At 61.0% G+C, this 112266-nt stretch carries 115 protein-coding genes, 1 tRNA gene and 2 pseudogenes (2 of these 118 running past the window's edge); 83 read left to right on the top strand and 35 right to left on the bottom strand.

The features are described from left to right. Positions 1–170: the final stretch of an MBL fold metallo-hydrolase gene (locus tag DM813_RS07270; protein WP_128322729.1), read on the top strand. The gene continues 475 nt to the left of window position 1, outside the view; the window shows 170 of its 645 coding nt (coding positions 476–645); its start codon lies off the left edge, out of view; the stop codon is at positions 168–170. Positions 171–262: 92 nt separating this feature from the next. Further along, a complete protein-coding gene (locus tag DM813_RS07265; RefSeq protein ID WP_128322728.1) occupies positions 263–958 on the top strand; it encodes an OmpA family protein in 696 nt (231 codons plus the stop codon). Positions 959–1026: 68 nt separating this feature from the next. Here the strand turns inward: DM813_RS07265 and DM813_RS07260 are convergent, their stop codons facing one another. The 4 genes from DM813_RS07260 to DM813_RS07245 form a co-directional block, all read right to left on the bottom strand. Then, positions 1027–1611, bottom strand: a complete 585-nt coding sequence (locus DM813_RS07260; RefSeq protein WP_128322727.1) for a hypothetical protein — start codon at positions 1609–1611, stop codon at positions 1027–1029. Between the two features lie 80 nt (positions 1612–1691). After that, positions 1692–2594, bottom strand: a complete 903-nt coding sequence (locus tag DM813_RS07255) for an acyltransferase (protein ID WP_128322726.1) — start codon at positions 2592–2594, stop codon at positions 1692–1694. A gap of 2 nt (positions 2595–2596) precedes the next feature. Beyond that, on the bottom strand, positions 2597–4693 hold the full coding sequence (gene pta / locus DM813_RS07250; protein WP_128322725.1) for a phosphate acetyltransferase: 2097 nt from the start codon (positions 4691–4693) through the stop codon (positions 2597–2599). 33 nt (positions 4694–4726) lie between these two features. After that, positions 4727–5065, bottom strand: coding sequence for a DUF3565 domain-containing protein (locus DM813_RS07245; protein WP_128322724.1), 339 nt, complete (start codon positions 5063–5065; stop codon positions 4727–4729). On the opposite strand from DM813_RS07245, the gene DM813_RS07240 reads away from it, so the two are divergent. The 3 genes from DM813_RS07240 to DM813_RS07230 all read left to right on the top strand — a co-directional run bounded on the left by DM813_RS07240 (position 5034) and on the right by DM813_RS07230 (position 7422). Further along, entirely contained in the window at positions 5034–5519 is a 486-nt protein-coding gene (locus tag DM813_RS07240; protein ID WP_128322723.1) for an FKBP-type peptidyl-prolyl cis-trans isomerase, read from the top strand. The two genes, DM813_RS07245 and DM813_RS07240, sit on opposite strands and share 32 nt — an antisense overlap. 155 nt (positions 5520–5674) lie before the next feature. Continuing rightward, positions 5675–6157: a glutathione peroxidase gene (locus DM813_RS07235; RefSeq protein WP_128322722.1), complete on the top strand. Its 483-nt coding sequence runs from the start codon at positions 5675–5677 to the stop codon at positions 6155–6157. A 161-nt stretch (positions 6158–6318) separates the two neighbouring features. After that, a complete protein-coding gene (locus tag DM813_RS07230) occupies positions 6319–7422 on the top strand; it encodes an NADH:flavin oxidoreductase (protein ID WP_128322721.1) in 1104 nt (367 codons plus the stop codon). On the opposite strand, the gene DM813_RS07225 is transcribed toward DM813_RS07230, so the two are convergent. Further along, a complete protein-coding gene (locus DM813_RS07225; protein WP_128322720.1) occupies positions 7391–8608 on the bottom strand; it encodes a glycosyltransferase family 4 protein in 1218 nt (405 codons plus the stop codon). The genes DM813_RS07230 and DM813_RS07225 overlap by 32 nt on opposite strands. A 173-nt stretch (positions 8609–8781) precedes the next feature. On the opposite strand from DM813_RS07225, the pseudogene DM813_RS28955 reads away from it, so the two are divergent. Further along, a pseudogene (locus tag DM813_RS28955) lies at positions 8782–9555 on the top strand (PAS domain-containing protein); the annotation flags it as partial. A 114-nt stretch (positions 9556–9669) separates the two neighbouring features. Then, on the top strand, positions 9670–10101 hold the full coding sequence (locus DM813_RS28950) for a methyl-accepting chemotaxis protein (RefSeq protein ID WP_431311933.1): 432 nt from the start codon (positions 9670–9672) through the stop codon (positions 10099–10101). A 101-nt stretch (positions 10102–10202) separates the two neighbouring features. Here the strand turns inward: DM813_RS28950 and DM813_RS07215 are convergent, their stop codons facing one another. Continuing rightward, positions 10203–11543, bottom strand: coding sequence for an amidohydrolase (locus tag DM813_RS07215; RefSeq protein WP_128322718.1), 1341 nt, complete (start codon positions 11541–11543; stop codon positions 10203–10205). Between the two features lie 110 nt (positions 11544–11653). Here DM813_RS07215 and DM813_RS07210 point away from each other — a divergent pair, with 110 nt between their 5' ends. Beyond that, a complete protein-coding gene (locus DM813_RS07210) occupies positions 11654–12583 on the top strand; it encodes a LysR family transcriptional regulator (RefSeq protein WP_128322717.1) in 930 nt (309 codons plus the stop codon). 1 nt (position 12584) lies between these two features. Here the strand turns inward: DM813_RS07210 and cysZ are convergent, their stop codons facing one another. Continuing rightward, on the bottom strand, positions 12585–13310 hold the full coding sequence (gene cysZ / locus DM813_RS07205) for a sulfate transporter CysZ (RefSeq protein ID WP_128322716.1): 726 nt from the start codon (positions 13308–13310) through the stop codon (positions 12585–12587). Positions 13311–13576: 266 nt separating this feature from the next. On the opposite strand from cysZ, the gene DM813_RS07200 reads away from it, so the two are divergent. Then, the gene (locus DM813_RS07200; protein WP_128322715.1) at positions 13577–14176 is read left to right on the top strand and encodes a peroxiredoxin; all 600 of its coding nucleotides are present in this window, start codon (positions 13577–13579) and stop codon (positions 14174–14176) included. 115 nt (positions 14177–14291) lie between these two features. Then, on the top strand, positions 14292–15254 hold the full coding sequence (trxB, locus tag DM813_RS07195) for a thioredoxin-disulfide reductase (RefSeq protein ID WP_128322714.1): 963 nt from the start codon (positions 14292–14294) through the stop codon (positions 15252–15254). A 69-nt stretch (positions 15255–15323) separates the two neighbouring features. On the opposite strand, the gene nadC is transcribed toward trxB, so the two are convergent. Next, positions 15324–16172: a carboxylating nicotinate-nucleotide diphosphorylase gene (gene nadC / locus DM813_RS07190; RefSeq protein ID WP_128322713.1), complete on the bottom strand. Its 849-nt coding sequence runs from the start codon at positions 16170–16172 to the stop codon at positions 15324–15326. A gap of 148 nt (positions 16173–16320) precedes the next feature. On the opposite strand from nadC, the gene DM813_RS07185 reads away from it, so the two are divergent. From DM813_RS07185 to DM813_RS07160, 7 genes and pseudogenes are all read left to right on the top strand, one after another. Next, positions 16321–18492 carry a DUF1631 domain-containing protein gene (locus DM813_RS07185; protein WP_128322712.1) on the top strand — a complete coding sequence of 724 codons (2172 nt, stop codon included), beginning with the start codon at positions 16321–16323 and terminating at the stop codon, positions 18490–18492. A gap of 79 nt (positions 18493–18571) precedes the next feature. Next, positions 18572–19138, top strand: a complete 567-nt coding sequence (gene ampD / locus DM813_RS07180) for a 1,6-anhydro-N-acetylmuramyl-L-alanine amidase AmpD (RefSeq protein WP_128322711.1) — start codon at positions 18572–18574, stop codon at positions 19136–19138. Next, the gene (gene ampE / locus DM813_RS07175) at positions 19135–19968 is read left to right on the top strand and encodes a regulatory signaling modulator protein AmpE (protein WP_128322710.1); all 834 of its coding nucleotides are present in this window, start codon (positions 19135–19137) and stop codon (positions 19966–19968) included. The genes ampD and ampE overlap by 4 nt, the downstream gene beginning before the upstream one ends. A 189-nt stretch (positions 19969–20157) precedes the next feature. Then, positions 20158–21252 (top strand): annotated as a pseudogene (locus DM813_RS28945) (methyl-accepting chemotaxis protein); the annotation flags it as partial. Further along, the gene (locus tag DM813_RS28940; protein WP_431311932.1) at positions 21226–22155 is read left to right on the top strand and encodes a methyl-accepting chemotaxis protein; all 930 of its coding nucleotides are present in this window, start codon (positions 21226–21228) and stop codon (positions 22153–22155) included. The pseudogene DM813_RS28945 and the gene DM813_RS28940, both read left to right, overlap by 27 nt. Before the next feature lie 170 nt (positions 22156–22325). Next, positions 22326–23522: an enoyl-ACP reductase FabV gene (fabV, locus tag DM813_RS07165; protein WP_128322708.1), complete on the top strand. Its 1197-nt coding sequence runs from the start codon at positions 22326–22328 to the stop codon at positions 23520–23522. A gap of 60 nt (positions 23523–23582) precedes the next feature. Then, positions 23583–24530 carry an alpha/beta hydrolase family protein gene (locus DM813_RS07160; protein ID WP_128322707.1) on the top strand — a complete coding sequence of 316 codons (948 nt, stop codon included), beginning with the start codon at positions 23583–23585 and terminating at the stop codon, positions 24528–24530. On the opposite strand, the gene DM813_RS07155 is transcribed toward DM813_RS07160, so the two are convergent. Genes DM813_RS07155 through DM813_RS07140 form a run of 4 tightly spaced genes read right to left on the bottom strand, consistent with a single transcriptional unit; the run spans position 24517 to position 26492 of the window. Next, on the bottom strand, positions 24517–24855 hold the full coding sequence (locus DM813_RS07155; protein ID WP_164897211.1) for a HopJ type III effector protein: 339 nt from the start codon (positions 24853–24855) through the stop codon (positions 24517–24519). The genes DM813_RS07160 and DM813_RS07155 overlap by 14 nt on opposite strands. Continuing rightward, positions 24848–25144, bottom strand: a complete 297-nt coding sequence (locus tag DM813_RS07150) for a DUF1244 domain-containing protein (RefSeq protein ID WP_128322705.1) — start codon at positions 25142–25144, stop codon at positions 24848–24850. Before DM813_RS07150 ends, DM813_RS07155 begins: the two co-directional genes overlap by 8 nt. Before the next feature lie 24 nt (positions 25145–25168). Next, the gene (gene folM / locus DM813_RS07145) at positions 25169–25915 is read right to left on the bottom strand and encodes a dihydromonapterin reductase (protein WP_420066436.1); all 747 of its coding nucleotides are present in this window, start codon (positions 25913–25915) and stop codon (positions 25169–25171) included. 7 nt (positions 25916–25922) lie between these two features. Next, a complete protein-coding gene (locus DM813_RS07140; RefSeq protein WP_128322703.1) occupies positions 25923–26492 on the bottom strand; it encodes an antibiotic biosynthesis monooxygenase in 570 nt (189 codons plus the stop codon). A gap of 222 nt (positions 26493–26714) precedes the next feature. Here DM813_RS07140 and DM813_RS07135 point away from each other — a divergent pair, with 222 nt between their 5' ends. Next, positions 26715–27665, top strand: coding sequence for a MerR family transcriptional regulator (locus DM813_RS07135; RefSeq protein WP_128322702.1), 951 nt, complete (start codon positions 26715–26717; stop codon positions 27663–27665). Here the strand turns inward: DM813_RS07135 and DM813_RS07130 are convergent. Continuing rightward, positions 27662–28267 (bottom strand): hypothetical protein, encoded by a 606-nt coding sequence (locus DM813_RS07130; RefSeq protein ID WP_128322701.1) that lies wholly within the window; start codon positions 28265–28267, stop codon positions 27662–27664. The two genes, DM813_RS07135 and DM813_RS07130, sit on opposite strands and share 4 nt — an antisense overlap. A 72-nt stretch (positions 28268–28339) precedes the next feature. After that, complete coding sequence (locus tag DM813_RS07125; RefSeq protein ID WP_128322700.1) at positions 28340–28798, bottom strand: PAS domain S-box protein; 459 nt, start codon at positions 28796–28798, stop codon at positions 28340–28342. A 139-nt stretch (positions 28799–28937) separates the two neighbouring features. Between DM813_RS07125 and DM813_RS07120 the strand changes: the two genes are divergently transcribed. Further along, positions 28938–29393, top strand: coding sequence for a flavodoxin (locus DM813_RS07120; RefSeq protein WP_128322699.1), 456 nt, complete (start codon positions 28938–28940; stop codon positions 29391–29393). Here the strand turns inward: DM813_RS07120 and DM813_RS07115 are convergent, their stop codons facing one another. Further along, the gene (locus DM813_RS07115; protein WP_128322698.1) at positions 29394–30281 is read right to left on the bottom strand and encodes a LysR family transcriptional regulator; all 888 of its coding nucleotides are present in this window, start codon (positions 30279–30281) and stop codon (positions 29394–29396) included. A gap of 97 nt (positions 30282–30378) precedes the next feature. On the opposite strand from DM813_RS07115, the gene DM813_RS07110 reads away from it, so the two are divergent. The 5 genes from DM813_RS07110 to DM813_RS07090 all read left to right on the top strand — a co-directional run bounded on the left by DM813_RS07110 (position 30379) and on the right by DM813_RS07090 (position 34000). Then, a complete protein-coding gene (locus DM813_RS07110; RefSeq protein ID WP_128322697.1) occupies positions 30379–30765 on the top strand; it encodes a CidA/LrgA family protein in 387 nt (128 codons plus the stop codon). Continuing rightward, positions 30755–31441 carry an LrgB family protein gene (locus tag DM813_RS07105; RefSeq protein ID WP_128322696.1) on the top strand — a complete coding sequence of 229 codons (687 nt, stop codon included), beginning with the start codon at positions 30755–30757 and terminating at the stop codon, positions 31439–31441. Before DM813_RS07110 ends, DM813_RS07105 begins: the two co-directional genes overlap by 11 nt. Before the next feature lie 186 nt (positions 31442–31627). After that, positions 31628–32533 (top strand): alpha/beta fold hydrolase, encoded by a 906-nt coding sequence (locus DM813_RS07100; protein ID WP_128322695.1) that lies wholly within the window; start codon positions 31628–31630, stop codon positions 32531–32533. A gap of 123 nt (positions 32534–32656) precedes the next feature. Continuing rightward, entirely contained in the window at positions 32657–33568 is a 912-nt protein-coding gene (locus DM813_RS07095; protein WP_128322694.1) for an SDR family oxidoreductase, read from the top strand. 78 nt (positions 33569–33646) lie between these two features. After that, positions 33647–34000, top strand: a complete 354-nt coding sequence (locus DM813_RS07090) for a superinfection exclusion B family protein (protein ID WP_128322693.1) — start codon at positions 33647–33649, stop codon at positions 33998–34000. Between the two features lie 301 nt (positions 34001–34301). Here the strand turns inward: DM813_RS07090 and DM813_RS07085 are convergent, their stop codons facing one another. Further along, on the bottom strand, positions 34302–35087 hold the full coding sequence (locus DM813_RS07085) for an IclR family transcriptional regulator (RefSeq protein WP_128322692.1): 786 nt from the start codon (positions 35085–35087) through the stop codon (positions 34302–34304). A gap of 173 nt (positions 35088–35260) precedes the next feature. On the opposite strand from DM813_RS07085, the gene hmgA reads away from it, so the two are divergent. From hmgA to maiA, 3 genes are read left to right on the top strand one after another with little or no spacing between them, the layout of a single operon-like run. Further along, complete coding sequence (gene hmgA, locus DM813_RS07080) at positions 35261–36562, top strand: homogentisate 1,2-dioxygenase (RefSeq protein ID WP_128322691.1); 1302 nt, start codon at positions 35261–35263, stop codon at positions 36560–36562. A 3-nt stretch (positions 36563–36565) separates the two neighbouring features. Next, a complete protein-coding gene (gene fahA, locus DM813_RS07075) occupies positions 36566–37858 on the top strand; it encodes a fumarylacetoacetase (RefSeq protein ID WP_128322690.1) in 1293 nt (430 codons plus the stop codon). A 12-nt stretch (positions 37859–37870) separates the two neighbouring features. Continuing rightward, positions 37871–38503: a maleylacetoacetate isomerase gene (gene maiA / locus DM813_RS07070; protein ID WP_128322689.1), complete on the top strand. Its 633-nt coding sequence runs from the start codon at positions 37871–37873 to the stop codon at positions 38501–38503. An 8-nt stretch (positions 38504–38511) separates the two neighbouring features. Here maiA and DM813_RS07065 read toward each other — a convergent pair whose 3' ends face one another. Beyond that, on the bottom strand, positions 38512–39318 hold the full coding sequence (locus tag DM813_RS07065) for a SirB1 family protein (RefSeq protein WP_128322688.1): 807 nt from the start codon (positions 39316–39318) through the stop codon (positions 38512–38514). A 125-nt stretch (positions 39319–39443) separates the two neighbouring features. Here DM813_RS07065 and DM813_RS07060 point away from each other — a divergent pair, with 125 nt between their 5' ends. Further along, on the top strand, positions 39444–40463 hold the full coding sequence (locus DM813_RS07060; protein ID WP_128322687.1) for a Leu/Phe/Val dehydrogenase: 1020 nt from the start codon (positions 39444–39446) through the stop codon (positions 40461–40463). Between the two features lie 6 nt (positions 40464–40469). On the opposite strand, the gene DM813_RS07055 is transcribed toward DM813_RS07060, so the two are convergent. Next, positions 40470–40733 (bottom strand): YebG family protein, encoded by a 264-nt coding sequence (locus tag DM813_RS07055; protein WP_128322686.1) that lies wholly within the window; start codon positions 40731–40733, stop codon positions 40470–40472. A 235-nt stretch (positions 40734–40968) separates the two neighbouring features. Here DM813_RS07055 and DM813_RS07050 point away from each other — a divergent pair, with 235 nt between their 5' ends. The 11 genes from DM813_RS07050 (at position 40969) to DM813_RS07000 (ending at position 51305) form a co-directional block, all read left to right on the top strand. Next, on the top strand, positions 40969–41475 hold the full coding sequence (locus tag DM813_RS07050; protein WP_128322685.1) for a disulfide bond formation protein B: 507 nt from the start codon (positions 40969–40971) through the stop codon (positions 41473–41475). A 563-nt stretch (positions 41476–42038) separates the two neighbouring features. Next, positions 42039–42983: a ubiquinol oxidase subunit II gene (gene cyoA, locus DM813_RS07045; protein ID WP_128322684.1), complete on the top strand. Its 945-nt coding sequence runs from the start codon at positions 42039–42041 to the stop codon at positions 42981–42983. Positions 42984–42986: 3 nt separating this feature from the next. After that, complete coding sequence (cyoB, locus tag DM813_RS07040) at positions 42987–45005, top strand: cytochrome o ubiquinol oxidase subunit I (protein WP_128322683.1); 2019 nt, start codon at positions 42987–42989, stop codon at positions 45003–45005. 3 nt (positions 45006–45008) lie between these two features. Beyond that, complete coding sequence (locus DM813_RS07035) at positions 45009–45638, top strand: cytochrome o ubiquinol oxidase subunit III (RefSeq protein WP_128322682.1); 630 nt, start codon at positions 45009–45011, stop codon at positions 45636–45638. Beyond that, positions 45639–45971 (top strand): cytochrome o ubiquinol oxidase subunit IV, encoded by a 333-nt coding sequence (cyoD, locus tag DM813_RS07030; protein ID WP_128322681.1) that lies wholly within the window; start codon positions 45639–45641, stop codon positions 45969–45971. It begins immediately after the preceding gene. Positions 45972–45982: 11 nt separating this feature from the next. After that, the gene (cyoE, locus tag DM813_RS07025; RefSeq protein WP_128322680.1) at positions 45983–46870 is read left to right on the top strand and encodes a heme o synthase; all 888 of its coding nucleotides are present in this window, start codon (positions 45983–45985) and stop codon (positions 46868–46870) included. Positions 46871–47022: 152 nt separating this feature from the next. Continuing rightward, positions 47023–48156, top strand: coding sequence for a hypothetical protein (locus DM813_RS07020; protein ID WP_128322679.1), 1134 nt, complete (start codon positions 47023–47025; stop codon positions 48154–48156). Positions 48157–48298: 142 nt separating this feature from the next. Continuing rightward, positions 48299–49513 carry an alanine transaminase gene (alaC, locus tag DM813_RS07015; RefSeq protein WP_128322915.1) on the top strand — a complete coding sequence of 405 codons (1215 nt, stop codon included), beginning with the start codon at positions 48299–48301 and terminating at the stop codon, positions 49511–49513. Positions 49514–49723: 210 nt separating this feature from the next. Continuing rightward, positions 49724–50098, top strand: coding sequence for a YkgJ family cysteine cluster protein (locus DM813_RS07010; RefSeq protein ID WP_128322678.1), 375 nt, complete (start codon positions 49724–49726; stop codon positions 50096–50098). Positions 50099–50187: 89 nt separating this feature from the next. Further along, positions 50188–50748, top strand: coding sequence for a GNAT family N-acetyltransferase (locus tag DM813_RS07005; protein WP_128322677.1), 561 nt, complete (start codon positions 50188–50190; stop codon positions 50746–50748). A gap of 2 nt (positions 50749–50750) precedes the next feature. Then, positions 50751–51305, top strand: a complete 555-nt coding sequence (locus DM813_RS07000) for a hypothetical protein (protein WP_128322914.1) — start codon at positions 50751–50753, stop codon at positions 51303–51305. Here DM813_RS07000 and DM813_RS06995 read toward each other — a convergent pair. Then, positions 51298–51780: a DMT family transporter gene (locus DM813_RS06995; protein WP_128322676.1), complete on the bottom strand. Its 483-nt coding sequence runs from the start codon at positions 51778–51780 to the stop codon at positions 51298–51300. The genes DM813_RS07000 and DM813_RS06995 overlap by 8 nt on opposite strands. A gap of 89 nt (positions 51781–51869) precedes the next feature. Between DM813_RS06995 and DM813_RS06990 the strand changes: the two genes are divergently transcribed. Then, positions 51870–52775: a LysR family transcriptional regulator gene (locus tag DM813_RS06990; protein ID WP_128322675.1), complete on the top strand. Its 906-nt coding sequence runs from the start codon at positions 51870–51872 to the stop codon at positions 52773–52775. A 66-nt stretch (positions 52776–52841) separates the two neighbouring features. Further along, positions 52842–53222 (top strand): lysozyme inhibitor LprI family protein, encoded by a 381-nt coding sequence (locus DM813_RS06985; RefSeq protein ID WP_128322674.1) that lies wholly within the window; start codon positions 52842–52844, stop codon positions 53220–53222. A gap of 9 nt (positions 53223–53231) precedes the next feature. On the opposite strand, the gene mnmH is transcribed toward DM813_RS06985, so the two are convergent. Together mnmH and selD are read right to left on the bottom strand one after the other, a co-directional pair. Next, positions 53232–54335 carry a tRNA 2-selenouridine(34) synthase MnmH gene (gene mnmH / locus DM813_RS06980; protein ID WP_128322673.1) on the bottom strand — a complete coding sequence of 368 codons (1104 nt, stop codon included), beginning with the start codon at positions 54333–54335 and terminating at the stop codon, positions 53232–53234. Continuing rightward, positions 54335–55369, bottom strand: coding sequence for a selenide, water dikinase SelD (gene selD, locus DM813_RS06975; protein WP_128322672.1), 1035 nt, complete (start codon positions 55367–55369; stop codon positions 54335–54337). Before selD ends, mnmH begins: the two co-directional genes overlap by 1 nt. A gap of 123 nt (positions 55370–55492) precedes the next feature. Here selD and DM813_RS06970 point away from each other — a divergent pair, with 123 nt between their 5' ends. From DM813_RS06970 to phnE, 4 genes are read left to right on the top strand one after another with little or no spacing between them, the layout of a single operon-like run. Beyond that, on the top strand, positions 55493–56347 hold the full coding sequence (locus DM813_RS06970) for a putative selenate ABC transporter substrate-binding protein (protein ID WP_128322671.1): 855 nt from the start codon (positions 55493–55495) through the stop codon (positions 56345–56347). Further along, the gene (locus DM813_RS06965) at positions 56344–57138 is read left to right on the top strand and encodes a phosphonate ABC transporter ATP-binding protein (RefSeq protein ID WP_128322670.1); all 795 of its coding nucleotides are present in this window, start codon (positions 56344–56346) and stop codon (positions 57136–57138) included. The genes DM813_RS06970 and DM813_RS06965 overlap by 4 nt, the downstream gene beginning before the upstream one ends. Then, on the top strand, positions 57132–57959 hold the full coding sequence (locus DM813_RS06960; protein ID WP_128322669.1) for a PhnE/PtxC family ABC transporter permease: 828 nt from the start codon (positions 57132–57134) through the stop codon (positions 57957–57959). The genes DM813_RS06965 and DM813_RS06960 overlap by 7 nt, the downstream gene beginning before the upstream one ends. Further along, on the top strand, positions 57956–58723 hold the full coding sequence (gene phnE, locus DM813_RS06955) for a phosphonate ABC transporter, permease protein PhnE (protein ID WP_128322668.1): 768 nt from the start codon (positions 57956–57958) through the stop codon (positions 58721–58723). Before DM813_RS06960 ends, phnE begins: the two co-directional genes overlap by 4 nt. Before the next feature lie 11 nt (positions 58724–58734). Here phnE and DM813_RS06950 read toward each other — a convergent pair whose 3' ends face one another. Further along, positions 58735–59385: a hypothetical protein gene (locus tag DM813_RS06950; RefSeq protein ID WP_128322667.1), complete on the bottom strand. Its 651-nt coding sequence runs from the start codon at positions 59383–59385 to the stop codon at positions 58735–58737. A gap of 70 nt (positions 59386–59455) precedes the next feature. Beyond that, positions 59456–59932, bottom strand: coding sequence for a GNAT family N-acetyltransferase (locus DM813_RS06945; RefSeq protein WP_128322666.1), 477 nt, complete (start codon positions 59930–59932; stop codon positions 59456–59458). 100 nt (positions 59933–60032) lie between these two features. Here DM813_RS06945 and DM813_RS06940 point away from each other — a divergent pair, with 100 nt between their 5' ends. Next, positions 60033–61244 carry a YeeE/YedE family protein gene (locus tag DM813_RS06940; protein WP_128322665.1) on the top strand — a complete coding sequence of 404 codons (1212 nt, stop codon included), beginning with the start codon at positions 60033–60035 and terminating at the stop codon, positions 61242–61244. 82 nt (positions 61245–61326) lie between these two features. On the opposite strand, the gene DM813_RS06935 is transcribed toward DM813_RS06940, so the two are convergent. Continuing rightward, on the bottom strand, positions 61327–62199 hold the full coding sequence (locus DM813_RS06935) for a LysR substrate-binding domain-containing protein (protein WP_128322664.1): 873 nt from the start codon (positions 62197–62199) through the stop codon (positions 61327–61329). Between the two features lie 132 nt (positions 62200–62331). Between DM813_RS06935 and DM813_RS06930 the strand changes: the two genes are divergently transcribed. From DM813_RS06930 to DM813_RS06915, 4 genes are read left to right on the top strand one after another with little or no spacing between them, the layout of a single operon-like run. Beyond that, on the top strand, positions 62332–63384 hold the full coding sequence (locus DM813_RS06930; RefSeq protein ID WP_128322663.1) for an agmatine deiminase family protein: 1053 nt from the start codon (positions 62332–62334) through the stop codon (positions 63382–63384). 4 nt (positions 63385–63388) lie between these two features. Further along, positions 63389–64297 (top strand): N-carbamoylputrescine amidase, encoded by a 909-nt coding sequence (aguB, locus tag DM813_RS06925; RefSeq protein WP_128322662.1) that lies wholly within the window; start codon positions 63389–63391, stop codon positions 64295–64297. A 1-nt stretch (position 64298) separates the two neighbouring features. Beyond that, complete coding sequence (locus tag DM813_RS06920; protein WP_128322661.1) at positions 64299–65402, top strand: extracellular solute-binding protein; 1104 nt, start codon at positions 64299–64301, stop codon at positions 65400–65402. 42 nt (positions 65403–65444) lie between these two features. Continuing rightward, positions 65445–66569: an agmatine deiminase family protein gene (locus DM813_RS06915; protein ID WP_128322660.1), complete on the top strand. Its 1125-nt coding sequence runs from the start codon at positions 65445–65447 to the stop codon at positions 66567–66569. Positions 66570–66645: 76 nt separating this feature from the next. On the opposite strand, the gene DM813_RS06910 is transcribed toward DM813_RS06915, so the two are convergent. Beyond that, positions 66646–66730: transfer RNA gene (locus DM813_RS06910), tRNA-Leu, on the bottom strand. Positions 66731–66838: 108 nt separating this feature from the next. Here DM813_RS06910 and queA point away from each other — a divergent pair. The 6 genes from queA to DM813_RS06880 all read left to right on the top strand — a co-directional run bounded on the left by queA (position 66839) and on the right by DM813_RS06880 (position 72922). Continuing rightward, on the top strand, positions 66839–67888 hold the full coding sequence (queA, locus tag DM813_RS06905) for a tRNA preQ1(34) S-adenosylmethionine ribosyltransferase-isomerase QueA (protein ID WP_128322659.1): 1050 nt from the start codon (positions 66839–66841) through the stop codon (positions 67886–67888). A 14-nt stretch (positions 67889–67902) separates the two neighbouring features. Then, on the top strand, positions 67903–69018 hold the full coding sequence (tgt, locus tag DM813_RS06900) for a tRNA guanosine(34) transglycosylase Tgt (RefSeq protein ID WP_164897216.1): 1116 nt from the start codon (positions 67903–67905) through the stop codon (positions 69016–69018). Between the two features lie 46 nt (positions 69019–69064). Then, a complete protein-coding gene (yajC, locus tag DM813_RS06895; protein ID WP_116550238.1) occupies positions 69065–69403 on the top strand; it encodes a preprotein translocase subunit YajC in 339 nt (112 codons plus the stop codon). A gap of 63 nt (positions 69404–69466) precedes the next feature. Then, a complete protein-coding gene (secD, locus tag DM813_RS06890; RefSeq protein WP_128322657.1) occupies positions 69467–71332 on the top strand; it encodes a protein translocase subunit SecD in 1866 nt (621 codons plus the stop codon). 9 nt (positions 71333–71341) lie between these two features. Then, entirely contained in the window at positions 71342–72253 is a 912-nt protein-coding gene (gene secF, locus DM813_RS06885; RefSeq protein ID WP_128322656.1) for a protein translocase subunit SecF, read from the top strand. Between the two features lie 120 nt (positions 72254–72373). Continuing rightward, positions 72374–72922: a glycine zipper 2TM domain-containing protein gene (locus tag DM813_RS06880; protein ID WP_128322655.1), complete on the top strand. Its 549-nt coding sequence runs from the start codon at positions 72374–72376 to the stop codon at positions 72920–72922. A 56-nt stretch (positions 72923–72978) separates the two neighbouring features. On the opposite strand, the gene suhB is transcribed toward DM813_RS06880, so the two are convergent. After that, positions 72979–73797, bottom strand: coding sequence for a type III secretion system regulator SuhB (gene suhB, locus DM813_RS06875; protein WP_128322654.1), 819 nt, complete (start codon positions 73795–73797; stop codon positions 72979–72981). A gap of 145 nt (positions 73798–73942) precedes the next feature. Between suhB and trmJ the strand changes: the two genes are divergently transcribed. The 21 genes from trmJ to DM813_RS06770 all read left to right on the top strand — a co-directional run bounded on the left by trmJ (position 73943) and on the right by DM813_RS06770 (position 92580). After that, positions 73943–74719 (top strand): tRNA (cytosine(32)/uridine(32)-2'-O)-methyltransferase TrmJ, encoded by a 777-nt coding sequence (gene trmJ / locus DM813_RS06870; RefSeq protein WP_128322653.1) that lies wholly within the window; start codon positions 73943–73945, stop codon positions 74717–74719. After that, positions 74720–75502 carry a serine O-acetyltransferase gene (gene cysE / locus DM813_RS06865; protein WP_128322652.1) on the top strand — a complete coding sequence of 261 codons (783 nt, stop codon included), beginning with the start codon at positions 74720–74722 and terminating at the stop codon, positions 75500–75502. A gap of 154 nt (positions 75503–75656) precedes the next feature. Continuing rightward, on the top strand, positions 75657–76148 hold the full coding sequence (gene iscR, locus DM813_RS06860) for a Fe-S cluster assembly transcriptional regulator IscR (RefSeq protein ID WP_036993915.1): 492 nt from the start codon (positions 75657–75659) through the stop codon (positions 76146–76148). Positions 76149–76190: 42 nt separating this feature from the next. Then, positions 76191–77405: an IscS subfamily cysteine desulfurase gene (locus tag DM813_RS06855; protein WP_128322651.1), complete on the top strand. Its 1215-nt coding sequence runs from the start codon at positions 76191–76193 to the stop codon at positions 77403–77405. Positions 77406–77451: 46 nt separating this feature from the next. Next, entirely contained in the window at positions 77452–77838 is a 387-nt protein-coding gene (gene iscU / locus DM813_RS06850; protein ID WP_002552476.1) for a Fe-S cluster assembly scaffold IscU, read from the top strand. A gap of 28 nt (positions 77839–77866) precedes the next feature. Beyond that, on the top strand, positions 77867–78190 hold the full coding sequence (gene iscA, locus DM813_RS06845; protein ID WP_128322650.1) for an iron-sulfur cluster assembly protein IscA: 324 nt from the start codon (positions 77867–77869) through the stop codon (positions 78188–78190). Between the two features lie 8 nt (positions 78191–78198). Next, on the top strand, positions 78199–78720 hold the full coding sequence (hscB, locus tag DM813_RS06840; RefSeq protein ID WP_128322649.1) for a co-chaperone HscB: 522 nt from the start codon (positions 78199–78201) through the stop codon (positions 78718–78720). Positions 78721–78762: 42 nt separating this feature from the next. Continuing rightward, positions 78763–80625 carry a Fe-S protein assembly chaperone HscA gene (hscA, locus tag DM813_RS06835; RefSeq protein ID WP_128322648.1) on the top strand — a complete coding sequence of 621 codons (1863 nt, stop codon included), beginning with the start codon at positions 78763–78765 and terminating at the stop codon, positions 80623–80625. 3 nt (positions 80626–80628) lie between these two features. After that, positions 80629–80970 (top strand): ISC system 2Fe-2S type ferredoxin, encoded by a 342-nt coding sequence (gene fdx, locus DM813_RS06830; RefSeq protein ID WP_128322647.1) that lies wholly within the window; start codon positions 80629–80631, stop codon positions 80968–80970. A 12-nt stretch (positions 80971–80982) separates the two neighbouring features. Continuing rightward, positions 80983–81183 carry a Fe-S cluster assembly protein IscX gene (iscX, locus tag DM813_RS06825; protein WP_028942766.1) on the top strand — a complete coding sequence of 67 codons (201 nt, stop codon included), beginning with the start codon at positions 80983–80985 and terminating at the stop codon, positions 81181–81183. Between the two features lie 91 nt (positions 81184–81274). Next, the gene (gene ndk, locus DM813_RS06820; protein WP_128322646.1) at positions 81275–81700 is read left to right on the top strand and encodes a nucleoside-diphosphate kinase; all 426 of its coding nucleotides are present in this window, start codon (positions 81275–81277) and stop codon (positions 81698–81700) included. A gap of 28 nt (positions 81701–81728) precedes the next feature. Then, on the top strand, positions 81729–82874 hold the full coding sequence (gene rlmN / locus DM813_RS06815; protein WP_128322645.1) for a 23S rRNA (adenine(2503)-C(2))-methyltransferase RlmN: 1146 nt from the start codon (positions 81729–81731) through the stop codon (positions 82872–82874). Positions 82875–82887: 13 nt separating this feature from the next. Continuing rightward, positions 82888–83646, top strand: coding sequence for a type IV pilus biogenesis/stability protein PilW (gene pilW / locus DM813_RS06810; RefSeq protein ID WP_128322644.1), 759 nt, complete (start codon positions 82888–82890; stop codon positions 83644–83646). Next, on the top strand, positions 83646–84689 hold the full coding sequence (locus DM813_RS06805) for a RodZ domain-containing protein (protein ID WP_128322643.1): 1044 nt from the start codon (positions 83646–83648) through the stop codon (positions 84687–84689). The genes pilW and DM813_RS06805 overlap by 1 nt, the downstream gene beginning before the upstream one ends. Positions 84690–84692: 3 nt before the next feature. After that, positions 84693–85802, top strand: coding sequence for a flavodoxin-dependent (E)-4-hydroxy-3-methylbut-2-enyl-diphosphate synthase (gene ispG / locus DM813_RS06800; protein WP_128322642.1), 1110 nt, complete (start codon positions 84693–84695; stop codon positions 85800–85802). 24 nt (positions 85803–85826) lie between these two features. After that, positions 85827–87116, top strand: a complete 1290-nt coding sequence (hisS, locus tag DM813_RS06795; protein ID WP_128322641.1) for a histidine--tRNA ligase — start codon at positions 85827–85829, stop codon at positions 87114–87116. A 39-nt stretch (positions 87117–87155) separates the two neighbouring features. Beyond that, positions 87156–87797: a YfgM family protein gene (locus tag DM813_RS06790; RefSeq protein ID WP_128322640.1), complete on the top strand. Its 642-nt coding sequence runs from the start codon at positions 87156–87158 to the stop codon at positions 87795–87797. Position 87798: 1 nt separating this feature from the next. Continuing rightward, positions 87799–88941 carry an outer membrane protein assembly factor BamB gene (gene bamB / locus DM813_RS06785; protein ID WP_197875774.1) on the top strand — a complete coding sequence of 381 codons (1143 nt, stop codon included), beginning with the start codon at positions 87799–87801 and terminating at the stop codon, positions 88939–88941. Between the two features lie 116 nt (positions 88942–89057). Beyond that, positions 89058–90518, top strand: a complete 1461-nt coding sequence (gene der / locus DM813_RS06780) for a ribosome biogenesis GTPase Der (RefSeq protein WP_128322638.1) — start codon at positions 89058–89060, stop codon at positions 90516–90518. Between the two features lie 134 nt (positions 90519–90652). Continuing rightward, positions 90653–91801: a pyridoxal phosphate-dependent aminotransferase gene (locus DM813_RS06775; protein WP_128322637.1), complete on the top strand. Its 1149-nt coding sequence runs from the start codon at positions 90653–90655 to the stop codon at positions 91799–91801. After that, positions 91789–92580 (top strand): amidohydrolase, encoded by a 792-nt coding sequence (locus DM813_RS06770; RefSeq protein WP_128322636.1) that lies wholly within the window; start codon positions 91789–91791, stop codon positions 92578–92580. Before DM813_RS06775 ends, DM813_RS06770 begins: the two co-directional genes overlap by 13 nt. 45 nt (positions 92581–92625) lie before the next feature. Here the strand turns inward: DM813_RS06770 and DM813_RS06765 are convergent, their stop codons facing one another. After that, entirely contained in the window at positions 92626–95178 is a 2553-nt protein-coding gene (locus tag DM813_RS06765; RefSeq protein WP_128322635.1) for a PepSY domain-containing protein, read from the bottom strand. 104 nt (positions 95179–95282) lie between these two features. Beyond that, positions 95283–97568: a TonB-dependent receptor gene (locus DM813_RS06760; RefSeq protein ID WP_128322634.1), complete on the bottom strand. Its 2286-nt coding sequence runs from the start codon at positions 97566–97568 to the stop codon at positions 95283–95285. Between the two features lie 219 nt (positions 97569–97787). Between DM813_RS06760 and DM813_RS06755 the strand changes: the two genes are divergently transcribed. Together DM813_RS06755 and DM813_RS06750 are read left to right on the top strand one after the other, a co-directional pair. Then, a complete protein-coding gene (locus tag DM813_RS06755; protein WP_128322633.1) occupies positions 97788–98468 on the top strand; it encodes a Fe2+-dependent dioxygenase in 681 nt (226 codons plus the stop codon). A 3-nt stretch (positions 98469–98471) separates the two neighbouring features. After that, positions 98472–99230 carry a tetratricopeptide repeat protein gene (locus DM813_RS06750; protein WP_128322632.1) on the top strand — a complete coding sequence of 253 codons (759 nt, stop codon included), beginning with the start codon at positions 98472–98474 and terminating at the stop codon, positions 99228–99230. Between the two features lie 45 nt (positions 99231–99275). Here the strand turns inward: DM813_RS06750 and DM813_RS06745 are convergent, their stop codons facing one another. After that, a complete protein-coding gene (locus DM813_RS06745; protein WP_128322631.1) occupies positions 99276–100439 on the bottom strand; it encodes a type III PLP-dependent enzyme in 1164 nt (387 codons plus the stop codon). A 657-nt stretch (positions 100440–101096) separates the two neighbouring features. On the opposite strand from DM813_RS06745, the gene DM813_RS06740 reads away from it, so the two are divergent. The 3 genes from DM813_RS06740 (at position 101097) to DM813_RS06730 (ending at position 105134) form a co-directional block, all read left to right on the top strand. Beyond that, positions 101097–101585, top strand: a complete 489-nt coding sequence (locus DM813_RS06740) for an RNA polymerase sigma factor (RefSeq protein WP_128322630.1) — start codon at positions 101097–101099, stop codon at positions 101583–101585. Positions 101586–101602: 17 nt separating this feature from the next. Further along, the gene (locus DM813_RS06735; RefSeq protein ID WP_128322629.1) at positions 101603–102577 is read left to right on the top strand and encodes a FecR family protein; all 975 of its coding nucleotides are present in this window, start codon (positions 101603–101605) and stop codon (positions 102575–102577) included. Positions 102578–102686: 109 nt separating this feature from the next. Further along, on the top strand, positions 102687–105134 hold the full coding sequence (locus DM813_RS06730) for a TonB-dependent siderophore receptor (protein WP_431311918.1): 2448 nt from the start codon (positions 102687–102689) through the stop codon (positions 105132–105134). 110 nt (positions 105135–105244) lie between these two features. On the opposite strand, the gene DM813_RS06725 is transcribed toward DM813_RS06730, so the two are convergent. Genes DM813_RS06725 through DM813_RS06710 form a run of 4 tightly spaced genes read right to left on the bottom strand, consistent with a single transcriptional unit; the run spans position 105245 to position 108682 of the window. Then, positions 105245–106399 (bottom strand): osmoprotectant ABC transporter ATP-binding protein OsmV, encoded by a 1155-nt coding sequence (locus DM813_RS06725; RefSeq protein WP_128322628.1) that lies wholly within the window; start codon positions 106397–106399, stop codon positions 105245–105247. Next, positions 106396–107049 carry an ABC transporter permease gene (locus tag DM813_RS06720; protein ID WP_128322627.1) on the bottom strand — a complete coding sequence of 218 codons (654 nt, stop codon included), beginning with the start codon at positions 107047–107049 and terminating at the stop codon, positions 106396–106398. Before DM813_RS06720 ends, DM813_RS06725 begins: the two co-directional genes overlap by 4 nt. Next, positions 107046–107954, bottom strand: a complete 909-nt coding sequence (locus DM813_RS06715; RefSeq protein WP_128322626.1) for a glycine betaine ABC transporter substrate-binding protein — start codon at positions 107952–107954, stop codon at positions 107046–107048. The genes DM813_RS06720 and DM813_RS06715 overlap by 4 nt, the downstream gene beginning before the upstream one ends. A 14-nt stretch (positions 107955–107968) precedes the next feature. Next, on the bottom strand, positions 107969–108682 hold the full coding sequence (locus DM813_RS06710; RefSeq protein WP_128322625.1) for an ABC transporter permease: 714 nt from the start codon (positions 108680–108682) through the stop codon (positions 107969–107971). Positions 108683–109183: 501 nt separating this feature from the next. Between DM813_RS06710 and DM813_RS06705 the strand changes: the two genes are divergently transcribed. After that, entirely contained in the window at positions 109184–110767 is a 1584-nt protein-coding gene (locus DM813_RS06705) for a peptide chain release factor 3 (RefSeq protein WP_128322624.1), read from the top strand. 36 nt (positions 110768–110803) lie between these two features. Here the strand turns inward: DM813_RS06705 and DM813_RS06700 are convergent, their stop codons facing one another. Together DM813_RS06700 and DM813_RS06695 are read right to left on the bottom strand one after the other, a co-directional pair. After that, positions 110804–111883, bottom strand: a complete 1080-nt coding sequence (locus DM813_RS06700) for a polyamine ABC transporter substrate-binding protein (RefSeq protein ID WP_128322623.1) — start codon at positions 111881–111883, stop codon at positions 110804–110806. A 54-nt stretch (positions 111884–111937) separates the two neighbouring features. Continuing rightward, a protein-coding gene (locus tag DM813_RS06695; protein WP_128322622.1) for a cupin domain-containing protein crosses the window boundary here: on the bottom strand, positions 111938–112266 show its 3' portion. 13 nt of this gene lie beyond the right edge of the window; the window shows 329 of its 342 coding nt (coding positions 14–342); its start codon lies off the right edge, out of view; the stop codon is at positions 111938–111940.

Genomic DNA, 112266 nt, shown 5'->3' with positions numbered 1-112266 from the left:
GCCGCGGCATCGGCCGCACCGACCTGTGGGGCGGTGATCAAGCCACTATCGTGCGCTCGATCAAGCAACGGCTCTATAGCCTGGATGAAGATGCTACCGTCGTCACCGGCCATGGGCCCGATACCCGTCTGGGTGACGAGATGCGTCAGAACCCGTTCGTCCGTGCCTGAAATTTCAGGGAATTTTTTCGCTGCTTTGCAATCCAAGGCTGGCGTCGGTCCGTAGCGCGGACCGCAATTCGAATTTCTGTAGGAGCTTGTCCATGTTCACCATGCGTCGTTTGATTATCGTCGCTACCGTTGCGGCCCTGATGACCGGTTGTGCCGGCCAGAACCCGTATGACAACCAGGGTCAGGCGCAACAAGGCTCTACCGGGATGAGCAAAACCGCCAAGTACGGTGGCCTGGGTGCGCTGGCCGGTGCTGTTGCCGGTGCGGCCATCGACCATAACAACCGTGGCAAGGGCGCGCTGATCGGCGCCGCCGCCGTCGGTGCTGCTGCTGCGGGTTATGGCTACTACGCCGACAAGCAGGAAGCCGCCCTGCGCGCGAGCATGGCCAACACCGGTGTCGAGGTTCAGCGTGAAGGCGACCAGATCAAGCTGATCATGCCGGGCAACATCACCTTCGCTACCGATTCGGCGAACATCGCCCCAAGTTTCTACTCGCCGCTGAACAACCTCGCCAACTCCTTCAAGCAGTTCAACCAGAACACCATTGAAGTAGTGGGTTACACCGACAGCACCGGCAGCCGCCAGCACAACATGGACCTGTCCCAGCGTCGTGCCCAGTCGGTGGTCAGCTACCTGACCTCGCAAGGTGTCGATGCCAGCCGTGTGTCGTCCCGTGGCATGGGCCCGGACCAGCCGATTGCCAGCAACGCCGACGCCAATGGCCGCGCGCAAAACCGCCGTGTCGAGGTCAACCTGAAGCCGATTCCTGGTCAGCAGTACCAGTAAGTTTCAGCGGGTGTGAAAAAGGGGAGCCTGGCTCCCCTTTTTTGTGCCTGTGTTCAGGCTAAACAAGGTTACTGCGGAGTCTGGGTGGTGATCGTCAGCACGTCGGTGTAGACGAGGTCGACGGTCTGGCCAACCTTGAGGTTTTTCATCCGTGCCTGCAGCTCAGGGTCTTCGACGATCACGGTTTTGCGTGGGCCTTCAGGCGGCAGCAGGGTGACTTCGTGCTTGTTCAGGTCAATCGCGGTGATTTTCGAGGTGATCTTGATCTGGCGGAAGGCCTCGCCGCCCGGGTTGGGGTTGTCCTTGGTGGCGCGGATCACCCCGGCTTCCTTGCTGGCACCTGGCTCACCGCCCACTTCGGTGTTGAGCACCGTCGCCACTGCACGGGTGACATGGACGTTGACCTGGTCACCGACCTTCAGATTGCCCAGGGCTTTGGCTTTGTCACTGACCTGAATGTCGACCGGCTTGCCGTCCGGGCCGTCGACGGTCACCACGCGCGTGGCCATGTCGATGGCCGTTACTTTGGTGACCACATCGTCTTCAAGGGCGGTGCCGTTGATCAGGATGTCTTTTGCCTGCACGGCGAAACTGGCCGCCGACAGGAGTGAAGCAATGGCAATGGCGTGGGTCAGGCTGCGCAACGGTTTCATAGGCTTACATTCCATGTGGTGGCTAACAAGAAACAGTAGGTACGAAAAGTCGTTGGGACAGCATAGTTGCTGCTGGCAAATCAGGCGTGGTCGTTTTGCCGCAGCTGTTCCAGCAATGCATCCTTGTCATGCCACAGCTGGTTGATCCACTGCTGGAAAGCCAGGCGATAGGCTTCATCCTGGTCATAGTTTTTACCCAGGAACTCGGCCGGGATCGCCAGTTCTTCCAGCTCGACGACGATATGCTTCACGCGCCCGCACAGCAGGTCCCAGAAGCCTGGTGCACCGGCAGGGTAGTGAAGGGTGACGTTGACGATCGACTGCAGCTGCTCGCCCATGGCATCCAGCACAAAGGCGATACCGCCGGCCTTGGGCTTGAGCAGGTGGCGGAACGGCGATTGCTGCTGGCGATGCTTGGCCGGGGTAAAGCGCGTGCCTTCGGCGAAGTTGAAGATGGCCGTGGGCTTGCCGCGAAACCTGGCGCAGGTACGGCGGGTGGTTTCCAGGTCTTTGCCGGCCTTTTCCGGGTGTTTGGCCAGGTACGCCTTGGAATAGCGCTTCATGAACGGGAAGCCCAGCGCCCACCAGGCCAGGCCGATGACCGGCACCCAGATCAGTACCTGCTTGAGGAAGAACTTGAGCGGGCGGATACGCCGGTTGAGCACGTATTGCAGCACCAGGATGTCTACCCAGCTCTGGTGATTGCTGGTGATCAGGTAGCTGTGCTGGTAATCCAGCCCGGCCAGGCCGTTCACCTGCCAGCGGGCTTTGCCGAGCAGGTTGATCCAGGTGTTGTTGTTGCTGATCCAGGCTTCGTGGATGTGTCGCATCAACTCATCGGTAACCCGCTGCGCCGCCGCAAAGGGCAGGCACAGTTTGAACAGGCTGACGATGAACAACGGGGTGCAGCAGACGATGGTGTTGAGCCCCAGCAGCAACGAGGCAATCACCCCGCGCAACGGCGCAGGCAGGAATCCGAGCATGTTCAGCTATCCAGTGAGCGGTTGGCCTGAATTGCGGTCAGGGCAATGGTGTAGACGATGTCGTCGACCTGGGCGCCGCGCGGCAGGTCGTTGACCGGCTTGCGCAGGCCTTGCAGCATCGGCCCGAGGCTGACGCAGTCGGCGCTGCGTTGCACCGCCTTGTGAGTGGTGTTGCCGGTGTTCAGGTCGGGGAACACGAACACTGTGGCACGGCCGGCCACCGGGCTGTTGGGCGCCAGTTCGCGGGCGATTTCAAGGTTGGCGGCAGTGTCGTACTGCAGCGGGCCATCTATCTGCAGGGTGCGCTGCGTCTCCTGGGCCAGCAGGGTGGCTTCGCGGACCTTCTCGACTTCTTCGCCGCTGGCCGATTCACCACTTGAGTAGCTGATCATCGCGACCCGCGGGGCAATGCCGAAGGCATCGGCGGAGTCGGCACTTTGCAGGGCGATCTCGGCCAGCTCGGCGGCCGTCGGGTGCGGGTTCATCACGCAGTCGCCGTACACCAGCACCTGCTCGGGAAACAGCATGAAGTACACCGAAGACACCAGGCTGCAGCCGGGCGCGGTCTTGATCAGTTGCAGGGCCGGGCGGATGGTGTTGGCGGTGGAGTGAACCAGGCCGGAGACCAGGCCATCGACTTCGTCAAGGGCCAGCATCATGGTGCCGATCACCACCGGGTCTTCCAGTTGCTGTTCGGCCATGGGGGCGTTCAGGCTCTTGCTCTTGCGCAGGCTGACCATGGGCTCGACATAGCGTTCGCGGATCTGGTCCGGGTCGATGATCTCCAGGCCCTCGGGCAAGGTGATGCCCTGGGCGCGGGCCACTGCCTGAACATCATCTGGCTTGGCCAGCAGCACGCAGCGGGCGATACCACGCGCCTGGCAGATGGCAGCGGCCTGCACGGTCATCGGCTCGGCGCCTTCGGGCAACACGATGCGCTTGTTGGCTTGCTGGGCGCGCTGAATCAGCTGGTAGCGGAACACCGCCGGCGACAGGCGCAACTCACGCGGCGTACCGCAGCGTTGGTGCAGCCAGTCGGCGTCCAGGTAGCTGGCGACGAAGTCGGTGATGATTTCCGCGCGTTCGCGGTCATCCACCGGGATTTCCTTGTTCAACTGGTTGAGCTGGTTGGCAGTGTCGTAGGAACCGGTGCTCACCGACAGGATCGGCAAGCCGGCCAGCAACGCGCCCTGGCACAGTTCGAGGATGCGTGGGTCCGGCTTGCTGTCGCTGGTCAGCAACAGGCCGGCCAGGGGCACGCCGTTGATCGCGGCCAGGCTCACGGCGAGGATGATGTCGTCGCGATCGCCCGGGGTCACCACCAGCGTGCCGGGCTTGAGCAGCGGCACGGTATTGGCCACGGTTCGGGCGCAGATGATGATCTTGTTCATGCGCCGCTGTTCGTAGTCACCGGCGTTGAGTACCTGGGCGCCGAGCAGCTCGGCCACATCGCGGGTACGCGGGGCGTTGAGGTCGGCCTGGTAGGGAATGCAGCCAAGCAGGCGGAAGTCATCGCCACGCAGCAGCGGCGAATGTTCCTTCAGGCGCCGGGCGAAATCGCTCATGCTTTCGTCGGTGCGCACCTTGTTGAGGATCACCCCGAGGACTTTCGGGTCGCGCGGCCCGCCAAACAGTTGCGCCTGCAACTCGACCCGCCCGGACAGCTCGGTGAGTACTTCGTTTTCTGGCGCCGAGACCAGGATCACCTCGGCATCCAGGCTCTTGGCCAGGTGCAGGTTGACCCGCGCCGCATAGCTGGCGTGACGGGTCGGGACCATGCCCTCGACCACCACCACGTCTTTGCCGACGCAGGCTTGCTGGTACAGGGTGATGATTTCCTCGAGCAGCTCATCGAGCTGGCCATCGCCGAGCATGCGTTCGACATGGGCCAGGCTCAGCGGCTTGGGCGGGTTCAGGCCATGGGTGCGGGCGACCAGTTCGGTGGAGCGCTCGGGCCCGGTATCGCCCGGGTGCGGCTGGGCAATCGGCTTGAAGAAGCCGACTTTAAGCCCGGCGCGCTCAAGAGTGCGAACCAGGCCGAGGCTGATGGACGTCAGGCCGACACCAAAGTCGGTCGGCGCGATGAAAAATGTCTGCATGCAAACGTCTCGAAATGCGCTAGGCAAAAAGAATCAATGTTCAAGGGTATCGCTATCGGCACCCTGAGCGCACCAGCCACACGCAAATGGCTGGCCAATGCGTTGCTGGCGCTGCTCGGCGTCGAGCACCCAGGCCCGCGACTGCCAGGGCGGCAGGTGGCGCAGGTGCTGGGTATGCCCGCACGACAGCGCGACCACCCAGTGGCCGTCCTCGTCCTGATGAAAACCCAGCACCCGGCTGCAGGGCGGGGTAACCCGTTTGTCCGGGTTACGGTCGCTTTCGGACGATGCGTTGGTTACACTTGTTCGTTCTACATTCTTATGCAAAAGGTCTCGCCCCATGCTGATCGCCGCCAACAAGGCTGTCTCCATCGACTATACCCTGACCAACGACGCTGGTGAGGTCATCGACAGCTCCGCCGGCGGCGCTCCGCTGGTCTACCTGCATGGCGCAGGCAACATCATTCCGGGCCTGGAAAAAGCCCTGGAAGGCAAAGCTGCCGGCGACGAGCTGGAAGTTGCCATCGAGCCGGAAGATGCCTACGGCGAATACCTGGCCGAACTGGTCAGCACCCTGAACCGCAGCATGTTCGAAGGCGTCGACCAACTGGAAGTGGGCATGCAGTTCCACGCTTCTGCGCCGGACGGCCAGATGCAGATCGTTACCATCCGTGATCTGGACGGCGACGACGTAACTGTCGACGGCAACCACCCACTGGCTGGCCAGCGCCTGAACTTCAAGGTCAAGGTCGTCAACATTCGTGACGCCAGCGAAGAAGAAGTAGCCCATGGCCACGTCCATGGCGAAGGTGGCCATCACCACTGATTTTCTGCGCTAAGCTCAGAGAGTCGCGAAGGCGCCCGGGCAAGACCGTCGCACTCCAACAGGGGAAGACGGCTTGGCAGGGCGCCTTTTTAATGGGCTGCTGTTACTACTTGCAGCCCGCAGCGGCAACCGGGAACTGGAGAGGGGAGTTCGTCATGAGTGCATTTCACGACCTGAAGTTGCAGGCGCTGAATGGCCAGGAGTTGCCTCTGGCGCCATTCAAGGGCCAGGTGGTGCTGGTGGTCAATGTCGCCTCGAAGTGTGGCCTGACCCCGCAATATGCGGCGCTGGAAAACCTGTATCAGCAATACAAGGGCCAGGGTTTCAGCGTGCTGGGCCTGCCGTGCAATCAGTTTGCCGGGCAGGAGCCGGGCACTGAAGATGAAATCCAGCAGTTCTGCAGCGTGAATTACGGGGTTACGTTCCCGCTGGGTAGCAAGCTGGAGGTCAATGGCGCGGAGCGTCATCAGCTGTATCGTTTGCTGGCGGGTGAAGGCGCCGAGTTCCCTGGCGACATCACCTGGAACTTCGAGAAGTTTCTGGTCGGCAAGGATGGCCGGGTGCTGGCGCGTTTCTCGCCGCGCACTGCACCGGATGATGCGACAGTGGTGCACGCGATCGAGAAGGCCCTGGCCTGATGTAGGCGCGGATTTATCCGCGAAGGCCCGCAGCGCGGGCCTAATGCAGATAAATCCGCGGCTACACGGCGATGATCCAAAATCACTCAAATCAATAGTGCTGGGCCGCCCTGTCGGCTCACCCTATCCTCAGGCGCATTCCTTTCTCACTGGAGCGCCACATGTCCGTCACCGCGTTGTTTACTCCCGTCCAGTTGGGCACCCTTGAGCTGCCGAGCCGTGTGGTCATGGCGCCGATGACCCGTACCTTCTGCCCCGGTGGCGTACCGCATGCCCAGGTGGTCGAATATTACCGCCGTCGCGCGGCTGCCGGCGTCGGCCTGATCATCACCGAGGGCACCACGGTGGGCCACAAGGCTGCCAACGGTTATCCCAATGTGCCGCGCTTCTATGGTGAAGATGCCCTGGCTGGCTGGAAGCAGGTGGTTGACGCCGTGCACGCCGAGGGTGGTCGCATTGTTCCGCAATTGTGGCATGTGGGGAGTGTGCGCCGCGTGGGCACCGAACCCGATGGCAGCGTTCCCGGTTACGGCCCGAGCGAAAAGAGCAAAGATGGCCAGGTGCTGATTCATGGCATGACCCGCGAGGATATTGCCGAGGTGATCCAGGCTTTTGCTCAAGCGGCCCGCGACGCTCAGGCCATCGGCATGGACGGTGTCGAGATTCACGGCGCCCATGGTTACCTGATCGACCAGTTCTTCTGGGAGGCCAGCAACCAGCGTACCGATGAGTACGGTGGCGACCTGGCCGGGCGCTCGCGCTTTGCCATCGAGTTGATCAGCGCCGTGCGGGCTGCGGTTGGCCCGGATTTCCCTATCATTTTCCGCTTCTCCCAATGGAAACAGCAGGACTACAGCGCCCGTCTGGTTGAAAGCGCCGACGCCCTGGCGGCCTTCCTCAAGCCGCTGGCCGACGCCGGTGTGGATATCTTCCACTGTTCCACCCGCCGCTTCTGGGAACCCGAATTCGCGGGCTCGGACCTGAACCTGGCCGGCTGGACCCGCCAGCTCACCGGAAAACCCACCATTACCGTGGGCAGTGTCGGCCTGGACGGCGAGTTCCTGCAGTTCATGGTGGCGACCGACAAGGTGGCGCAGCCGGCCAGCCTGGAAAACCTGCTGACACGTCTTGAAAATGACGAGTTCGATCTGGTGGCCGTAGGCCGTGCGCTGCTGGTTGATCCGGATTGGGCGGCCAAGGTCCGTGACGGTCGCGAACAGGACATCCTGCCGTTTAGCCGTGAGGCGTTGACGACCCTGGTTTGATCACCAGCGCTGCCGCGTGAGGCTGCACACTGTCGCCCGGCGGCAGGTGACACGCCGCGCGCAGGTGGCCCTCGAACTGCTCGATCACTGCCGGCCAGCCTTGGCGGCTGGCGTGTTGTCGGGCATTGAGGCGCACCCTGCGCAAGGCTTCGGCGTCTTCGAGCAACCAGTTGCAGGCATCGATGAAGGCGTCCACATCGCCAGGCATGGCCAGCGCCCCACTGTGACCATGGCGGATATGCTGGGCGGCCGCAGCCTGGTCGTAGGCCACCACGCCCAGCCCTGAGGCCATTGCCTCGAGCACCACGTTGCCGAACGTTTCGGTCAAGCTAGGGAACAGGAAGATATCCCCGCAGGCATAGTGCTCGGCCAGGGCTTGACCTTGTTGGGCGCCGCAGAAAATCGCATCGGGCAGCTGCTGTTCCAGGCTGCTGCGCTGCGGACCTTCGCCGACCACGATCAATTTGATCTGGTGTTGTGGATAACTTTGTCGTGCAGCGTGCAGGCACTGCTGCAGCACGCCGAGGTTTTTCTCCGGCGCCAGGCGCCCGACGTACAGCAAGGCAATGTCGTCGCTGCCCAGCCCCCACTGATCGCGCAGTGCCTGATTGCGCCTGCCGGGAGTGAACAGCTGGCTGTCGACGCCACGGGCCATCATCGCCAGGTTGTCGAAGCCTCGGCGTTCCAGTTCAAGGCGTTGACTGATGCTCGGGACCAGGGTGGCGTGAGTGCGCCGGTGAAACCAGCGCAGGTAGTGCGTAAGCAACCGCGCCAGCAGGCCCAGGCCGTACTCGCTGGCGTACTGGTGAAAGTTGGTGTGAAAGCCGCTGACCACGGCGATGCCCAGCCGGCGTGCGGCGCGTAGTGCAGTTAAGCCCAGGGGCCCTTCGGTAGCAATGTACAGCACGTCCGGGCGCTGCCGACGCCAGCGGCGCATGAGTTTGTGCATCGACACCTGACCCCATTGCAGCCCCGGGTAGCCGGGCAATGGCCAGTTGCGGCAGAGCAGCTGCAGGTCGTCGGTTGGCCCCAGTGGATCGGCAGATTGGCGAGGCCGAATCAGCTCGACGTGATGGCCGCGTTGGCGCAAGCCTTCACTCAGGCGGCCGAGAGTACTGGCCACGCCGTTGATTTCGGGTGGGAAGGTTTCGCTGATCAGGGTGACATGCAGGGACGTTGCGCTCATGAAGACCAGTTTCAGCGGCCGTGATTGCGCTGCGGTGACACAACTGTGACTGATTTGTGACGCCCGATATCCGGCGGCGCAACGGCAGAAAAAAATCCCGGGGGGTACTCAAGAATGTCCGACGAACGGCCGATGCAGATGCATTCGAGTGCCGACTCCGCTTCAGGGTAGCAATGATGTTCAACAGCAAACTGAAAAAAGAAAACCTCCAGCTGCGCGAAGCGTTGCTATCCGTGGAGCAGGTCAAGAGCAGCCTGGACAGCGAGATGCTCGTGCTGCAGCTCGATCCGCAAGGCAGCATCGAATCGGTCAACAGCAATTTCGAGAAGGAAATGCTCTACAGCAGCCATCAGCTGCTGGGGCGCAACATCGAGGAAATCATACCGGCGCACGTCAAGCAGCTGGATTTCTACAAACGCATGAAAACCGCCATTACCCGTGGCGAACACCTCAACGGCGCGTTTCGCCTGCTACGCGGCAATGGTGAAGAGGCCTGGTTGCGTTCGATCCTGCAGCCGGTCAAGGACAGCACCGGGCGCATCATGCACTTTACCCTGCACTCCAGTGACCTGACCCGCACCATCGAAACCTCGCGTGAGCATGAAAGCCTGATCAAGGCGCTGATGCGCTCTACGGCGGTCATCGAGTTCAACCTGCAAGGCGAGGTACTGGCCGCCAATGACCGCTTCCTGCAGACCATGGGCTATCGCCTGGAACAGGTTGTCGGCAAGCACCACCGGATGTTCTGCGAGCCTGAGGAATACAACTCCAGCGCCTACCAGGCATTCTGGGACAGCCTGCGTCGTGGCGACTTCATCGCCGAGCGCTTCAAGCGTGTGGATGCCCATGGCCGTGTGGTCTGGCTCGAAGCCTCTTACAACCCGATCATCGATGCCCACGATGTGCTCTACAAGGTGGTCAAGTTCGCCACGGTGATCACCGACCAGGTCAATCAGGAAATCGCCGTTGCCCAGGCTGCCGACATTGCCTACAGCACCTCGTTGGAAACCGACAACAGTGCACGCAAGGCCACTGACGTGGTGACCCAGACCGTGGATGTGATGCGCGCCCTGGAGTCGTGCATGCAGGAGGCCGCTGAAGGCATCGAGGCGTTGAACAAGCAGTCTCAGGTGATCGGCTCGATCATCAAGACCATCAGCGATATCGCCGGGCAAACCAACCTGCTGGCACTCAATGCGGCGATCGAAGCGGCCCGTGCCGGTGAGCAGGGCCGTGGTTTTGCCGTGGTGGCGGATGAAGTGCGGCAACTGGCTTCGCGTACCAGCACTGCCACCGAGGAAATCGCCCGGGTGGTGCAGCAGAACGAACAACTGGCCAAGGCGGCAGTGGACATTATCGACAGCAGCAAGCGCCAGGCCGAGCAGGGCCTGACTCTGGCCGGGCAGACCGGCACGGTGATCGTCGAGATCCAGGACGGGGCGAAGAAAGTGGTCAGCGCGGTGGGGCAGTTCTCCAACCAGCTGGGTGGCTGACGGTAGGCGCGGATTTATCCGCGATGGCCGCAAGGGCGGCGCTGAAATGGGCCTGCTACGCAGTCCATCGCGGATAAATCCGCTCCTACAGGTATAGTGTTTCAGCGGGCTTGATTGAAGAATGCGTTCAAGGTCGCTGCTACGGCCCGGACACCGGTGGCAATCGCCGGCAGCTCGACGACAAAGCCTGGCGTGTGGTTCATCGCCGAGGGCAGCTGCTTTTTCTCGATCAGGTTCTTGTACACATCCGGCTTGCCCGAGCCCACCTCGAGGAACAGGACCTTTGTGTCTGGATACGGGCTGGCGAGCATGTGGAAATCTTCCGAGCCCATGAGCGGCGGCATGCCGGGCAACACCTTGTCGGCCCCCAGCTGATCCACCAACGCCGCTTGCGCCAGCTCGGTCTGCGCCTTGCCGTTGAACACCGGAGTGGCATGGCCTTTCATGGTGTATCTGGCCTGGTAGTCGGCAGGCATGTCGTTCATTACCAGCACCCCTCGGGTGACCGACTTGATGCCCTCGATCAAGCGTTCGCGCACCTGTTCGTCGTACCAGCGCAGGTTGAGTTTGAGCGTCGCACTCACCGGAATGATGTTGTTGTTCACCCCTGCCTGAAACGCCCCGACGGTCAGTACCGCCGGCTTGGACTGATCGACCATGCGGCTGATGATGGTCTGGTAGCCCATGACCGCCATGGCCCCCATCACCACCGGGTCCTTGGTGACGTGGGGCGTTGAGCCATGGCCACCGATGCCGGGCAGCTCGACGTCGATCTGGTCGGTGCCGGCCAGCCGCGGTCCTTCCCGCAGGCCGACACTACCGGCCGGGTAAACTGGCGAGACATGTGCCGCCAGCAGCACATCCGGCTTCGGCGCAAAGTCGTAGAGGCCGTTGTTGACCATGGCCGTGGCACCTTCGAGGACTTCTTCTGCCGGTTGCGCGACCAGCACCAGGGTGCCCGACCACTGGTCCTTGAGCTGGGACATCACCTTGGCCACCTCCATCAACCAGGTGGTGTGGGCGTCGTGGCCGCAGGCATGCATCACCGGCTGAGCGGGGTTGCCGAGCCAGGGCGTGACCTTACTGCTCTGATAGGGCAGGCCCGTCGCTTCCTTGATCGGCAGGGCGTCCATGTCGGCGCGGTACATCACCACCGGCCCGGGCCCGTTGCGCAGAATGCCCACGACACCGGTGGTACCTATCGCGGTTTTTACCTCGAAGCCCTGCGCTCGCAGGGCTTCGGCTACCTGGGCAGCAGTTTGTGTTTCCTGGAAGGCCAGTTCGGGGTTGCGGTGCAACTGCTTGAACTGTTCGATCATCTGCGCTTCGTCCTGTTTCACCAGAGCGTCGATGCGAGTGTTGAGGTCGGTAGGGGCAGCGTGTACCGAGAAGGCGCTGACGCAGACGAGGGTCAGCAGGCTCGGGCGAAGAAACGAAGGCATGGCGTCAATCCTTGTACATTGTTGTTCTTGAGGACGGTGTTGCGGGCTCGGGCAAGTCTGTGTATCTCTACCTTGTGCGTCCAATGCAAAAATACCCAAGGATTGATGCAGTGACCGACTCAATTGATTTGAAGCGAATCCGCCACTTGGTGTTGCTCAGCGAAGAGTTGCACTTCTCCCGGGCAGCCGAGCGGGCCAACCTGTCGCAAACAGCCTTCAGCCGCAGCATTCAGTCGTTGGAGGCCGACCTCGGGGTGCGTTTGTTTGACCGTGATACCCGTTCAGTTGTGCTTACGGCTGCAGGACGGCAGTTGTTGGCGAGCGGGCGGGAATTGCTCGGGTGCGCCGGTCGCCTGCTTGCCGAGGCCAATCACATTGCCCAGGCTGAAGGCGGCGAGTTGAATTTCGGTGCCGGCATGATGGCTGCCAACCTGTACCTGGGCGATGCGCTGACTACGTTACGCAAGCGGATTCCCAAGCTGGCGATCAAGGTTGAGGTCAATCACTGGAATCAACTGGTGCAACGCCTGGAGCAAGATCAGATCGAGTTCTTCGTGGCCTTTACCTGCGATCCGGCGCGCAAGAGCGATCCGCGCTTCGAGATCACTCCGCTACCTGCAGCGCCCGCTTCAGTGTTCTGCCGGGCCGGACATCCTCTGCTTGCGCAGCAGGCGCCGATAACGCGCGAGCAATTGCTGGAGTATCCCTGGAGTTCGGTACTGTTCGATGAAACAGCGCCGGTGCAATTGCGCGAGTTGCTGGGCTTGCCTGATGGCACGGTCGCGCCGCTGGCGCTGGGCTGCAATGACCTGCAGTTACTACGCACTACAACCCTTGGCAGTGATGCGTTGCTGTTTACCTGGCAAGCCTGGCTTGAGGAGGACCTGCACACCGGTGCGATGCATGATATGGGGGCGTTGCTGCAGCCTGGTCTTCCGGATGGCGGCTGCAGCATTGCCAGTGCGATTGTCACCCATGCAGGGCGTACGTTGTCGCCGATTGCGCGTCAGGCGATCGCGCTGATCAAGGCTGCTGCCTGACTCAACGCTCACGCACCCAGAACAAGGTGGCACCGGCCACGGCGGCGGGCATCATCAGGATGTTGAGGAAGGGCACGAGCAGTACCAGGTACACCGAGCCACCAAAACCCAGGCTCTGCCAGCGCTTTTCACGCAACCAGGCGAGCATGTCCTGCCAGCTCATCTTGTGGTTGTCCGCCGGGTAGTCAATGTACTGGATGGCCATCATCCAGATACCAAACAGCAACCACAGCGGTGCGGCGATGATGTTGACCACTGGAATCAGCGAGAGGACGAACAGGGCAATGGCGCGGGGCAAAAAATAACCCAGCTTGCGCATTTCGCGCGCCAGTGTACGCGGCACCATTGCCATCAGTTCGGCAGTGCTGAACGCCGGGAAGTCGTCGGTGCCACGCACCACTACTTCGACCTTCTCCGCGAGAAAGCCATTGAACGGCGCAGCAATGATGTTGGCCAGCATGGTGAAGGTGAAGAACACCATCAGCCCCACCAGCACCACGAACAGCGGCCACAGCACATAGTTGAGGAAGCTCAGCCAGTTGGGCAGGCTGGGCATCAGCGAGTCGACCCAGAGGCTGAACTGGTGGCCAGCAAAATAGATCAGGCCGACGAACAGTAGCAGGTTGACTGCCAGCGGCAGCAACACGAACAGGCGCAGGCTCGGGCTCAGGACCAGTTTCAGACCTTCGCGCAGGTACTGTGGGCCAGAGAGGACAGGGGCTTGCATAGAGGACTCCGGGTAAAGGCAAACGCGCTGACCTTACCGAGTTTGAGCGGTTGGCGAAAGCACGGCCGAACTGACGAAACGGGCTGTAACAAAAGCCGGGCAGACTCTTTGCACTGCCTTCATAGGCAAACAGCAGTGCTGCCTGGGGATGAATAGACTCGGCCTATAAGGTGGATTGTCTAAGGATATTTCCTTACTCTCTGCGGCCTCGCTAAAGTGCGCACAACTTTTCAACGCCTTCGAATTCTAATCTTCAAGGAGTTTTCATGAGCATTCTGGTCAACAAGCAAGCCCCTGATTTCGATGCGGCGGCGGTGCTGGGCGACGGTTCGATCGTCGACAGCTTCAAGCTTTCTTCGCTGCGCGGCAAATACGTCGTGCTGTTCTTCTGGCCGCTGGACTTCACCTTTGTCTGCCCGTCGGAAATCATTGCCCACAACAACCGAATGGACAAATTCCGTGAGCTGGGTGTGGAAGTGGTTGGTGTTTCGATCGACTCGCAGTTTACCCACTACGCCTGGCGTAACACTCCGGTCGAGAAAGGCGGTATCGGTGAAGTCGAATTCACCATGGTCGCTGACGTGACCCACGAGATCACCCGTGCCTATGGCATCGAACATGAAGACGGTGTGGCACTGCGTGCCTCGTTCCTGATCGACCAGCAAGGCGTGGTGCAGCACCAGGTGGTGAACAACCTGCCGCTGGGCCGCGAAGTCGACGAGATGATCCGTCTGGTCGAAGCCCTGCAGTTCACCGAGCAGCACGGTGAAGTCTGCCCGGCCGGCTGGCGCCCAGGTCAGAAAGGTATGAAGGCTGATGCCAAAGGCGTTGCCGACTACCTGGCAGAGAATGCCAACAGCCTGTAAGGCTGCGCTTTAACGTTTTCAGAACCTGCGACTCAAAGCCTTCCCCAAGTGCTTCGCAGGTTCTTTTTTATTCCAGAAGCGGGCATTAGATCGCCCGCCTCGACAGGAGAGAGTCATGTCTGAAGTACGTCATTCGCGAGTGATTATTCTTGGCTCCGGCCCTGCCGGCTACAGCGCTGCCGTTTACGCAGCCCGTGCCAACCTCAAGCCGCTGCTGATCACCGGCATGCAGGCTGGCGGTCAGCTGACCACCACCACCGAAGTCGACAACTGGCCGGGCGACGCCCACGGCCTGACCGGTCCGGCCCTGATGCAGCGCATGCAGGAACACGCCGAGCGTTTCGAGACCGAAGTGGTGTTCGACCACATCAACGCCGTCGACCTGGCCAGCAAGCCGTACACCCTCAAGGGTGACAGCGCTACCTACACCTGCGATGCCCTGATCATCGCCACCGGTGCCAGCGCGCGTTACCTGGGCCTGCCGTCGGAAGAGGCGTTCATGGGCAAGGGTGTTTCTGCCTGCGCGACCTGCGACGGTTTCTTCTACCGCAACAAGCCAGTGGCTGTGGTCGGTGGCGGCAACACGGCGGTTGAAGAGGCGCTGTACCTGGCCAACATCGCCAGCAAAGTGACCCTGGTTCACCGCCGCGATACTTTCCGTGCCGAGAAGATCCTGATCGACAAGCTCAATGCACGTGTTGCCGAAGGCAAGATCGAGCTGAAACTCAATGCCAACCTGGACGAAGTGCTGGGTGACAACATGGGCGTGACCGGTGCCCGCCTGAAGAACAACGACGGCAGCTTCGACGAAGTGAAGGTCGACGGCGTGTTCATCGCCATTGGCCACACCCCGAACACCTCGCTGTTCGAAGGCCAGCTGACCCTCAAGGACGGCTACCTGGTGGTCAACGGCGGTCGTGACGGCAACGCCACTGCTACCAACGTCGAAGGCGTGTTCGCCGCTGGCGACGTGGCTGACCACGTTTACCGTCAGGCCATCACCTCCGCCGGCGCCGGCTGCATGGCGGCGCTGGATGTCGAGCGCTACCTGGACGGGCTGCAGAACGCAGCACACTGATAGCGTCAGCGCGGGGCCTGGCCTCGCGAGCACAAAAAAACCGGCCATCAGGCCGGTTTTTTTATGCCTTCAGAGGCTCAGTCGCATCGACAGGTCGACGGCTTTGACATCCTTGGTCATGGCGCCGATCGAGATGTAGTCGACGCCGGTCTCGGCAATCACCCGCAGGGTGCTTTCGTTGACCCCGCCGCTGGCTTCAAGCTTGGCCTTGCCGGCATTCAGACGCACGGCTTCGCGCATGTCGTCCAGGCTCAGCTCATCGAGCATGACGATGTCGGCGCCGGCATCCAGGGCCTGCTTGAGTTCGTCGAGGCTCTCGACTTCGACCTCCACCGGCTTGCCGGGGGCGATCTTGTGGGCGGCCTTGATGGCTTCGGCAATACCGCCGCTTGCAGCGATGTGGTTTTCCTTGATCAGGAAGGCATCGAACAGGCCGATCCGGTGGTTGTGGCAGCCGCCACAGGTCACCGCATACTTTTGCGCCAGGCGCAGGCCCGGCAGGGTCTTGCGGGTGTCGAGCAGCTTGACCTGGGTGTCGGCAACCATGTCGGCCAGCGATTGTGCGCGGGTGGCCACGCCCGAGAGCATCTGCAAAAAGTTCAGCGCGCTGCGCTCACCGGTCAGCAGCGAGCGGGCCGGACCTTCGAGGTGGAACAACGGCTGGTCGGGTTGCGCCCGATCGCCGTCCTTGACCTGCCAATGCACCGCTACGCGCGGGTCGAGTTTGCGAAACACCGCGTCGACCCAGGCGGTACCGGCAATTACGCAGTTTTCACGGGTAATGATGGTGGCTTTGGCCAGACGCTCGGCCGGGATCAACTGGGCGGTAATGTCGCCGCTGCCGATGTCTTCGTTCAGCGCACGGCGCACGTTGGCTTCGATTTCGGCGGTCAGGTCGGCGAGGCGTAAATTCGGCATGGCAGGCTCCACAAGCAAAGTGGCGGGATTATAGGGCAGGCCGTGCTGGCGAGTGTCTTGATTTTGCCAGATAATGCGACTTGTATTTGACGTCATGTCATTGACGATGCCTCGCCTCAATTCAACTTTACCCTGCAAGGAGTACGGGATGCACAACGACGGCAAGGTGGTGCCGATCAAGGCGGCCACCGATCAGGCGTTCACTGCGCCTCTTGCTCGTCTGCCCATGGTGCTCCTGCAGGTTCGTGACAAAGCGGCGTTGCAATTGCGTCAGGGATTGCAGGCTTTGTTCGACAACGCTGACGATACGCTGTTCGAAATGGCCGACAAGGCAGTCAGCAACAGTGTGCAGAATTACCTGTTTGAAGCCATGCGCGATCTGCGCCACAAGCGCACCAACATCGAACGTGGTTACCTCGACCGTTTTTATGCAGCCTTTGTGCAGATCGGCCATGCCGAGTCGACGCTGTCGCCCATTGCGGTGGCACGCGACGACGCTGCGGCGCACATGGCTGATGATGACCAGGAACGTAGCCAGGCCCTGCAGGCGATGGTCGAGCGAGCCCTTGCCCGCGATGGCATTGCCCTCAACCAGTTGACCCTGCGCATGTGCGCCCTGACCGGCCAGGGCCTGGACGATCAGCGCAACCCGTTGGGGCCGGCGATGCTTTGCGAGTACTTCCTGCAGGCCGGGCGCAATCTGGGGGTGGGGCTGAAGGTCAAGCTGATCATTCTGCAGTTGTTCGAGCGCTATGTACTGCAGGATGCCGACCAGCTGTATGGCGAGGCCAATCAGTTGCTGGTCGCGACCGGTGTGCTGCCCGAACTCAAGGCTGTTCCTCGCCGCCGAATGGCGCCCCATCCGGTGGTCAGCCCGCACCCCCAGGTGCAGGGCGAGCAAGACGCCGAGCTGGACGCCAACGAGCAGGCAGTATTCGATGCCTTGCAAAGCCTGCTTTCTAAGGTGCGCGGGCGTGTTGCGCCGCGCATGGAGGCCAGCGCGCCGATGCAGCCGATCAGCACCCGCGACCTGCTGCGCCTGCTGTCGCATTTGCAGCACTATGTACCGGCCACCAGCGATCCCGACGGGTTCGACCTGCACCAGCAGCTTGAACAACTGCTCACGCGGGTCAGTATGAAAAGCGGCACCTACCGCAAGGTCGAGGTGGTTGATGAAGATGTGATCAACCTGATCGCCATGCTCTTCGAGTTCATCCTCGCCGATCGCAACCTCCCGCAATCCTTGCGCAGCTTGATCGGGCGCCTGCAGATCCCGATGCTCAAAGTTGCGGTACTGGACAAACGCTTCTTCAGCCGCAGCGGCCACCCTGCCCGGCGCCTGCTCAATGAAATTGCCAGTGCCGCCATGGGCTGGGGTAGCCGTGAGGATTATCAGCGCGACGCCCTTTACCTGCGGGTGGAGAAGATCGTCCAGCGCCTGCTCAACGACTTTGACGATGACCCGGCGATTTTTTCCGAGTTGCTGTCGGACTTTCTTGCCTTTAGCAGTGATGAGCGGCGCCGCAGCGAACTGCTCGAGCAGCGTACCCGTGATGCCGAAGAAGGCCGCGCCCGTACCCTGTTGGCGCGCCAGCGCGTGCAACAGGAGCTCAACCGCCGGGTACTGGGCAAATCCTTGCCGCGATTCGTCGTGCGGATGCTCGAAGAGGCCTGGAGCCAGGTGCTGTTGCTGGCCTGTCTCAAGCATGGCGACACCTCCGTGCAGTGGCTGGACGCACTGGGCGCCATGGATGAGCTGCTCTGGAGCGTTGAGCGCCACAGCGAGCCGCAGGCGCAGCAGCGTTTGCTGGCAGTGGTCCCGGGGTTGCTCAAGGTGTTGCGTGACGGCCTGGCCAGTGCCGCGTTCGATCCCTTCGCCACCAGCGAGTTCTTTGCCGAGCTGGAGGCCTTGCATGTGCAGGCGTTCGATAACCGCTTCGATGGTGATGCGGCCGAGCGCGTGCTGGTACTTGATGAAATCGTGCTTAGCGGCCCGGAACAGGAGGCGCCCGAGCCCGGCAACCCGCGCCTGGCCGAAGACGACCCGGCACTGCAGCAAGTGCAACGGCTGCGTATCGGCCACTGGATCGAGTGGATGGACGAGGGCGAGGCGCAGCGCTGCAAACTGATCGCCCAGATCGACAGCACCGACTCGTTCATTTTCGTCAATCGCACCGGCCTCAAGGTGCGCGAGTACTCGCGCATGGCTCTGGCGGTTGCCTTGCGCCGCGGCGAAGTGCGCCAGCTTGATGATGCACTGCTGTTCGACCGGGCCCTGGATTCAGTGGTCGTTCAGTTGCGCCAGCATCAATTGCGCTAGGGCCGCGCACGTTTTAACGATGCATCTGCTGACGCCACGGGGCATACTGGGGGCGTGCTCTCGTGTTACAGGATTTTCTATGCAACTGGACCGCACCACAGGCTGGTTCGCCGGTATCACCCATTGCCCTTCACCGAATTTCAATGCCCGCGCCGAAGGCGAGGTCATTTCCCTGCTGGTGATTCACAACATCAGCTTGCCGCCCGCGCAGTTCGCCACCGGCAAGGTTCAGGAGTTCTTCCAGAACCGCCTGGACCCCGATGAACACCCCTACTTTGACGGTATCAAGCACTTGCGCGTGTCTGCGCATTTTCTGATCGAGCGTGATGGCGAGGTCACCCAGTTTGTGTCCTGCCTGGACCGCGCCTGGCATGCCGGTGTTTCCAGCTTCGCCGGGCGTGAGGCCTGCAACGACTTTTCCATCGGTATCGAACTGGAAGGTACCGACGAATTACCCTTTACCGATGCCCAGTATCAGGCACTGCAGGCGCTGACCCGGCAGATTCAGGCGGCCTGGCCAGCGATCGATACGCAGCGCATCCAGGGCCACAGTGACATCGCTCCGGGGCGCAAGACCGACCCCGGGCCGGCCTTCGACTGGCTGCGTTATCGAGCGGCCTTGCAGGATAGCGAGGACAGATCATGAGTTTTCTGGTGTTGTTACTGGTGCTGTGGGTCGAGAAGTTCTCGGCTCTTCGACAGCGATTGCAGCGCGATGGCTTCTTTCATGCCGAACTGGCGCGCCTGGAGCGCAGCGGCAAAACGCATCCATGGTGGGTGCTGACGATCCTGGTGCTGTTGCCAGTAGCCTTGGTGGCCTTGCTGGTGCATGTGCTGGCGCCGGTCGCCTACGGCCTGTTGGCCCTGCCGGTGCACCTGCTGGTGCTGATCTACAGCCTGGGCCGAGGCGATGTCAAAGGGGCGCTGGGGCCATTTCGCGATGCATGGCGCCGCGGTGATGAACAGGCGGCGGTGCATGTCGCCGAACGCGACCTGGCGATAACGGCAGATGATGCCTCATCCTTGCTCGGGCGGGTTGAGGGGCATTTGCTGTGGGAGGCGTACCAGAGCTTTTTTGCCGTGATTTTCTGGTATGTGCTGCTGGGGCCGGCCGCAGCACTGGCTTACCGGCTGCTGGCACTGGTAGCCGAACGTGCCCAGTTCCCGGCCTTGCGCGAACGTGCCGAACAACTGCGTCACGCCTTTGACTGGGCGCCGGTGCGGGTTCTGGGGGTGAGCTTTGCCCTGGTGGGTAATTTTGTCGCAGTGAGCCGGGTGATGCTGCATGAGTTGCTCAACTGGAACATCCCGGCGCCCCGGTTGATCGCGACGGTCGGCCGCGTTGCCACGGACATGCCAGCCGCCGCGCCCGCAGGCCCTGAAGGGTTGGTTGGTCTTGATCTGCTGTGGGAGCTGTTGTTGCGCTCGGCCGTGCTCTGGTACGCCTGTTTTGCCTTGTGGACCGTACTGGGCTGAGGCGCTGTGAGGGGCGACCGTTGGTCCGCCCCGGTATCGATTAACCTTAAGTTACAAAACCCCGTTCCGATATGCGTTATACAGGTGCTGGTAGTACCATCAGTGGCCTAGTGCCATTGCGCTCGAAAAAAACAATAAAAATCGGAGGGACCGCCAGTGAAGAGCCTGTTGTATCCGGCCATCGCGCTGATGAACCGCTTGAGCTTCGGGATGAAGTTCAGCCTGATCAGTATCATGTTTTTCCTGCCCATGCTGGTGACCAACTACTATCTGGTCCGCGACTCCTATGCGCAGTTTCATGCTACCCAGGTGGAGCTGCAGAGCCTCGAACTGCTGCGCAGCAGCCTGGCCCTGCGCGGTGACGTGGAGGCGCTGAGCAATCTGGTGCAGATCAATGCGGTACTGGGCCAGTCGGGCAAGGCCGGGGAGGTCGAAAAGCAGATTTCCAGCCTTGAACAGCAGGTGCAGCGCCAGCTGTCCGGGCTCAATGCGGTCAATGCCGATGAAGCTCAGGCTCAAGCCTTTCAAGCCAAGCGTGATGAAATGCTGGCCCAGCTGGAGACGGCCCGCAAGGAAACCTCGCTGCTGAGCAAAGCGGCGATGCTGGACAAATTGCTCGCGCAATCCCAGGTGTTGAGCAAAGTTGTTGCCAGTCAGGCGGGGCTGAACCAGGACAGCGATTCGGCCATTCGCCAACTGACCGAGCTAATGACCACGGTCACCCCGGAAGTCACCCAGATGCTCGGCGAAGGCCGTGCCATGGGCGCTTACTCGCTGGGGCAAGGGTTTCTCAACTCATCGTCCAGCAGCCGCTTTGAGGAGTTGTTGCAGCGCCTCGACAAACTTGCCGCCGACTACGCGCTGCGCCTCGAGGATGCCTTGGCGACCGATCCTGGTGTAAGGGCTCACCTGGGTAGCCTGGCCGCCAGCAGCCAGGGTTCGTTGAAGCAGGCCGGCGAACTGTTCGAAGAGCAGGTGGTGATGGCCGAAACCCTCGATACGCCGTGGCTGGGCTTTTACCAGCAGGTCAGTGCACTCATGGCGCAGACCTACGCGTTGAACACTGCTACCAGCGAGTTCCTCGACCGCCAGTTGCAGCAACGTCTGGGCGAGCACCGTCTGCATATGGTGTTTCTCGTGTCTGCCCTGGCCTGCGTGTTTTTCCTGATCGTGTACCTCTACGGCGGCTTCTATGCCTCGACCCGGCATACCTTGAAATCCCTCGGAGCGGTGATGGACAAAGTGGCCGCCGGCGACATGACCGTAAATTTCCGCGCCAGCAGCCGTGACGAACTGGGTGAGCTTGGGCAGGTCTTCAACGGCACCGTGCAGCGTATCCACGACCTGATCGAGCAAGTCGGCCATACGGTGGTCGAGGTCGAGCGTCAGGCCGAGCAGGTGCACGCAGTATCGGCGCGCAGTAACCAGGCGGTGAGTGGCCAGCGAGGTCAGATTGAACAGGTTGCCACCGCCATGAACCAGATGTCCGCCACTGCCCAGGAAGTGGCGCGCAGCGCCGCCGCAGCCGTCAACAGTGCCCACAGCGTCAATCAGGAGACGGTCAGCGGTCGTGGCCTGGTTGAGTCGCAGCAAGGCAATATCGTGCGCCTGGCCGGTGAAATCGATCAATCCGTGCTGGTTATCAATCAGCTGGCCAGCGACAGCCAGGCGATCAGCCGGGTGCTGGAGGTGATCAAGAGCATCGCCGAGCAGACCAACCTGCTGGCGCTTAACGCGGCGATCGAGGCGGCGCGAGCCGGGGAGCAGGGCCGTGGTTTTGCTGTGGTTGCCGATGAAGTGCGCACCCTGGCCAAGCGCACCCAGCAATCAACCGAAGAAATCGAGCAGATGATCTCGCGCCTGCAGGGCGGTGTTGGCGCCGCAGTCAAGGCCATGGATGCCAGCCATCAGGTGGCCTCCGGAACGGTCGGGCAGTCGCAGCAGGTCCAGCAGGCGCTGGAGAATATCCTTGGCGCGGTCGGCAGCATCGTTGACCAGAACCAGCAGATTGCGGCCGCAGTAGAGCAGCAAACCGCCGTGGCACAGGATATCGACCAGAACATTGTCGAGATCAACCGGGCTGCCGAGCACACGACCCAGGGTGCCCACCAGACCGAGGATGCCAGCCGTCAATTGAATGCCCAGGTGATGGAGTTGAAGCGCCTGATCGGTGCCTTCAGGGTCTGAGATCAGCGGTTGCTGATCTTTTCCCCGCTGTGACAAAGTAGCGCCCTGAAGGATTCCAGGGAGCCGGATGTGTCGGCAACGCTGCGGGTGTAGTCTCACCCTCACAGCAACGGAACCTCGAGTCCCCGCGATTCGGCTCCCTCAGCAAATTCACTGACGAGGTACAGACATTGGTCATCCATCCTAAAGTTCGCGGTTTTATCTGCACCACTACGCACCCGAAGGGTTGCGAACTGAACGTACGTGATCAGATCGAAGCCACCCGCAAGCTGGGCGTGCGCGAGGATGGTCCGAAAAAGGTGCTGGTGATCGGTGCATCCAGCGGCTACGGCCTGGCAGCGCGCATTACCGCTGCGTTCGGTTTCGGTGCTGACACCCTGGGTGTGTTCTTCGAAAAGCCGGGCACTGAAACCAAGCCGGGTACCGCAGGCTGGTACAACGCCGCCGCGTTCGACAAGTTCGCCAAGGCCGAAGGCCTGTACAGCAAGTCGGTCAACGGCGACGCCTTCTCCGACGAAGCGCGGGCCAAGGTGATCGAGCTGATCAAGAACGAAATGGGTGGCCAGGTTGATCTGGTGATCTACTCGCTGGCATCGCCTGTGCGCAAGCTGCCAGGCACCGACACCGTCGTGCGTTCGGCGCTCAAGCCTATCGGCCAGCCGTACAAGTCGACAGCCATCGACACTAACAAAGACACCATCATCGAGGCGTCGATCGAGCCTGCCACCGATCAGGAAATCGCCGACACCGTGACCGTCATGGGTGGCCAGGACTGGGAACTGTGGATCGATGCCCTGAACGCTGCTGGCGTTCTCGCGCCACAGGCCCGCACCGTGGCCTTCAGCTACATCGGTACCGAGATCACCTGGCCGATCTACTGGCACGGTGCGCTGGGCAAGGCCAAGCAGGACCTCGACGAAACTGCCGTGCGTCTGGGCAAAAAAGTCGGCGGTAGCGCCAACGTGGCCGTGCTCAAGTCGGTTGTAACTCAGGCCAGCTCGGCCATTCCGGTCATGCCGTTGTACCTGTCGATGGTCTTCAAGATCATGCAGGAGAAGGGTGTTCACGAAGGTACCCAGGATCAGCTGGACCGCATGTTCCGTGACCGCATGTACCGTGCCGACGGTGCCCCGGCGGAACTGGACGAGAAGGGCCGCTTGCGCCTGGACGACTGGGAACTGCGTGACGACGTGCAGGACGCCTGCAAGGCCATGTGGCCGCAAGTGACCACCGAGAACCTGTTCGAGCTGACCGACTACGCCGGTTACAAGAAGCAGTTCCTTAACCTGTTCGGTTTCGAGCGCTCGGACGTCGACTACGACGCTGACGTCGCCACCGATGTAAAGTTTGACTGCATCGAGCTGTAACCCGCCCACCGCCGCCGCCCCTGTGTTCGCACCGGGGCGGCGACTGTTTGAGGTTTCCCCATGAGCAGCCTCGAAACATTTCCCCCTCTGCCCGCCGTCAGCAACACCGCCCAGGCGTTTGTTGAATGTGCAGGCGATGGTTATCCACTCGGCGGCTTTTGCTGGCGCCACGCGGTCCCAGACAGCACCCGTGCAGTGGTGATCATCAACGCGGCGACGTCGGTGCGGTGCAGTTATTACGCCCGCTTTGCCCAATACCTGTTCAGCCACGGCTTCGATGTCATGACTTATGACTATCGCGGTATCGGCGAGTCGCGACCACAGGTCATGCGCCATTTCCAGGCGTCCTGGACCGACTGGGGAGCGCTGGATTTCGAGGCCATCCTGCAACGCGCCGCACGCGAGTTCCCCGGTCAACCCATTGATGTCGTCGGCCACAGCTTTGGCGGCTGCGCGGCGGGGCTGGCCACTTCGTCTGCCCGGGTGCGCCGGCTGGTGACGGTCGGTGCCCAGTTTGCCTACTGGCGTGACTATGCGGCCGACAGCCGTTGGCAGCTGTTCGGCAAATGGCATGTGCTGATGCCGTTGCTGACGCGGGTATTCGGTTATTTTCCGGGCAAACGCCTGGGCTGGCTCGAGGATACGCCGGCCGGCGTGGTCAGAGACTGGAGTACACGGACCGCAGCCTACGAGTTGCGCCCCAGTGGCAAGGCGCTGGGTGAGTTGCCCTTTGCCCGGGTGAAGGCGCAGACGCTGGCGATCAGCCTGACCGACGATCCTTTCGGTACGGTGGCGGCAATCGAGCGTTTGCTGGGTTATTTCGAAGGCAGTTCACGCAGCCATCTGCGCATTGCGCCGGCTGACATCGAGGTGGCCCAGATCGGTCATTTCGCATTCTTCCACAACCGCTTTCAGAAGCGGCTCTGGCCAATTGCCCTGCATTGGCTGCAGCAGGGGCAACTGGCCGACAACACGCCAGGACGGGTGCTGGCGCTTAACGTGCCTTGAGCGGCTGCGCGCTGAAGCTCACCCCGGCCAGGCCGTGCTGGATCAGGGCGCGGATGTTGCCGTGATCAGTGCCTTCGGGGGTCGCCAGCACCGAGCGATAGTGCTCGCCGAACGCCAGCAGCGCTTCCTGGTCGCTCAAGCCTTCGAGCAGGGCCAGGCCCAGGGTCTTGCACGAGCCTTCGTTCTGCCCGGCAGCGTTTTCCACGCCGCCATTGGTGAACGCCTGTGGCTGGTAGTCGTAATGGGCTGCGATAAAGCTCAGGGTGTCGGCGAATTGATGTGCGCCGGACGCCAGGCTGGTGCGCAGGGTGTTCAGATCAGTCATTTGGCTTTCCTTTGGCATACGCCGCCTGTTGTTCGGCGCTGGCTTCTTTCTGGTATTGGGTTTTCCATTCGGCGTAAGGCATGCCGTACACCACTTCACGGGCCTCATCCATGCTCAGCTCGATCTGACGCTCGTCGGCGGCGGCCTTGTACCATTTGGACAGGCAGTTGCGGCAGAAGCCGGAGAGGTTCATCAGGTCGATGTTCTGCACATCCTTGCGGCTGTCCAGGTGGGCTACCAGCCGGCGGAATGCCGCGGCTTCGAGCTCGAGTTTCTGTTGGTCGTTCATGGTCGTTCTCGTGACAGGGACAATTCAATCGACGGCAATTCGGTTCTTCAGGTGACGGCCACCGTTGATGACCACGTTGCTGCCTGTGCTGTATTGGCTTTCGAGCAGGAACTGCACCGCTTCGATCAGCGGCTGGGCACCGGGCTCGAATTCCAGCAGGGCCTTTTTAAGGGTTTGCTGGCGATAGGCGTCGTCGCTGTTTTCCTTGAGGATCAGCAGCCCTGGCAGAATCGCGTTGACCCTGACCACCGGGGCGTACTTTTCGGCAAACGACAGCACCATGTTTTGCAACGCCGCTTTGGTGGCGGCATAGCCGATATGGCTCTTGCTGCCGCGCGAGGAAGTTTCGTCGCAGATATGGATGATATCGGCCTTGTTCATCTTCAGCAGTTGCTCGCCCAGCGCCAGGTTCAGGTGATAGGGCGCTTCGACATGCAGCTTGAACATGGTGTTGAGGTTGGCCAGGTCATCATCGAGCCACAGCGATGCGTTGTGGATGATCGCGCGCAGGCCATCGTAGTTGCGCTGCAGGTGGTCGATCAGGGCCAGACGGTCCTGCTCCAGGCACAGGTCGGCCTGAAACTGGATGATGTTCGGATGCTCAGCCTTGGGGCTTTTACTGCGGCTGGCGCTGACCACGGTATGGCCGGCCTGCGCCAGGTTCAGGGCCAACGCCAGGCCGACTCGCTGGCTGGCTCCGGTGACAAGAATTGGGCTGTTCATGGTGGGGGCGGTCAACTTTTGCAGGTTCGCTTGGATAGCCCCCAGCATACCCGAACTAAGCGGGGTTGCGCGCACCCTGCGGGCTGGCGCGACGTGTCGGCGCATTGAGCCAGTTGGCCAGTACGCGGGTCGACAACGGGATGAAGAAATACACCATCAAGGGCGTCAGGCCCAAGGTGCTCAGCAATATTCGCGGCACCAGGTCCAGGGCACTGAGCCAGTGGCCGAACAGCAGGTTGAACAACAGCGAAACGGGAAAGAACGCGAGCCAGATTGCTACTGCTTGTTTCCAGCGTGGTGGACGTTGCACCGGATTGGTGCCAAACCAGCCGTCCAGGCCACTGGCGCGCAACTCCAGGGGTTGCTCGAACAGGCCGTTGCCGCGGGCCAGCCAGGCCTTGCGCGAGGCCGAGTGCTCCCAGGCCTGCATGGTCTGCTCGTTGGTGAAGCGGAAGATGATCTGGAACTCGTCCCCCTGCGGAGGCGGCGCGAGCACGCCGGAGCCCAGGTAACCGGTAAAGTCGGTGGCCAGCTGTTCGCCTTCGTGCAGCCAGCTCATCAGGTCCTGATAGCGGCCTTCGGCGACGCGGCGCGTCACCATCAAGGTTACGGGTGGGGTAGACATTGTGTATCTCCTGGCAACTGGGCGTGGCGGGTGGCCTGCCCATGAAATGCGTCCGGGGTGGTGGACGGCATCTGCTTGCATGCAAAAAGCGGGCACGGATTATTCCTCAAATAACCTGACTCGTCAGTGCTGATCGTGTGCTGCCTCACAGAATTGCCAATGGTCGCCCCGTAGTGCCCGGAGTAGAATGCGCCTTGGCCCTAGAATCGTGGTTTCCCGGCAATGCTTGAACCTGCCCAGTCTTCGTTGAGTCCCGGTAATCTCGATCAGGAGGAGCTGTTTCCGATCCGTGAAGTGTCGCGCCTGACCGGCATCAACCCGGTCACTCTGCGTGCATGGGAGCGCCGATACGGGCTGATTCAACCGACGCGCACCGAAAGTGGGCATCGCCTGTATTCCCAGGCCGACATCGACGAGGTGCGCAACATCCTCGGCTGGATCGAGCGTGGGGTGGCGGTGAGCAAGGTCGGCAAGATTCTCGCCCGCAACCAGACTCTCAAGTCTCAGGCCGAGGCGCCGCGTAGCCAGGCTTCCCAGGACGATTTCAAACAATGGCAGTTGCAGCTGCGTCAAGCCGTTCGGGCGTTCGATGAGCGCCGGCTGGAGCAGGTGTATGGCCAGGTGTTCAGCAGTTATCCGCTGGTGGTCACGTTCCAGGACATCCTGTTGCCGGTCTGGCAAGAGCTGCGCAGCACCCAGGAGGCGTTCGGCCACCTCAGCGAATGGCTGTTCCTCGACGGTTTTCTGCGCGGACGGGTATTGCAGCGCCTGCAGCTGTCGGGTGATCAACAGGAAGCCAGAGTACTGTTGGCCGCCATTCCCGGGCATTGCCGGGAACTGGAGTTGCTGGTGGCAGCGTTGTTACTGAGCAGCAGTGACATCGCCGTGACCGTGCTGGGGCTGGGGCAGCCGGTCGAAGAGCTGCATCTGGTGTGTGAGCGCATGATGCCGCATGCCCTGGTGCTGTTCTCGAATCACCCGCCAGCGCACGACTTGCCCAAGCGCCTGGCGCATCTGGCCCTTACGCTGGAGTGCCCGCTGTTGCTGGCTGGCGAGGCGGCGGACATGGCCCAGGACAGCCTGATCGGTTCGCAAGTGGCGTGCCTGGGCAGTGAAGGCCGGCTAATGCGCCGCCGCTTGCAGCAATACCTGGCCGGTCACCTGGACAGTTAAGGGTGCAGCTCCGGATGGGCCTGGCGGTGGGCCTGAAGGATGTACTCGCGTAGCCGTTCGATCTCGCTCTGCTGGCTTTCGCAGAGGTTGTAGGCCGCAAGGTTTTGCCCGGTGCGCCGCTGCAGGATGCCGTGCAAGGCGATGGGGGCGCAATTGTCCGGGCTGAACCAGAGGTCGAAGGTTTCAGGCGGCTCGGGCTGGTCACGAACGTCTACCAGCACCCCCTTGAACGAAATTTCCCGTACCCACAGGCCGGTACTCAAACCCAGGTCGTCTTCCAGCGCCAGCGGCGACTCAAGGGTCAGCCGCCATGGGCGCACCATCGGGCCTTCTTCATAGATGCGCGGCGCGCCCAGCTGCAGTTGCAGGGCGTGGAACTCGTCTTCGACCAGGTGCAGCGGAAAGGTCATCTGGTGGTTGTCGAACTGCGCCTGCAAGGTGACCTGCTCATCGGCGATCAGCCGGGTCAGCAGGTTTTTGATGTCACTGCCGCCAGAGACCATCAGGCGCGACACCGACTCCGCCGGTGAAGGCAGGGACGTGTGCTGCATGGTCCGGATGAAATCCAGCTCATCCTGAGTCAGGAGGGCATTTGCTTGCATGGTCGAACTCGAAAGTGGCGGACGTGAGCGCATTTCTTCACCGTGATGGACAACTGAGCGGCAGTTTTGTTTTTACCGTTCGTCGCTTTCCAGTTCAGCAATGCGTGCCCGCGCCTGAGCCAGTTCGCGCTCAAGCTCGATTACTCGCTGCTCCGCCTCGACCTGACGGCTGACATCTTTCTGGATGCCGATGAAGTATTTGCGCTGATCGGCTTCGATATACACAGGGGTAATCGACAGCTCGTTCCAGAATGCACTGCCGTCCTTGCGGTAGTTGCGCAGGATTTCCCGGCACGGCTGGCCGCTTTTGATCGCCTCGCGAATCAGTGCGCGAGAGGCCTGGTCACGGTCATCGTTTTGCAGAAAACGGCAATCGCGGTAGAGGATATCGTTGGCTCCGTAGCCGGTCAGGCGCTCAAACGCCGGGTTCACATAAATCAGGATGGTGTCATCATCGCCTTCCTGTTCAGCGACCACGATGCCGTCATTGGAGGCATCAATCATGCGTTGTAGCAGTTTGGCGTTGATCATCAATAACGTCCGCAAGGTCTTGGAGAGGGCGGCTGGCTGATTCCAGTGGATTGCACCACTGTGCTGATTCGGCGATTGAGGCCTTTTGCCACTGCCCAATGTTAGTATCCTACGTTTTTACTCAGTTTCGGAACCCTCTATGAAAGTCGCCATCCTTTCCGGTTCGGTCTACGGTACGGCCGAAGAAGTCGCACGGCATGCCGAATCGCTGCTCAAAGCTGCAGGATTCGAGGCCTGGCACGCTGCCCGAGCCACTTTGCAGGATCTTCAGGGCTTTGCCCCGGAGGCGTTTCTGGCAGTGACCTCGACGACCGGCATGGGCGAGTTGCCCGACAACCTGATGCCGTTGTTCAGTGAAATCCGCGATGTGTTGCCGGCGGCCTGGCGCGGTTTGCCCGGTGCGGTCATCGCCCTGGGTGACTCCAGCTACGGCGATACCTTCTGTGGTGGCGGCGAGCAGCTGCGCGAACTGTTCGCCGAACTGGGCATCAATGAGGTGCAGCCCATGCTGCGTCTGGACGCCAGTGAAACCGTGACCCCTGAAACCGACGCCGAGCCGTGGCTGGCTGAGCTGATGAGCGCACTGCGTGGCTGATCACGTCGGTGGTTGTTGCTCGCGCAACAGTTGCAACCAGGCTTGGGCCGCCCGCGACAAGTAGGCGCCTTCACGCCAGATGAAGGCGATGTCCCAGCGCAGGTCGGTGGGCTCGCTCAGGGCCAGCCGCACCACGCCGGGGCGCTCCAGTCCTCTGGCCACCACACTGGGCAGCAGCACCACGCCCTGGCCTGCGGCCACCAGGGCAGCGAGGAAATCGGCCTGGCCGCTGCGCCCGCCTTCCTTGGGCGTGAACCCCACCTTCTGGCAAGCGCTGAGCAAGCGGTCATTGAGCACGAAGCTGCTCTGGTACAGCAGGAACGGTGTATCGGCCAGTTGTGCCAGGTGTACGTGCTCGGCGGCGGCCAATGGATGGTCCGCAGGTAGCAGGGCGTCGAGCGGTTCATTGCAGAACGGTTGAAAGGCGAACGCCGGGTCGCTAGGCGTCAGGCTGCCACCCAGTTCCAGCTCTCCGCTGAGTACGGCTTGTTCAACATTGCGACTACCGCCTTCGAGCAGATAAACGGTGATATTCGGGTAGCGCCGCCGGTACTCGGCAAACAGGCGGGCAAACAGGGCATCGCTGCCCAGCAGCGGCAGCCCCAGGCGCAGTTCACCGCGGGCCAGTTGGCTGAGGTCGTCGAGTTCGTTCTGCAACTCCTGGCGCAGGCGCAGCATCGCTTCGCCGCGCTCCAGCACCACCTTGCCGGCGGCGGTCAGGTGCAAGTGCGAGCCCTGGCGCTCGAGCAGGGCAACGCCCAGGTCCTGCTCCAGTTGTGCCACTTGCTTGCTGACCGCCGACTGGCTGATGTGCAGGCTGTGGGACGCCTGGGTAAAGCCCCCACGGTGGATGACTTCGATAAAGCTGCGCAGCTGTTTGAATTCCATGCGTTAAATTCCATAGTGGAATGGAAGCCAGTCTAACAATTCGTTTTTCGCGTGGTGGATGGCCTTTTAGAATAGTGCCTTGAAGAGGTTCCCCACGATGACTACCGCATCTACCAAGCGTTTTTTCCGCCTGCTCGCCGAGCTGGCGGTATTTCTTGCCCTCTATGCTTTCGGCGGCCAGTTGGCAGCCTGGCTGGGCTGGCCAATTCCCGGCGGCGTCATGGGTCTGGCACTGTTGTTGATCCTGTTTGCCCTGGGCTGGCTGAAGCCGGCCACATTGCAATTGGGCGCGGGCCTGTTGATGGCCGAAATGCTGTTGTTCTTCATCCCCGCACTGATGAGCCTGCTCGATTACGGCAGCCTGCTGCGTGATGAGGGGTGGCGGATCCTGCTGGTTATCGGCGTCAGCACCTTGATGGTCATGGTGATGACGGCGGTTACCGTGGAGTGGGTGTGCCGCTGGAGGATGCGTCATGACGTTTGAACCGATGCCGCTGTTCTGGCTTGCCTTGACCTTGCTTGCCTACCTGGGCAGCCGCTGGCTGTACCGACGTACCGGGCGCTATCTGCTATCGCCGTTGATCCTGGTACCGGTGTTGCTGCTGGCGATTGCCGTGCCGCTGAACACCGCTTATGCCGAGTATTCGCGTGATACCCACTGGTTGATGTCGGTATTGGGGCCGGTGACGGTGGCCTTTGCCATTCCGATCTGGCAACAACGGGCGTTGCTGGCGCGCCATTGGCCGGCTCTGACCCTGGGCATGGTGGTGGGCAGCGCAGCCTCGATCGGCAGTTCCTGGGGGCTGGCGCATCTGTTGTCGCTGGACAGTGCGGTAAGTCTGTCGTTGTTGCCGCGCTCGATTACCACACCCTTTGCCATGCCACTGGCGCGTGACCTGGGCGGCGTTCCGGAGCTGACTGCAGTGTTCGTGATGTTCACCGGGGTGCTGGGGGCCATGTTCGGCGGGGTGCTGCTCAGATTCCTGCCGTTGCGTACACCGCTGGCACGCGGTGCGCTGTTCGGTGTCGGGGCCCATGGCGCCGGGGTCAGCCGCGCGCAGGAAGTCGGCAGGGAAGAGGGCTCTGTAGCGGGTCTGGTGATGGTCCTGACCGGGTTGTTGAACCTGTTCGCAGCGCCGCTGCTGACCCTTATGGTGTGAGCGCGCCAGTTAAGTTGCTGCCTGACTCACAAGGTCAATAAGCTGGCTGCCAATGCAACTTACCTTTGCCAGCGTGATGGCTAGACTGCTTGGCAGTAGAGCACACGCATGTGCCGAGGTGATTGCAATGACCGCAACGTATGCCTTGCCCAACACAATCTACTTCCTGCTGACGAGAATACGCTAATGCCTTTGGCCGAAATTCCATTGTGCGTCTGGCGTACCCGGGGACAGGATTTTTCGTTCCGTAGCCAGAGCATTCGATACTGGACCGCAGGGCAAGGAGAGCCGCTGCTACTGATTCACGGATTTCCCACTGCCAGCTGGGACTGGCACTACCTGTGGGCGCCGCTGGTTCAACGCTTCCGGGTGATTGCCTGCGACATGCTCGGCTTTGGCGACTCGGCCAAGCCGGTACAGCATGAGTACAGCCTGATCGAGCAGGCTGATTTGCAGCAGGCCTTGCTGGCGCAGCTGCAGATCGACCAGCCCGTGCATGTGCTGGCCCACGATTACGGGGCCAGCGTCGCTCAGGAGTTACTCGCGCGGCACCATGAGGGGCAGGCGAACATTGCCAGCTGTGCGTTCCTCAACGGCGGGTTGTTTCCTGAGCGCCATCGCACTCTGCTGATCCAGAAACTGCTGCTCAGCCCCCTGGGCTGGCTGGTGGCGCGCTCGTTCGGGCGCGATGATCTGGTGCGTAATGTCACGCAGGTTTACGGCCCTTGCACCCACCCGAGCGAAAGCTCGCTGGATGACAGCTGGAGCCTGATCGAGGCAAACGGAGGCACGCGGATCCTGCACAAGTTGGCCGCCTATGTTCCTGAGCGCATGGTCCATCGCGCGCGCTGGGTGGCTGCCCTGCAGCACGGCACGGTGCCCATGCGTTTTATCAACGGTGCCGCCGACCCGGTTTCCGGTATCCACATGCTCGAACGGTACCAGGAGCTGGTTCCTAATCCCGACACCGTAGTGCTTCAAGGCATCGGCCATTACCCGCATACCGAAGCACCGGCACAGGTGTTGCGCCATTACCTGACGTTTCGCGAGCAACCCTTGCAGCGCTTCGCACAGAAGGTCGCCTGGTCCTGACGGGCCAGGTGTGCTTCATCATCTTCTAGCCTTATCGCCTGCCATTCACCCTCTGCCCGCTTGATTGTGTGCTGGCTGGTGCTGGCCGACACTCGGGCATTTCCTCTTGCTGGAGTGATGAGCATGAACGATTCGGTGCGTCTGGACGATAAAGTGGTCATTGTGACCGGAGCCGGTGGCGGCCTGGGTCAAGCCCACGCCTTGCTGTTTGCCCGCCATGGCGCGCGGGTGGTGGTCAATGACCTGGGCGGTTCGACCCATGGCGAAGGCGCCAATGTGTCTGCTGCCGACCGGGTAGTGGCACAGATCCGCGAGGCCGGCGGTACGGCGGTGGCCAACCATGACTCCGTGGCCGACGGCCAGCGCATTGTCGAGCAGGCACTGGATGCCTTTGGCCGAGTCGATGTGCTGGTCAACAACGCCGGCATTCTGCGTGACAAAACCTTCCACAAAATGGACGACAGTGATTGGCAGCAGGTTTACCAGGTGCATGTCGAAGGTGCCTACAAGGTAACTCGCGCGGCCTGGGCGCACTTGCGCGAACAGAACTGGGGGAGGGTGATTTTTACTGCGTCCACCTCGGGCATTTACGGCAACTTCGGCCAGGCCAACTACGGCATGGCCAAACTTGGCCTGTACGGCCTGACCCGCACCCTGGCCATCGAGGGCCGCAAACACAACATTCTGGTCAACGCCATTGCACCTACTGGCGGCACACGCATGACCGAAGGGCTGATTCCGCCGCAGGTGTTCGAGCAGCTCAAGCCGGAACTGATCAGCCCGCTGGTGGTGTACCTGGGCAGTGAGCAGTGCCAGGACAGCGGCGGGCTTTTTGAAGTGGGCGGCGGCTGGGTCGGTAAAGTGCGATGGGAGCGCAGCCTGGGCGTAGGTTTCAATCCGCACCAAGGGTTTACTCCGGAAGATGTCGCGGCCAACTGGGAAACTATCGGTGACTTCACCGATGCCGTGCACCCGCGCGACAGCCTGGAGGCGTTGCAACAGATGATGGCCAACCTGCAGAAGCATCCCCGCTGATCAGACCTGCCTGAGGTTGTGGTCGCCGGCAGATCCTGCCTATGCTGGGCGGCCATGATCGATGCAGGAGTACAGCGGATGTACGAGTCCAAAACCGAGGCGGTCATCTCACCTCGCCAGTTTCGCTTTCGATTGCTGCGTCATGCGCTTGCCGCGTGCCTGCTGCTGATCGCCTCGATCCTCTTCGGTGTAGTCGGGCACCTGTACTTCGAACCACACATTCCTATACACGATGCGATCTTCAACGCCACCTTGCTGTTGGGCGGGGTAGGGCCGGTGATCCTGCCCGAAAGCATTGGCGGCAAGTTGTTCTTTGCCGGCTATGGCCTTTATGTAGGCCTGGTCTTTGTCGCCAGCATCGGCTTGATCCTGGCGCCGGTCGCTCATCGGTTGCTGCATCGGTTTCACTTTGATGAGAGCGATGACGACTGAGGGCAAAAAGCAGGTAATAAAAAAGGCCGCTGCAAAGCAGCGGCCAAGTAAGACGCAGATCAAGGAGCTTCAAAATCAACGTCGGTGAACCTGTTGCCGGAAGGCGGGTTGTTCACGCCTGAAATGCCCGTGCCAGAGCAGCTGTCGTGTTGGCGCGGTCCAGCTGCAAACAGAATAAGCCGCTGACCTTGAAGGAAAAATAGTCAATTGTGACAATCACTGTTGCACCGCTGGCAACAGTGCGGCAGCACCTACCTTAGTGCAGGTGCCCGTGAATGACTGTGAGCCTTTGTAAGCAAATTCAAGGGGCCACTTCGTAGCCCATGCGCCAGCTGATCATCTTCGCGGCGGCCAGCAATTGCTGCGCGGCCGGGCCTTGTTCGTCGGCATGGAAGATCGACGTCGGGCCGACCACGGTCAATACCGCGACAATCTGGCCAAAGGCATTGAGCACCGGTGCCGAAAGGGCATCGACGCCGGGCATGAGCAAACCATGGACATGGTGCAGGCCACGTTCACGGATGCTGGCGAACAAGGCGTCATAGTCGCTGGTGCTGTGCCCCAGGGCTGCCAGTTCCTGATCGCGCAACTCGACAGTCTCGCGCTCTGGCAGGTAGGCACCAAACACCAGGCCGGTCGATGAGCTGAGCAGCGGCAGCACCGAGCCGATCTGGGTGACTACGGTCACTGCGCGAACCGCCGGTTCGATATTGACCACGGTCGCACCCTGGTTGCCCCACACAGCAATGAAGCAGCTCTCGTTCAATGCGTCGCGCAATTGTGACAACGGTAAAGCCGCGACTTTCAGCACATCCATCCCGCCCAGCGCTGCAAGCCCCACACGCAGAGCCTCACGGCCCAGGCCATAGTGGTTGGTGGCCGAATTCTGCTCGGCAAAGCCGCTGGCAATCAGCGCCTGCAGGTAGCGGTGCACCTTGCTCGCGGGCATGTCCACGTGTTCGGCGAGACGCGACAGGGAGGTCGAGGGTGACAGCTGGGCCAGGGCCTTGAGGATATCGGTACCGACTTCGGCCGAACGGACCTTCTGTTTGCCGGCGTTGTCGGCGGGGGAGCTGGCTTTGGCCATTGGGGATTCGATCCGGGTAGTCCTGGTGGGCGTCTTTATAGCTTGACGGTCTTCGCCAATCAAATTACGTTATGCGTAATGTGATTACGATAAAAATAACGCAGAAGCGCTGCTACGGTGAACAGCTCGCAGCCAACTGCCATCAACCGGCCTGCACTGGGCCCGGAGGCTCGATGAACCTCGACAGCACCCCTGTTCTCGATTACCAAAGTGGTTTCGGCAACGAATTCGCCAGCGAAGCCTTGCCCGGCGCCCTGCCGGCCGGCCAGAACTCGCCGCAAAAGGCCCCGTACGGCCTGTATGCCGAACTGTTTTCCGGTACGGCCTTCACCATGACCCGCAGCGAAATGCGGCGTACGTGGATGTACCGTATTCGTCCTTCAGCGCTGCATCCGCGCTTCGAGCGCCTGGAGCGCCAGCTGGCGGGTGGCCCGCTGGGCGCGGTGACGCCCAACCGGCTGCGTTGGAGCCCACAGGAAATCCCGGGCGAGCCGACTGACTTTATCGATGGCTGGGTAGCGATGGCCGCCAACGCCGCCAGCGAAAAGCCTGCCGGTATCAGCATTTATAGTTACTGCGCCAACCGCTCCATGGAGCGGGTATTTTTCAACGCTGATGGCGAACTGCTGGTGGTGCCGCAACTGGGGCGCCTGCGTATCATCACCGAACTGGGCGTGCTGGCGGTCGAGCCCCTGGAAATCGCTGTGCTGCCACGCGGCCTGAAGTTTCGCGTCGAGCTGCTCGACGACCAGGCCCGCGGTTACATCGCCGAAAACCACGGAGCCCCCCTGCGCATTCCGGACCTGGGGCCGATCGGTAGCAACGGCCTGGCCAACCCGCGCGATTTCCTCGCGCCGGTCGCTCACTACGAAGATCATCAGGGCCAGGTGCAACTGGTGCAGAAGTTTCTCGGCGAACTGTGGGGCTGTGAGCTCAATCATTCGCCGCTGGACGTGGTTGCCTGGCACGGCAACAACGTGCCTTACAAATATGACCTGCGCCGGTTCAACACCATCGGTACCGTCAGCTTCGACCACCCGGACCCTTCGATTTTCACCGTGCTTACTTCGCCGACCAGCGTCCCGGGGCTGGCCAACCTCGACTTCGTGATCTTTCCGCCGCGCTGGATGGTGGCCGAAAACACCTTCCGTCCACCGTGGTTCCACCGCAACCTGATGAACGAGTTCATGGGGCTGATCAGGGGCGAGTACGACGCCAAGGCCGAAGGCTTCCTGCCGGGCGGTGCATCCTTGCACAGTTGCATGAGTGCCCATGGCCCGGATGCGCAGACCTGCGCCAATGCCATCGCTGCCGACCTCAAGCCGAACAAGATCGACAACACCATGGCGTTCATGTTCGAGACCAGCCAGGTGCTGCGTCCGAGCCGTCATGCGCTTGAATGCCCGCAGTTGCAGGCCGACTACGATAGTTGCTGGGCTTCCTTGCCGAGCACCTTCACCCCGAACCGGAGATAACCCATGAATCAGTCCGCCACTGCCCGCAGTTGGGTCGAACACGCCAACGGGCACCGCGATTTTCCGCTGCAGAACCTGCCGCTGGGGATCTTCAGTCACCAAGGCCAGGGCAAACGCTGTGGCGTGGCCATTGGCGATGCCATTCTCGATCTTGAAGGTGCGCTGGTAGCCGGTTTGTTCGACGGCCACGCCCGTGTTGCTGTCGAGGCCACCCGTGGCGGTGCGCTCAATGCCTTCTTTGCCCTGGGCCGCAGCGCCCGGGTGGCCTTGCGCGAACGCCTGTTGGAGCTGCTCGGCGAGCACAGCGAACATCAGGCCGTGCTCAAGCCCTTGCTGCTGGACAGCGCCGAATGCCAGTTGCACCTGCCGGCGCAGATCGGCGACTACACCGATTTCTATGTCGGCATCGAGCACGCCAAGAACGTTGGCAAGCTGTTCCGCCCGGACAACCCGCTGCTGCCCAACTACAAGTATGTGCCCATCGGCTATCACGGCCGTGCCTCGACCATTCGTCCCTCCGGCACCGACGTGCGCCGCCCCAAGGGCCAGACGCTGCCTGCCGGGCAGACCGAGCCGAGCTTCGGGCCTTGCGCGCGCCTGGACTACGAGCTGGAGCTTGGGATCTGGATCGGTCAGGGCAACGAGATGGGCGAGTCGATTCCGGTCGCAGAGGCGGCTGAGCATATCGCCGGTTTCTGCCTGCTCAACGACTGGTCCGCCCGTGACATCCAGGCCTGGGAGTACCAGCCGTTGGGGCCGTTCCTGTCCAAGAGCTTCATCTCGACGGTTTCCCCCTGGGTGGTGACGGCCGAGGCGCTGGCGCCTTTCCGTTGTGCCCAGCCCGCGCGCCCCGAAGGTGACCCGCAGCCGTTGTCGTATCTGCTCGATTCGCACGACCAGGCCACAGGCGCTTTCGACATCGAACTAGAAGTGCTGCTGCTGACCGAGCGCATGCGTGAACAGAACCTGCCGGCCCATCGCCTGACATTGAGCAATACTTCAAGCATGTACTGGACCGTCGCGCAAATGGTCGCCCATCACAGCGTCAACGGTTGCCAGCTGCAGCCGGGTGACCTGTTTGGCTCCGGAACCTTGTCGGGTGCCCTGCCGGGCCAGTTCGGCAGCCTGCTGGAAATCACCCAGGGCGGCAAGGAACCGGTGCAACTGGCTTCCGGCGAAGTGCGCAAGTTCCTTGAGGACGGTGACGAAGTCATTCTGCGCGCACGCTGCGTGCGTGACGGTGTGGCTTCGATCGGGTTTGGCGAGTGCCGCGGCACGATTGTTCCGGCCAGGTAAGAGGGCAGGGCCATGGATCTGTTCAACTACTTTCGTTCGACCTCGTCCTATCGGGTAAGGATTGCCCTGGCGCTCAAGCAGCTCGAGTACCAGTACGTGCCGGTCAATCTGCTCAAGGGCGAGCAGCGCGAGGAACACTTTCTTGCGCTCAATCCCCAGGGCCGCGTGCCGGCCCTGAGGATCGACTCCGGTGAACTGCTGGTGCAGTCACCGGCGATCATCGAGTACCTGGAGGAGGTTTATCCACAGCCTGCACTGCTGCCTTCCGATCCTGTGCAGCGGGCCCAGGCGCGCGCGGTGGCATCGTTGATCGGTTGTGATATCCACCCACTGCACAACGTCAGCGTGCTCAATCAGCTGCGCGGGTTGGGGCATGACGAGCAGCAGGTCAATGCCTGGATCGCACACTGGATCAGTCAGGGCCTGGCGGCGGTGGAGCAACTGATCGGTGACAGCGGCTTTTGCTTTGGTGAAGAGCCGGGGCTGGCGGACGTCTACCTGATTCCACAGCTGTACGCTGCCGAGCGCTTCGGCATCAGCCTTGGCGATTACCCGCGCATTGGTCGAGTGGCGGCACTGGCGCAGGAACATGCCGCGTTCGTGGTCGCCCACCCGGCCAGGCAACCGGACGCGCCGGCCGCCTGAAGTCAGGGCTAATGCACTGACCGGGCCTGGGGCGGCAACTGGCCCAGACGCTCGGTCAGGCGCAGGCGCTGGATGGGGTCGTCGCTAAGCAGCAGGGCATACTCCAGGTCGAAACGTTCGGCCTGGGGGCAATCCAGGTGCTGATACAGCGTGGCGCGGGCCAGGTAGTCGCTGGCGGTGGCTGTGCCCAGTTGCATCACCCGTTCGGCATCCTTGAGGGCGGCGAGGTCGTCGCCATTGGTCGCATGCAGCTGGCGCAGGTTGCGTGACAGGCGCTGGAGCATCTGTTGCGGGCTGGCGGTGAGCAAGTGGTCGGCGTTGAGCTGCACTTGCGGGCCGAACTGACGGCCAAGCAACTCGCGACAGTCGGCAGGGTAGAGTCGCCGACCACCACAAGGATCGAGCAGGTGGTCTGCGCCCGGTACGCGCAGGAGGAAATGCCCAGGGAAGTTCACGCCTTCCAGCGGGATCGATAACCCATGGGCCAGTTCCAGCGTCAGTAACGCCAAGGCCAGCGGCTGGCCGCGACGGCGTTCCAGTACTTTGTCGAGCAGTGCCGCCTGCGGTCGCAATGGCAGGTATTCATCCTGGGCAAAGCCCAGGGCGTTGAGTTTGCGTAGCAGCGGCTGGGCCAGTTCCCCTAGTGGCAGCATGGGCAGGCCTGCACTGACGTCCTGTTGCAGCAGTCGTACCTGAGCCATGACCAGGTGTGGCTGGACACTGCTGTCGTGTTCGGCAGCAACCCATAAAGCGGCCTCCAGCAAGGCGACCGGTTCACGTTCCAGGCAGGCGAGACAGGCTTGGCGTGGGGGCATGGCATTCTCCGCTCAAGCTTATTTTGTAGCGCTCGCGGGGCCTTTCGTCCAGTGGTCCGGGCGTTGTCATCAATCGGCAAAGTGCGGCCTATACTGGGATCAGCACCTCACTGAGGAGCCCGCTGATGTTCGCTCTCATGCAAAGCACGCGTACGCAATCGCTGCACCTGTGCATCGACCCGCCAACCGGCCTCAAGGCGGTGGTCGCCATTCACAGCGAACATCTGGGCCCAGCCATGGGCGGCTGCCGTTACCTGGCGTATCCGGATGACGACAGTGCCATGGTCGACGCCATTCGCCTGGCCCAGGGGATGAGCTACAAGGCCGCACTGGCCGGCTTGTCGCTGGGCGGGGGCAAGGCGGTGATCATCCGTAACCCGCACGTGGAAAACCGGGCTGCCCTGTTTGAAGCCTTCGGACGCTTTGTCGAGACCCTGCAAGGCCGCTTCATCACCGCCGTGGACAGCGGTACCTCGACACTGGACATGGACTGCATTGCCCAGACCACCCAGCATGTCACCAGTACCACCGCCGCCGGTGACCCTTCACCCCATGCTGCGATGGGGGTGTTTGCTGGCATCCGTGCAACGTCCATGGCGCGATTGGGCAGCGACAACCTGGAAGGCTTGCGGGTAGCAGTGCAGGGGTTGGGTAATGTCGGTTATGCATTGGCCGAACAACTGCACGCCGCAGGTGCCGAGTTGCTGGTCAGCGATCACGACCCCGGCAGGGTGCAGTTGGCCATGGAGCAGTTCAACGCCCGCCCTGTAGCCAATGAAATGCTCATCAGCACCCCCTGCGATATCTTTGCTCCGTGCGGCGTGGGACCGGTGCTCAATGGCCAGAGCGTGATGCAATTGCGCTGTGCCGCGGTGGCGGGTGCAGCGAATAACCAGCTGACCACCTTGCAGGTGGCCGACCAGCTGGAAAGCCGTGGAATTCTCTACGCGCCCGACTATGTGATCAATGCCGGCGGGTTGATCTATGTAGCGCTCAAGCACCGTGATGAGCCGCTGGGCACCATCACTGCTCATCTGGCACGCATTCCCTCGCGGCTGACCGAAGTATTTGCCCACGCGCAAGCGGAAAAACGCTCACCCGCGCGGGTGGCGCAGATGCTCGCCGAGCGGATTATCTATGGCTGAAGCAGGTTACTCGCCCGCATCAGCAGCGAGCAGCTCGGACAGGGCGTCAGGCTGGCTCTTGAACGCCTTGGCAAAGACGTCGCGGTTCTTGGCCATATAGATGCCGGCATCTTCGACCTGTTGTTCGCTGAGCGATGGCACCGCCTTTTTCAGCACTTCGGCCAGCAGTTCGGCCAGCTCGAGCATTTTGTCGTGACGGTCAGCTTCGGCTTTATCCATGAACAAACGCTCCAGATCGCGGCTGCTGCGGTATACCACTTCGACGGCCATTCATCACCTCACATGCCTTTTTGGATATCTGTGCCTAGCACTGTTTATATGTACAGTGTTAATGATAGGGTAATCCTCAAGACTAAGATAGTGGCAATTCGGTAATCTGCCGCATACAGGGTATTTGCGCGCCTGCGCGCGCCTGACGTGGCACTTTTACCGTTCTTAAAGGTCTTCTTGGGCGTGTAGAATTCCGGGCAGGCCGTCGAGCCATCAAGACAATCAAGGATATGCAATGAACGAGCAAACTATGCGCCTGAACCGGGAACGGCGCTTTCTGGTGCTGCTGGGCGTGATCTGCCTGGCCCTGATCGGTGGTGCCCTGTACATGCAGATCGTCCTCGGCGAGGCGCCATGCCCGTTGTGTATCCTGCAGCGCTATGCGCTGTTGCTGATCGCCGTGTTTGCATTCATTGGCGCTGCCATGCCCGGGCGCCGCAGCCTGACCGTGTTTGAAGGCCTGGTGGTGCTCAGTGCGATCGGTGGCATGGCGGCGGCCGGCAACCATGTGTACATCCTCGCCAACCCGGCGGTGAGCTGTGGCATTGACACCCTGCAGCCAATCGTCGATGGCCTGCCGTTGGCGTCGATACTGCCGCTGGTGTTTCAAGTTGACGGGTTTTGCTCCACCCCCTACCCACCGGTGATGGGTTTGTCGCTGGCGCAATGGGCTTTGTTGGCGTTCACCCTGACCGCCATTCTGGTACCGCTGGGCATCTACCGGAACCGCCGCCAGGCTTAGACAAAAGTCATGTTTTGATGCAAGTCAGACATGCAATGTAACTTTCCTTCGGTGTCGCACATCCATTGATCTGGATCAAGCTGAAGCCCTTGTAACACAAGGGCTTCAGGGGTGTTTTGAAGGGTGCGACAAACTGTCGCGAAACTGATTTTTAAGGCGCTATTGTTGCAGTTTTTGTAAAGGACTGTTGCACAATTAGTCATAGTCAATGCCTGACGACCTATCTACAATCGCCCCCAATTTCCGTTCGGCACCGCTTGCGAGTCGCAGGATTAAAGGAGCTTCACGCTCTTTTTGCTGACTCTGACGAGCATCGCCTGCGGCGATGCCGGGCTGACCCCCCTCCGTGATTTCCCGCACCAAATGGAATTGGTCTGAAAACAGGCCTGTTGCCTACGAAGTCAAAACAATAAGCACCGTAATACCCGGTCAATGCCGAGCCGCCGCAGCTGGCCTCAAGGTATGACCGTATTCGATCCGATAAATGCTGACGCTTGGCAGGACGAAGTGTTGGCGACCAAAACACAAATTGCATTGAAGCAAGCTGCTCTAGAGGTCGTGAGATGAGTAAAAAGCGTTACCCCAGACTGTTTGGCATTCTGCCCTTTTTAGGCATGCTTTTACTCAGTGGGTGCAACTGGACCCTGCTCGACCCGAAGGGCCAGGTCGGCATTGAGCAAAAGAACCTTATCCTGATCGCTACCGGCTTGATGTTGCTGGTGGTGATTCCTGTCATTTTCATGACCATCGCGTTCGCCTGGAAGTATCGCGCTTCCAACAAGGCGGCGACCTACACCCCTGACTGGTCGCACTCGACCAAGATCGAAGTGGCGGTGTGGACCATCCCGGTCCTGATCATCATTGCCCTGGGCTATGTGACCTACAAGACCACCCACGAGCTGGACCCGTATCGTCCACTGGTTTCCGACGTGAAGCCGGTGCAGATCGACGTGGTTGCCCTGGACTGGAAATGGCTGTTCATCTACCCGGAACAAGGCATTGCCACGGTCAACAAGATCGTCTTCCCGGCTAACACCCCGGTCAACTTCCGCGTGACCTCCGACTCGGTAATGAACTCGTTCTTCATTCCGGGCCTGGGCGGCCAGATCTACGCGATGGCCGGCATGACCACCAAGCTGCACCTGATCGCCAACGAGAATGGCGAGTTCGACGGTATCTCGGCGAACTACAGCGGCGCGGGCTTCACCGGTATGAAGTTCAAGGCAGTTGCCACCTCCCAGGCCGATTTCGAGGCATGGGTGAACGAAGTCAAACAGTCGCCTAAACAGCTGGATTCGGCTGAATATGCGGCATTGGCAAAAGCTAGCGAAAACAATCCAGTCGCGCTGTACAGCGTGGCATCGCCTGACCAGTTCCAGTCCATCGTCGACAAGTACGAAGGCATGAACCGCGGTCGGCCGGTCCACGAAAAAGAGCAGAGCAAAGAAGCGGCCGGTACCGAAGGGATGGACGTGAGTATGCATTCAGCTGCTGGGGCAGAGGAGTAAGAGATGTTCGGTAAACTAAGTCTGGATGCGATTCCGTATCACGAGCCGATAGTCATGGTGACACTCGCCATGATTGCGCTCGGCGGTATCGCGGTGATTGGTGCAATCACCTACTTCAAGAAATGGACCTACTTGTGGACCGAGTGGTTGACTACGGTCGACCACAAAAAAATCGGGGTGATGTACATCATCGTCGCGATGATCATGCTGCTGCGTGGTTTTGCTGACGCCATCATGATGCGTACCCAGCTGGCGATGGCCACTGGTGGCTCCGAAGGCTATCTGCCGCCTGAGCACTATGACCAGATCTTCACCGCTCACGGTGTGATCATGATCATCTTCATGGCAATGCCATTCTTCACCGGCCTGATGAACCTGGCCCTGCCTCTGCAGATCGGTGCACGTGACGTTGCCTACCCGTTCCTGAACTCCCTGAGCTTCTACCTGCTGCTGGCAGGCGTGCTGCTGGTCAACATCTCCCTGGGTGTTGGTGAGTTCGCCAAGACCGGCTGGGTTGCCTATCCGCCGCTGGCGGGGATTCAGTACAGCCCCGGAGTGGGGGTGGACTACTACATCTGGGCGCTACAGCTATCAGGTTTGGGGACGACACTAACGGGCGTCAACTTCCTGGTTACCGTGCTGAAAATGCGCGCGCCTGGCATGAAGCTGATGGACATGCCGATCTTCACCTGGACCTGCACCTGGGCCAACGTTCTGATCGTCGCTTCGTTCCCGATCCTGACTGCTGCTCTGGCACTGCTGACTGTTGACCGTTATCTGGACTTCCACATTTTCACCAACGAGCTTGGTGGGAACCCGATGATGTACGTCAACCTGTTCTGGGCCTGGGGTCACCCTGAGGTTTACATCCTGATCCTGCCGGCCTTCGGTGTGTTCTCGGAAGTCACCTCGACCTTCGCTGGCAAACGCCTGTTCGGCCACAAGTCGATGATCTACGCTTCCGGCGCGATCGCGGTACTGGGCTTTGCGGTATGGCTGCACCACTTCTTCACCATGGGTTCGGGCGCCAGCGTCAACACCTTCTTCGGTCTGGCGACCATGCTGATCTCGATTCCGACCGGGGTGAAGCTGTTCAACTGGCTGTTCACGATCTACCAGGGCCGCCTGCGCTTCACCGCGCCGGTACTGTGGACCCTGGGCTTCATGGTTACCTTCTCCATTGGTGGTATGACCGGCGTACTGCTGGCTGTTCCAGGTGCTGACTTCGTTCTGCACAACAGCCTGTTCGTAATCGCTCACTTCCACAACGTGATCATCGGTGGTGCGGTGTTCGGCTACATTGCCGGCTTCGCCTTCTGGTTCCCGAAAGCCTTCGGTTTCACCCTGAACGAGAAGTGGGGCAAAGCTGCCTTCTGGTTCTGGATTTCCGGTTTCTACGTGGCATTCATGCCGCTGTACGCACTGGGCTTCATGGGTATGACCCGTCGTCTGAACCACTCCGACAACCCACTGTGGGAACCCTACCTGTACGTAGCCGTTGCTGGCGCCGTGCTGATCCTGTTCGGTATCGCTTGCCAGCTGATCCAGCTGTACGTTTCGGTTCGCGACCGCAAGGACAACATGGACGTGACCGGCGACCCATGGGGCGGCCGTACCCTGGAATGGTCGACTTCGTCGCCACCGCCGTTCTACAACTTCGCTCACATGCCTGAGAAAGTTGGCCTGGACGCCTGGCACGAAACCAAGGAAGCCGGTGTTGCCTACAAGGTTCCTGGCAAGTACGAAGCCATCCACATGCCGAACAACACCTCTACCGGTCTGTTCATGGGTATGTTGCTGACCGTATTCGGTTTCGCCTTCATCTGGCACATCTGGTGGCTGGTTGGCGCTAGCCTGATCGCTACCATCGCGGTCTTCGTTGCTCACGCTGCACGTGACGACCAGGGCTACATGGTGCCTGCCGAAGAAGTGGCGCGTATCGAAGGCGAGCGCTTGAAGTCCCTGGGCCTGGCTACCGGTTCGCCGGTTGGCGCACGTGTCAAATCGTTTGAGCAGGTTTAATCAATGTCCAGTCATGTAATCAATGCAGACGCTCATGCTCATGGTCACGACCATGCGCATGACGATCACCACCACGACTCGGGCCAGATGACCGTCTTCGGTTTCTGGCTGTACCTGATGACCGACTGCATCCTGTTTGCGTCGCTCTTCGCCACCTACGCGGTGCTGTCCGGCAGTTTTGCCGGCGGCCCGTCGGGTCACGACATTTTCCAGCTGGACTTTGTCGCGGTTGAAACCGCACTGCTGTTGCTGTCGAGTATCACCTTCGGCTTCGCCATGTTGCAGATGTTCAAAGGCAACAAGGGCGGCGTGCTGGGCTGGTTGGCCATCACCTTCCTGTTCGGTGCCGGCTTTATCGCGATGGAAGTCTATGAGTTCCATCACCTGATCGCTGAGGGCTTCGGCCCGCAGCGCAGTGGTTTCCTGTCGGCGTTCTTCGCACTGGTAGGTACCCACGGTCTGCACGTAACTGCAGGTCTGATCTGGATGGCGGTAATGATGTACCAGATCAACAAGCACGGTATCACCGGCACTGCCAAAACCCGCATGAGCTGCCTGAGCCTGTTCTGGCACTTCCTGGACGTGGTCTGGATCTGTGTGTTCACCGTTGTGTATCTGCTGGGGGTTCTGTAAATGGCTAACGCACATAACAGCCACGCCGAGGGCAACCACGGTAGCGTCAAGTCCTACCTGATCGGCTTCGTTCTGTCGGTCATCCTGACGGCGATTCCATTCGGCCTGGTGATGTTCCCGAGCATGCCGAAAGACATCACCATCATGGTCGTGGTGGCACTGGCGGTCATCCAGGTGGTTGTCCACCTGGTGTACTTCCTGCACATGGACCGTTCCGCCGAACAGCGTTCCAATGTGTCGACCTTCCTGTTTACAGCGATGGTCATTGCACTGTTGGTCGGCCTGTCGCTGTGGATCATGTTCAGCATCCACACCAGCATGATGGCGAAGTGAGGTAAGACGACATGTCCGTTAAGCACTTTATCCAAATCACCAAACCGGGGATCATTTTCGGTAACGTGCTTTCTGTGGCAGGCGGTTTCTTCCTTGCCGCGCAAGGGCATGTCGACTTCATGCTGTTCCTGGCCGCGGTGATTGGTACTTCGCTGGTGGTGGCGTCCGGTTGCGTGTTCAACAACTGCATCGACCGTGACATCGACATCAAGATGGAGCGCACCAAGAACCGTGCAATGGTCCAGGGCCAGATCTCGCTGAAAGTCGCCTTGGCCTACGCCACCCTGCTCGGGGCGGCGGGCTTTGGCCTGCTGTACTTCAAGGCCAACCCGCTGGCGGCGCTGCTCGGCCTGATCGGCTTCGTCGTCTACGTCGGCTTCTATAGCCTGTACTTCAAGCGCAAGTCGGTGCATGGCACCCTGATCGGCAGCCTGTCCGGTGCCATGCCGCCAGTGATCGGCTACTGTGCCGTGAGCAACAGCTTCGACCTGGCAGCACTGACCCTGCTGGTGATGTTCAGCCTGTGGCAGATGCCGCACTCGTACGCCATTGCGATCTTCCGTTTCAACGACTATCGCGCTGCGTCGATTCCGGTTCTGCCGGTCGAGCGTGGCGTGAAGGCGGCGAAGAAGCAGATCCTCTGGTACATCGGTGCCTTCCTCGCCGCTACCGTGATGCTCACCGTCGGCGGCTACGCTGGCGTGGGTTACCTGGCGGTGGCGGCAGCCATGGGCCTGTACTGGCTGTACATGGCCTGGGGCGGCAACAAGGCGGTAGATGATCGTCTGTGGGCGCGCAAGGTGTTTGCGTTCTCCATCTTCACCATCACCGCCCTGAGCGTGATGATGTCGCTGGACACCAAAGTGCCGACCGACCTGCTGATGACCTACGCACATTGAGTGTGACGGGTTGAACAAAAACGCCCCGGGCCGCAAAGCCCGGGGCGTTTTTGTTTGTGCCGCGGGTAGCGGTGCAGGGCAGGCTTGCCTCCTGCAACCGCCCGAGCCCGGTGATTAGAGTGCGCGGATATTCATCCACTGAGGACTATCCCATGAGCGTACTGACGGTTTATTTCTGCGGCACCGGCTCCCACCGATTCGATGACACCAACCCCAATTTCTGGAACGGCGAGCTGGTCTCGACCCTGGCTGCCAATGATCAGGGCAAGGAGTACGCCAACTGGATTGCGGTCGATGGTCCAGGCAGTGGCAACCTGCAAGCTGACGATCTGTTCGTTGAAGCCGGCAGCTATTACAACTGGAGCCAGACCCTGTTCGGTAAAGGCTGGGAGGAGAATGTCCAGCATGCCCTGCAGATCATCAAGGGCCGCAGCAACTGGCAGCGCAAGGAGCTGAGCGAGGAGGAATACCAGCGCCTGAAAGCAGCTGGCGTGCCCATTCCGGCGTCGACAGCGACCGCCTCCTGGTTCTGGCGGACCTACAATTATGGCGAGCGCAAGATCACGCCGCAGATGCTTCAGGAACAGATCATCAAGCAGTTTCGCAAAGATGGCATTGTCCCGACCCAGGTCAACCTGGTGGGCTGGAGTCGCGGTGGCGTCAGTTGCCATATGCTGGCCAATGCGATGCTTGCCGACAGTGAGCTGAAAGGGCTCCCGGTGAATATCTTTGCTGTTGACCCGGTGCCGGGGGTTGGCAATTTCGAGCGCCATCGGGTGCAACTGGGTCAAAATGTGAAGCAGTATGTGGGCTTCTACTCGCGCGACGAGCGCTCCAAGGGCTTTTCCTGTGTCATCCCCACGACCCATGCCAGCACCCGTTGCCATGTCTACCCGATGCCTGGTCGGCATGCGACCCTGGTGGGCAACGCTTCGGCCGATGGTGCAGGTAGCGGCAAGGTACTGGCCGAACCCGGCCTGATCGTCCGGCACCTTGCCGAAGTGTGCCTGACACGCTGGGGCGTCAAACTGAACAAGATGCTCAAGCTCAGTGAGGCCTATCTGGATAACTACCATCAGGCACTGGCCCGGGATGACGGTAAGTACCAAGCGATGCGCAAGCATTCCTACACGAAGTTCACCGAGTCCGAGAAAGATGAGCGCTACGTCAGCCTGGGTGACAAAGGCACTGCTTTCTCCAACATCCAGGGCGCTGCGTTCAAGCCTGACAGTGCTCTTGCTGCGCCGGTCAAATGGGACCTGACGGCGTACAAGGATATCCGTTGAGCCTTCCTGTGGAGAGTGGCTGCCATTGAAGGTGCTCCGGTGACTGGACAGGCAGCCCGTCCAGGCACTATTGTTGGCGCTGGCCACCGCAGTGGCCAACGTCGCTCGGACGGTTCCGGGCGCTTACGTCTTCGAGGAAGCCATGGCTGACCAAGGTTCGCCGCGCCGTTTTGCGCGCATTGATCGTCTCCCCCCTTACGTCTTCAACATCACCGCCGAACTCAAGATGGCCGCACGCCGTCGTGGCGAGGACATCATCGACCTGAGCATGGGCAACCCTGATGGGGCCACACCACCGCACATCGTCGAAAAGCTGGTTCAGGTCGCCCAGCGTGATGACACCCACGGCTACTCGACTTCTCGCGGTATTCCACGCCTGCGCCGAGCCATTTCGCGCTGGTACAAAGAGCGCTACGAGGTCGAGATCGACCCGGAAAGCGAAGCCATTGTCACCATCGGTTCCAAGGAAGGCCTGGCGCACCTGATGCTTGCCACGCTGGACCATGGCGACACGGTGCTGGTGCCTAACCCCAGTTATCCGATTCATATCTATGGCGCAGTGATCGCCGGCGCGCAGGTACGTTCGGTGCCACTGGTGCCGGGGGTGGATTTCTTCAACGAACTGGAACGCGCGATCCGCGAATCGATCCCGAAACCGAAGATGATGATTCTCGGTTTCCCCTCCAACCCGACGGCACAGTGCGTCGAACTGGACTTCTTTGAACGGGTGGTGGCACTCGCCAAGCAGTACGATGTGCTGGTGATCCACGACCTGGCCTACGCCGACATCGTCTATGACGGCTGGAAGGCGCCCTCGATCATGCAGGTGCCAGGTGCCAAGGACATTGCGGTGGAGTTCTTCACCTTGTCCAAAAGCTACAACATGGCTGGCTGGCGTATCGGCTTCATGGTCGGTAACCCGGAGCTGGTCAGCGCGCTGGCGCGAATCAAGAGCTATCACGACTACGGCACCTTCACACCGCTGCAAGTCGCGGCAATCGCGGCGCTGGAAGGCGATCAGCAGTGCGTGCGCGACATTGCCGAGCAATACCGCCAGCGTCGCAATGTGCTGGTCAAAGGGCTGCACGAGCTGGGCTGGATGGTGGAAAACCCCAAGGCATCCATGTATGTCTGGGCGAAAATCCCGCCAGAGTACGCGCACCTCGGCTCGCTTGAGTTCTCCAAGAAGCTGCTGGCCGACGCCAAGGTCTGCGTGTCCCCGGGTATCGGCTTTGGTGACTATGGCGACGATCACGTGCGTTTTGCCCTGATCGAAAACCAGGACCGTATCCGCCAGGCAGTGCGCGGTATTCGCCAGATGTTCCGTGCCGACGGGGTAGGCAAGGCGCAGAAATAAACCATTCAGCAACAAGCTTGCTCTCACAGACCTGTGGGAGCAGGCAACAGCCTGCGATCGGCCATGAAACGGCCGCCATCCTGGCCCATTCAACCGCCCGTCAGGCGCAAACTATTTATACATCTCCCCCCTTCCCAAAGCGCTGGCGAAGCATAGAATGGCGGCGGGTTTTCTCCCAATAACGATAAACTTACCCCCCGTCTTTTCATCATGTCCGAACATAATCCTTGTTTGAACTGCGGCGCCTGCTGCGGGTTTTTCCGTGTGTCTTTTTTCTGGGGTGAGTGCACATCGGCGGGAGGCTTGGTGCCCGACGATCTGGTGGTACAGATCAATCCTACCCGGGTAGCGATGATCGGCACCGACAGCAAACCATGCCGTTGTATCAGCCTTGAGGGCGAGATCGGCAAAGGTGTCAGCTGCAGCATTTATGAACAGCGCTCCAGCCCTTGCCGCGAGTTCGAGGCGGCCTGGGTGGATGGTCAGCCCAACCCGAGTTGCGACGCAGCCCGGGCGGCCTACGGTTTGCCACCGCTCGAAGCCAACGAGCCGATCTGGCCGCCGGAGGGGGCGGAAGTCGCCTGAAGGTAGTCCCCGTCAGGTCGCTGCGTGCGCAGCGCCTGACAACCTTACGGTAGACTGTGCGGCTCTTCGGACAGAACAGGAGTTCTACCGTGTCGCACCTTCACGCCTTTCCCCACGACCTTCGCCTGTACAGCCCGCGCCTGGACTTGCGTCCCATGGGTGCCGAAGATGCCGGTGCCTGGTTTGGCATCATGGCCGATCCGCAGGTCATGCGCTTCTGGAACCACGCTCCGTGGCGCACTCTGGATGAAGCGCATGCTGCATTGCTGGCTGATCGGCAGGCTTTTGCGCAGGGGCACTTGCTCAAGCTGGGTATCTACCGGCGTGACAGCGGTGAACTGATCGGCATGTGCCAGTGTTATCACTTTGATCGTAACTCACGTCGCGCGGAAATCGGTTACTGCCTGGCCAGTGGCGCACAGGGCCAGGGCTTCATGAGTGAGGCGCTGGAGCACTTCATTCAGTACCTGTCCCGGGACTTGGATCTGCGCCGACTTGAAGCGGAGATCGACCCACGCAACACTGCCTCGGCACGCATCCTCGAACGCCTGGGTTTCGTCCTTGAGGGGACCCTGCGTGAACGCTGGTGTGTGGCTGGCGAACTTTCTGACTCCGGGCTTTATGGCCTGTTGCTTGAGCGTGCCGAGTGAAGCTGGCTGGCCGCTATGTCTCCCTCACGCTGGCGCTGTTTTTGGCGAGCCTGTGTTTCAATGCCATGTACTTGAGTGGCGACGGGCGCCTGCATGCCTTGCAGGCATTGATCTATGGCCCGTGGGGCCTGGTCTTCGGCATGTACGGCTGGTTCGCCAATCCCGTGCTGGGCCTGGCGATTCTCGTGCACCGTCGTTGGCACCGTGTGTCGCTGGTACTGGGGCTGGTGGCGTTGTACCTGGCGCTGACCAGCCTCGGGATAGAACGAATGCCCGACAACCGTAGCTATAACTTCGTCAACCTGACGCACTTCGCCCCGGGGTTTTACATCTGGCTGCTGGCGATTTTGGGCTTTTGCCTGGGGCAAGCCTGGTGGTGGCGTCAGGCGCGTCGGGGTGAGGCGATACCCGGCTGGCACTGGCTGGACGTTGTGCTGGTCGTGATGCTGGGTTTAACCATCAGTTTCGCCATCCAGGCGCCCAGCCTGCGGTTCGAAATCAATCGCGCGCTGGAACCGCCACCCTATGTTCAGCCGAAGGGGACGAACGCTATCTAGCCGACGTCGACGTTCCCCATTGCACCACCAGCATGCCGAGTACGATCAGGCCGACCCCGGCCAGGCGCAGGCCGTTCACCGGACGCTGCGCCAGGCCCATCAGGCCCCACTGGTCGATCACCAGCGATGACACCACCTGGCCGGCAATCACACACACGATGAATCCGGCAGCACCCAGGCGCGGGGTGAGCATCAGAGCTGCGGTGATATAGGCAACCCCGGCCACGCCGCCCAGCCAGGTCCACCAGGGGGCCTGGGCCAGCGCGCCGATCTGCGGCAGGGGTGCGCGCATGACCAGCAGCGCGGGGATCACCATCAACACACTGACCCCCAGCGATACCAGCGTTGCCCACAGGGGGTGACCGAGCAAACGGCCCAGAGCGGCATTGCTGCCGGCCTGGAACGGCACGGCAGCGCCAGCGAGCAGGGCGATTGTCAGCGGCAACAGCGCGGCAGGCGCAAAGGAAAAACTCATGGCAAGACTCCTTGAAAATGGCTTGGTAAAGTCTTTGCTATCCATGTTGGTAATGGAAATTCGAATGCTGCACTGGAGTTATTCGCCTGATGGATGATCTGCGCCGTATTGACCTGAACTTGTTGCTGACCCTGCATGCCTTGCTGGTTGAACAGCACGTGTCACGCGCAGCGTTGCGCCTGCACCGCAGCCAGCCGGCGGTGAGTCACGCACTGGCGCAACTGCGCGAACTGTTTGCCGACCCGTTGCTGGTGCGTCGTGGTGGCCGGCTGCAAGCTACGGCGCGTGCGCAGGCCTTGATCGAGCCGTTGCAGCAGGCGCTGGAGCAGCTCGATACCTTGCTTGCCCATCCCGGTTTCGATCCCGGCAAAGCGCGACGCAGCTTTCGTCTGGCGATGTCGGATTACGGCGCGCGGGTGGTGTTGCCAGGGCTGATGCGGCTGCTGCGCGAGGAAGCGCCAGGTGTTGACCTTGTGGTATCGCAGGGGAGCCGGGAGGCGATGCTGGGCCAGTTGTTCGATGGTGAGGCTGATGTGGCGCTTGGCGTGTTTCCGGAGGTGCCCGCAGAGTTGCGGATTGAATCTCTGTTCGAGGAGCGCTTTACCTGCATTGCCGACCGTAGCGAATTGCCGAGCCGGGGCGGGCTCGACCTGGTGGACTGGTTGGCGAGGCCACATGTACTGGTAGCGATGCGGCCCAGCATCGACAATGAAATCGATCTTGCGCTGACGGCCATCGGCGCCCGTCGCCGGGTCGCATTGGCGCTACCTCACTGGGCGGCGGCCCAAGAGGTGATTGCTGGCACTGACCTGATCCTCACCGTAGCCCGGCGCAGCCTCGACAATGGCAAGCTCGACCCGCGCCTGCGCCGCTTCGAACCGCCGCTGGCGATCAAGGCCTTTGGCTTTCAGCAGGCCTGGCATCAGCGCCGTGAAGGTGATGCAGGGCACCGCTGGTTGCGCGGGCGTATTGCCCAGGTATGTGCAGCGTCTTGAACCCCGTGCTGTTGCGCAAGGCCGCCGTACCTTGCATGCTGAGGTCCCTTACAAGGAGTTGCCTGAATGAACCGTACGCTGCTGGTCGCAAGTCTGATGACGGCCATTGTCCCGTTTGCCGTCGCCCAGAGCGACTCGCCTGCCTACAGCCAGTGTATGCAGACTGCCCAAACCACCCTGGACATGAACAACTGCAACGGCGCCGAGATCGACCGCCAGGATGCCCGTCTCAATAGCGCCTACAAGAAGGCCATGGCGACCCTGGAGCCAGCTCAGCAGTCGCAGTTGCGCGATGCCCAGCGACTATGGATCAAGTACCGCGACGCCAACTGCAAGCTGTACTTCAGCCTCACTGGCGGCACCATCGATCAACTCAATGGCGCCGGGTGTGTGCTGGAGTTGACCAAGGCACGCGCAGACGAACTGGGCAAACTGCTCGAGCCTTGAGGAGGGTGATCAGCGCCGCGCGGCACGGGCTCGCAGGTATTCGCGCACCTCGGTGTGATTGCCGGCAAACTCGATGCGCCCGGCCTTGCTGTCGCGGTGGTAGGCGTACATCGGGTCGTAGTATTCGCTGAGCAAGCCGCTGATCCAGGCGCGATGCAGGTCTACGGCGCCACTGCGCAATTGCTCGTCCAGCGCCTGTTGCAGCTGCCCGGAAAAACGCTGATAGCGTTCACCGCCCAGGCGCTTGAGGATGTTGTGCATGCTTTGGGTCAGGCGTTCGGCGAACAGGCTGAAGCCGCGCTCGTCTCCGTACAGCGCCACGAACTCGGCGCACAAGTTGGTCACGTAGTCGCCAAGGATACGCTCGACACGGTTGTCGAAGCTGTCTTCCAGCCACACCAGCGGGTAGCGCTGCATGCCTTGGTACAGTGCCAGCGGCAACGAACAACTGCCAACGATACGGCCTTCATCTTCCAGCACGAACTGCTCTATACCGCCGGCGCGCTTTTTCAGCACATCGATCGCCAAACGGTTTTCGAAGTCGATTTGCACCGGTTGGCCGGTGGCGCGTTTGCCAAAGCTCGAACCACGGTGGTTGGCATGGCCTTCCAGGTCCAGCGCATTGTCCAGCACCTGCAGTACTTCAGTCTTGCCGGTGCCGGTAAGGCCACCGATCAACACAAAGTCGCATTTGGCAACTGCCTGCTCGGTCGTTTCGATCAGAAAGGTACGCATGGCCTTGTAGCCACCGATGACCTTTGGGTACTGAATGCCGGCTTCTTCCTTGAGCCACTGTTGAACGATCTGCGAGCGCAAGCCGCCACGAAAGCAGTACAGATAACCTTGCGGGTTGGCCCGGGCGAAGGCCGCCCAGGCTTCAACGCGTTCATCCTTGGTCTGGCCGTTGACCAGTTGATGGCCCAGGGCAATGGCCGCTTGCTGGCCGTGCTGCTTGTAGCAGGTACCGACCTTCTGCCGCTCCAGGTCGGTCATCAACGGCAGGTTGATCACCTTGGGGAAGGCGCCCTTGGCAAACTCGACCGGGGCGCGCATGTCCATCATCGGTACATCGTTGAGAAACAGCTGGCGGTAGTCGGTGGTGTTGTCACGCATTACAGCACCTCAACCGCATAACGCTGTCGCTCGACCAGTTCGCCGACCGATGCCAGGTTCAGGCCCAGTTCGGCGGCAACCGCGAGAAATTCTGTTTCGCCTTCAGGCGTCACGGCCACCAGTAGTCCGCCGCTGGTTTGCGGATCGCACAACAGGTGTTTTTGTTCCTCGCTGAGCGGGGCGATTTTCTCACCGTAGCTCTCGAAGTTGCGCAGGGTGCCGCCCGGTACGCAACCTTCGGCCAGGTAGTATTCGACGCCCGGCAGGCGCGGCACGGCGCTGTAGTCCAGGCGTGCGCTCAAGCCGCTGCCATCGGCCAACTCGACCAGGTGGCCCAGCAGGCCGAAGCCGGTGACGTCAGTCATGGCCATGACGCCCGCGAGCTTGCCGAAGCGGCTGCCTGGGGTGTTGAGGGTGCACATCCAGTCGCGGGCCAGGCCCTTGTCCTGATCTCGCAGTCTGGATTTTTTCTCGGCGGTGGTGAGGATGCCGATACCCAGAGGCTTGGTCAGGTACAGGCGGCAGCCTTGTGTCGCGGTGTCGTTGCGCTTCATGTGGCGCTTTTGCACCACACCGGTCACTGCCAGGCCAAAGATCGGCTCGGGGGCATCGATGGAGTGACCGCCGGCCAGCGGAATGCCGGCCTCGGCGCACACGGCACGACCGCCACGAATCACTTCGCGGGCCACTTCCGGGGCCAGCACATTGACAGGCCAGCCGAGAATGGCGATGGCCATCAGCGGATCACCGCCCATGGCGTAAATATCGCTGATGGCGTTGGTGGCGGCGATGCGGCCGAAGTCATAGGGGTCATCGACAATCGGCATGAAAAAGTCGGTGGTCGAGACCACGCCGCGTTCGTCATCGAGGGCGTAGACGGCAGCGTCATCGCGCGAGGCATTGCCGACCCAGAGTTTCGGGTCCAGGGCCTGGGTGCCGCTTTCGGCAAGAATCACTTCAAGCATCTTCGGAGAGATTTTGCAGCCGCAACCGGCACCATGGCTGTACTGGGTCAGACGAATCGGCTCGCTCATACGCACCTCGAGAAATCATGAGGCCCGATTGTAGCAAAGCTGGTCTTTGCGCCGATGCCTCTTATAATTCGGAAGCCAGCCTGATGTTGGCTATTTCCCCGCTATTGAACCGGAGAACCCTTCATGCTCAAACGTCCCCTGGCGCTGTTTGCCGGCCTTGTGCTGTCTTGCTCATCCCTCCTGGCCCAAGCGGCCGACACCCTGAAAGTGAGTGCCATTCCAGACGAAAACCCCACCGAACTGCAGCGCAAGTTCAAGCCACTGGGTGAGTACCTCGAGCAAAAGCTGGGCATGAAGGTTGAATTCGTACCGGTAAACGACTATCCGGCCGTGGTCGAGGCACTGGCCACCGACCGCCTGGACATGGCCTGGCTGGGCGGGTTTACCTTCGTTCAGGTGCATTTGAAGAGCCCGACCGCGACGCCATTGGTGCAGCGTGAGCAGGATGCCAAGTTCACCAGCAAGTTCATCACCGCCAACCCCGATATCAAGAGCCTGGCCGACCTCAAGGGCAAGACTTTTGCCTTCGGTTCGATTTCGTCCACCTCCGGTAGCCTGATGCCACGCTACTTCATGCTCAAGGACGACAACATCAAGCCTGAAACCTATTTCAGCCGTGTCGCCTATTCCGGCGCTCACGATGCTACCGCCGCCTGGGTGCAGGCCGGCAAGGTCGACGCCGGTGTGCTCAACGCCAGTGTCTGGGACAAACTGGTGGCTTCGGGCAAGGTCGACACCAGCAAGGTCAAAGTATTTGCCACCACCCCGAGCTATTACGACTACAACTGGACCGTGCGCGGCAGCCTCGATCCGGCCTTGAAAGCGAAGATCAAGCAGGCGTTCCTCGACCTCGACCCGGCCAAGCCTGGCGATAAGGCGATCCTCGACCTGCAGGCCGCTTCGCGCTTCATCGAAACCAGCCCGGACAACTACAAGGGCATCGAGGAGGCTGCTCGCGCCGCTGAGTTGCTCAAGTGACGATCACGCTTACCGGCACCAGTCTGCGTCATGGTCAGGTTCAGGCGTTGCATGCGATCGACCTGCAGGTGGCTGCCGGTGAACGGGTGGCGATCATCGGCCCCTCGGGGGCCGGCAAGTCCAGTCTGCTGCAACTGATCGCCAGTGCCATGGCGCCCACCACCGGCAGCGTCGAGCTGCTCGGTGAGGCGCCCTGGCGGCTTTCGGCGCGTGCGCGTCAGCGTCTGCGTGCACGCATCGGCCTGATTCACCAGGCACCGCCGCTGCCACCGCGGCAGCGGGTGGTGACCGCCGTATTGGCCGGACGCCTCGGGCAATGGAGCACGGTGCGCGGCCTGCTTAATCTGCTGCATCCATCGGATATTCCGGGTGTACGTGCCGTGTTGGCGGGGTTGGGCATGGCCGACAAGCTCTTTGCCCAGTGCGGGCAACTCTCGGGTGGACAATTGCAGCGGGTGGGTATCGCCCGGGCCTTGTACCAGCAGCCACAGCTTCTGCTTGCCGATGAGCCGGTTTCGGCCATGGACCCGGTGTTGGCCGAGCACAGCCTGAAAACCCTCAATCAGCACGCCAGTGAACGCGGTATCACCCTGGTCGCCAGCCTGCATGCCGTGGAGCTGGCGCTGGCGCATTTCCCTCGGGTGATCGGTATCCGCGAAGGGCAGGTGGCGTTTGATCGCCCGGCTGCCGAGGTCACCAGTGACATGCTCGATGCGCTATACGCCAACGAGCACCTGGGCTCGCCGCCGCTGCCCGTGCCGACGCTGAACCTGCAGATTCCACGATGCTGACGGCCGACAAGCGCGACCCGGCCGCGTTACCCAGGCTGTTGCTGACCGTGCTGGCGATTGCCTTGCTGTGGCCGGGTATCCATGTCAGCGAACTTAATCCTGGTGTGCTGCTGGAGGCTGAAAACCGTCGCCAGATGGGCAGTTTCATCAGCGGTTTCTGGCCGCCGGCACACGATTACGAGTTTCTCGCGCTGCTTTGGGAGGCGATTCTGCAAACCCTGGCGATGGCAACGGCAGGCATGGCCCTGGCGCTGTTGCTGGCGATACCGGCCAGCTTGCTCGCCAGTCGGGCGCTGTCCCTGGGCGCCGCCTCGCGCGGGGGGCAACTGGGGTTCTGGTCGCGCACCTTGCGTCTGCCGGTGCGCGGGCTGCTGATCTTCCTGCGCAGCGTGCCGGAAATCGTCTGGGCCCTGCTGTTCGTGCGTGCGGTAGGCCTGGGGCCGACCGCCGGTGTGCTGGCCATCGCCATCACCTACAGCGGCATGCTCGGCAAGGTGTATGCGGAAATCTTCGAATCGATCAACCAGCGCCCTGCGCATGCGCTGATGCAGGCTGGCAGTGGCCGCCTGAACGCCTTTTTCTACGGCATCCTGCCGGGTGCTGCGGCAGAGCTGGTGTCTTACACGGTGTATCGCTGGGAGTGTGCGATCCGGGCGTCTGTGGTGATGGGTTTTGTAGGTGCGGGCGGGCTGGGGCAGCAGATTGACTTGTCGCTGCGCATGTTCGCCGGTGCCGAAGTGGCAAGCATGCTGCTGGCCTTCCTTGTGCTGGTATGGCTGGCCGATCAACTGAGCCGGCTGTTGCGCGGGAGGTTGGCATGAGGCGGCTGATCAATGCCTCCCTGATCCTCGCCTTGCTGGCGGCGGTGGCCGGGTCGTTTGCCTACTTGAGTCTCGATTTGCAGGCGCTGTTTGGTAACGGTGGATTAGGGCAGATGGGCGCCTATGCGGCGCGCTTTCTCAGCCCCGACCTGAGCCCCGAACAGCTGCGCGCGGTGGGCCGTGGTGCCCTGGAAACGTTGGCGATGTCCGGCTTGGGCACGTTGCTCGCAGTCATCCTTGGTCTGTTGATTGCCTTGCCGGCCGCCGGGCGTTTCGGCTGGCCGCTGCAAGGTACTGCACGCCTGCTGCTCAATGGCCTGCGGGCGATACCGGAACTGGTCTGGGCAGCGCTGACCGTGTTGGCGGCAGGCCTGGGGCCGAATGCCGGTACCCTGGCGTTGGCATTGCACACCACCGGCGTGCTGGGACGCCTGTTTGCCGAAGCTCTGGAAAACACCCCGCCAGAACCCGCCGCTGCCATTCGCTTGCAAGGCGGCAGCCAGGTGACGGCGTTCTGCTTCGGCACCTTGCCAAACCTCTGGCCGCAGCTGCTGGCCTATAGCCTGTACCGGTGGGAGAACAACATCCGCATGGCCAGCGTGCTCGGTTTTGTCGGTGCCGGCGGCCTGGGGCAGATGCTCTACACCACCTTGAGCCTGTTCCAGGAAGCCCAGGCCAGCACGGTGATTATCGCCATGCTGGTGCTGGTGTTGTTGGTGGATGCGTTGAGTGATGTGCTCAGGCAGCGATTCGTGCGGGCTTGAGCACCCAAAGGTCAAGTTTTGTTGAGATCATGCTCGGCCCACTCCAAGTAACGAATAAGCCGACCTTTGTGCTGCCTGTATCCGTGAACGGTCTGTAGTACGAATACGATCAGAAGCGCGGCAATCAACGCCAGTATCATCGCCAGGTCGCCGTCCTGAAACTTCCACAAACGGGTCAGCTTGATTTTCTCTACTGCGAGGGCTGCACCGAAAGTCATTAGCCAGACAAATACTGTGTTCTGCATCAGGTTCAGTGGTTTGACGGGGTGGCCGGAAATCCTTCCAAACTCCGCCATCCGCTTTACTTGGTTGATCTCGACGCCACTCTGTTTCAACGCATCGAGAAAATGGGCGTAATGCAAGTAGCTATCGCGTTGCAGGAAGGGTTGATCGGCGATTGCATGGCGTTGGTAGTAGTCGCGAAAGTATTGGCCGGCAAAGTATTCTCGCGCCAGAAACAATGCCCAGGTGAACATGCAAACACAGAGCGTCTGCCCGATTGGGCCTAAAGACTTTTTGCACAATAGGCTTGCGATAATTCCAGCAACGGCGACCCAGCAAGGCAGAAGGTGCAGGGCCAACGGATTGCGATAGATCGCAAGCCAGTATTTCGGACGGCTGCGCTTGTAAAACCGCAGCATTTCACTCCATTGATTGAACATCTATACCTCGCGGTGAGAGGAGACTACCTTGAGGTTAACGGCCGAGTTCAAAAAAACCGCAGGTTCTCCGCTACAGTGCCTGCTTCATCTGTATCAGTGCCACCCGCGTATTGCCTGGCCCCTGGCGCTCCTCGATGGCGAAGGGCACAAAGCCCAGTTGGGGGTATAGCAACAGCCCGGCGGTATTGCTGTTGAAGCATGACACCCAGACTTCACGGGCATCGAACTGGCTACGGGCCAGTTCAATCATGCTCTGCACCAGATAGCGCGCCACCCCATGGCCGCGAGCCGCTGGGGCGACCACCACATTACCGAGGGCGCACACACCGCCATGCTCGGCTTTGTAGAAGTTGGCGAAGGCCAGCACCATGCCGTCGCCCTCGACCACTGTCGAACCTTCGCGCTGGGCGATGGCATCGTTCAGTTGCGCTGGTGTCAACGGATACCTGGCTTTGGGGAACATGTAGAACAGTTCGTCCGGGCCCTGGGGAAAACAGCAGAGGGTAGGGATGTCCGTAACTTGGACGGGGCGATGGCTCAGTTGCATACATTGGCTCGCTCAAGGAAGAGGGTGACTGGAATCCTACACCGCTTGGCAGCTGGCACAGCTACAATTACGGCCTGAAAAACCGTCCCCGGATACTGTGATGAGCCTTTCTGTTTCTTCCGTACCTGAGCGCCGCCTCGGTGCACCGCTGTTCGCCCTGGCGCTGCTGCTTGTCGGTGCGTTGTTTCTCCAGGCCAATGTTGGCACTAACCAGGTGTTGTTACTGATCGTTGGTGCAGCATTGGGCCTGACCCTGTACCACGCCGCCTTTGGCTTCACTTCGGCCTGGCGCGTGTTCATCAACGAGCGGCGCGGCGCGGGGCTGCGGGCGCAGATGGTGATGCTGGCGCTCGCCGTGCTGCTGTTCTTCCCGGCGCTGGATGCCGGCACCTTGTTCGGTCAGCCGGTCAAAGGGCTGGTGGCGCCGGCCGGGGTTTCGGTGGTATTCGGTGCGTTCATTTTCGGCATCGGCATGCAGATGGGCGGCGGCTGTGCGTCCGGCACGTTGTTTACCGTCGGTGGCGGCAATGCGCGGATGCTGGTGACCCTGCTGTTTTTCATCATCGGTTCGGTAACCGCCACCCATCACGTTGACTGGTGGTTCTCCCTGCCGTCGTTTCCGGCCACTTCGATTGTTCAGAGCTTTGGCCTGATGCCGGCCTTGCTCCTGAGCCTGGCCGTTTTTGCGCTGATTGCCTGGCTGACGGTGGCGCTGGAAAAGCGCCGTCATGGAAGGCTTGAAGCGACGCCGCACAGTGAGCACCAAGGGCTGCGCCGCTTTCTGCGTGGGCCTTGGCCGCTGGTCTGGGGCGCAGTGGCGTTGGCGCTGCTCAACTATGCGACCCTGGCACTGGCCGGGCGTCCGTGGGGTATTACCTCGGCATTTGCCTTGTGGGGCGCGAAAACCCTCGGCGGCCTCGGTGTGGACGTGGGCAACTGGGCATTCTGGCAGGTGCCGGCCAACGCCAAGGCGCTGGCTTCGCCACTGTGGGAGGATGTGACCACGGTGATGGACATCGGCATCGTTCTCGGTGCACTGCTGGCGGCGGGCCTGGCCGGTCGCTTCGCCCCCAACCTGAACATCCCCACCCGCTCGCTGGTGGCGGCGGTGATTGGCGGCCTGCTGCTGGGCTACGGCTCGCGCCTGGCGTACGGCTGTAACATCGGCGCCTACTTCAGCGGCATCGCTTCAGGCAGTGTGCACGGCTGGTTGTGGTTGGTCGCCGCGTATGCCGGTAACGTGATCGGCGTGCGCATTCGCCCGTTCTTCTTTGAAGGCGAGCGTCGCCCGGCCACGTTGACGGGATGCTGATGGGGCACTCCCACAGGTCTGCGGTGTAGCGGATGATTGTGGGAGCAGGCGAAGCCTGCGATCGAGCGCGAAACGGTCGCCGTCAGCATGCTCCCCCTTCAACTGCCAGGCTCGCCTGCAACCAGGTGCTGAAGCTTCGCGTCAGCGGGCTCTTCTCGCTGTCGCGATGAATCAGGCAACTCCAGTCGGGCCCGCGCACGGTCTGTTCGCACAGCGGTTGTAGCAGGCCCTGAGCGCAGGCTTGTGTCGACAGCAACTTGCTCACCAGCGCAATTCCATGACCGGCACACGCCGCATCGAGCAGCAGCCCGGGATCGGAAAAATTCAGGCCGTTACTGCGCTGGCCTACCGCTTCGCCGCCCTCGACCAGCCAATGGCTCCAGTCCATTTCCCGCTCCCCATGCAAGGTGGTGCGCTGCTCCACAGGAACCTTGAGCAGATCAGGATGGCAGGCCGGATACAGGCGGTCACGAAACAGGGTCTGGTGGCTGCACTCGGCCTGGGCGCTGAGGTCATCGCGCACACTCAGGTCGATGGTCTGCGTCGCCATGTCGGGTGGGTCAAAGCTGGTGAACAGCCACAAATCCACCTCTGGATGCTGACGATGGAAATCCCCCAATCGAGGCAGCAGCCAGTGCCGGGCAAAGGCCGGGGTGGTGTTGACCACCAACTGATTGGGCTTGCGGTATTGCTCAAGACGGCGGATGCCTACAGACAACTGCTGCAGCATGGCCTGGGTGGTGCTTTGCAGGTCGTAACCGGCATCGGTCAGGCTGACGCTGCGGCCGTTGCGAAAGAACAGCGGCTGCTCGAGGAAGGTTTCCAGGCTGCGTATCTGCTGGCTGATCGCCGACTGGGTCAGGTGCAGCTCTTCGGCAGCCTTGTGAAAGCTGCCCAGGCGAGCGGCCGCTTCAAATCCGCGCAGGGCATTCAAGGGAGGCCAGTGCTTTAGCATCGATAAGCTCTACTAATCAGTTGTCGGCTAAATCTATCGTTTGTTCGCGCAATTATGAAGCCATAGCATGGAATCTCTTACCGCGGCAGCGGTTTTCAGTAATTAATATCCCTTAACTGAAAGGTGAGAAACATGCAGCGCAACGGCGATCTGAACACTGGTTGGTTCATGCCCGCAGAGTGGGTAAACCATGCAGCGACCTGGATGGTCTGGCCGCATAACCAGGCCTTGTGGGAGTCGGGCTGGGGTGTGACGCTGGAGCAGGTGCAGGTGGACTTTGCCCGGGTTGCCAATGCCATTGCGCGTTTCGAACCGGTGAAGATGGTGGTTGACCCTTCGGCCCGAGCCAGCGCCAGCGATCTGTGCGGAGCGAACATCGAGCTGATCGAACAGGCGGTCAACGACAGCTGGTGCCGGGATTCCGGCCCGAGCTTTATCTGCCACCCGCAACACGGGCTGGCCGGTGTCAGCTGGCGCTTCAATGCCTGGGGCGGCAAGTCGGCGCATGACCTGGACGAAAGCCTGGCGCGGCGGGTGCTCAACCAGCTCGGCCTGAACTGTTTCGGCACGGCCTTGAGCAACGAAGGCGGCGCCATCCATGTTGACGGCGAAGGCACTCTGATCACCACCGAGTCGGTATTGCTCAATCCCAACCGCAATCCGGGTATGACCAAGGCCGACATCGAGGAGATATTCACGCGCTTTCTCGGGGTGAAAAAAACCATCTGGCTGCCGGGCGACCCGGACTATGTCACCGGCGACATGACCGACGGCCACGTCGATGGCGTCTGCGCGTTTGCCCGTCCCGGGGTCCTGCTGGTTGATGCCACCCGTGACCAGAGTTCGGTGTATGCCAAGGTCGCGCGGGAAAACCGTCGGGCGCTGGAGTTGGCCACCGATGCGCAAGGGCGGCACTTTGAAATGCTTGAGCTATTCGAAGCCAGCGAGGCGGTGGATGTCGATGCCGAAGTGTTCTGTGCCTCGTACACCAATTTCTATATCGCCAATGGCGCGATCATCATGCCGGCCTACGGCATTGAGGCCGATCAGGCTGCGGCCCAAGTGCTGGCCAAGGCCTTCCCGGGGCGCGAAGTGGTACCGGTGCAGATCAACCATCTGGCCCACGGTGGCGGTGGTGTGCATTGCATCACCCAGCAACAGCCTGCCTGGCCGGTGAAGGGGTAACGCCATGACACTGCTGACCGTTGCTACCACGCAGATGCCATGCAGCTGGAACTTGCAGGGCAACCTCGACCAGGCCGAGGCGCTGGTGCGTAAAGCCGCCGCGCAAGGGGCCCAGGTGATCCTGCTGCAGGAGTTGTTCGCGACGCCGTATTTTTGTATTGAGCAGCACCACAAGCACTTGGCGCTGGCCGAGGAATATCAACACAGCAAGGTGCTCAAGCGCTTTGCCGCGCTGGCCGCCGAGCTCGGCGTGGTGCTGCCGTTGAGCTGGTTCGAAAAAGCCGGCAACGCCTACTTCAATTCGTTGAGCGTGGCCGATGCCGACGGCCGCCTGTTGGGCGTATACCGCAAGACGCACATCCCCAACGCCATCGGTTATCAGGAGAAAGAGTACTTCAGCCCCGGCGATACCGGCTTCCGGGTCTGGGACACTGCCTACGGGCGCCTGGGCGTGGGTATCTGCTGGGACCAGTGGTTCCCGGAAACCGCACGTTGCCTGGCGTTGATGGGCGCCGAAGTGTTGCTGTTTCCAACGGCCATCGGCTCAGAGCCGGGCGCAGCCGAGCTGGATTCGCGCGATCACTGGCAGATGGCGATGCGCGGCCATGCTGCGGCCAACATCCTGCCGGTGGTGGCGGCCAATCGCGTGGGGCTTGAGGCGGCCACCACCGACCCCGAACTGCAAATGACCTTTTACGGCTCATCGTTCATCTCCAACCACAAAGGCAAGCTGCTGGTTGAAGCGGACCGCACCACGCCCGGCGTGCTGGTGCAGGCGCTGGATCTGGCGTTGATGCGTGAAGAGCGCCTGACCTGGGGGATCTACCGCGACCGGCGTCCGGAGATGTACGCCGCGCTCCATGGCCTCGATGGCCGTCAAGTCAACGCATGCTGGAAGACTCAAGGGGTTTGACATGAACATCCGTCGCACGCACTTGCTGTTCACCCTTGGCCTGGCGCTGGGGACGACCGGCGCTTCGGTTCACGCTGAGGACAAGACCTTGCGCCTGTACAACTGGGCCGATTACTTTGCCGAAGACACCTTGTCCAGGTTCACCGCCGAAACCGGAATCAAGGTGATCTACGATGTGATGGACGGCAGCGAGGTGCTGGAAGCCAAGCTGATGACCGGGGGCAGTGGTTACGACCTGATCTTCCCCGGCGACACCGTGGCCGAACGGCTTATGCGCGCTGGCAGCTTGCAGGCACTGGACCCGGCAAAGCTTGAGTCGTTGAACGACATCGAGCCTGGCCTGCAGAAGCTGCGCACCCACTACCCGCATGCCGCCAAGGCGACGGTGCCCTACACCTGGGGCACCATCGGCCTGACATACAACGATGAGCAGATCCGCCAGCGCCTGGCGGATGCACCCGTAAACAGTCTTGACCTGTTGTTCAAGCCGGAAATGGCCGCGAAATTCGCCGATTGCGGGATTTCGATGATCGACTCGCCCGACGAGGTGCTGGCGGTAGTGCTCAACTACCTGGGCCGCGACCCGCGCAGCGCGAAGCGCGAAGACCTGGCCGCCGCCAGCGAGTTGTTGCTCACCATCAGGCCGTACATCCGCAAGTTCCAGTCGCAACCGGTGACGGACCTGGTCAACGGCAACCTGTGCCTGTCCCTGGGATACAGCGGCGACATGACCCAGGCCCAGCGTACGGCGGACTCGGCCGGCAAGAAAGTCAGCTTCCAGTACCGCATCCCCAAAGAGGGCACCACGGTGTGGATGGACAACATGGCCATTCCGGTCGATGCCAAACACCCGGAGTACGCCTATACCTTCATCAACTTTGTCATGCGCCCGCAAAACATGGCGGCCATCAGCAATTTCACCGGCTACCCGACTTCGAACGCCAAGGCGCGTCCGGATGTCGACGCGCAGATGCGCAACAATCCGGATATTTACCCGCCGGAGGCGACATTCGACCGTCTGGTCACCGGCAAGGACATTCCACAGTCCGACATGCGTGCGCGGATGCGCGTGTGGACCAAGTTCAAGACCGCACCGGGCAGTTGACTGCCCGGTACCCGAAAAGCGATTTGATAGAGAGTCAAACAGATGCCAACGCGTCGTGAGTTTATAAAGCAGGTTTCAGCGACCGCAGGCCTCGGTCTGGTCGCCTCCATGGGCTTTGGTCTGAGTGTTCCGCGGTCGCTGGCGGCTGGGGGCAAGCAGTGGTTCATGCCGGATGAGGGCGACAAACAGGTGTGTGCCTACGTTTCATTTGGCGCACAGGAGGCCATCTGGGAAGACTTCACTGCCGATGTGCAGGAAGCCATCGGCCTGATTGCCCGTACCATTGCCCGTTACCAACCGGTGGTCGTGCTGTGCCGCGCGCACGAACGCGACCTGGCCGAGGAGCTGTGCGGCAACAAGAACACCACCTTTGTCGTCACCGAACTGGACGACATCTGGATGCGTGACATCGGCGCCAACTTTGTCATTACCGAACAGGGTGACCTGGGAGCAGTCGATTTCAACTTCAATGGCTGGGGCAATAAGCAGCAGCACGGCTACGATGCCCGTGTGGCGCGACTGTTGGCTGACGATGCCGAAGCGACTTACCTGCGTAGCGAACTGGTGGGCGAGGGTGGTGGTATCGAAGTAGACGGGCATGGCACCGGGATCATGACCGAGAGCTGCTGGATCAATGCCAACCGTAATCGTGACTGGAGCAAGGCTGAAGTCGAGGAAGAGCTCAAGGCGCGGCTGGGGTTGCGCAAGATCATCTGGCTGCCGGGCATCAAGGGCAAAGACATCACCGATGCCCATGTCGATTTCTATGCGCGCTTTGTTGAGCCCGGGGTGATCATCGCCAACCTAGATACGGACCCCGACTCCTATGATCACAAGGTGACCAAGGCACATCTGGAGATACTCAACAACGCCACAGATGCCGACGGCCGCAAGCTCAAGGTGCACACCGTGTCGCCACCGCTGAAACCGCGCAACAGCCGGTTCAGCAAGAATAACCCCGACTTTGCCGCAGGCTACATCAACTACTTCGTCATCAACGGCGCGGTCATTGCCCCGCAGTTTGGTGACAAGGCTGCGGATGCGAAGGCCTTCGACCTGCTGACCGAACTGTATCCGGACCGTGATGTGGTGCAGTTGAACATCGATGCGATTGCTGCGGGTGGGGGCGGTATTCACTGTGTGACTCACCAGCTGCCGCAGGTCTGAGGCGGGCGTTACCCAGCGGATTGCCAGAATGACGCCCACAAAAAAGCCGACGATTAAGTCGGCTTTTTCATGCGTTTGGTGCCCCGAGGGAGACTCGAACTCCCACTCCTTTCGAAAACGGATTTTGAATCCGCCGCGTCTACCAATTCCGCCATCAGGGCTTGTGGCGGCGAAGTATAGAGAGGTGCCTACCGTTGGTCAATTAGCTTTCATGGTGAATTTTTGTCTTTTCGGCTAAACTTTGCGGCCCTGTCAAACCGAACACCATCATGCGCGTCGCTGATTTCTCCTTTGAGCTCCCTGATTCCCTGATTGCTCGCCATCCACTGGCGCAGCGCCATAGCAGCCGGCTGTTGACCCTGGACGGGCCGAGCGGGGCACTGGCTCATCGCCAGTTCACCGACCTGCTCGAGCATTTGCGCCCGGGCGATCTGATGGTGTTCAACAATACCCGGGTGATCCCGGCGCGTCTGTTTGGTCAGAAGGCCAGCGGCGGCAAGCTGGAGATTCTGGTCGAACGGGTACTGGACAGCCATCGCGTGCTGGCTCACGTGCGCTCGAGCAAGTCGCCCAAGCCCGGTACGCAGATCCTCATCGATGGCGGCGGCGAGGCCGAGATGGTCGCCCGCCACGACGCCCTGTTCGAGTTGCGCTTTGCCGAAGAAGTGCTGCCGCTGCTGGACCGCGTCGGCCATATGCCGCTGCCACCGTATATCGATCGTCCTGATGAAGGTGCCGACCGCGAGCGCTACCAGACGGTCTACGCCGAGCGCGCCGGTGCGGTGGCGGCGCCGACAGCCGGGCTGCATTTCGATGAAGAACTGATGGGCAAGATCGCCGCCAAAGGCGTCGAAACCGCGTTCGTCACCCTGCACGTTGGCGCTGGCACCTTCCAGCCGGTGCGTGTTGAGCGCATCGAAGACCACCACATGCATAAAGAGTGGCTGGAGGTCAGCCAGGACGTCGTCGACGCCGTGGCCGCCTGCCGCGCGCGTGGCGGCCGGGTGATCGCTGTCGGCACCACCAGCGTGCGCTCGCTGGAAAGCGCTGCCCGTGACGGCGTACTCAAGGCCTTCAGCGGCGACACAGACATCTTCATCTTCCCGGGCCGCCCGTTCCATGTGGTCGATGCCCTGGTCACCAACTTCCATTTGCCCGAATCCACGCTGCTGATGCTGGTTTCGGCCTTCGCCGGTTACCCCGAGACCATGGCCGCCTACGCGGCGGCAGTCGAGAACGGGTACCGCTTCTTCAGTTACGGTGATGCCATGTTCATCACCCGCAATCCGGCGCCGCGCGGCCCCGAGGATCAAGCATGAGTCGCACCTGTCGTATGTCCTTCGAATTGCTGGCCACCGACGGCAAGGCCCGTCGCGGCCGCCTGACGTTCCCCCGTGGTGTAGTCGAAACCCCGGCGTTCATGCCGGTGGGTACCTATGGCACGGTCAAGGGCATGCTGCCGCGGGACATCGAGGCCATTGGCGCGCAGATGATCCTGGGCAACACCTTCCACCTGTGGCTGCGCCCGGGTACCGAAGTGATCAAGGCGCATGGCGACCTGCACGACTTCATGAAGTGGCAGGGCCCGATCCTGACCGACTCCGGTGGCTTCCAGGTGTTCAGCCTGGGCGCCATGCGCAAGATCAAGGAAGAGGGCGTGACCTTCGCCTCGCCGGTCGATGGCTCGAAAGTGTTCATGGGCCCTGAAGAGTCCATGCAGGTGCAGCGTGACCTCGGTTCCGACGTGGTGATGATCTTCGACGAGTGCACCCCGTACCCGGCCGATGAAGATGTCGCGCGCATTTCCATGGAGCTTTCGCTGCGCTGGGCCCAGCGTTCGAAGAATGCCCACGGTGACAACACTGCCGCGCTATTCGGTATCGTCCAGGGCGGCATGCACGAAAACCTGCGGATGCGCTCGCTCGAAGGCCTGGACAAGATCGGCTTCGATGGCCTGGCCATTGGCGGCCTGTCAGTGGGCGAGCCCAAGCATGAAATGATCAAGGTGCTGGATTACCTGCCAGGCCAGATGCCTGCTGACAAACCTCGTTACCTTATGGGGGTAGGCAAGCCGGAAGATCTCGTTGAGGGTGTGCGCCGCGGCGTCGACATGTTCGATTGCGTGATGCCTACGCGCAACGCGCGCAACGGCCATCTGTTTGTCGATACCGGCGTGCTGAAAATCCGTAACGCGTTCCATCGCCATGATGATTCGCCACTGGATCCGACCTGTGACTGCTACACCTGCCAGAACTTCTCCCGTGCTTATCTGCATCACTTGGACAAGTGCGGCGAAATGTTGGGCAGTATGTTGAATACGATCCATAACTTGCGCCATTACCAGCGTTTGATGGCTGGTTTACGCGAGGCTATTCAACAAGGTACATTGGCCGTCTTTGTCGATGCCTTTTACGCCAAGCGCGGGCTGCCTGTGCCGCCCTTGGACTGATGTTCTGTCGATCCCTAACAAGTACTGATTGCAACTGGAGTGCTAAATGAGCTTTCTGATCCCCGCCGCTTACGCGGACGCTGCTGCCCCTGCCGCTGCTGGCCCAGCCGGTACCGGCTTTGAGTGGATTTTCCTGGTTGGCTTCCTGGTCATCTTCTACCTGATGATCTGGCGTCCACAGGCCAAACGTGCCAAAGAACAGAAGAACCTGCTGAGCAACCTGCAAAAAGGTGATGAAGTTGTCACCAACGGCGGTATCGCTGGCAAGATCGTCAAAGTTGCCGATGACTTCGTAGTACTGGAAGTTTCCGATAACGTAGAGCTGAAGTTCCAGAAGGGCGCCGTAGCCGCGACCCTGCCAAAAGGCACGCTCAAAGCGATCTAAGTTTCAGTTTTTTACCAATCGACGGGGCGCGCAAGGCGCCCCGCGTCTTGAACGGGCGGCGTGATGCTGAACAAATACCCTCTGTGGAAATACGCACTGATCCTGGTGGTACTGGCGATCGGTTTTATTTATTCCGCTCCCAATCTCTATCCTGATGATCCGGCCGTTCAGGTCAGCGGTGCCAGTACGGCGCTGCAGGTCACCCAGGGTGATCTGGATCGTGTAAGCAAAGCGCTTGCCGATGCCGGTATTCAGGTCAAGGATGCAAGCCTGGGCCAGAAGGGCAAGGGCGCATTGGTGCGCCTGACCAAGCAGGAAGACCAACTTCCAGCCAAGGATGTTGTACGCAAGGCACTGGGTGATGACTATGTTGTTGCACTGAACCTGGCGCCGACCACTCCGCAATGGCTGCGTAACCTGGGCGCAAGCCCGATGAAGCTGGGTCTGGACTTGTCGGGTGGTGTGCACTTCCTGCTCGAAGTAGACATGGACAAGGCCATGGTTGCCCGTCTGAAGGTTTACGAAGGCGAAGTCAAAAGCCTGCTGCGCAAGGAGCGTGTTCGCTACCGCAGCCTGCCGCAACAAGATGGCGGCATTCAGCTGGGCTTCTCCGATGATGCGTCCCGCGAACAGGCCCGTAACCTGATCCGCAAGAATTTCAATGATTTCGAGTTGACCACCACCGAGCGCAACGGCCTGTCGGTGCTGCATCTGGCGATTACGCCAGCGAAGATTGCAGAGATTCGTGAATACTCGATCAAGCAGAACCTGACCACGGTCCGTAACCGGGTCAACGAGCTGGGTGTAGCCGAGCCGCTGGTTCAGCGCCAGGGTGCCAACCGCATCGTGGTTGAGCTGCCAGGTGTTCAGGATACCGCCGAAGCCAAGCGTATTCTCGGCAAGACCGCCAACCTCGAGTTCCGTCTGGGTGCCGAGCCGGGTGCATCGAAAGCCACCACTGAAGTCTTCGAGTTCCGTGAAGGTGGTCGTTCTGCTGCAGTCGAGCGTGGCCTGATCATCACCGGTGACCAGGTGACCGATGCGCAGGCCAGCTTTGACGAGCACGGTCGTCCACAGGTGAACATTCGCCTGGATGGTCACGGTGGTGAGCTGATGAGCCGCGCCACGCGCAGCAACGTCGGTCGCAGCATGGCGGTGATCTTCATCGAGCAACGGCCGATGACGCGCTACGAGAAGCAGGTGGTTGACGGCGTCGAGAAAGACGTCGCGATCCAGAGCTTCAAGGAAGAGAAAAAGATCATCAGCCTGGCAACCATTCAGTCGCCGCTGGGCAGCCAGTTCCGTATCACCGGCCTGAACGGGCAGGGTGAGTCGTCGGAACTGGCCCTGCTGCTGCGTGCCGGTGGTCTGGCTGCACCGATGTACTTCGCCGAAGAGCGCACCATCGGCCCAAGCCTGGGTGCTGACAACATCACCAAGGGTATCGATGCATCCCTGTGGGGGATGCTCTTCGTTTCGCTGTTCATCATGGCGATCTACCGCTTCTTTGGCCTGCTGGCCACCATCGCCCTTGCGGGCAACATGGTGTTGCTGCTGGCGCTGATGTCGCTGCTGGGGGCAACGCTGACCCTGCCAGGTATCGCCGGTATCGTACTGACCATGGGTATGGCGGTTGACGCCAACGTACTGATCTTCTCCCGGATCCGCGAAGAACTTGCGGCCGGCATGTCGGTGCAGCGCGCTATCCACGAAGGTTTCAACCGTGCTTACTCGGCGATCGTCGATGCCAACCTGACCACTCTGCTGGTCGGCGGCATTCTGTTCGCCATGGGTACCGGTCCGGTGAAGGGCTTCGCGGTAACCATGTCCCTCGGGATTTTTACTTCGATGTTCACCGCCGTCATGGTGACCCGTGCACTGGTCAACCTGACCTGTGGTGGGCGTGACATCAAGAAGCTGTGGGTTTAAGGGGCTGCCATGTTACGTACCATCAATTTCATGGGCGTTCGCAACATTGCGTTCGCCATCACCATGCTCCTCACGGCGCTGGCGCTGTTCAGCTGGTTCCACAAGGGCCTGAACTTCGGTCTGGACTTCACCGGGGGTACGCTCATCGAGCTGACCTACGAGCGTCCTGCCAACCTTGAGCAGGTGCGCGAGGAGCTGGTCAAGTCCGGTTTCCACGATGCCGTGGTGCAGAGCTTTGGCGCCACCACCGACCTGCTGGTGCGCATGCCGGGCGATGATCCGATGCTGGGTAACCGCGTTGCCGAAGCCTTGCAGAAGGTCGGTGGCGATAACCCTGCAGTGGTCAAGCGCGTAGAGTTCGTCGGTCCTCAGGTCGGTGAAGAACTGCGTGACCAGGGCGGCCTGGGGATGCTCCTGGCTTTGGGCGGGATCCTGATCTACCTGGCGTTCCGCTTTCAGTGGAAATTCGCCGTGGGTGCGATCATCTCGCTGATCCACGACGTTGTGGTGACCATGGGTATCCTGTCGTTCTTCCAGATCACCTTCGACCTGACGGTGCTGGCGGCGGTGCTGGCGATCATCGGTTACTCGCTCAACGACACCATCGTCGTGTTCGACCGGGTGCGTGAAAACTTCCGTGTGCTGCGCAAGGCGTCGCTGATCGAGAACATCAACATCTCGACCACCCAGACCTTGCTGCGTACCGTGGCGACCTCGGTGTCGACCCTGCTGGCCATCGCTGCGTTGCTGTTCTTCGGCGGTGACAACCTGTGGGGCTTCTCCATCGCCCTGTTCGTCGGTGTAATGGCGGGTACCTACTCGTCGATCTACATCGCCAACGTGGTACTGATCTGGCTGAATCTGAACAGCGAAGACCTGATTCCGCCGGCCAAAACCGACGGCGTGGACGAGCGTCCATAACGGGTTTTCCCACGCTGTTTGTCGTAGAGAAGGGCGCGAGTATTGAACTCGCGCCTTTTTTTATGCTCCAAGGCAGGGAGAAGGCAGGCAATGTCCTGCAGGTACGATCAGGAGGTTCACGTGAACAAGTCAATGCTGGTGGGTGCGGTTCTGGGGGCGGTCGGTGTGACTGCCGGAGGTGCTGTAGCCACTTACAACCTGGTCAAGAGTGGGCCGGAATATGCTGAAGTATTGGCGGTGCAACCGGTCAAACAGACCGTGAAAACGCCGCGAGAAGTCTGCAAGGACGTGACCGTTACGCGTCAGGCCCCGGTGAAGGACCAGCACCAGATTGCCGGTACCGTGGTCGGCGCCCTGGCGGGTGGTTTGTTGGGTAACCAGATTGGCGGTGGTACTGGTAAAAAGATTGCCACAGTGGCCGGTGCGGTCGGTGGTGGCTATGCCGGTAACAAGGTGCAGGAAGGGATGCAGGAACGCGATACCTATACCACCACACAAACCCGCTGCAACACGGTTAATGACCTGAGCGAGAAAGTGGTGGGTTATGACGTGAAGTATTCGATCGGCGACAAGGTCGGTCAGGTCCGCATGGATCGTGACCCGGGTGCGCAGATTCCGCTGGATAAAGAGGGCAAGCTGGTGCTGAGCGAGGCCCAGCCAGGCCAGTAAACCAGAGGCAATAAAAAAGCACCCCGAAGGGTGCTTTTTTTATGCTCGATCGACGCTTAGCGTTTGATCGAGGCAGGCAGGTGCGGCTGGATAGCAGTCAATACGGCCTTGAAGCACTTGGTGTTGCCGGCAACGATGTGGCCCTTCTCGAGGAAGTCGTGGCCGCCGGTGAAATCGCTCACCAGACCGCCAGCTTCCTGGATCAGCAGCGCGCCTGCAGCCATGTCGTATTCCGACAGGCCCGACTCCCAGAAGGCGTCAAAACGGCCGGCGGCCACGTAGGCCAGGTCCAGGCTGGCTGCACCGGCACGGCGAATGCCGGCGGTCTGGCCGACCAGGGCGCGGAACATGCCCAGGTAGTTGTCCAGATCTGCCAGCTGATTGTCGCGGAACGGGAAGCCGGTACCCAGCAGTGCGCCTTCCAGGCTGGTGCGTGTGCTGACGCGCAGACGGCGACCATTGAGCTGGGCGCCACGGCCACGACTGGCGGTGAATTCTTCCTGACGGACGGGGTCCAGTACTACGGCATGCTCAAGGCGGCCGCGGTATTTGCAGGCAATGCTCACGGCAAAGTGCGGAACGCCACGCAGGAAGTTGGTGGTGCCGTCCAGTGGATCGATGATCCACAGGTAGTCCTTGCCTTCTTCGCCGCTGCCAGCGTGCAGGCCGGTTTCTTCACCGTAAATGGAGTGGTTCGGGTAGGCCTTGCGCAGAGCGTTGATGATGCTTTGCTCGGCGGCGCGATCGACTTCGGAGACGTAATCCTTGGCGTCTTTTTCATCAACCTTGATGCTATCCAGGCGCTCGATGGAGCGGAAAATCAATTCACTGGCGCTGCGGGCGGCGCGCAGCGCGATATTCAGCATGGGCTGCATGGACGTTTCACCTGGGTCGTTAAAGAAAGCCGAACATTCTAACAGAAAACTTTGCGCGAAGAAGGGCCGCATTCGCTTTCGTAGCGTAAAGTCGGTGTGTTCTGTAAGATTTGCTCCTTCTTTCCCGTGTCTGTGAGCGCTCGCCTTGCTGCAAAATATTCGTGTTGTTCTGGTCAATACCAGCCACCCCGGCAATATCGGCGGCGCTGCGCGTGCCATGAAAAACATGGGCTTGTCGCGCCTGGTGCTGGTTGATCCGCAGGATTTCCCCTCTCACGAGGCCGATGCCCGTGCGTCGGGTGCTGACGACGTGCTGGGTGGTGCGCAGGTGGTGGCCACCCTTGAAGAGGCGCTGGTCGGATGCAACCTGGTGTTCGGTACCAGTGCCCGCGAGCGGCGTATCCCCTGGCCGTTGGTCGATCCGCGCGAATGCGGCAGCAAGGTCATCGAGCATGCTGTCCAGGGTGAGGAGATCGCCCTGGTGTTCGGTCGTGAATACGCCGGCCTGACCAACGAAGAACTGCAGCGTTGCCACTTTCACGTGCATATCCCGTCGAATCCGGACTTCAGTTCGCTGAACCTGGCAGCTGCGGTGCAGGTGCTGGCTTACGAGGTGCGCATGGCCTGGCTGGCGGCTGAAGGCCAGCCGTCGAAAGTGGAGAAATTTGAAGTGACGTCGGTGCGCAGCAGCGAGCTGGCGACCATGGATGAAATGGAGCTGTTCTACGAGCACCTGGAAAAGACTCTGGTCGATATCGGTTTTCTCGACCCGGAGAAGCCCAAGCACCTGATGCCGCGTTTGCGTCGGTTGTATGGGCGCAGCTCGGTCAATCGTTCGGAAATGAGTATTTTGCGCGGCATTCTCACGGAAACCCAGAAAGTGGCCCGTGGCGAGCCGCATAAGCGCAAGGATCAAGAATAGATGTTCGAGCGTCTGCGGGAAGATATCCAGAGCGTTTTCCACCGTGACCCGGCGGCGCGCAATGCCTTTGAAGTGCTGACCTGCTATCCCGGGATGCACGCGATCTGGCTGCACCGTGCGGCGCATGCCCTGTGGCGGCGCGACTTGAAATGGCCAGCCCGGCTGGTGTCGAACTTCGGGCGCTGGATGACCGGCATCGAGATCCATCCGGGTGCCAAGGTCGGCCGGCGTTTCTTCATCGACCATGGCATGGGTATCGTGATCGGCGAAACCGCCGAGATCGGTGACGATGTCACCCTGTACCAGGGTGTGACCCTGGGGGGTACCAGCTGGAACAAGGGCAAGCGTCACCCGACCCTCGAAGACGGTGTGGTGGTAGGTGCCGGTGCCAAGGTGCTCGGGCCGTTCACTGTCGGTGCCGGAGCCAAGATCGGTTCCAACGCCGTGGTCACCAAGGCCGTACCGGCGGGCGCCACCGCTGTGGGTATTCCGGGGCGAATTATCGTCAAGACCGATGTCGAGGTTGAGGCGCGGCGCAAGGCCATGGCGGAAAAGATCGGTTTCGATGCCTATGGCGTCAGTGAAGACATGCCTGACCCGGTCGCGCGCGCCATTGGTCAGCTGCTTGATCACCTGCAGGCGGTGGACGGGCGCCTGGAAGACATGTGCGGTGCGCTGAAGAACCTGGGTAGCGACTATTGCGCCAAGGAGCTGCCGGCGTTGCGCGAAGAAGACTTCGCCGAGGTCAAGTGCGAGGCGCGCAGCGACACGTCGACGCATTGACAGAAGGGGCGTGCGTACACGCCCCTTAGTTTGCTATCATTCTGGCCGCCGTTCAGCGGCAAACCCGACTAAAGCACTAGGTCTTATAGTTGACTTAAATGCTCGGGAATAGCATACTCGCTCCCATCCCGTAACCCCGTGGTACCTACTAGCCATGCGACTGACTACAAAAGGCCGATACGCCGTGACTGCCATGCTCGACTTGGCGTTGCACGCGCAGAATGGGCCGGTGTCTCTGGCCGACATTTCCGAACGCCAAGGCATTTCCCTCTCTTATCTGGAGCAGCTGTTTGCAAAGCTGCGCCGCAGCAGCCTGGTTTCCAGTGTGCGCGGCCCTGGTGGCGGCTATCAGCTGTCACGAAGCATGGAGAGCATTCAGGTCGCCCAGGTCATCGACGCGGTCAACGAATCGGTCGACGCCACACGCTGTCAGGGGCTGGGTGATTGCCACGCCGGCGACACCTGCCTGACCCACCACTTGTGGTGTGATTTGAGCCAGCAGATTCACGAGTTCCTCAGCGGCATCAGCCTGGCTGACCTTGTTACTCGCCGTGAGGTACAAGAAGTCGCCCAGCGTCAGGACCTGCGTCGTATCGCAGGCCGGGCACCGCAGCTGGACAAGATTGAGACGTCAGCCGTCGAATGACCGTTTCGACGCGCGGCGCGACCGCCTGATAGGAGATATTCAATGAAGTTGCCGATCTACCTCGATTACTCCGCGACCACACCGGTCGACCCACGCGTTGCCCAGAAGATGAGCGACTGCCTGCTGGTCGACGGAAACTTCGGTAACCCGGCGTCGCGCTCCCACGTTTTTGGCTGGAAAGCCGAAGAAGCGGTCGAGAACGCCCGTCGCCAGGTCGCTGACCTGGTCAATGCCGACCCGCGGGAAATTGTCTGGACCAGCGGTGCCACCGAGTCCGACAACCTGGCAATCAAGGGCGTCGCGCACTTCTACAGCACCAAGGGCAAGCACCTGATCACCTCCAAGATCGAGCACAAGGCTGTCCTCGACAGCACGCGCCAACTGGAGCGTGAAGGCTTTGAAGTGACCTACATCGAGCCAGGCGCCGATGGTCTGATCACTCCGGCCATGATTGAAGCCGCCCTGCGTGACGACACCATCCTGGTCTCGATCATGCACGTAAACAACGAAATCGGTACCATCAACGACATCGCTGCCATCGGCGAACTGACCCGCGCTCGCGGTGTCATGTTCCACGTTGACGCTGCTCAGTCCACTGGCAAGGTCGAGATCGACCTGCAGAAGCTGAAAGTCGACCTGATGTCGTTCTCCGCACACAAGACCTACGGCCCTAAGGGCATTGGTGCCCTGTACGTCAGCCGCAAACCGCGCGTACGTCTGGAAGCCACCATGCACGGCGGCGGTCATGAGCGCGGCATGCGTTCGGGCACCCTGGCGACCCACCAGATCGTTGGCATGGGTGAAGCGTTTGCCATTGCCAAAGAGCAGATGGCCAGCGAGAACGTCCGCATCAAGGCCCTTAGCGACCGCTTCTACAAGCAGGTCGAAGGCCTCGAAGAGCTGTACATCAACGGCAGCATGACCGCGCGTATCCCGCACAACCTGAACCTGAGCTTCAACTACGTTGAAGGCGAGTCGCTGATCATGGCCCTCAAGGACCTGGCAGTGTCTTCCGGTTCCGCCTGCACCTCGGCTTCGCTGGAGCCGTCGTACGTGCTGCGCGCCCTGGGTCGCAACGACGAGCTGGCTCACAGCTCGATCCGCTTCACCTTCGGTCGCTTCACCACCGAAGAAGAAATCGACTACGCCGCGCAGAAGGTCTGCGAGGCCGTGACCAAGCTGCGCGAACTGTCGCCGCTGTGGGATATGTACAAAGACGGCGTCGACATCTCCAAGATCGAGTGGGCTGCGCACTAAGTAGCCGCCGGCAAGAGCGGCTCTCTGATGAGGAAGGAATTGCACCATGGCATACAGTGAAAAGGTCATCGACCACTACGAAAACCCGCGTAACGTCGGCAAGATGAATGCCGAGGACCCGGATGTTGGCACCGGCATGGTCGGCGCTCCGGCGTGCGGCGACGTCATGCGCCTGCAGATCAAGGTCAACGAGCAGGGCGTGATTGAAGACGCCAAGTTCAAGACCTACGGTTGTGGCTCGGCCATCGCCTCCAGCTCCCTGGCCACCGAGTGGATGAAGGGCAAGACGCTGGACGAAGCCGAAACCATCAAGAACACCCAGCTGGCCGAAGAACTGGCGTTGCCGCCCGTTAAAATCCACTGCTCGGTACTCGCCGAGGACGCCATCAAGGCGGCCGTACGCGATTACAAGCAGAAGAAAGGTTTGCTCTAAGTTCGCCTGTTGCAGGTAAGGAGTCTCGATGGCTATCAGCATGACAGAAGCCGCCGCCAAGCACGTGCGGCGCTCTCTCGACGGACGCGGCAAGGGTGAAGGTATTCGCCTTGGCGTACGTACCACCGGCTGCTCGGGCCTGGCGTATGTGCTGGAGTTCGTCGATCAACCGGACAGCGAAGACCTGGTCTTCGAAAGCCATGGCGAAAAGGTCATCATCGACCCGAAAAGCCTGGCTTACCTGGACGGTACCGAACTGGACTTCGTCAAGGAAGGGTTGAACGAAGGCTTCAAGTTCAACAACCCCAACGTACGCGGTGAGTGTGGCTGCGGCGAAAGCTTCAACGTCTGAGGCTGAGCGTGGGTACTCCTTGTCATTTCGCCCTGTTTGACCTGCAACCTGGCTTCCGTCTGGACCTCGACAAGTTGGCCGTTCGCTACCGCGAGCTGGCCCGCGAGGTTCATCCGGATCGCTTCGCCGATGCCTCCGAACGTGAACAGCGCGTGGCGCTGGAGCGTTCGGCTGCGCTGAACGAAGCCTACCAGACACTCAAGAGCCCGCCCCGGCGTGCCCGCTACCTGTTGACCATCAGCGGTGCCGAAGTACCGCAGGAAGTCACCGTCCACGATCCCGAGTTCCTGCTGCAGCAGATGCAATTGCGCGAAGAGCTCGAAGATCTGCAGGACAGTGCCGACCTCGATGGTGTCGCCACCTTCAAGCGCCGCTTGAAAGTCGCCCAGGAAGCGCTCAACGAGGACTTCGCCGCCTGCTGGAATGTGCCTGCGCAGCGTGAACAGGCTGAACGCCTGATGCGCCGCATGCAGTTTCTGGACAAGCTCGCCTATGAAGTGCGCCAGCTGGAAGAGCGCCTCGACGATTAACTCGGCGCTGCCGCTGGCGGCGCCCCTGGTATTCAGATAAGCATGGCCCTACTGCAGATCGCCGAACCCGGTCAGAGCCCTCAACCGCACCAGCGCCGCCTGGCGGTGGGAATTGACCTTGGTACCACCAACTCCCTGGTTGCCGCGCTTCGCAGCGGCCGTAGCGAGCCCCTGCCCGACGCTCAAGGGCGGGTCATCCTGCCTTCGGCTGTGCGTTACCACGCCGATCATATCGATGTCGGCCAGGTGGCGCGTGACGCTGCCTCCAGCGATCCACTCAACACCGTACTGTCGGTCAAGCGCTTCATGGGGCGCGGTCTGGCGGACGTCAAGCAGCTGGGCGAGCAACTGCCTTACCGTTTTGTCGGTGGTGAGTCGCACATGCCGTTCATCGACACCGTACAGGGGCCGAAAAGCCCGGTAGAGGTGTCGGCTGACATCCTCAAGGTACTGCGTCAGCGTGCCGAAGAGACCTTGGGTGGCGAGCTGGTCGGTGCGGTCATTACCGTGCCGGCCTATTTCGACGACGCCCAGCGTCAGGCAACCAAGGACGCTGCGCGCCTGGCCGGCCTGAACGTGCTGCGCCTGCTCAACGAGCCGACTGCGGCGGCGGTAGCCTATGGCCTGGATCAGAATGCCGAAGGCCTGGTGGCCATCTATGACCTGGGTGGCGGTACCTTCGATATTTCGATTCTGCGCCTGACCGGCGGTGTCTTTGAAGTACTGGCCACCGGTGGCGACAGTGCCCTGGGTGGTGATGACTTTGACCACGCGATTGCCAGCTGGATGGTCGAGCAGGCCGGTCTGTCCTCTGATCTGGATCCGGGAGCGCAGCGTCAGTTGCTGCAAGCGGCGTGCGCCGCCAAAGAAGCGCTGACCGATGCCGACTCGGTGACGGTTGCCTATGGCAACTGGTCTGCCGAGCTGACCCGTGCTGCGTTCGATGCCCTGATCGAGCCAATGATTGCCCGCAGCCTCAAGGCCTGCCGCCGCGCTGTGCGCGACAGCGGTGTCGAACTTGAGGAAGTTGGCGCCGTGGTCATGGTCGGTGGTTCGACTCGCGTGCCCCGCGTCCGTGAGGCCGTCGGTGCCTTGTTCGGCCGTACGCCGTTGACCGAGATCGACCCGGATCAGGTGGTCGCCATCGGTGCCGCCATCCAGGCCGATACCCTGGCCGGCAACCGTCGCGATGGTGGCGAGTTGCTGCTGCTGGATGTGATTCCGCTGTCCCTGGGGCTTGAAACCATGGGCGGGCTGATGGAGAAGGTGATTCCGCGCAACACCACCATCCCGGTCGCCCGTGCCCAGGAATTCACTACCTATAAAGACGGCCAGTCGGCCATGATGATTCACGTGCTGCAAGGCGAGCGTGAATTGATCAGTGACTGCCGCTCGCTGGCGCGCTTCGAGCTGCGTGGCATTCCGGCCATGGTTGCCGGCGCGGCAAAGATCCGCGTGACCTTCCAGGTCGATGCCGACGGTCTGCTCAGTGTTTCGGCGCGTGAACTGGGCTCGGGTGTCGAGTCGAGCATTCAGGTCAAACCGTCCTACGGGCTGACCGACGGTGAAATTGCACGCATGCTCAAGGATTCCTTCGAGCATGCCGGTTTCGACAAGGTGGCCCGCCAGCTGCGCGAGCACCAGGTAGATGCCGAGCGCCTCCTCGAGGCGGTGCAGGGTGCCCTGGATGCCGATGGCGATCGCCTGCTGGATGCCGAAGAGCGTCTGGCGATCGAGCAACAGATGCAAGACTTGCGTGATTTGATGAGCGGTACCGATGGCGTTGCCATCGAGCAGCAGACCAAGCGTCTGTCGCAAGTGACCGATGCCTTTGCCGCCCGTCGCCTTGATTCGACGGTTAAAGCCGCTTTGGCCGGGCGCAACCTGAATGAGATCGAGGAATAACTGATGCCGCAGGTGATTTTTCTGCCCCACGAGAAGTTCTGCCCGGATGGCATGGTCGTCGAGGCCGAAACGGGTAAGTCCATTCTCGATGTGGCACATGACAACCACATTGAGATCGAGAGCGCCTGCGGTGGCGTCTGCGCCTGCACCACGTGCCACTGCGTGATTCGCGAAGGCTTCAACTCGCTCAACGAGGCTGACGAGCTGGAAGAGGACTATCTGGACCGCGCCTGGGGCCTGGAGCCTACGTCGCGCCTGACCTGCCAGGCCAAGGTCGGTACCGAAGACATCACCGTCGAGATTCCAAAGTACTCGCTCAACCACGCCGCCGAAGCGCCGCATTGATCTGGAGCTGACATGAGCCTGAAATGGGTTGATGTACTTGAAATTGCAATCCAGCTTGCCGAAAGCAAGCCGGAAGTCGATCCTCGTTATGTGAACTTCGTCGATCTGCACCAGTGGGTGCTGGCATTGCCGGAATTCAGTGACGATCCGCAACGTGGCGGCGAGAAGGTTCTCGAAGCCATCCAGGCGGCCTGGATCGAAGAAGCCGACTGAGCGCGCTCGGCAGGTTAGGCAATCCCCCGGAACCCGCGTATAATTCGCGGGTTTAATTTTTCGCTTCACTTAACGTTTCTGGAGTTACACCATGGCTGTTCAACGTACTTTCTCGATCATCAAGCCTGACGCCGTTGCTAAAAACGTGATCGGCAAGATCACCACCCGCTTCGAAGACGCCGGCCTGAAAATCGTTGCCTCGAAAATCAAGCAACTGTCCAAGGCCGAAGCCGAAGGCTTCTACGCTGAGCACAGCGCCCGTGGTTTCTTCGGCGACCTGGTTGCTTTCATGACCTCCGGTCCAGTTGTCGTTCAGGTTCTGGAAGGCGAAAACGCCATCGCTCTGAACCGTGAGCTGATGGGCGCTACCAACCCTAAAGAAGCTGCTCCAGGCACCATCCGCGCCGACTTCGCCGAGTCCATCGACGCCAACGCCGTTCACGGTTCGGACTCCGAAGCCGCTGCTGCTCGCGAAATCGCTTACTTCTTCGCAGCTACCGAGGTAACCACTCGCTAAGCGAAAGCTTACGGGTGAGGGTGAATCCATGACGACATCGACTGGCAAAACTAACCTGTTGGGGCTAACCCAGCCGGAAATGGAAAAATTCTTCGACTCTATCGGGGAGAAGCGTTTCCGTGCCGGTCAGGTAATGAAATGGATTCACCACTTTGGTGTCGACGATTTCGACGCCATGACGAATGTCGGCAAGGCCTTGCGCGAAAAGCTCAAGGCTGTTGCCGAGATTCGCGGTCCGGAAGTGGTCAGCGAGGACATCTCCAGCGACGGCACCCGTAAATGGGTGGTGCGCGTGGCGTCCGGTAGCTGCGTCGAGACCGTGTACATCCCCCAGGGCAAGCGTGGCACGTTGTGTGTCTCGTCCCAGGCCGGTTGCGCCCTGGATTGCAGTTTCTGCTCCACCGGCAAGCAAGGATTCAACAGCAACCTCACCGCCGCCGAAGTGATCGGCCAGGTGTGGATTGCCAACAAGTCGTTCGGCAGCATTCCCGCCACCATCGACCGCGCCATCACCAACGTGGTGATGATGGGCATGGGCGAGCCACTGCTGAACTTCGACAACGTGGTCGCCGCCATGCACCTGATGATGGACGACCTCGGTTACGGCATTTCCAAGCGCCGGGTGACACTGTCCACCTCCGGCGTGGTACCGATGATCGATGAGTTGGCCAAGCACATCGACGTGTCCCTGGCCCTGTCGCTGCACGCGCCAAACGATGCGCTGCGCAACGAGTTGGTGCCAATCAACAAGAAGTACCCGCTCAAGGTCCTGCTCGAGTCGTGCATGCGTTACATGTCCGAGCTGGGCGAGAAGCGTGTGCTGACCATCGAGTACACCTTGCTCAAGGACGTCAACGACAAGCTCGAACATGCCGTGGAAATGGCCGAGCTGCTCAAGAACGTGCCGTGCAAGATCAACTTGATCCCGTTTAACCCATTCCCGCATTCCGGTTACGAGCGGCCAAGCAACAACGCCATCCGCCGCTTCCAGGACCACTTGCATCATGCAGGCTACAACGTGACGGTGCGCACCACCCGTGGTGAGGACATCGACGCAGCGTGTGGCCAGCTGGTCGGCCAGGTCATGGACCGTACCCGCCGCAGCGAGCGCTATATTGCCGTGCGTCAGTTGAATGCCGACGGCGAGATGCAAGACAGCGCCGTTCGGAACTGAAGAGAGGACCTCCATGACCTTGCGCGCTGCGCTGTCGATCCTGTCGCTCGCCCTGCTTGCAGGTTGCGTGTCCGGCGGGAGTTCGGACACGCTGGCAGGGCGCGAAGGGCGTGCGCAAGCCGGACAGGCTTACGTGCAGTTGGCGTCAGGTTATTTGCAACAAGGTTTGACCGAGCAGGCCAAAGGGCCGCTGAAAAAAGCGCTGGACCTCAATAGCCAGGATGCCGCAGCCCATGCGGCCCTGGCTTTGGTGTATCAGGCAGAAGATGAACCGGTACTGGCAGAAAAGCACTACCTGATTGCGCTGAAAAGCACACCGGACGATACGCGGATCCGTAACAATTACGGCAGTTTCCTTTATGCTCAGGGGCAATACGCTCAGGCACAGCAGATGTTTGCCCAAGCAGCGGCCGATACGCTGTATCCTGAACGTTCCCGGGTATTCGAGAGCCTCGGTCTGACCGCCTTGAGGCTCGGGCAGCGTGATCAGGCCCAGGAATACCTGGTAAAAGCTTTGCGACTCAATCAACAACAACCACGCGCGTTGTTGGAAATGGCTGAGTTGTCTTACGAAGACAGGCATTATGTGCCGGCCCGTGACTACTACGATCGTTTCAGCCAGCTGAGCGACCACAGTGCCCGCAGTTTGCTGCTGGGCAGTCGCCTGGCCGATGTCTTCGAAGAACGGAACAAGGCCACCGAGCTGGGCCTGCAATTACAACGACTTTATCCCGGTACGCCGGAATATCAGCAATACCTGTCGGAGCAATGATGAAAGCGGCGCATCCCGAAGCAGCAGCAGCGACTCGCGAGAACCCCGGTGAGACTCTGCGTCAGGCCCGTGAGAGCAGGGACTGGTCCCAGGCCGAAGTGGCCCGCAAGCTCAACCTGACCGTAAGTTCTCTGAACAACCTTGAGGCCGGCGCCTTCGACAAGCTGCCTGGGCATACCTTTGCCCGTGGTTACATTCGCGCCTACGCCAAGTTGCTGGACATGGACCAGGCAGCCCTGGTGCAAGCCTTCGACCAATGTACCGGCACTCACGCCCAGGGCAGCGACGTGCACGCGCTGGGCCGGATCGAAGAGCCGGTCCGCCTGTCGCACAACATCCTGCGCATTGTCAGCCTGCTGCTGTTGGTGGTGGTGATTGGCGGTGGCTTCTTCTGGTGGCAAGACCAGAGCAGCCAGCGCAGCCGCGACCTGGTCAACATGGCCCTTGAGCATGTCGAAGTTGAAAGCGCCGACGGCACCACCCAGATCCACCCGCTGGACGAGCCGGAAGACCAGGCTGTCAGTGCCGCGCAGCAACCGGAAAGCACGCCGTTGAACCTGGAGCAGGCACCCGCCGCTAGCGAATCAGGCGAAGCCGCACCTGAAGCGCCAGCCAGCACGCCAGCTGTTCCGGCCACCAGCGCTCCTGTTGCCCCAGTCACTCCAGTCACTCCGGTGGCTCCAGTGGCTCCGGTAGCCGCACCCGCAGCGGCAGTACCAGCAGCTCCGGTGGCACCTGTGGTGGTTGCCAGTGCGCCGCTCGCCGCGCCGGCACCAGCGGCCGCGGCCCCTGCAGCTGCCGGTAGTGGCCAGCTGCATATGCAATTCACCGCCGATTGCTGGACCTCGGTCACCGACGGCAACGGCAAGGTGCTGTTCAGCGCCATCAAGCGCAAGGGCGACAGCCTGGACCTGACCGGCAAGCCGCCGTTTGCGGTACGCCTGGGCTTTGCCCGGGGCGCACAGGTCAGCTACAACGGCCAGCCTGTTGACGTTGCGCCGTTTACCAGTGGCGAGACTGCTCGCCTGAAGTTGGGACAATAAGTCATGCACGGCGAATCTCCGATCAAGCGTCGCGAATCTCGAAAAATCTGGGTAGGTAATGTGCCAGTCGGCGGCGATGCGCCCATCGCCGTCCAGAGCATGACCAACACCGACACCAATGATGTCGCCGCCACCGTGGCGCAGATCAACCGCCTGGTTGATGCCGGTGTCGACATTGTCCGTGTCTCGGTACCGGATATGGATGCGGCCGAGGCTTTCGGTCGTATCAAGAAACTGGTCAGCGTGCCGCTGGTCGCCGACATTCACTTCGACTACCGCATTGCCCTGCGCGTTGCCGAGCTGGGTGTCGACTGCCTGCGGATCAACCCGGGCAACATCGGTCGCGAAGACCGCGTGCGTGCGGTGGTCGATGCTGCCCGTGACCGCGGTATTCCGATCCGCATCGGCGTCAACGCCGGTTCCCTGGAAAAAGACCTGCAGAAGAAATATGGCGAGCCGACACCCGCCGCGCTGGTCGAGTCGGCCCTGCGTCATGTCGAACACCTTGATCGCCTGGATTTCCAGGACTTCAAGGTCAGCGTCAAGGCCTCCGATGTGTTCATGGCCGTCGAAGCCTATCGCCTGCTGGCCAAGCAGATCATCCAGCCGTTGCACCTGGGCATCACCGAAGCCGGTGGCCTGCGTTCGGGTACGGTGAAATCTGCGGTCGGCCTCGGTATGCTGCTTGCCGACGGCATTGGCGATACTATCCGCATCTCCCTGGCAGCTGACCCGGTCGAGGAAGTGAAAGTCGGTTACGACATCCTCAAGTCCCTGCACCTGCGTTCGCGTGGTATCAACTTCATCGCCTGCCCGAGCTGCTCTCGGCAGAACTTCGATGTGGTCAAGACCATGAACGAGCTGGAAGGACGCCTGGAAGACCTGCTGGTACCGATGGACGTCGCCGTGATCGGCTGCGTGGTCAATGGTCCTGGTGAAGCCAAGGAAGCCCATGTCGGGCTTACCGGCGGCACGCCGAACCTGATCTACATCGACGGCAAGCCAGCGCAGAAGCTGACTAATGACAACCTGGTCGATGAGCTGGAAAAGCTCATCCGCCAGAAAGCGGCCGAAAAGGCCGAAGCTGACGCGACATTGATCGCGCGTGGCTGACACCCAGATTCGTAAGGATTTTCTGTGAGCAAATCGCTACAAGCCATCCGTGGCATGAACGACATCCTGCCCGAGCAGACGCCGCTGTGGCGCTATTTCGAGAGCACCGTGGCCGGTCTGCTGGACAGCTACGGCTATCGCCAGATCCGCACGCCGATTGTCGAGCCGACCGAGCTGTTCAAGCGCTCGATCGGTGAAGTGACCGACATCGTTGAAAAAGAGATGTACACCTTTGCCGACCGCAATGGCGATTCCCTGACCTTGCGTCCGGAAGGCACCGCGGCTTGTGTACGTGCAGTGCTCGAGCACGGCATCAGCGGTGGTGGCCAGGTGCAGAAGCTCTGGTACATCGGCCAGATGTTCCGCCACGAGCGTCCGCAGAAAGGCCGCTACCGCCAGTTCCACCAGATCGGACTGGAGGTGTTCAACCTCGACGGTCCGGATATCGACGCCGAGTTGATCGTCCTGACCTGGCGCCTGTGGGGCCTGTTGGGCATTCGCGACGCGGTCAAGCTCGAGCTCAACAGCCTGGGCACCAGCGAAGCCCGTGCACGCTACCGTGACGCGCTGGTCGAGTTCCTCTCGGCGCGTCTGGAACAACTGGACGAAGACAGCCAGCGTCGCCTGAAGAGCAACCCGCTGCGCATCCTCGACAGCAAGGACGCCAATACCCAGGCGGCTTTGGTCGGTGCGCCGAAGCTCGAAGATTACCTGGACGAAGAATCGCGCGTGCACTTCGAGGGGCTCAAGGCCCGTCTGGACGCTGCCGGCATCCCCTTCGTGATCAACACCAAGCTGGTGCGTGGCCTGGACTACTACAGCAAGACCGTGTTCGAGTGGGTCACCGACAAGCTGGGTTCGCAAGGCACGGTCTGCGCTGGCGGCCGTTACGATGGCCTGGTCGAGCAGATGGGCGGCAAGCCAACCCCGGGCGTTGGTTTCGCCATGGGTATCGAGCGCCTGATCCTGCTGCTCGAAACCCTGGAAAAGGTACCTGAGTCGATCAGCCGTCAGGTGGATGTCTACCTGTGCGCCTTTGGCGAGCAGGCAGAACTGGCTGGCCTGGCCCTGGCCGAGCGTCTGCGTGATCGCCTGCCGAACCTGCGCCTGCTGGTCAATGCCGGTGGTGGCAGCTTCAAGAGCCAGTTCAAGAAGGCCGACAAGAGCGCTGCGCTCTACGCCTTGATCCTGGGGGACGACGAACTGGCGCAACAAGTGGTAGGTTTCAAACCCCTGCGTGGCCAGGGCGAACAACAAAACATTGCCTGGGATGCTCTGGCAGAGCACCTGGAAGCTTCCCTCGCGCAGGCGTGAAGCGGGTCAACAGCCGATTTGGTGAAAAGGAGTATTGGGGTGTCGAGTACCGATGATGAACAGCTGGTGGCATTCAAGGACTGGTGGCAGCGCAACGGCAAGCCACTGGTAACCGGCGGCCTGCTGGCACTGGTGATAGTGTTCGGCTGGCAAGCTTTCCAGAAGTACCAGGGCAACCAGTCGCAAGGTGCCTCGAACCTCTATCAGGCCCTGCTGGAAACCACCCTGACGCCTAGCGGCGCACCGGATGCGGCCAAGGTTGCGGAACTGTCCGGCAAGCTCAAGAGCGAGTTTGGCGGCACGGCATATGCGCAGTACGGCAGCCTGTTCGTGGCCAAGGTCGCGGTCGAGGCTGGCAAGCTCGATGATGCTGCCGCAGAACTCAAGTCGGTACTGGACAAGCCGGCCGACGCGACCTTGGGCGAAATCGCCCGTCAGCGTCTGGCCCGTGTCCTGGCGGCCCAGAACAAGGTCGATGAAGGCCTGAAGCTGCTCGAAGGCGATGCCGACAAGGCGTTCCTGGCCAGCCGTGAAGAGCTCAAGGGCGACCTGCTGGTACAGCTGGGTCGTGTTACTGACGCTCATACCGCTTACGAAAAAGCCAAGGCCGCACTGTCTGACGACGCTGCGATCGGTGGCCTGCAACTCAAGCTCGACGACCTGGCCAAAGGGGATGCGTGACGTGATCGGTTGGAAACATGCAGCAGTGCTGACCCTGGCCCTTCTGGCCGTGGGTTGCAGCAGCAACAGCAAAAAGGAATTGCCTCCGGCCGAGCTGACCAAGTTCACCGAAGAGGTGGTCCTGAAGAAGCAGTGGAGTCGTTCGATCGGTGACGGTCAGGGCGATTCCTTCAACATGCTGGTCCCGGCGATCGAGAACGATCGTATCTACGCCGCCGATGTAACCGGTGTAGTGATGGCCATGGATCGCAACAACGGTGACGTGGCCTGGAAAAAGGACCTCGAACTGCCTGTTTCCGGCGCTGTTGGCGTCGGTTATGGCCTGGTCATGCTGGGTACGCTGCGCGGCGACGTGATTGCCCTGGATGCCAGCACCGGTGAAGAGCGTTGGCGTTCGCGAGTGACCAGTGAAGTGCTGGCACCACCTGCCAGCAATGGCGATGTGGTGGTGGTACAGACCCAGGACGACCGCGTGATTGGCCTGGATGCCAGCACCGGTGATCGCCGCTGGATCTACGAAAGCACTCCGGCCGTGTTGACCCTGCGTGGCACCGGTGCGCCGATTGTCACCAATCACCTGGCCGTAGCCGGTCTGTCGACTGGTAAAGTCGTCGCGCTGGATACGCGTAACGGCGTTCCGGTGTGGGAACAGCGTGTGGCGATTCCTCAAGGTCGCTCGGAGCTTGACCGTGTCGTCGATATCGACGGTGGCCTGCTGCTGTCTGGCGGTACCCTCTACGTCACCAGCTACCAGGGCCGTGTTGCCGGCCTGGACCTGGAAAGCGGCCGGGTCCTGTGGCAGCGCGATGCGTCCAGCTACACCGGTGTGGCCCAGGGTTTCGGTAACGTCTACGTGAGCCTGGCTTCGGGCACTGTGGAAGGTATCGACGAGCGCTCCTCGAGCGCCCTGTGGAGCAACGATTCGCTGGCACGTCGTCAACTGTCGGCGCCGGAAGTGTTCTCCAGCTATGTAGCCGTGGGTGACCTGGAAGGTTACCTGCACCTGCTCAGCCAGGTTGACGGCCGCTTCGTGGGTCGTGAACGTATCGACAGCGATGGCCTGCGTGCCCGTCCGCTGGTGGTGGGCGACACCATCTATGTGTACGGCAACAGCGGCAAGCTCGAGGCGCTTACCATCCGCTGAGGCTATGCTTGAGGCCGTGCAGGCCTCGGGCTGCGGCACTTCTGGTGCCGCCCGAACTCCGGCCGCTGCAGTGCAGCGGCCTTTGTATTTTCTGAATTTATGAAGTGGAGAGCCGCATGGTTCCCGTAATTGCCCTGGTGGGCCGACCGAACGTCGGTAAATCCACCATGTTCAACCGCCTGACCAAGACCCGCGATGCCATCGTCGGTGACTTGTCCGGGCTGACCCGTGACCGTCAGTACGGTGAAGCACGCTGGCAAGGCCGTTCGTTCATTCTGGTCGACACCGGTGGTATTTCCGGTGACGAGCACGGCATGGATGAAAAAATGGCCGAGCAGTCGCTGCTGGCTATCGAAGAAGCCGATGTCGTACTGTTCCTGGTCGACGCCCGCGCCGGCCTGACGGCTGCTGACCAGATGATTTCCGAGCACCTGCGCAAGCGCAACAAGCGCTCGTTCCTGGTTGCCAACAAGATCGACAACATCGATCCGCAAATGGCCATTGCCGAGTTCTCGCCATTGGGCATGGGCAATGCCATTGGCGTTGCCGGCGCGCAGGGCCGTGGTGTCAACAACCTGCTGGAAGCGGTGCTGAGCGACTTCCCACGGGACAAGGAAGAAGAGATCGACACCGACGTCGCCGAAGGCGAAGAAGCGGTGCGCATTCCTGGCCCGAGCGAAAAAGACGGAATCAAGATCGCCATCATCGGTCGTCCGAACGTCGGTAAATCGACGCTGGTCAACCGCATGCTGGGTGAAGAGCGGGTCATCGTCTATGACCAGCCGGGCACAACGCGCGACAGTATCTACATTCCCTTCGAGCGTAACGAAGAGAAGTACACACTGATCGACACAGCCGGGGTGCGCAAGCGCGGCAAGATCCACGAAGAAGTCGAGAAGTTCTCCGTGGTCAAGACGCTGCAGGCAATCAAGGACGCCAACGTGGTGATCTTCGTCATGGACGCCCGCGAAGGCGTGGTTGACCATGACCTGAACCTGTTGGGCTTTGCCCTGGAAGCCGGTCGCGCAATTGTCATCGCCCTGAACAAATGGGATGGCATGCAGCCGAGCGAACGCGACTATGTGAAAACCGAGCTGGAACGCCGGTTGTTCTTCGTCGACTTCGCCGACATCCACTTCATTTCGGCACTGCACGGCACTGGCGTGGGCAACCTGTACCAGTCGGTGCAGAACTCCTTCCGCTCGGCCGTTACCCGCTGGCCAACCAGCCGCCTGACGCAGATCCTCGAAGACGCGATCAGCGATCACCAACCGCCGATGGTCAACGGTCGCCGCATCAAGCTGCGCTATGCCCACCTGGGTGGTGCGAACCCGCCGATCATCGTGATCCACGGTAACCAGGTCGAGAAGGTGCCCAAGTCCTACTCGCGCTACCTGGAAAACACCTATCGCCGGGTGCTCAAGCTGGTGGGTACGCCGATCCGCATCGAGTACAAGGGCAGCGATAACCCGTACGAAGGCAACAAGAACACCTTGACCGACCGCCAGGTCAACAAGAAGCGTCGCTTGATGTCGCACCACAAGAAAGCCGAGAAGAAGCGTAAAGACAAACGCTGAAATCAGGTAGGCGCGGATATATCCGCGCCTACCGATGCGACTGTTTCAACCTTTTTCCTGACCACTCAATCCGCTATGCTCGGTCTCTGACCGCGCCGCCTCGAGCCGGATTGTTCTGCAGGAAAGAGGGTTTCATGATCAGCAGCAAGTTGCCGAATGTCGGCACGACCATCTTTACCACCATGTCCCAGCTCGCTGTGCAAACCGGCGCTTTGAACCTGTCCCAGGGTTTTCCGGATTTTGGCGCGCCGCAGGCACTGCTGGATGCCGTCTGCCGCCACGTCAGTGCCGGTCACAACCAGTACAGCCCGATGACCGGCCTGCCGGCACTGCGTCAGCAAGTGGCAATCAAGATTGCCCGCAGCTATGGCGTCAGTGTCGATGCCGATACTGAAGTGACCATTACCCCCGGTGCCACCGAAGCGATTTTCTGCGCCATCCATGCGGTTATTCGTGCGGGTGATGAAGTGATCGTCTTCGATCCGTCTTACGACAGCTACGAGCCGTCTGTGGAACTGGCCGGTGGCCGTTGTGTGCACGTGCAACTGAGCGATGGCACGTTTGCCATCGACTGGCAGAAGCTCACCGATGCCCTCAGCCCACGTACGCGGATGATCATCCTCAACTCGCCGCACAACCCCAGTGGCGCCGTGTTCAGTCGCGACGACCTGGACAAGCTGGCCCTGCTGATTGCCGAGCGTGATATCTACCTGGTCAGCGATGAAGTCTACGAACATCTGGTGTTCGACGGCGTTCAGCACGCCAGCGTGCTGGCGCACGAAGGGCTTTACCCGCGCGCCTTTGTGGTCAGCTCGTTCGGCAAGACCTATCACGTTACCGGCTGGAAGACCGGGTATGTGGTGGCACCGCCAGCGCTGAGCGCCGAGTTGCGCAAGGTGCACCAGTACGTCAATTTTTGCGGGGTAACCCCGCTGCAGTGGGCGCTGGCTGATTTCATGGCCGAGCAACCGCAGCATGTCGAAGAGTTGCCGGCGTTCTACCAGGCCAAACGCGACCTGTTCTGCGACTTGCTCGAACCGTCGCGTTTTCAGTTCACCCGTACGCCGGGCACCTATTTCCAGCTGGTCGACTATTCAGCGATCCGACCGGACCTGAACGATGTCGAGATGTCTTTGTGGCTGACCCGTGAACACGGAGTGGCGACCATCCCGGTATCGGTGTTTTACCAACAACCCATTCCTGAACAGCGCCTGGTGCGCCTGTGTTTTGCCAAACGCGAGGAGACGCTGCGTCAGGCAGCGGAGAAGCTATGCGCGATCTGAGTGCTCTGCCTAACCTGAAAGTGGCCCTGGTGCAGACAACCCTGGCCTGGCAGGACCGTCTGGCCAACTACGAGCATTTCGAAGGCTTGCTGGAGCAAGCGCGGGGTGCCGATCTGATTGTCCTGCCGGAAATGTTCACCACCGGGTTTTCGATGGATTCCGAGAGCCTGTGCGAGCCGGAAAACGGTCCGACCTACAAGTGGCTCAAGGCCCAGGCGAAAAAGCTCGATGCCGTGGTCACTGGCAGTGTAATTATCCAGGCCGGCGACGGCAGCCACCGCAATCGCCTGCTGTGGGCGCGACCGGACGGCGACATCCTGTTTTACGACAAGCGTCACCTGTTCCGTATGGCCGGTGAACACAAGCATTACACCCCGGGCGAGCGTCAGGTGCAGTTCGAGGTAAAGGGCTGGCGGGTACGGGCGCTGATCTGCTACGACCTGCGCTTTCCGGTCTGGAGCCGCGATGCCCAGGACACCGACCTGCTGCTGTACACGGCCAACTGGCCGGCAGCGCGCCGTCAGCACTGGAACCGCCTGTTGCCGGCACGGGGTATTGAGAACCTGTGCTACGTGGCTGCGGTCAATCGGGTGGGGACGGATGGCAAGGGCTTTGCCTACAGCGGCGACAGCCAGGTGCTGGACTTCCAGGGTGAAAGCCTGCTCAGTGCGGGGGAGGCGGACGGGGTGTTTACCGCGGTGTTGAGTTCGGCCGACCTGGCGGCCTATCGTACGCGTTTTCCGGCCAATCTGGACGCGGATACCTTCGAGCTGCATTGATCGGCTGATGCCATCGCCGGCAAGCCGGCGATGTGGCCTCAAGCCCTAGTACACATCCCTGCGGTAACGCCCGAGCTCGATCAGGCGCTCAACTTCACCTGCGCCAAGCACCTCGTTCAGCACCGCATCGACACCGCAGGCCATGCCCTGCAGGCTGCCACAGATATAGATCGAGGCGCCTTCGTCAAGCCAGCGGCGCAGTTCAGCCGCCTGCGCGCGCACGCAATCCTGCACGTAGACCTTGTGCGCCTGATCACGGGAGAAGGCGAGGTCCAGGCGCGCCAGTGACCCGTTGTGCAACCAGCCTTGCAGCTCGTGTTCACAAAGAAAGTCATGGGCCCGGTTGCGCTCACCGAACAGCAGCCAGTTACGGTGGTCACCAGCGACGATCCGCGCCTTGAGCAGGCTGCGCAGCCCGGCAATTCCGGTACCGTTGCCGATCAGGATCATTGGTGTCGCTGCTGCCGGCAGGTGGAACCCACTGTTGCTGCGCAGGCGCAGGCTGACGCTGTTGCCCACCGGCAGGTACTCGGTCAGCCAGCCGGAGCCAAGCCCTAGGCTGCCATCGAGGTGACGCTCCTGGCGCACGATCAGTTCAAGCACACCCTCACTGGCAATCGAGGCAATCGAGTACTCCCGCGCCGCCAGCGGAATCAGCGCATCGACCAAGGCCTGGGCGTGCAGGCCAACCAGGTGCTCGCGGCTCTTGGGCAGTTGTCGGCCAGCGAGGGCTTGAAGCAAGGTTTCCTGCAGGCCGTCGACCTGAACCTGGGTGTCGCCTTCAAGTCCCAGTCCTTTCAGAAACAGGGCAAGGCTATCTGCACTGTTACGCGGCAGAATCTCCACCAGGTCGCCCGCTTGCCATTGCGCAGGCTGCTCTGGCTTGAAGCCCAGCAGATAGATGGCTGAGCCTTGGCTGCCAGGGTTCATCAAAGTGCGCTCGACCAGGCTCCAGTTGCTGAATGTCGGTGCCTGCCAGGCGGCTGGCGGTGTGCTGCCGGTCAGCTGGGCCAGTTGCTGCTGCCAATGTTGCAAAGCTGAAGGGTCGGCGCTGTCGACTTCAACGGGGGCGAAGGCGGTGGTGGCGCCGCGTTCAACCAGCCAGGCCTGCAGCCGTCGCGCAAAGCCACAGAAGTCAGGGTACTGCCGGTCGCCGAGGGCGAGCAGGGCATAGTTCAGGTTGTTAAGGGCCCAGGGTTGACCCAGTACTTTGCGTTCGAAACCGCGAGCGCTGTCTGGCGCCTCGCCATCGCCGAAGGTGCTGATCACAAACAGTGCGCGCTCGGCCTGCTGGAGATCGCTCTCGGTCAGTTCGGCCAAGGGCCGCACCTGCACCGGCAAACCCGCTGCCTGCAATTGCCCGGCACTTTGCCAGGCCAGTTGCTCGGCAAACCCGCTCTGGCTGGCGAAGCCGACCAGCCAGCTCTCGCCCTGGGCATCGGTTGCTGCCAGCGTGTTGCGTGCGGCACGCACCTGGCGCTTTTTGCGGCGCCGGTCGAGGTACAGGAGCCAGCCGGTGACAAAGAACAGCGGCATGGTCAGGCTGGCGATGGTCACCAGGATGCGTCCGGTCAGGCCGAAGTAGCTGCCGACGTGCAAGGCATAGACGCTGGCCAGCAACTGCGCCTTGAACGACTTGTCGGCATAGCGATCATGCTTTTTCACCTGGCCGCTGGCCGGGTCGATGGTCAGGGTGTTGAACGCGCGTTCGTGTTCAGCGCCTTGCAGCCGGTAAAACACGGTCGCCGGTTGTCCGCCGGCCGGGGGCAGGCGCAGGTTGTAGGTGGCCATGCCCGGGCCGCCGGCGGCCTGCAGGCTGGCCCAGACGGCGTCATAGTCGACGACCAGGGGCTTGGCGTCTTTACCCGGCGCGCCGCCCGGGCGGCCACGGCCTTCGCCACGTTTGTGCTGCTCACCGGCACGCGGGCCGTCGCCCAGCAGCCTGTTCAAGCCTTCGCGGTACCATTCGTAGGACCAGAACAGGCCGGTGAGGGCGAACAGCAGATAAAACAGCAGGCACCAGGTGCCGAATACGGCGTGCAGGTCCCAGTTGAACGCACGGCCTTTCTTCGCCCAGTCCAGAGTCAGCCATACCCGCCAGTTCAGCGCCTTGCGCGGCCAGCGCAGGTACAGGCCGGAGAGGCAGAAGAAAATCAGCATCAGGGTGCAGGCGCCGGTGATCTGCCGGCCCGTATCACCGATGGCCAGGAAACGGTGCAGTCGCAGCATCAGGTCGAAGAAACCCTGGCCGCTGACATCGCCCTGCAGCTTGCCGGTGTAGGGGTCGACGTAGCGCATCTGGCCACGGCGCTCGCCCGGTGGCGGGGTGAAGAACACGCGCGCGGCGGTATCGCCTTGGGTATCGACCGTGAGCATGGCGACCTTGTCGCCGTGTGCGGCCTCGACGCGGCGCACCAGTTCGGGCATGGGCAACACGCCTTCCTGGCGCACCTCGACCTTGAGCACGTCGGGGTTGAACAAGCGCAGGAGTTCATCCTGGAACGACCAGATCGCCCCGGTAATGCCCATCAAGGCCAGCACCAGACCGGCGGTGATGCCGAAGAACCAGTGCAGTTGGAACAGGGATTTCTTCACCACATCAATCACCTTGTCTTGCCGCAAATGCGAATGCGTCGCGCATTATGCCTTGATACACAAAAGCCCCGCTCACAGAAGTGAACGGGGCTTGCCGGTCAGCGCACTTAGAAGTGGACGCTGGTGGTCAGCAGGGCAGTGCGCCCGGCAGCCTGGTTGGCGAAGTGTGTCGAGTAGGCCTTGTCGTAATAGGTTTCGTCGGTCAGGTTTTGTACGTTCAACTGCAGATCGACGTTTTTGGTCAGCTTGTAGCTGGCCATGGCGTCGTAGCGTACATAGCTGTCGACCATGGTGGTGTTAGCCACGCTGCCATACACCTCGTCGGTGTAGAAGGCTCCGCCACCGATGGTCAGCTTCGGCGTGACGGCGTAGGTGGTCCACAGGCTGGCCGAGTTGTTCGGGGTGTTAGGCAGTTGGTTGCCGTCGTTGGCCTTGCCCATTGGGCCGCCGTCGATCTGGCGGGCTTCCATGTAGGTGTAGCCAGCGAACACTTGCCATTTTTCGGTGATCTTGCCGCTTGCCGACAATTCGACGCCTTCTACGCGAGTGGTACCGACGTTCTCGTAGGTGGTGGTGTCGACCTGAACACGGGCGTTGTCTTTTTCAGTACGGAACAGGGCAGCAGTCAGTGCCAGTCGTTGGTCGAGCAAGTCCCACTTGGTGCCGATTTCGTAGTTGGTGGTTTCTTCAGGCTCCATGTCGTTCTTGACGGTCGCCGTGGTCACCGGGTTGCTGTCCGTGCCCTCGCCCAGCATCGAGCCTGGCGGCGTGGCCGCTGTGGCGTAAGAAATGTAGATGCTGCCGTTGTCCTGCGGTTTCCACACCAGGCCGACCTGGCCGGTGACGAACTCACTGGTGTCCTCGCCCTTGTTGGCTACACCGCTGGTAACGGTGGTAGCGCCTGCAGCGTTGTAGGTGCGGAACTTGGTGGTGAAGTGGTCGTACCGCAGGCCGAGATTCAGCAGCCATTGCGGGTCCAGCTCGATGGTATCGAACGCATAGAGTGCGCGGGTGGTGCTGGAGGTGTCGGTGCCCGCGTAGTTGCGCGCCGTGGTACCGGTCCAGACGTCATCCGGGTTCGGGTTGCTCAGCGAGGTGCAGCTGCCGCCGTTGCTTGGCCCGGTGCAGTTGGTCAGCTTGCTGTTCGGGGTAACGGTGTAGCTCTGCTTGTCGGCATCTTCATGGGTGAACTCGATACCGGTGGAGAAGTTGTTCTTGAAACCACCCAGGACGAATTCGCCAAACAGATCGGTCTGGTTGGTGGTGGTGGCCGTGTTGCCGACACGGGTGTTGGCGCGACGCCATACACCACCGCGGTTGACGTTGCCGGCGCTGTCGTCAGGCTGGGTCAGGATGTAGTCCTGCATGCTGTTGCCGTGACGCAGGGTGTTCTTGACGGTCAGCGAGTCTGTCAGGTCGTGCTCGACAGCAATGGTGGCGATGTCGGTGCGCGTTTTGCGGAAGTCGCGGTCGGTCAGGCCATAAAAGTTGCTGCTGTCGCCGCCATCGACCGGTTTGTCCGGGTTGGCCGAGGTGCGGCCACCGCTACCGGTAGTCGGGATGCTGTAAGGGATACCCGAATCAGGCAGGTCATCGCTTTCCATGTGGTAGTAGTCAAGGTTGACCCGTGTCGGGGTGCCCAGACCGAATGCCAGCGAAGGTGCGATACCCCAGCGGTCATAGTTGACCTTGTCGCGGCCGGCAACGTTGCTTTCGTGGCTCATCAGGTTCAGACGGCCGGCAGCGTTGTCGGTGAACTGGTAGTTGCCATCAAGGGTGTAGCGCTGGGTCTGGTCGGAGCCCCAGGTGAAACCACCGTCGAACGAGTTGCCCAGATGCGCACGCTTGCTCACCAGGTTGATGCTGCCACCGGCTGAGCCACGGCCACCAAAGGTGGAGTTTGGGCCTTTGCTGACTTCTACCGACTCTACAGCGAATATTTCGCGGGTCTGGGCGCCGGTGTCGCGCACGCCGTCGAGGAAGGTGTCGCTCTGGGCATCGAAGCCGCGGATGAATGGACGGTCGCCTTGCGGGTTGCCGCCTTCACCGGCACCGAAGGTTACGCCTGGCACGGTGCGCAGGGCGTCCTGCAGTGTCAGGGCATTGGTGTCCTTGAGTACCTGCTGCGGAATGACGGTGATGGAGCGAGGGGTGTCCACCAGCGGCGCAGTGTACTTCTGCGAGGCTGCGCTTTCGACTTTGTAGTCGGTGCTGGCAGCATCGGACTGGCCGGTAACGCTGGTCGCGTCCAGGGCAATCGCGCCGTTCTTTGCGGGCTCGGCATCTGCGGCGTAAGCCATGTGGCCTGCAGAGGTAGCGGTGATCGCTACGCCAATGGCAGAGGCGAGCAAGCGTGGTGAACTGACAGCGGTTGGCACGTAGTGACGCGGCATGGTGGTCCCCTTCCCCGGTTTCAAAGGCCGCGAAATATAATGTAAACAAATATGAGTGGCAATTGAGAGTAATTATTATTAGTGAGAAATTTACATTCTTTACAATTTACTTTTGACGGGTTTTTCGTGCTGAAACGTCGCACCCCTCGGAAAAGGCTTGTGGAGAGTCAATGGGAATCAATACCATTGACGTCCTTACTGATCCCAGGGGCTTGCGCCATGCTGCTACACATTGCCGGACTGTTCTCCACCGAGGAGGTCGCACGTATTCGTGAAGCGCTGGAGCAGACCGAGTGGGCGGATGGCAAGATCACCGCCGGCTACCAGTCGGCCAAGGCCAAGCACAACCTGCAGTTGCCCGAGGGGCACCCGCTGGCCAAGGAGATCGGCACGGCGCTGATCGAGCGCCTTTGGCAGCACCCGCAGTTCATGTCGGCGGCCTTGCCGCACAAGGTGTTTCCGCCGCTGATCAACTGCTACCGCGAAGGCGGCAATTTCGGTTTTCACATCGACAACGCCCTGCGCCAGCCCCGTGGCAGCCACGAGCGGGTGCGTACCGACCTGTCCTCGACCCTGTTCCTGAGCAACCCCGAGGACTACGACGGCGGTGAACTGGTGATCCAGGACACCTATGGCGTTCAGCAAGTGAAGCTGGCGGCCGGTGATCTGGTGTTATACCCGGGCACCAGTTTGCACAAGGTCAACCCGGTCACGCGCGGCGCACGCTATGCCGCATTCTTCTGGACCCAGAGCCTGGTGCGCGAAGACAGTCAGCGTGCCTTGCTGTTCGAGATGGACAACGCCATTCAGGCGCTCACCGCCGACATGCCGGAGCACCCGGCGCTGATTCAGCTCACCGGTACCTATCACAACTTGTTGCGTCGCTGGGTAGAGGTCTGAGCCATGACATTTGCCTTGCGCAACCGCCAGGAGCTGGACAGCCAGCAATTCGCCCAGATGCTTGAGCACAGCCCGGCAAAGGCCGCTCAGGCGCTGGTGGCAGCGGCGGGGCAGGACATTGTCGAGGCACAGCTACTGCTTGGGCAGATCCTGCTCGATGGCCGTGGCATCGAAAAAGACCCTGCCCTGGCGCGGCGCTGGTTTGCCATTGCCGCCAGCCGCGGCAGTGCCATGGCCGACAACATGCTCGGACGCTGCCTGGAGCATGGCTGGGGCGGGGAGGTGGACCAGGCGCTAGCTGCACGGCATTACGCCAGGGCGGCGCAAGCCCGCCTGGACTGGGGCCTGTACAACTATGCCAATCTGCTTGCCACCGGGCGCGGTGTCGCCGAGGACCCGGTGACGGCGCTGTCCTGTTATCGGCAAGCGGCCGAACTCGGGCACGCCAAGTCGATGAACCTGCTCGGGCGCTACCTGGAGGAGGGCGTGCATTGCCCGCGTGATGTGCCCGGTGCACAGCGCTGGTACCAGCGCTCGGCCGAGGCCGGGGATTTTCGTGGGCAGTTCAGTCATGCCGGCGTGCTCGCCGCTCAGGGCCAGACGCAGGAGGCACTGGTGTGGCTGCAGCGGGCACTGGAGGGCGGCAACGTGAACTTCCTGAGGGTCGCCGGACCCGCCCTGGAACAGGCCGAACAGCCTGAATTCCGCAAGCTGTCTGCGGCGTATCAGGCACGCCTGGCGCACCTGACTGCTGCGGCCTGAACCGCCACCTGAAAGTAAAACGGGGCCTTTCGGCCCCGTTTTTCGTTACAGGTAGTAGGCTTTCAGCGGCGGGAAGCCGTTGAATTCCACCGCGCTGTAGCTGGTGGTGTAGGCGCCAGTCGACAGCCAGTACAGGCGGTCACCGATGGCCAGGTTCAGCGGCAGGCCGTACTTGTAGTGCTCGTACATGATGTCGGCACTGTCACAGGTCGGGCCGGCGATGACCACTTCTTCCATCTCGCCTTTCTTCTCGGTCCAGATCGGGAACTTGATGGACTCATCCATGGTTTCGATCAGGCCGGAGAACTTGCCCACGTCGGTGTATACCCAGCGCTCGACGGCGGTACGCGACTTGCGCGCCACCAGCACGACCTCACTGACCAGAATGCCGGCGTTGGCAATCAGCGAGCGGCCAGGCTCGAGAATGATCTCTGGCAGGTCATCACCGAAGTCTTCCTTGAGGAAGCGGATGATTTCTTCGGCGTAGGTTTCCAGGCTGTTGGTACGGGTGATGTAGTTGGCCGGGAAGCCGCCACCCATGTTGATCAGCTTGAGCTCGATACCGTCTTCTTCCTTGAGGCGCTCGAAGATGACCTTGACCTTGGCAATCGCCGCGTCCCAGACACTGATGTCGCGCTGCTGCGAGCCAACGTGGAAGGACACGCCGTAAGGCACCAGGCCCAGGTCGCGGGCGAGGATCAGCAGGTCCATGGCCATGTCGGTCTGGCAGCCGAACTTGCGCGACAGCGGCCAGTCAGCGGTGGTCGAACCCTCGGTGAGGATGCGCACATAGACTTTCGAGCCCGGTGCGGCCTTGGCGATGTTGCGCAGGTCGGCTTCGGAGTCGGTGGCATACAGACGCACGCCCTTCTCATAGAAGTAGCGAATGTCCTTGGATTTCTTGATGGTGTTGCCATAGCTGATGCGGTCGGCACTGACGCCGCGGCTCAGCACTTTGGCCAGCTCGTAGATCGAGGCGATGTCGAAGCTCGAGCCTTTTTCCTTGAGCAGGTCGATGATCTCGACGGCCGGGTTGGCCTTGACCGCGTAGTAGACCTTGGCGAATTCGAAACCGGCGCGCAGGTCATCGTAGGCCTGGCTGATCATCTGCGTGTCGATGAGTACGAACGGGGTTTCTTGCTTGTCGGCGAAGGCTTTCATTTTTTGAAAGGTATCGCGCGCGAAGTAGTCTTCGACCTGAATCGACATGCTTAGGGACTCCATGGGCAAACTGAAAAAATAAGTGGCTGCAACTGAACGTCCTCCGTATCCCCACTTTGGTTCGCCTACTTCCCAAGGCATGTCGCCGAAAGCAAAAAGGTCATCCGTGCGTGATAAAGCGAGCTACGGGTGACCTTGCTGTCTCGTCGTCAGTACTTGAGCCGGATGGATCGTTTCCAGCATGGACGTTCGGCGCGAACTTTAGGACCTGAGGGGCTCAAGATCAACAAAAAATGTCGCGATTTTGCACACGCCTGTCGCCGTGGTTCGGCCAGCCACTTTGTAACCGACCCAGGTAAACAGTAGATGTTCAATTTGATGACAAAAGCGTTAAAAATACCTGCATAAGCGCAGATCGTGTTGAAAGTCGGCTAATTGGCCAAGAGTGGCTTTTATGCGGGAAAATCAGGGCAAAAGTCGTTGAAAAGGTGGCGATTTTTGCTTCGTTTTATCCAAGGCGTTTGCGTGGGTGAATGGTGTGGCCGTTCATATTTTTTCTCGCTTTTTTCAAGCGCTCCGACCGACGGTTTCGTGCAGTTTTTTCTCGTTTTACGCTTCGTCGGTCGCTGTGATCTTCGATTGAAGCGCTTAATAAGAAACATTACTATTCGCGCTCTCTCTTTTTGCCTGGCGTACCCCCGCATCGTGTCGCGACACAAAGGCTTTTTCGACCACTACCATGAGCTGATCGGCACCTGGACGCGCAAGCTGCGCAATCGCCAGCAAGCCGAGGACATCGCTCATGACGCCTTTGTGCGGGTGCTGGAAAATGAACAGGCCGGTGTCGAGCAGCCACGTGCCTACCTGCACCAGACAGCACGCAACATTGCCGTCGATGGTTATCGCCGCGAAGACCGGCGCCAGTTGCTGGAGCAGGACACCTTCGATCCCGGCACCGACGTCCATGGTGACCCGGAGGCTTATATGCATGCCCTCGAGCTGGCTGACAGTGTTGAACGTGCCCTGGCGCAGTTGCCGCTGAACTGCCGACGGGTGTTCATCTGGCAGAAGATCGAAGGGCTGACCCAGGCCGAAATTGCCGAACGCATGGGCTTGACCAAGAACATGGTCGAAAAGTATATGATCCGCACGCTCCGGCATCTGCGTGAGCACCTGGATGTGTCGACGAGATGAGTCAGGCGAATGTTTTCATGAATCAGGACGCGTGCCGTTGTGGCGACGACGCTGTGCGCGAGCAGGCAGCCCGCTGGTTTGCCCGCACCCGCGACGGCGCGTTGGCGGCCGAGGCGCAGGTACAGCTCGATGCCTGGCTGGCACAGCACCCGCAGCATCAGCGCGAATACGATCTGCTCGCCCGGCTGTGGGGCGCAGCCGATGCACTGCCGCGTGCGCGCCTTGAGGCACTCTGCCAGGCCGATCCGGTACGCCAGTTGCCACGTCGACGCTTCATCCAGCAGGCGTTGGCCGCCGGTATTGCCACTGCGGCAGTGGGGCTTGGCTGGTTCGGCTGGCAGCATCATCAGCTCAACTACCAGGACCAGCTGCAAACGGCGCTGGGCGAACGCCGTCAACTCGAACTACCGGACGGTTCGCAACTGGAGCTGAACGGCCGTACCCAGGTAAAAGTCGATTTCAGCGCCGGACAACGGCGCATCGAACTGGCGGCGGGTGAAGTCATGTTCAGTGTTGCCCATGACACGGCGCGGCCGTTTATCGTCAGCACCGGCAATGGCACGGTGACTGTCACAGGGACGCGTTTTGACGTGCGCCTGGACCCGGACCGTACGCGGGTGGCGGTAGAGCAAGGTTCGGTCAAGGTGCAGGGCACTGGTACCAGTCAGGCGCTACTTACCGCTGGGCTGGGTTCGCAGATCGATGCCCAAGGCAAGGTCGCCGAGCCCTATGCCGTGGACGCTGCGGCACTGACGGCCTGGCGCAAAGGCAAGCTGGTGTTCAATGACGTGCCCTTGAGCGAGGTGGTCGAGGAAGTGTCGCGCTACCGCGCGCAACCACTGCGCGTAGCGCCGGGCAAAGCCGCCGCGCTGCGTCTGAGCAGCACGTTCAGCAGCGACGACACCGATGCACTGCTACGGGCGTTGCCGAGCATCTTGCCGGTGGCAATCAAGACCCATGCCGACGGCTCCAGCGAAATAATTTCAAAATAAATTCAGGTTTTTTTTCAGTTGTTCGTCTTCCTGGCCAACTGCAACTACCAAGCATTTCCATTTGCATGCAGCGGGTGCATACCCCGGACCTTCAGGATGTTTCGACGACGTGAATAACACCAAGTTTTCCCTGCGTTCTACCGCTTGTTTTCGCTGGTTGCCCCTGGCACTGGCCCTGGCCGTGAGCAGCGGCATTGCCTCCAGCTATGCGGACGAGGCAGTGACCCGGATCGAAATTCAGGCGCAACCGCTGGCGTCGGCCTTGAGCCAGCTGGGACAGCAGACGTCGCTGCAATTGTTCTTCAGCCCGGAGCTGGTGGCTGGCAAGCAAGCCCCGGCGGTGTCGGGCAGCCTGGCGCCGGAGCAGGCCTTGCAGACCCTGTTGCAAGGCAGCGGCCTGACCTATGAAATCTCCCAGGGCACGGTGGTGCTCAAGCCTGCCCAGAGCGCCGGTACCCTGACCACCGGCAGCCTGGAACTGGCACCGACCGACATCAAGGTCGTGGGTGACTGGCTGGGAAACGCTGAGGAAACCGTGGTGCAGAACCATCCCGGTGCGCGCACCGTGGTGCGCCGGGAAGCCATGGTCGAGCAGGGCGCGATGAACGTTCGCGATGTGCTGCGCGGCGTTCCTGGTGTTCAGGTCCAGGATTCCAACGGCACCGGTGGCAGTGACATTGCCCTGAACGTCGGGGTGCGCGGGCTGACGTCGCGCCTGTCGCCACGCTCCACTGTTCTGATCGATGGCATTCCGGCAGCGTTCGCCCCTTACGGGCAACCCCAGCTGTCGATGGCGCCGATCTCGTCCGGCAACCTCGACAGCATTGATGTGGTGCGGGGTGCCGGTTCCGTGCGCTATGGCCCGCAGAACGTCGGCGGGGTGATCAACTTCGTCACCCGCGCGATTCCGGAAAAAGCCACCGGTGAGTTGTCCACCACCATGGAGACCTCCCGGCACGGTGGCTGGAAGCACATCGAGTCGGCGTTCCTCGGCGGCACGGCCGACAATGGCCTGGGCGCGGCGTTGCTGTACTCGGGTGTCAATGGCAATGGCTACCGCAGCAGCAACAACGGCAATGACATCGATGACGTGCTGCTCAAAACCCATTGGGCGGTCACCGACAGTGACGAACTGTGGCTGAACTTCCATTACTACGATGCCACGGCCGACATGCCGGGCGGCCTGACCCAGGCGCAGTTCGACGATGACCCGTACCAGTCGGATCGTGACTACGACAATTTCAGTGGCCGCCGTAAAGATGTGTCGCTGAAGTACCTGCGCCAGATCGACGATGTCACCCAGTTCGAGGTGCAGACCTACTACACCGACAGCTTCCGTGGCAGCAGTATTGCCGCCCGTGATCAGAAGACTCTGTCGTCGTACCCACGCAGCTACCACACCTTCGCCATCGAACCGCGTGTGTCACGGATCTTCTTTGCCGGCCCGACCACCCAGGAAGTCAGCGTCGGCTATCGCTACCTCAAGGAAGCGATGCACGAACAGTCGACCCGCCTGGGCTTGGTCGACAATGTACCGACTCCGGTGCCGGGCTCTGACGGCCACGTGTTCCAGGACCGTACCGGTGGTACCGAGGCCAGCGCCTATTACATCGACGACAAGATCGACGTCGGCAACTGGACCATCACCCCGGGGATCCGCTTCGAACACATCAATACCGACTGGCATGAACGCCCGGTGATTGGTGCCAACGGCAAGCCGGTACAGGAGAAAAACCGCAGCATCAGCAGCAACGAACCGTTGCCCGCGCTGAGCGTGATGTATCACCTGTCGGATGAGTGGAAGCTGTTCGCCAACTATGAAACCTCGTTCGGTAGCCTGCAGTACTTCCAGCTGGGGCAGGGCGGTAGCGGTGACCAGACGGCCAATGGCCTGGAGCCGGAAAAGGCCAAGACCTACGAGATCGGTACCCGCTACAACAACGGGACCTGGGGGGCTGAGCTGACGGCGTTCTACATCGACTTCGATGACGAACTGCAATACATCAGCAACGACGTCGGCTGGACCAACCTGGGTGCCACCAAGCACCAGGGTATCGAAGCGTCGATGCGCTACGACCTGTCGGGCCTTGACCCGCGCCTGCAAGGCCTGAGCGCCAACGCGGCATTCACCTACACGCGTGCTACTTACGAAGGTGATATTCCTGGCTTCAAGGGACGTGACCTGCCGTTCTACTCGCGGCAGATCGTCAATGCCGGCCTGCGCTACCAGGTCGATCGCTGGACCTGGAACCTGGATGCCTACGCCCAGTCGAAACAGCGCGCACCAGGCACCGGGATGAATGCCGACGGCAGTTTCAACGGCGACTACATCACCGAGCCGAGTGCTGATGGTCAGTACGGCGACATTCCTGGTTACGTCACCTGGGCGGCGCGCGGGGGTTACGACTTCGGCAAGGAGCTGTCGAACCTGAAGCTGGCGGCAGGGGTGAAGAACATCTTCGACAAGCAGTACTACACCCGCTCCAGCGACAACAACTCGGGGATCTACCTGGGTGAACCACGTACGTTCTATGTGCAGGCCAGTGTAGGGTTCTAAGCCCTACACTGTGGGAGCGGTGCTTGCCCGCGAAGAACGGTAATGCGCTGTGGTCGACACACCGCAGCGGCTGGTTCGCCGGCAAGCCTGGCTCCTACAGCTGTAGGGTGTCAGGCCATGGCTTCGGCCGGCGATACGATGCTGGTTTTACCGCCACGCGAACGCCCGGAGCTCAGGTAGGCGGCAATCGATTCCTGGGTCACCTCACCGAGAAACACCTGCTCGGCATCGAGCACCGGCAACCACGACCGATTGAACTCGTACATCCGCGACAGCAGGATGCGCAGGTGCTCGTCGTGGGACGCCGTGGCATTGAAGGTGCGCAGGAAATCGCTGCAGCTGCCTTGCTGGCGATGCAGGTCGCGCCTACGCACATAGCCCATGGCCTTGTTCTGCCCGTCGGTGACCACTACGTAGCGGCGGTCATGCTCATCCATCAGTTCCAGGGCATCGTTGACTGGCGTCTCCGGGCTGACGGACGGCGCGTTGTCGGCGGCGTCTTCGGCGCGTACCAGCAGCAGGCGTTTGAGCGTGCTGTCCTGGCCGACAAAGTTGCTGACGAAGTCATCGGCCGGGTGCGCCAGCAGGGTGTCGGGATGGTCGATCTGGATCAGTTTGCCGGCTCGGAAAATGGCAATCTTGTCCCCGAGTTTGATCGCCTCGTCGATGTCATGGCTGACCATGATCACCGTCTTGTTCAGCGCCCGTTGCATCTCGAAGAACTCGTTCTGGATCATCTCGCGGTTGATCGGGTCGACGGCCCCGAACGGCTCGTCCATCAGCAGCAATGGTGCGTCGGCGGCCAGCGCGCGAATCACTCCGATACGCTGTTGCTGGCCACCGGACAGCTCGCGCGGGTAGCGTTGCAGGTACTGCTTGGGTTCGAGCTTGATCATGCTCATCAGCTCGCGGGCGCGTTCGTGGCACTTCTGTTTGTCCCAGCCGAGCAGGCGCGGGACCACGGTGATGTTTTCTTCGATGGTCATGTTGGGGAACAGGCCGATCTGCTGGATCACATAGCCGATGCGCCGGCGCAGGCTGACTTCGTCGAGGCCGCTGGTGTCTTCGCCGTTGATCAGCACCTTGCCGGAAGTCGGCGCGATCAGGCGATTGATCATTTTCAGCGTGGTGCTCTTGCCGCAACCGGACGGGCCGAGGAACACGCAGATTTCGCCTTCATTGACGGTCAGGCTGACAGCGTCGACGGCTTTGACATCTTTGCCGTTGGCGTGAAAGGTCTTGCTCAGGTTCTGAAGTTCGATCATTTGCGCAGTCCTTCTGGAGTCAGGGCACGTTGCAGGGTCTGCAGCAGCAGGTCGGCGAAGATCGCCAGCAGGCTCACCAGCACAGCGCCGACCAGCAGCATCGACATGTCGCTGCGGCTGATGGAGGTCAGGATGAGGACGCCCAGGCCACCGGCGCCAATGGTGGCGGCGATGGTCATGACGCCAATGTTCATTACTACGGCGGTACGGACACCGGCGAGAATCACCGGTACGGCGATAGGCAGTTCGACCATGCGCAGGCGTTGGCCGAACGTCATGCCGATACCGCGTGCCGCTTCACGGATCCCGGGTTCGACGTTGGTCAGTGCCAGGTAGGTATTTCGCAGGATCGGCAGCAGGGAATAAAGGAACACGGCGGTGATCGCCGGCAGTGGTCCCAGGCCCTGGCCGAATTTGGAGTAGAACGGCAGCAGCAGGCCGAACAGGGCGATCGAGGGGATGGTCAGCAGTACCGTGGCACAGGCCTGCAAGGGGCCGGCCAAAGACGGGAAGCGGGTCATCAGGATGCCCAGCGGTACGCCGAACAGAATCGCCAGGCTGACGGCGATGCCGACCAGGGTGATGTGCTGCCAGGTCAGGTGCAGGACCTGGGCCCAATCCAGGTGAGCGAAGGTATCGAGCATGGTCATGGCTGCTCCTGTGCAGGTGGATGCTGGCGCAGGTACTCGGCCGCTACCTTGCCCGGACTATGGTGCTCGACGTCGACCTTGGCGTTGAGTTCGCGCATGGTCTGGTCATCCAGTTGCTCGGCCAGTGGCTTGAGCAGGGTGGCCAGTTGCGGGTGGGCGTCGAGGATTTCCTTGCGCACCACGGGGGCGGCGGTGTAGTCGGGGAAGTAGTGTTTGTCGTCTTCGAGCAGTTTCAGATCGAAGGCGCTCAGGCGCCCGTCGGTGGTGTAGACCAGGCCGCTGAACACCTGGCCGTTGCGCAGTGCGGTGTAGACCAGACCGGCATCCATCTGGCGAATGTTGCGACGGGTCAGTTGCAGGTCATAGGTTTCGGTCAGCCCCACCAGCCCGTCGGGACGGTTGGCGAACTCGGTATCGAGGGCGACCACGTGGTTGCGGTCCTTTTCCTCGCGTAACACCTGATTCAACTCACTGATGTTGTTCACCTGCGGATACTGCTCGGCGATCTTGCGCGGCAAGGCCAGGGCGTAGGTGTTGCTGAATTTCGACGGTGCTAGCCAGATCAGGTCTTTTTTGGCATCCAGTTCCTTGACCTTGGCGTAGGTGGCCGCGGCACTGGGCATGCGCTCCTCGATGTGGTTGTAGGAAACCAGCGACACACCGGTGTATTCCCAGACCATGTCCAGCTGACCGGTTTCGTGGGCGCTGCGTGCCAGGTTGCTGCCCAGGCCGCCGGTGATGCGTACATCGAAGCCGTTCTGGTTGAGGTAGCGGGCAGTGATTTCGGCCAGCACCGTTTGCTCGGTGAAGACCCTTGCGCCGAGGCGAATCACGGGTTTTGTCGCAGCCTGGGCAAATCCGGAGAACAGCAGGGCCGCGCCCAGTAACAAGGCGATTCTTTTCATTGGAGTTCCTTCGCTTAGTGGGCCAGGCCGCGTTCAAGCCAACGGCGACTGCCGTGCGCCACCAGGGCGTCCAGCAAGAGGGCGAGCAAGGCGGTGCAGGCGGCGCCGAGCAGCAGTTGCGGCTGATTGTTCAGGGCAATGCCGGGGAAAATCAGGCTGCCCAGGCTGTTGGCGCCGATCAGGAACGACAGCGGGGCGGTGCCGACGTTGATCGCCAGGGCGACGCGCACGCCACCGATGATGATCGGCACGGCATTGGGCAACTCGACACGCCAGAGGCGTTGACGGGGCGTCATGCCGATACCGGTGGCGGCTTCTTTTAGCGAGGCGGGAACGTTTTTCAGGCCCTCGTAGGTGTTGCGCACGATGGGCAGGAGGGAGGCGAGGAACAGCGCGAAGATCGCGGGACCTGCGCCGATGCCGAGGAAGCTCAGGGCAATGGCCAGAACGGCCAGGGGCGGAATGGTATTGCCAATATTGAAAAACTGCATGAATCGTTCGGCGCGGTCGACCCGGTGTGGTCGACTCAAGGCAATCCCAGCGGGTATGCCCACGGCTAACGCCGCCACCATCGACAGCACCACCAACAACAGGTGGGCTTGCAGGTAGAACCACAGATCGGCGCGGTAGTGCGCGATCGTATCAATGCCAATCCAGTGGATCAGCAGGGCCAGGATGACGAGCACAAAGGCACATCCCATCAGCCCCTTGCCATAGCTTTTAGCCACAGGCGGACTCCTTTTGTTGTCGGCGAACACACTCCCGTGGCGGCCGCCATTCCAGGCGGCAGGCAGTGTGATCGCGATCAGCAGCGTGTTGTCCGAAGCGGAGCAGAACACGCCATAAGCGAGGCCTCGTCAGGCTCGTGTTGCCGGTGAATCTCACCCTGACGAACGGTTTTTACCGCATGCAAATCAGGGGAGTGGACGCCTCCACAGCCGTAAAGGTTCCCATCTGAAGCGGCATTTGGCCAGCGCTGTGTTTTTTCAAACGCTCGGTTTCCTTCTGCCATTTTCCACTGCAGCCCTTTGAGGCATGGGGCTGGCGGGAGTTCGACGAACGGTTTGTTCAACGTGGAAATAATCAAAAATGTTGATGAAATACGGGGGGATGACTGCGAACTGTCATTCGTTGCCTGCGTTGCTCGTCCAACGCGGTGATTTGGGTCCGCTGCAGGTTTCGGGTATAATCTGCGCCCTTTTTTTGAATCCCTTGCCAGGCGATTTCCCATGACCAACCAGGCCGCCGAAGTCGCGAAACGCCGCACCTTCGCTATTATTTCCCACCCCGATGCGGGTAAGACCACCATCACCGAGAAGCTGTTGCTGATGGGCAAGGCGATTGCCGTTGCCGGTACGGTGAAATCGCGAAAGTCCGACCGCCATGCCACCTCCGACTGGATGGAAATGGAGAAGCAACGTGGTATCTCCATCACCACCTCGGTGATGCAGTTCCCGTACCGCGAGCACATGATCAACCTGCTCGACACCCCGGGTCACGAAGACTTCTCCGAAGATACCTACCGCACCCTGACTGCGGTCGACTCGGCACTGATGGTGCTCGACGGCGGTAAAGGGGTCGAGCCACGGACCATCGCCCTGATGGATGTCTGCCGCCTGCGTGATACGCCGATCGTCAGCTTCATCAACAAACTCGACCGTGATATCCGCGACCCGATCGAACTGCTCGACGAAATCGAAGCGGTCCTGAAGATCAAGGCGGCACCGATCACCTGGCCGATCGGTTGCTACCGCGATTTCAAAGGGGTGTACCACCTGGCAGGCGACTACATCATCGTGTACACCCCTGGCCACGGCCATGAGCGTACCGAGGTGAAAATCATCGAGAAGCTTGATTCCGACGAAGCCCGCGCGCACCTGGGTGACGAGTACGAGCGTTTCCTCGAGCAGCTGGAACTGGTGCAGGGTGCCTGCCATGAGTTCGACCAGGATGAATTCATCAATGGTCAGCTGACGCCAGTATTCTTCGGTACCGCGCTGGGTAACTTCGGTGTCGACCATGTACTCGACGCCGTGGTCGACTGGGCGCCACGCCCGCTGCCCCGCGTTGCCCACGAGCGTACGGTCGAGCCGGTCGAAGAGAAGTTCAGCGGTTTCGTGTTCAAGATCCAGGCAAACATGGACCCCAAGCACCGCGACCGTATTGCGTTCATGCGGATCTGCTCGGGCAAGTACGAGAAGGGCATGAAGATGCGCCACGTGCGCACCGGCAAAGACCTGCGCATCGGTGATGCACTGACCTTCTTCTCCTCCGAGCGCGAGCAACTGGAAGAAGCCTTCGCCGGCGACATCATCGGCCTGCACAACCACGGCACCATCCAGATCGGCGATACCTTCACCGAAGGCGAGGCCCTGGGCTTTACCGGTATTCCGCACTTCGCCCCGGAACTGTTCCGTCGCGTACGCCTGAAAGATCCGCTCAAGTCCAAGCAACTGCGTCAGGGCCTGCAGCAGCTCGCTGAAGAGGGCGCGACCCAGGTGTTCTTCCCTGAGCGCAGCAACGACATCATCCTCGGCGCCGTGGGTGTGCTGCAGTTTGACGTGGTCGCCAGCCGCCTGAAGGAAGAGTACAAGGTCGAGTGCGCCTACGAGCCAATCACCGTGTGGTCGGCGCGCTGGATCAGCTGCGATGACAAGAAGAAGCTTGAGGAATTCAAGAACAAGGCTGTGGAAAACCTGGCCATCGACGGCGGTGGTCACCTGACCTACCTGGCGCCGACCCGGGTCAACCTGGCACTGATGGAAGAGCGCTGGCCGGATGTGAAGTTCCGCGCTACTCGCGAGCATCATTGATCTGAACACCGGGGCCGCAAAGCGGCCCCGGTACGATCAATTCCCCGCTTTGATGCTGGTCCAGATCCGCGTACGAATGCGGTCGATCTTGGCCGGCATTGCCTCCAGTGCGTACAGCTTGCCGAGCATGTCGTCGCTCGGGTAGATCATGGTGTTCGCCTTCAACGCCGGGTCCACCAGGGTATCGGCCTTGAGGTTGCCGTTGGCGTACTGCACGTAGTCACTGATGTTCGCCATCACTTCAGGCTGCAGCAGGTAGTTCATGTAGGCATAGCCGGCTTTCTCGTCCGGTGCATCTGCCGGCATGGCGACCATGTCGAACCACATCGGCGCCCCCTCTTTGGGGATCGAGTACCCGACCTTCACGCCGTTCTTCGCTTCTTCGGCACGGTTCTTCGCTTGCAGCACATCCCCTGAAAAGCCTACTACGACACAGATATCGCCATTGGCCAGGTCACCGGTGTACTTGGACGAGTGGAAGTAGCTGATGTACGGGCGCACCTTCATCAGCAGCTCCTTGGCCTTGTCGTAGTCCTTCGGGTCCTGGCTGTGGTGCGGCAGGCCCAGGTAATTCAGGGCGATGGGCAGCAGCTCCGGACCATTGTCCAGTACGGCGACGCCGCAGCTCTTGAGCTTGCTGATGTACTCGGGTTTGAAGATCAGGTCCCAGGAGTCGACCGGAGCATTGTCGCCCAGCACGGCCTTGACCTTGTCGATGTTGTAGCCGATGCCGGTACTACCCCACAGGTAGGGGAAGCCGTACTGGTTACCCGGGTCGTTGACCTCGAGGGCTTTGAGCAGCGCCGGGTTGAGGTTCTTCCAGTTCGGCAGCTGGCTCTTGTCGAGCTTTTTCAGGGCCTTGCCCTGGATCTGGCGAGCCATGAAGTGGTTGGACGGGAACACCACGTCATAGCCGGAATTGCCGGTCATCAGCTTGCCGTCGAGGGTTTCGTTGCTGTCGAACACGTCGTAAGTCGGGACGATGCCGCTGGCTTGCTGGAAGTTTTTCAGGGTGTCGGGGGCGATGTAGCTGGACCAGTTGTAGATTTTTACCGAGTCGGCCGCCTGGGCAACGGATGCAGCCAGCAACAGCGGGGCGATGAACAATGGGCGCATGTCTGAGTTCCTTGCTTTGTCTGTTTTTATCGAAGGAGGCAGGCGATCAAATGATCAGAAAATCAGTACGTAGGTTTTGCGCACGGTTTCCTTGATGTCCCAGACTCCGATGCTGTTAGCCGGCAGCAGGATGGCGTCGCCGGCTTCGATGGTCATTGGCTCGCCACCATCGGGGGTGAAGGTGCAGCGGCCTTTGATGAAGTGACAGAACTCCTGCTGGACGATCTGCCGGCGCCAGCGCCCGGGGGTGCATTCCCAGATGCCGGTTTCAACCCCGTCGCTGCGCTCGACGGCGGTTACCGAGGCAATCGACACCGGCTCGCCGAGGGGGACGGCAACCGGATTCGACTCTTGCAGCTCGACAGTGTCAGTGTTCTTGAACT

The sequence above is a fragment of the Pseudomonas alkylphenolica genome (genome assembly GCF_004025535.1).
In the GTDB taxonomy this organism is placed as follows: Bacteria; Pseudomonadota; Gammaproteobacteria; order Pseudomonadales; family Pseudomonadaceae; genus Aquipseudomonas; species Aquipseudomonas alkylphenolica_A.
This window is presented reverse-complemented; position numbering and strand designations above follow the sequence as displayed.

Coding starts and splice junctions, on each gene's coding strand:
- DM813_RS06970 (WP_128322671.1), top strand. CDS start 55,493: ATGCTCAAACGTCCCCTGGCGCTGTTTGCCGGCCTTGTGCTGTCTTGC.
- DM813_RS07095 (WP_128322694.1), top strand. CDS start 32,657: ATGAACGATTCGGTGCGTCTGGACGATAAAGTGGTCATTGTGACCGGA.
- DM813_RS07065 (WP_128322688.1), bottom strand. CDS start 39,318: ATGCCCCCACGCCAAGCCTGTCTCGCCTGCCTGGAACGTGAACCGGTC.
- DM813_RS06935 (WP_128322664.1), bottom strand. CDS start 62,199: ATGCTAAAGCACTGGCCTCCCTTGAATGCCCTGCGCGGATTTGAAGCG.
- suhB (WP_128322654.1), bottom strand. CDS start 73,797: ATGCAGCCCATGCTGAATATCGCGCTGCGCGCCGCCCGCAGCGCCAGT.
- DM813_RS07100 (WP_128322695.1), top strand. CDS start 31,628: ATGCCTTTGGCCGAAATTCCATTGTGCGTCTGGCGTACCCGGGGACAG.
- secD (WP_128322657.1), top strand. CDS start 69,467: ATGCTGAACAAATACCCTCTGTGGAAATACGCACTGATCCTGGTGGTA.
- DM813_RS07200 (WP_128322715.1), top strand. CDS start 13,577: ATGAGCATTCTGGTCAACAAGCAAGCCCCTGATTTCGATGCGGCGGCG.
- DM813_RS07160 (WP_128322707.1), top strand. CDS start 23,583: ATGAGCAGCCTCGAAACATTTCCCCCTCTGCCCGCCGTCAGCAACACC.
- DM813_RS06735 (WP_128322629.1), top strand. CDS start 101,603: ATGAATCAGGACGCGTGCCGTTGTGGCGACGACGCTGTGCGCGAGCAG.
- fahA (WP_128322690.1), top strand. CDS start 36,566: ATGAATCAGTCCGCCACTGCCCGCAGTTGGGTCGAACACGCCAACGGG.
- DM813_RS28940 (WP_431311932.1), top strand. CDS start 21,226: ATGACCGTAAATTTCCGCGCCAGCAGCCGTGACGAACTGGGTGAGCTT.
- DM813_RS06945 (WP_128322666.1), bottom strand. CDS start 59,932: ATGCAACTGAGCCATCGCCCCGTCCAAGTTACGGACATCCCTACCCTC.
- queA (WP_128322659.1), top strand. CDS start 66,839: ATGCGCGTCGCTGATTTCTCCTTTGAGCTCCCTGATTCCCTGATTGCT.
- DM813_RS07105 (WP_128322696.1), top strand. CDS start 30,755: ATGACGTTTGAACCGATGCCGCTGTTCTGGCTTGCCTTGACCTTGCTT.
- DM813_RS07235 (WP_128322722.1), top strand. CDS start 5,675: ATGAGTGCATTTCACGACCTGAAGTTGCAGGCGCTGAATGGCCAGGAG.
- fdx (WP_128322647.1), top strand. CDS start 80,629: ATGCCGCAGGTGATTTTTCTGCCCCACGAGAAGTTCTGCCCGGATGGC.
- DM813_RS06700 (WP_128322623.1), bottom strand. CDS start 111,883: ATGCGCCCATTGTTCATCGCCCCGCTGTTGCTGGCTGCATCCGTTGCC.
- hscA (WP_128322648.1), top strand. CDS start 78,763: ATGGCCCTACTGCAGATCGCCGAACCCGGTCAGAGCCCTCAACCGCAC.
- DM813_RS07265 (WP_128322728.1), top strand. CDS start 263: ATGTTCACCATGCGTCGTTTGATTATCGTCGCTACCGTTGCGGCCCTG.
- iscU (WP_002552476.1), top strand. CDS start 77,452: ATGGCATACAGTGAAAAGGTCATCGACCACTACGAAAACCCGCGTAAC.
- iscX (WP_028942766.1), top strand. CDS start 80,983: ATGAGCCTGAAATGGGTTGATGTACTTGAAATTGCAATCCAGCTTGCC.
- cyoD (WP_128322681.1), top strand. CDS start 45,639: ATGGCTAACGCACATAACAGCCACGCCGAGGGCAACCACGGTAGCGTC.
- DM813_RS06960 (WP_128322669.1), top strand. CDS start 57,132: ATGCTGACGGCCGACAAGCGCGACCCGGCCGCGTTACCCAGGCTGTTG.
- DM813_RS06760 (WP_128322634.1), bottom strand. CDS start 97,568: ATGCCGCGTCACTACGTGCCAACCGCTGTCAGTTCACCACGCTTGCTC.
- ispG (WP_128322642.1), top strand. CDS start 84,693: ATGCACGGCGAATCTCCGATCAAGCGTCGCGAATCTCGAAAAATCTGG.
- DM813_RS06770 (WP_128322636.1), top strand. CDS start 91,789: ATGCGCGATCTGAGTGCTCTGCCTAACCTGAAAGTGGCCCTGGTGCAG.
- DM813_RS06915 (WP_128322660.1), top strand. CDS start 65,445: ATGCCAACGCGTCGTGAGTTTATAAAGCAGGTTTCAGCGACCGCAGGC.
- DM813_RS07055 (WP_128322686.1), bottom strand. CDS start 40,733: ATGGCCGTCGAAGTGGTATACCGCAGCAGCCGCGATCTGGAGCGTTTG.
- maiA (WP_128322689.1), top strand. CDS start 37,871: ATGGATCTGTTCAACTACTTTCGTTCGACCTCGTCCTATCGGGTAAGG.
- mnmH (WP_128322673.1), bottom strand. CDS start 54,335: ATGCGTGACAACACCACCGACTACCGCCAGCTGTTTCTCAACGATGTA.
- DM813_RS06855 (WP_128322651.1), top strand. CDS start 76,191: ATGAAGTTGCCGATCTACCTCGATTACTCCGCGACCACACCGGTCGAC.
- cyoA (WP_128322684.1), top strand. CDS start 42,039: ATGAGTAAAAAGCGTTACCCCAGACTGTTTGGCATTCTGCCCTTTTTA.
- DM813_RS07225 (WP_128322720.1), bottom strand. CDS start 8,608: ATGAGCGCAACGTCCCTGCATGTCACCCTGATCAGCGAAACCTTCCCA.
- secF (WP_128322656.1), top strand. CDS start 71,342: ATGTTACGTACCATCAATTTCATGGGCGTTCGCAACATTGCGTTCGCC.
- cyoB (WP_128322683.1), top strand. CDS start 42,987: ATGTTCGGTAAACTAAGTCTGGATGCGATTCCGTATCACGAGCCGATA.
- DM813_RS07255 (WP_128322726.1), bottom strand. CDS start 2,594: ATGCTCGGATTCCTGCCTGCGCCGTTGCGCGGGGTGATTGCCTCGTTG.
- der (WP_128322638.1), top strand. CDS start 89,058: ATGGTTCCCGTAATTGCCCTGGTGGGCCGACCGAACGTCGGTAAATCC.
- cyoE (WP_128322680.1), top strand. CDS start 45,983: ATGTCCGTTAAGCACTTTATCCAAATCACCAAACCGGGGATCATTTTC.
- DM813_RS06940 (WP_128322665.1), top strand. CDS start 60,033: ATGAGCCTTTCTGTTTCTTCCGTACCTGAGCGCCGCCTCGGTGCACCG.
- rlmN (WP_128322645.1), top strand. CDS start 81,729: ATGACGACATCGACTGGCAAAACTAACCTGTTGGGGCTAACCCAGCCG.
- DM813_RS06990 (WP_128322675.1), top strand. CDS start 51,870: ATGGATGATCTGCGCCGTATTGACCTGAACTTGTTGCTGACCCTGCAT.
- pilW (WP_128322644.1), top strand. CDS start 82,888: ATGACCTTGCGCGCTGCGCTGTCGATCCTGTCGCTCGCCCTGCTTGCA.
- DM813_RS07215 (WP_128322718.1), bottom strand. CDS start 11,543: ATGCCTTCGTTTCTTCGCCCGAGCCTGCTGACCCTCGTCTGCGTCAGC.
- DM813_RS06755 (WP_128322633.1), top strand. CDS start 97,788: ATGCTGCTACACATTGCCGGACTGTTCTCCACCGAGGAGGTCGCACGT.
- iscA (WP_128322650.1), top strand. CDS start 77,867: ATGGCTATCAGCATGACAGAAGCCGCCGCCAAGCACGTGCGGCGCTCT.
- DM813_RS07050 (WP_128322685.1), top strand. CDS start 40,969: ATGAACGAGCAAACTATGCGCCTGAACCGGGAACGGCGCTTTCTGGTG.
- DM813_RS07130 (WP_128322701.1), bottom strand. CDS start 28,267: ATGCAAGCAAATGCCCTCCTGACTCAGGATGAGCTGGATTTCATCCGG.
- DM813_RS07090 (WP_128322693.1), top strand. CDS start 33,647: ATGTACGAGTCCAAAACCGAGGCGGTCATCTCACCTCGCCAGTTTCGC.
- phnE (WP_128322668.1), top strand. CDS start 57,956: ATGAGGCGGCTGATCAATGCCTCCCTGATCCTCGCCTTGCTGGCGGCG.
- ndk (WP_128322646.1), top strand. CDS start 81,275: ATGGCTGTTCAACGTACTTTCTCGATCATCAAGCCTGACGCCGTTGCT.
- DM813_RS07260 (WP_128322727.1), bottom strand. CDS start 1,611: ATGAAACCGTTGCGCAGCCTGACCCACGCCATTGCCATTGCTTCACTC.
- DM813_RS07020 (WP_128322679.1), top strand. CDS start 47,023: ATGAGCGTACTGACGGTTTATTTCTGCGGCACCGGCTCCCACCGATTC.
- DM813_RS06720 (WP_128322627.1), bottom strand. CDS start 107,049: ATGACCATGCTCGATACCTTCGCTCACCTGGATTGGGCCCAGGTCCTG.
- DM813_RS06725 (WP_128322628.1), bottom strand. CDS start 106,399: ATGATCGAACTTCAGAACCTGAGCAAGACCTTTCACGCCAACGGCAAA.
- DM813_RS06775 (WP_128322637.1), top strand. CDS start 90,653: ATGATCAGCAGCAAGTTGCCGAATGTCGGCACGACCATCTTTACCACC.
- folM (WP_420066436.1), bottom strand. CDS start 25,915: ATGCTGGGGGCTATCCAAGCGAACCTGCAAAAGTTGACCGCCCCCACC.
- DM813_RS06805 (WP_128322643.1), top strand. CDS start 83,646: ATGAAAGCGGCGCATCCCGAAGCAGCAGCAGCGACTCGCGAGAACCCC.
- DM813_RS07120 (WP_128322699.1), top strand. CDS start 28,938: ATGAAAGTCGCCATCCTTTCCGGTTCGGTCTACGGTACGGCCGAAGAA.
- iscR (WP_036993915.1), top strand. CDS start 75,657: ATGCGACTGACTACAAAAGGCCGATACGCCGTGACTGCCATGCTCGAC.
- DM813_RS07060 (WP_128322687.1), top strand. CDS start 39,444: ATGTTCGCTCTCATGCAAAGCACGCGTACGCAATCGCTGCACCTGTGC.
- tgt (WP_164897216.1), top strand. CDS start 67,903: ATGTCCTTCGAATTGCTGGCCACCGACGGCAAGGCCCGTCGCGGCCGC.
- pta (WP_128322725.1), bottom strand. CDS start 4,693: ATGCAGACATTTTTCATCGCGCCGACCGACTTTGGTGTCGGCCTGACG.
- DM813_RS06930 (WP_128322663.1), top strand. CDS start 62,332: ATGCAGCGCAACGGCGATCTGAACACTGGTTGGTTCATGCCCGCAGAG.
- DM813_RS07230 (WP_128322721.1), top strand. CDS start 6,319: ATGTCCGTCACCGCGTTGTTTACTCCCGTCCAGTTGGGCACCCTTGAG.
- cysE (WP_128322652.1), top strand. CDS start 74,720: ATGTTCGAGCGTCTGCGGGAAGATATCCAGAGCGTTTTCCACCGTGAC.
- DM813_RS07035 (WP_128322682.1), top strand. CDS start 45,009: ATGTCCAGTCATGTAATCAATGCAGACGCTCATGCTCATGGTCACGAC.
- DM813_RS07245 (WP_128322724.1), bottom strand. CDS start 5,065: ATGGAGACAGCCTTGTTGGCGGCGATCAGCATGGGGCGAGACCTTTTG.
- DM813_RS07185 (WP_128322712.1), top strand. CDS start 16,321: ATGCACAACGACGGCAAGGTGGTGCCGATCAAGGCGGCCACCGATCAG.
- alaC (WP_128322915.1), top strand. CDS start 48,299: ATGGCTGACCAAGGTTCGCCGCGCCGTTTTGCGCGCATTGATCGTCTC.
- ampD (WP_128322711.1), top strand. CDS start 18,572: ATGCAACTGGACCGCACCACAGGCTGGTTCGCCGGTATCACCCATTGC.
- DM813_RS06995 (WP_128322676.1), bottom strand. CDS start 51,780: ATGAGTTTTTCCTTTGCGCCTGCCGCGCTGTTGCCGCTGACAATCGCC.
- trxB (WP_128322714.1), top strand. CDS start 14,292: ATGTCTGAAGTACGTCATTCGCGAGTGATTATTCTTGGCTCCGGCCCT.
- aguB (WP_128322662.1), top strand. CDS start 63,389: ATGACACTGCTGACCGTTGCTACCACGCAGATGCCATGCAGCTGGAAC.
- cysZ (WP_128322716.1), bottom strand. CDS start 13,310: ATGCAAGCCCCTGTCCTCTCTGGCCCACAGTACCTGCGCGAAGGTCTG.
- DM813_RS06705 (WP_128322624.1), top strand. CDS start 109,184: ATGACCAACCAGGCCGCCGAAGTCGCGAAACGCCGCACCTTCGCTATT.
- DM813_RS06920 (WP_128322661.1), top strand. CDS start 64,299: ATGAACATCCGTCGCACGCACTTGCTGTTCACCCTTGGCCTGGCGCTG.
- nadC (WP_128322713.1), bottom strand. CDS start 16,172: ATGCCGAATTTACGCCTCGCCGACCTGACCGCCGAAATCGAAGCCAAC.
- DM813_RS07125 (WP_128322700.1), bottom strand. CDS start 28,798: ATGATCAACGCCAAACTGCTACAACGCATGATTGATGCCTCCAATGAC.
- DM813_RS06950 (WP_128322667.1), bottom strand. CDS start 59,385: ATGTTCAATCAATGGAGTGAAATGCTGCGGTTTTACAAGCGCAGCCGT.
- DM813_RS07115 (WP_128322698.1), bottom strand. CDS start 30,281: ATGGAATTCAAACAGCTGCGCAGCTTTATCGAAGTCATCCACCGTGGG.
- DM813_RS06985 (WP_128322674.1), top strand. CDS start 52,842: ATGAACCGTACGCTGCTGGTCGCAAGTCTGATGACGGCCATTGTCCCG.
- DM813_RS07140 (WP_128322703.1), bottom strand. CDS start 26,492: ATGTCTACCCCACCCGTAACCTTGATGGTGACGCGCCGCGTCGCCGAA.
- DM813_RS07150 (WP_128322705.1), bottom strand. CDS start 25,144: ATGAACGACCAACAGAAACTCGAGCTCGAAGCCGCGGCATTCCGCCGG.
- DM813_RS07110 (WP_128322697.1), top strand. CDS start 30,379: ATGACTACCGCATCTACCAAGCGTTTTTTCCGCCTGCTCGCCGAGCTG.
- DM813_RS07240 (WP_128322723.1), top strand. CDS start 5,034: ATGCTGATCGCCGCCAACAAGGCTGTCTCCATCGACTATACCCTGACC.
- hmgA (WP_128322691.1), top strand. CDS start 35,261: ATGAACCTCGACAGCACCCCTGTTCTCGATTACCAAAGTGGTTTCGGC.
- DM813_RS07085 (WP_128322692.1), bottom strand. CDS start 35,087: ATGGCCAAAGCCAGCTCCCCCGCCGACAACGCCGGCAAACAGAAGGTC.
- ampE (WP_128322710.1), top strand. CDS start 19,135: ATGAGTTTTCTGGTGTTGTTACTGGTGCTGTGGGTCGAGAAGTTCTCG.
- DM813_RS06750 (WP_128322632.1), top strand. CDS start 98,472: ATGACATTTGCCTTGCGCAACCGCCAGGAGCTGGACAGCCAGCAATTC.
- DM813_RS07135 (WP_128322702.1), top strand. CDS start 26,715: ATGCTTGAACCTGCCCAGTCTTCGTTGAGTCCCGGTAATCTCGATCAG.
- DM813_RS06745 (WP_128322631.1), bottom strand. CDS start 100,439: ATGTCGATTCAGGTCGAAGACTACTTCGCGCGCGATACCTTTCAAAAA.
- DM813_RS07010 (WP_128322678.1), top strand. CDS start 49,724: ATGTCCGAACATAATCCTTGTTTGAACTGCGGCGCCTGCTGCGGGTTT.
- yajC (WP_116550238.1), top strand. CDS start 69,065: ATGAGCTTTCTGATCCCCGCCGCTTACGCGGACGCTGCTGCCCCTGCC.
- DM813_RS28950 (WP_431311933.1), top strand. CDS start 9,670: ATGCGCGCCCTGGAGTCGTGCATGCAGGAGGCCGCTGAAGGCATCGAG.
- DM813_RS07155 (WP_164897211.1), bottom strand. CDS start 24,855: ATGACTGATCTGAACACCCTGCGCACCAGCCTGGCGTCCGGCGCACAT.
- selD (WP_128322672.1), bottom strand. CDS start 55,369: ATGAGCGAGCCGATTCGTCTGACCCAGTACAGCCATGGTGCCGGTTGC.
- DM813_RS06715 (WP_128322626.1), bottom strand. CDS start 107,954: ATGAAAAGAATCGCCTTGTTACTGGGCGCGGCCCTGCTGTTCTCCGGA.